The following is a 109,235-nucleotide window of genomic DNA, read 5'->3' on the forward strand; positions in this document are numbered from 1 at the left end:
CCGCCGCCGCCGGCCCCATGATCTCCCAGGCCCACCGCACGCTCGGCTCCCCCTGCGACCCGGCCGCCTTCGCCCGCGCCTCGCACAGCTCCCGCAGATCGGCCATGACCTGGTCGGTCTCCGCCCGCACGGTCCGCGCGTCAGCGGCCGTACGACCGCCACCGCCTCCCTTGGCCGCACGACGGTCCTCGCGGGCCTGATGCCGGGCGGCCTTCTTGCGCCCGCGCAGGGAGACGGGGATCGCCCAGAGCTGGTACTTGGCGCCGCTCTCGTCGATCACCTCGTTGGTGTAACCCGACCGCAGCGACACGACACGCGCCCAGGGCAGCTCGATCACCCGGAACGGGTTGCGCACCCGCAGCCGGTCGTCGCCCGCGAACACGGCCGGCCGCACCGAGAAGGCGACCACCAGCGGCACGGCCACCAGCATCGACGCCAGCGCCAGCCAGGGCGTACGCCCCTCCCCCGACACCACCGCGTCCCCGCCGAGCCAGCCGAACAGCCCGAGCAGCAACACCCCGCCCACCAGCCCGGCGGGCGACCGGTAGACCCGGTCCTTGTACACGGGCTTGCCGGACTTGCCGGCTCCGGCGGCTTTGCCGGGCTTCGGCGCGGAGGCCTGATCCGAGGTGCTCATACGTCCGATTCTGCCCGACGCCCCGCGCCCACCCGCAGCCACCGGACGACCGCGCGCCCCCGCCCCTGCACGCGCCCACCGAACAATCCGGGGGCTGTACACCTGCTACGCGCGTAGATATGCTCGTCTGGTGACCATGTCCACAGCTGCACCCCACGCTCTCGCCGACGTCACCGCGTCCGACAGCACGCTGCGCCGCTTCCTCCACGGGCTGCCCGGCGTCGACCCGGTCGGCCTGGAGGCGCGCGCCGCCTCCCTCGGCACCCGTTCCATCAAGACGTCCGCCAAGGCGTACGCCATCGACCTGGCCATCTCCATGGTCGATCTGACGACCCTGGAAGGCGCGGACACCCCGGGCAAGGTCCGGTCGCTCGGCGCCAAGGCGGTCCTGCCCGATCCCACCGACCGCACCACGCCCGCCACCGCCGCGGTCTGCGTCTACCCCGACATGGTGCCCGCCGCGAAGGCCGCCGTGGCCGGCTCCACGGTCAAGGTCGCCTCCGTGGCCACCGCCTTCCCGGCCGGCCGCGCCCCCCTCGCCGTGAAGCTGGCCGACGTCCGCGAGGCCGTCTCGGCAGGTGCCGACGAGATCGACATGGTCATCGACCGGGGCGCGTTCCTCGCGGGGAACTACCTGAAGGTCCACGAGGAGATCACGGCCGTGAAGGAGGCCTGCGGCTCCTCCGCCCGCCTCAAGGTCATCTTCGAGACCGGCGAGCTCTCGACGTACGACAACATCCGCCGCGCCAGCTGGCTCGGCATGCTCGCGGGCGCCGACTTCATCAAGACCTCGACCGGCAAGGTCGCGGTGAACGCCACCCCCGCCAACACCCTGCTCATGCTGGAGGCCGTCCGCGACTTCCGCGCCCAGACCGGCGTCCAGGTGGGCGTGAAGCCCGCCGGCGGCATCCGCACCACCAAGGACGCGATCAAGTTCCTCGTCCTGGTCAACGAGACCGCGGGCGAGGACTGGCTGGACAACCACTGGTTCCGCTTCGGCGCGTCCTCGCTCCTCAACGACCTGCTGATGCAGCGCCAGAAGCTGGCCACCGGCCGCTACTCCGGCCCCGACTACGTGACGGTGGACTGATCCCCATGGCTTCCGCATTCGAATACGCACCGGCCCCCGAGTCCCGGGCGGTCGTCGACATCGCCCCCTCCTACGGCCTGTTCATCGACGGCGAGTTCACCGAGGCCGCCGACGGCAAGGTCTTCAAGACGGTCAGCCCCGCCTCCGAGGAGGTCCTCTCCGAGATCGCCCGGGCGGGCGAGGCGGACGTCGACCGCGCCGTACAGGCCGCCCGCAGGGCGTTCGAGAAGTGGTCGGCCCTCCCCGGCACGGAACGCGCGAAGTACCTCTTCCGCATCGCCCGTATCGTCCAGGAGCGCTCCCGCGAGCTGGCCGTCCTCGAAACCCTCGACAACGGCAAGCCGATCAAGGAGACCCGCGACGCCGACCTCCCCCTGGTCGCCGCGCACTTCTTCTACTACGCGGGCTGGGCCGACAAGCTCGACCACGCCGGCTACGGCGCCAACCCCCGCCCCCTCGGCGTGGCGGGCCAGGTCATCCCCTGGAACTTCCCGCTCCTGATGCTGGCGTGGAAGATCGCCCCGGCCCTGGCGACCGGCAACACGGTCGTCCTGAAGCCGGCGGAGACCACCCCCCTCTCGGCGCTGTTCTTCGCGGACGTCTGCCGCCAGGCGGGCCTGCCGAAGGGCGTCGTCAACATCCTTCCGGGATACGGCGACACGGGCGCCGCGCTGGTGGCGCACCCGGACGTGAACAAGGTCGCCTTCACCGGCTCCACGGCGGTCGGCAAGCAGATCGCGAAGACGGTCGCGGGCACCCGCAAGAAGCTCACCCTCGAACTGGGCGGCAAGGGCGCGAACATCGTCTTCGACGACGCCCCGATCGACCAGGCCGTCGAGGGCATCGTCAACGGCATCTTCTTCAACCAGGGCCAGGTCTGCTGCGCGGGCTCCCGCCTCCTGGTCCAGGAGTCGATCCAGGACGAGCTGCTCGACTCCCTCAAGCGCCGCCTGTCCACCCTCCGCCTCGGCGACCCGCTGGACAAGAACACGGACATCGGCGCGATCAACTCCGAGGAGCAGCTCACCCGGATCACCTCGCTCGTCGAGCGCGGCGAGTCGGAGGGCGCCGAGCGCTGGTCCCCGGCCTGCGAACTGCCCACCTCGGGCTACTGGTTCGCGCCGACGCTGTTCACCAACGTCACCCAGGCGCACACCATCGCCCGCGACGAGATCTTCGGCCCGGTCCTGTCCGTCCTCACCTTCCGCACCCCGGACGAGGCCGTCGCCAAGGCCAACAACACCCAGTACGGCCTGTCGGCGGGCATCTGGACCGAGAAGGGCTCCCGGATCCTGGCCGTCGCGAACAAGCTCCGCGCGGGCGTCGTCTGGTCCAACACGTTCAACAAGTTCGACCCGACGTCGCCGTTCGGCGGCTACAAGGAGTCGGGCTTCGGCCGCGAGGGCGGCCGCCACGGCCTGGAGGCGTACCTCGATGTCTGACCGCCTGTCTGTTTTCAAGACCTACAAGCTGTACGTCGGCGGGAAGTTCCCGCGTTCCGAGAGCGGCCGGGTGTACGAGGTGACCGACTCCAAGGACAACTGGCTGGCCAACGCCCCGCTCTCCTCCCGCAAGGACGCCCGTGACGCGGTGGTCGCCGCCCGCAAGGCGTTCGGCGGCTGGTCCGGCGCGACGGCGTACAACCGCGGCCAGGTCCTCTACCGCGTCGCCGAGATGCTGGAGGGCCGCAGGGCGCAGTTCGTCCACGAGGTGGCCGAGGCGGAGGGCCTGTCGAAGTCGAAGGCGGCGGCCCAGGTGGAGGCCACGATCGACCGCTGGGTCTGGTACGCGGGCTGGACCGACAAGATCGCCCAGGTGGTCGGCGGCGGAAACCCGGTCGCGGGCCCGTACTTCAACCTCTCCTCCCCCGAACCGACCGGCGTGGTCGCGGTCCTGGCCCCCCAGGACTCGTCCTTCCTGGGCCTGGTCTCCGTCCTGGCCCCGGTGATCGCCACGGGCAACACGGCCGTGGTCGTCGCCTCGGAGCGGTCCCCCCTACCGGCGCTGTCGCTCGGTGAGGTGCTGGCCACCTCCGACGTCCCCGGCGGTGTCGTCAACGTCCTCTCCGGCCGTACGGCGGAGATCGCGACGCCTCTCGCCGCCCACCAGGACGTCAACGCGATCGACCTGGCCGGCGCGGACGACGTCCTGGCGAAGGAGCTGGAGATCGCCGCGGCCGACAACCTCAAGCGCGTCCTGCGTCCACAGCCTGTGGACGACTGGACGGCCACGCCCGGGATCGACCGTATGACGGCGTTCCTGGAGACGAAGACGGTCTGGCACCCGACGGGGTCGCTGGGGGCGTCGGGTTCGGCGTACTGAGACAAGGGGCGGGGAACCGCCGGCCGTCGGGGCGGTGCGGACCGTCCGTGGCTGGTCGCGCAGTTCCCCGCGCCCCTTACGGGGCCCTCAGCGCAACCCGCCCACCACCTGACCCAGCACCGGAATGCTCCCGATCGACGGGGCCTGCGCCACCGGCCCGGTCAGGGCCGTGGACGTCAGCGGCTTGAAGTCGGCGAGCTGCGTGCCCACGCCGTTGTCGAGAGGATCGACCCCCGTGCCCGCCAGCGGGTTGGGCTTCAGCCCCGCGACCGGCCCGGTGACGTAACCGACCGTGCCGGTCAGGGCCTGCAGGCCCGCCTGCGGGTCGACCTTGCCGAGCGAGGTGGGCCGGGTGCGCATCACGTCGACGACCGGGGCGGCGTCGTCCGCCGCCACGGCCGCGCCGGCGCCCGCGCCGAGCGCGACCCCCGCGGTCGTGACGGCCAGCAACGCGCGCCGGGCGGTGGGGTTCTGGGAAGCCGGGAGTGAGAGTCGAGCCATCAGCGGTGCCACCTTCTCCTGTGCCATTCCGGTACTGCGGAAAGTAATCATAGAGACACGTACGGTAGTTGAGGTGTGATCTGCGCTCCAAGGACGACCCGCCGTCTCGGCGGGAGCCGCTCGATGCCTCACACTGGACTCTCGTGAGTTCGCATCTCCCGCATCCCTCGAATCCCTCGGCACCGGCCCGGGTCGTCCTGCTGTCCGGTCCGTCCGGCTCGGGCAAGTCGCTCCTCGCCGCCCGCTCCGGCCTGCCCGTGCTGCGGCTGGACGACTTCTACAAGGAGGGCGACGACCCGACGCTGCCGCAGGTGGAGGGCAGTGCGGACATCGACTGGGACCACCCGCTGTCGTGGGACGCGGACACCGCCGTCGCGGCGATCGGCGAGCTGTGCCGCACGGGCCGTACGACCGTCCCGGCGTACGACATCTCGCTCAGCGCGCGGACCGGCGCCGAGGCCCTGCACATCGGGCGGACGCCGGTGTTCATCGCCGAGGGCATCTTCGCCGCCGAGATCGTCGGGCGCTGCCGTGAACTCGGGCTGCTGGCGGACGCGCTGTGTCTGACCCGTGGTCCGGTGAAGACCTTCCGCCGCCGTTTCCTGCGCGATCTGCGGGAGGGCCGTAAGTCGGTGCCGTTCCTGCTGCGGCGCGGCTGGCGGCTGATGCGGCTGGAGCGCTCGATCGTGGCCCGCCAGACGGAGTTGGGCGCCCACCCCTGCGACCGGGACGAGGCCCTGGGCCGGCTGGCGGCGGCCGCCGCGGGCCGGGTCGCGAAGGCGCCGGCCTGAGCGCACACGCTAACCCGCACCCGCCTGAGCGCACACGCGAACCCGGGGTGGGCCCGGGGCGCACATGAAAGCGGGACTGGACGGACCCCCCGGCCCTCCAGTCCCGCTTCCCCCGTGATCCCCCCGCTGTTTCCCCCGTGTAGCACCGCCGTGGTCCCCCCGGACCCCGTCGGCTTTCCCCCCGGCCGTCGCGCCGGCGCTCCCCCGCGCCACCGTGACGTCCCCCGTACCCCCGTTTCCCCCGTACTCCCCCCGCTTTTCCCCCGTTACCTGCTTCCCCCCACAGACCTTCAGGCGACAAGCTCCCCGAAGGACTCCTCCTCGTCACGGCCGAAACTGAGGACCTCGTCCTCGCGCAGCCGGCGGAGCGACCGCCAGATGCTGGACTTCACCGTGCCGACACTGATGTCGAGGATCTCCGCGATCTCCGGGTCGGTGCGGCCCTCGTAGTAACGGAGGACCAGCATCGTGCGCTGGAGTTCGGGGAGCCGGGCGAGCGCCTGCCACAGGACGGCGCGCAGTTCGGTGCCGCGCATCGCGTCCGTGTCGCCGGCCGTCTCCGGCAGCTCCTCGGTCGGGTACTCGTTCAGCTTGCGGCGGCGCCACGCGCTGATGTGCAGATTGGTCATGGTGCGGCGGAGGTAGCCCCCGACCGCGGCCTTGTCACTGATCCGGTCCCAGGCCCGGTAGGTCGAGAACAGCGCGCTCTGCAGCAGGTCCTCGGCCTCGAAGCGGTCTCCGGTCAGGTGGTAGGCGGTTGCGTACAGGGAGGCACGACGCTCCTGGACGTAGGCGGTGAACTCCGCCTCCGACACAGACCGGCGTTCCCCCGTGCCCTCCCCGTACGCGGTCCCCGTTCCCCCGTGGGCCACCCCCGCGGCCCCTGTGGTGCTTCCCCCCGCATGCGCGTCAACCACCGAGATGTACGTGGTGTGCTGACGCCCGGTGCCGCGAGCGCACCCCCGCCCGATCGCGGCACCGGACTTCTCCGCGTTCCGGACGACGCCGTGGAGCCGCGTGACAACTGCGCTAGTGCTGGTGCTGTGCAGCGTGTTCATCTCGCGCCCCCCGTCGTGGAGTTCCGGTCTTCGTAGTGCTTCGCCGTGCTTCCTTGCCTGTGCCGAAAAGATTGCCTGTTCACCTTCATGGCTCTGTCCGCCGACTGTCACAGACCTGTCACAGGGGCCGGTCCTGGGGCGGGGCCCAGCCGGGGCACAGGTCGATCACAGAGAAGAGTCGTACGGCTACGCGAACGGCACGATCGTGTGCGGGTGTCGGGTGGGAGCGCTCCAACGGTCGATTCGGCGCCATGCCATGGGCCAGAATGAGCCCGTGCCTTCCCTGTTGCTGATCGAGGACGACGACGCCATCCGCACGGCCCTGGAGCTCTCACTGACGCGCCAGGGGCACCGTGTCGCCACCGCCGCCACCGGCGAGGATGGTCTCAAGCTGCTGCGCGAACAGCGGCCGGATCTGATCGTTTTGGACGTGATGCTGCCCGGCATCGACGGCTTCGAGGTGTGCCGACGGATCCGGCGCACCGACCAGCTGCCGATCATCCTGCTGACGGCACGCAGCGACGACATCGACGTCGTGGTGGGCCTGGAGTCCGGCGCGGACGACTACGTGGTCAAGCCCGTGCAGGGGCGGGTCCTGGACGCCCGGATCCGGGCGGTGCTGCGGCGCGGTGAGCGCGAGGCCAACGACGCGGCGACGTTCGGTTCGCTCGTGATCGACCGCGCGGCGATGACCGTGACGAAGAACGGCGAGGACCTCCAGCTGACGCCCACCGAGCTGCGGCTGCTCCTGGAGCTGAGCCGCCGCCCCGGACAGGCCCTGTCCCGGCAGCAGTTGCTGCGTCTGGTGTGGGAGCACGACTACCTGGGCGACTCCCGTCTGGTGGACGCGTGTGTGCAGCGGCTGCGCGCCAAGGTCGAGGACGTACCGTCGTCGCCGACTCTGATCCGTACCGTGCGGGGCGTGGGCTACCGGTTGGACACGCCTCAGTGACGAAGGCCCGAGGGGGGATCCGCGGCTGGGCCGCGGCTCGCAGGACCGTGCAGTCCCGGATCCGTTTCACCAGTCTGCGGCTGCGTCTGGTGGTCGTCTTCGGTCTGGTGGCGCTCACGGCCGCCGTGTCGGCGTCCGGTATCGCGTACTGGCTCAACCGCGAGGCCGTGCAGACCCGTGCGCAGGACGCCGCGCTCAACGACTTCGAGCGCGAGATGCAGAGCCATGTGAGCACCCTGCGCCCGAACCCGACGCAGGACCAACTACGCGTCGCGGCACGGAAGATGGCGGACGGCGGCGAGCGCTCCAGCGTGCTGCTGATCGCCGAGGGCGCCGACGGCGAGACGGTCTCCGGCTCCTCCACCGACAACGCGCTCACCGGTTTCTCGCTGGAGGACGTGCCCGCGTCCCTGCAGAAGGCCGTGAACAAGCGGCAGAAGCTCACCACCGGCAACAAGCACGCGTACCACGTGTACTGGCAGCGGGTCATCGACGGCGACACCCCCTACCTCGTGGGCGGCGCGAAGATGATCGGCGGCGGGCCGACCGGCTATATGCGCAAGTCCCTCGCGGAGGAGGCGAAGGACCTCAACTCCCTCGCCTGGTCGCTCGGTATCGCCACGGGCCTGTCCCTGATCGGCTCGGCGCTGCTCGCGCAGGCCGCCGCGACCACGGTCCTGAAGCCGGTGCAGCGCCTCGGCGTGGCCGCCCGGCGCCTCGGCGAGGGCAAGCTCGACACCCGGCTGCGGGTTTCCGGCACGGACGAACTGGCCGACCTCTCCCGGACGTTCAACCTCGCGGCGGAGTCGCTGGAGAAGAAGGTCGACGACATGAGCGCCCGCGAGGAGGCCTCCCGCCGCTTCGTCGCCGACATGTCCCATGAACTCCGTACGCCGCTGACCGCGATCACCGCCGTCACGGAGGTGCTGGAGGAGGAGCTGGACGCCGACACCGGCAGCCTCGACCCGATGATCGAACCGGCGGTACGGCTCGTCGTCAGCGAGACCCGGCGCCTGAACGACCTGGTCGAGAACCTGATGGAGGTCACCCGCTTCGACGCGGGCACCGCCCGTCTGGTCCTCGACGACGTCGACATCGCCGACCAGATCACCGCCTGCATCGACGCCCGCGCCTGGCTGGACGCGGTGGAGCTGAACGCCGAGCGCGGTGTCATCGTCAACCTCGACCCGCGCCGCCTCGACGTGATCCTGGCGAACCTGATCGGCAACGCCCTCAAGCACGGCGGCTCCCCGGTGCGCGTCTCGGTGCGCCCGGAGGGCGAGAACCTGTTCATCGAGGTCCAGGACCACGGCCCCGGCATCCCCGAGGACGTCCTCCCGCACGTCTTCGACCGCTTCTACAAGGCGAGCGCCTCCCGCCCCCGCTCCGAGGGCAGCGGCCTCGGCCTGTCCATCGCCCTGGAGAACGCCCATATCCACGGCGGCGAGATCACCGCCGCCAACTCCCCCAAGGGCGGCGCGGTCTTCACGCTGCGCCTGCCCCGCGACGCGGCCTCGCTGCTCACGGAGGAGCGGGACGAACGGGACGGCGATCAGGGCGACGGCGGCGCGGCGGGCACCGAAGGGGACGGCCAGTGACGATACGAGACGCCCGAGCCGTGCGCGTCCTGGCCGCGACGGGGGCCCTCGCCGGACTCCTCACCGGCTGCGGCATCCGGGCCACCCAGGTGCCGACGGACTTCGGGCCGGCGCCGTCGATGGTCCCGTGCGAGCTGTCCACGACGGACCTCCAGACGCAGGCGACGCCCTCCGGCATGCCGGTCGAGGTGTTCCTGCTCTGCTCCGGCGCGCTCGTCCGCGTCAACCGCTCGGTGCAGGTCACCGACGGCACCGACGAGGCCCAGCGGCGGGTCGTCGTCGCCCAGGGCCTGCTGGACGCCCTGGCCGGCGACCCCAGCGACGTCGAGGACGAGGCCGGCTACAGCACGGCCGTCCCACCTGGCCTCACGGTGACGGGCCCCGCCCCGGGCGACCCCGAGGACACCCTCCGCCTGTCCACGGCTCCCGACTCCCTCCCCCGGTACGCCCTCGCCCAGATCGTCTGCACCTTCGCCGACTCCGCCGCCGCCGGCGACAACGGCTCGGTGGTCCTGGGCAGCACCAGCGCGGAGTCCCTGCGCCGCTACGAGTGCACCCAGGAGACCCAGTCGTCCCCGGGAGAGGGCAACCCCCCTTCCGAGGAGATCAACGGCTCCTGAGGCACGCCCACGGTCACGGCTCGCGACCAGGGCGCCTCTCCGGCCGACGGCCCCTCGGCAGGCCCACTGCAACAGAGGTCGGCGAGTGAGCCGAAGGGGCGCGCCGGTGTCGAGACGGCGAACGCGCGCAGGCCCCGACGAAGGAGGGGCCGAGCACGATCGCCGTCTCGACACCGGCTTCTGCGCCCCGGAGGCGAACCGAGCCCCAAAAAAAGGGGTGCAACCGATCGTGCCGGGGGGTGCGTCTTGGGGGGCGTGCAGCCTCAAGGTACGAACGGCCGTAGCGCCGGGATCCGTGTCCGTGCGGCGGGGGGTGTTCTCCTCGCCGCGCATCTCGCGGTCGTTGCCTGGATCACGCTGCGTCCGCTGGACGTCACCTGGATGAGTCCCGCGAATCTGCGGCCGTTCGCCGGGATCAGAGCGGATCTGGTCCTGGGCTGGCCGGAGGCGGCCCGCCGGATCGGTGAGGGGCTGGCGCTGCTCGCCCCGCTGGGTGTCCTGCTGCCGATGGCGCACGGTCGGCTCGCCGTGTCGCCGCTCGCCTCGCTGGCCCGGTCGGTCGCGGCGGGGGCGCTGCTGTCGCTGGCCATCGAGCTGTTGCAGACGGGGGTGCCCGGGCAGGTCGTGGACATCGACTCGATCCTGCTGAACTCGGTCGGTGTGGGGCTCGCCCATCTCGCGGTGGTGCCGGCGGTCAGGTCGGTGCTGCGGCGCCGGGCCGAGACCCGGGTCCGGGCGGCGGCGCGGCTGCGCCGTGAGGAGCTGTCTCAGGGTCGGACCCCGACGATTCCCAGGGTCGGGATGGCTCCGTAGAGGGACGCTTCGTCCGCTTCGTCACCGTAGCGTCGATGGTGTGGAAAAGAGAGCGATGGCCATGGGAGGCCTCGCCCCACCGTCGGCCCGTGGCCGGCGTCCTACGCTGACGAAGGAGCCCTCATGAGCCGCCTTGCCCGCCCCACCGAAGGCCGGATGATCGGCGGAGTGTGTGCCGCGCTGGCACGGCGCTTCGGCACCTCCGCCACCACGATGCGCGTGATCTTCCTGGTGTCGTGTCTGCTTCCGGGCCCGCAGTTCCTGCTCTACATAGCCCTGTGGATCCTGTTCCCGTCGGAGAGTTCGGGGGGCAAGGCCGGCACGGCCTGGTGACGCGCGCCGGACCGGCGATCGGCGACGACCGTCGGTCTCCCGGCGCGCACACCGACGGGGCGCGCCCTGCGAAGGGTGCGCCCCGTACGGGTGTCGTGGTGTGCCTCAGGCGGCGGGGCCGCCGCCGAGGGGCAGGCCGTTGACGCCGAGGCCCTTGGCGGGGAGGGTCTTGCCGACGGGGAGGCCGCCGAGCAGTCCGGCGACGGGGGCGGTGGGGCCCTCGGCGAGGACGTTGGTGGCGGCGGGCTGCGCGGCCTCCAGGCCGGCGCCGAGCGCGGTCTGGCCCTGGGCGAGCGCGTCGGTGGCGACCGGCAGTGCCTTCGAGACGTTCTCCACGGGCAGCGCCTGGGTGACGGTGGCCAGGGCCTGGGATGCCTCGGGGGCGCTCGGGGCGGCGTTCGCGGCGCCCGCGCCCGCGGCGGCGATGGCGGCACCGACGACGGCGACACCGAGGGTCTTGGCAGCAGACTGCTTCATGTTGAATGCGTCCTTGGAATGCGTGTGACGGGTGGAGAGCGGTGCCGAAACGTAAACACCAAAGTCCCGCCGGAGGCAAACATCGAAAAGCGGCCGCGTCGCCCCGCGCACGACCGCTTCCCGAAGTCGCCTTTCAGCTCTGTTCGTCGACAGAACCGCTGGTGGAGGCCGTTTGCCGGAACAGCCATTCGGATTTCAACTCGGCATATCCGGGCTTGATGACGTCATTGATCATGGCCAGTCGTTCATCGAAAGGAATGAATGCTGACTTCATAGCATTGACCGAGAACCACTGCATGTCGTCGAGCGTGTAACCGAAAGCCTCGACCAGGTGCTCGAATTCACGGCTCATGCTGGTGTGGGACATCAGCCGGTTGTCGGTGTTCACGGTGGCCCGGAAGTGCAGTCGCCGCAGCAGCCCGATGGGGTGTTCGGCGTACGAACGGGCGGCACCGGTCTGGAGGTTGGAGCTGGGGCACAGCTCCAGCGGGATGCGCTTGTCACGGACGTAGGAGGCGAGGCGGCCGAGTTTCACGGAGCCGCCCTCGTGGACCTGGATGTCGTCGATGATGCGGACGCCGTGGCCGAGCCGGTCGGCGCCGCACCACTGCAACGCCTGCCAGATGGACGGGAGTCCGAAGGCCTCACCGGCGTGGATGGTGAAGTGGTTGTTCTCGCGCTTGAGGAACTCGAAGGCGTCGAGGTGGCGGGTGGGCGGGTAGCCGGCCTCGGCGCCCGCGATGTCGAAGCCGACGACACCGAGGTCGCGGTAGCGGTTGGCGAGTTCGGCGATCTCCAGGGCGCGGGCCGCGTGCCGCATGGCGGTGAGCAGGGCGCCGACGCGGATGCGGTTGCCGTCGGCCCTGGCCCGCCGCTCGCCTTCCCGGAAGCCCTCGTTGACGGCCTCGACGACCTCTTCGAGGCTCAGACCGCCGTCCAGGTGCTGTTCGGGGGCGTAGCGCACCTCGGCGTAGACGACACCGTCGGCGGCGAGGTCCTCGGCGCACTCGGCGGCGACGCGGAACAGCGCGTCGCGGGTCTGCATGACACCGACGGTGTGGGAGAAGGTCTCCAGGTACCGCTCCAGCGAGCCGGAGTCGGCGGCCTCGCGGAACCAGACGCCGAGCCGGTCTGGGTCGGCCTCCGGGAGCTGGGAGTACCCGCTGTCGCGGGCGAGTTCGACGATCGTTCCGGGGCGCAGGCCGCCGTCGAGGTGGTCGTGCAGCAGAACCTTGGGCGCCCGGCGGATCTGGTCCGAGTCCGGGGTGCTACCGGTCGGGTCGGTCTGGTTCGTCATTTTCGCACGATAACGCCTACGCGCGTAGAGCGCCTGTCGGGCGATCTCGTCGATACCCAAAGGTGACCCACAGTACGGGTGGCGTACACCATCTCTTCTGACACTGTTCTGTCATGGCGCAGCAAGCAATGCCGGTCCGTACGCCCCGACTTGGGCGGACGATCGGCCCGGAGCCGAGCACGGTCAGCGCAGTGGTGCTGCTGCTCCCGGCCGGTGACGAGGCATCCACCCGCAGACCCTCCCCCATGATGGCCACGGCCTCCGTGCGCGCCCTCGGCCGCCGGCTGAGCCGCGCGGGCCGTACGGAGGGGCTGGCGGCGCATGTCGTCCACTACCGCTACCGGGGCTGGAACGGCACGGAGGCACGGCTCGCGCGGGACGCGGAGTGGGCCGTGGACGAGGTGGTCCGGCGCTACGGGGATGTGCCGGTGTGTCTCGCCGGGCTGCACATGGGGGCGCGGGCGGCGCTGCACGCGGGCGGGCACGAGGCCGTCAACTCCGTGCTGGCGATCGCCCCCTGGCTCCCGGAGGAGGATGTGGCCGCGCCGCCCGAACCGGTGAAACAGCTGGCCGGGCGGCGGGTGCTGATCGTGCACGGGACGAACGACGAGCGGGTGGATCCGGAGCTGTCGTTCCGGTACGCGGCGCGGGCGAAGAAGACGAACCCCGACATCTGCCGGTTCGAGGTGCACGCGGATCGGCATGGGCTGACGCAGTACCGGGACGAGGTGCACGCGTTGGCGTCGGATTTTGTGATGGGGGCGTTGTTCGGGCGGGCGTTCGCCCGGCCGGTGGAGGACGCGCTGGCGGCGCCGCCGCCGTTGGGGTTGCGGATGCCGCTTGCCTCCGGCTTCGGGCGGCAACGCTCGCATCAGGGTGGTTGATGTCATCTCGCGGCTGCGGGCCGTGGGTGGCTGGTCGCGCAGTTCCCCGCGCCCCTGAAGGGGCGCGGCTGCGGCTCAGCTACTCAGCAAGTTGCCCCTTCTCGACAGCAGGAACTTCTTGAAGGCGGCGACCGGGGGTGTGTCGGGGTGGCCGTCCAGCCAGGCGACGCCGATTTCGCGGGCCGCTCGGGGGGCGGTGACCGTCAGTTCGACCACGCCCGGACGGGGGACGGCCGGGGGCGGGAGGAGGGCCACGCCCAGGCCCGCCGCCACCAGGCCCCTGAGCGTCTCCGCCTCCTCGCCCTCGAAGGCGATACGGGGCTTGAAGCCGGCCTCCTTGCAGAGGTCGTCGGTGATGCGGCGCATGCCGTAGCCGGGTTCGAGGGTGACGAAGGTTTCGTCGGCGGCCTCGGCGAGGCGGACGCGTTTGCGGGCGGCGAGGCGGTGGTCGGCGGGGACGACGAGGCGGAGCTTCTGTTCGTCGAGGCGGCGGGCCACCAGGTCGGGGGCGTCCGGGACGGGTGAGGTGAGGCAGAGGTCGAGTTCGCCGGCGCGGAGGCGTTCCAGCATGGCCTCGCCGTAGTTCTGGACCAGGCTGAAGCGGACGCGGGGGTGTTCGGCGCGGAAGGCCTGGAGGAGGCCCGGGACGGTCTCGGCGCCCATGGTGTGCAGGAAGCCGAAGGCGACCTTGCCGGTGGCGGCGTCGGCGTCGGCGCGGACCTCGTCGGCGGCGCGCTCGATCTCGGCGAGGGCGCGCTCCACGGAGGCGTGGAAGGTGCGGCCGGCGTGGGTGAGGGAGACCGTGCGCCCCCGGCGGGCGAACAGGTCGACGCCCAGGTCCTGTTCGAGGCGGACCATGGCCCGCGACAGCGTCGACTGCGGGACCCGCATCTCGCGCGCGGCGCCGGTGACGTGCTCCGTGCGGGCGACGCCGGCGAAGTAGGCGAGGCGGGGCGCGAGGCGCAGCACGATGTCGTCGATGTCGCCGAGATCGCCGAAATCCCCGCCGCCTCCGCGGCCCGCGATGTCTTCTGTGTCACCGGATGGTGACAGGCGCGGCTCTGACCTCTTCTGATGCATCACAGGAACGATTATGGGCGATCCATGCATTGGACGGATGAGCGGCGGCGTACGTAGTTTCGAGGCATGCCTTCCGCCAGTACCGAGGCGTCCACCACCGTGGGCGCCGTATCAGCCACGTCCGACCGCTCTCCCCGCTCGACACTCCCGACCCGCTCGGCCGCCACCGACTCCCGGATGAATCCCGGTGGGCCCGGCTACCGCCGGATGAGTCTGGCGCTGTTCCTCGCGGGTGTCGCGACCTTCGCCCTCCTCTACTCCACGCAGGCGCTGCTGCCGCTGATCTCGGACGGGTTCGGGACGACGGCGGGTGCGGCGAGTTGGACGGTGTCGGCGGCGACCGGTGCGCTGGCGCTGTTCGTGCTGCCGATGAGCGCGCTGTCGGAGCGGTTCGGGCGGCGTACGGTGATGACGGTCTCGCTGGCGGTCGCGGTGACGGTCGGGCTGCTGATCCCCTTCGCGCCCTCGCTGGGGGCGCTGGTGGTGCTGCGGGCCGTGCAGGGCGCGGCGCTGGCCGGGGTGCCGGCGTCCGCGACGGCGTATCTCGCCGAGGAGGTCCGCCCCAAGGCGCTCATCACCGCGATCGGGCTCTTCGTCGCCGGCAACAGCGTCGGCGGGATGAGCGGGCGCGTCCTCACCGGGTGGGTCGCCCAGGAATGGGGCTGGCGGGTCGCGCTGGCGGTGCTCGGGGTGATCGCCGTGGGCTGCGCGGTGGCCTTCCGGGTGCTGCTGCCGGCGCCGAGGCACTTCGTGGCGGGCTCGCTGCGGCCGCGGGTGCTGGGGCGGACGGTGCGGGCGCATCTCGCGAACCCCTTGCTGCGCCGGCTGTACGCGATCGGTGCGCTGTTCATGACGGTCTTCGGCGCGGTCTACACCGTGATCGGCTACCGGCTGGCCGACGCGCCCTTCTCCCTCCCCCAGGGGATCATCGGGTCGATCTTCCTCGTGTACCTGGTGGGCACGGTGTCCGCGTCCACCGCCGGGCGGCTGGCGGGGCGGCTCGGGCGGCGGGGTGCGCTGTACCTCGCGGGCGGTACGACGACCACCGGCCTGCTCTTCACCCTCTCCGACTCCCTGATCCCGGTCCTCCTGGGCCTGGTTCTGATCACCGCCGGGTTCTTCGCCGGCCACGCCGTCGCCTCGTCGTCGGTCAGCCACACGGCGAAGGAGGGGCGGGCGCAGGCCTCGGCGCTGTATCAGTCGGCGTACTACGTCGGCTCCAGCGCCGGCAGCACGCTCGGCGCGATCGCCTTCCACGCGGGGGGTTGGGGCGGGACGGTCGCGCTCGGCCTGCTGGCCGTGCTGGGGGTCGTGGGGATCACCGTGGTGGGGTCCCATGCGGCTCGGCGGGGGCCGGTGCCGGTGCACTGACGTCGGGGTGGGTGGGTACGTGCGGGCCCGGTGGGGGCTGGCCGCGCAGTTCCCCGCGCCCCTGAAAAGCAGGGGCTGCGCCCCGTGCTTTTCAGGCCCGCCCCAGGTTGCCTCTCAGGGCCGCCGGAGGCTGGTCTTCCAGGCCCGCAGGGGCCTGGTCTTTTAGGGGCGCGGGGAACCGCGCGAGAAGCCCCACCGGACCCGCAGACGAAACACAGCCCCCTGACCTGCCCCTTCTCCCACTCGGCAAGCCATTGTCAGTGGGCTGCGGTAGCTTCCGAGGTGTTGGTACGCACAGGGATGGCACAGGGGTGGGTTGGCCATGGGTGACGGTACGGCGACGGCGACGGCGGATCTGGATGTCCGACTGGAGAGGCACCGGGTCGAGTTGACCGGGTACTGCTATCGGATGCTCGGGTCGTCCTTCGAGGCGGAGGACGCCGTGCAGGACACGATGATCCGGGCCTGGCGGAGTTACGAGAAGTTCGAGGGGCGGTCGAGCCTGCGGTCCTGGCTGTACCGGATCGCCACCAATGTGTGTCTGGACATGCTGACCGCGGGGAACAAGAGGGCCCGTCCCATGGATCTCACCGAGTCGACACCGCTCGCCCAGGCCGCTCTCTCGCCCCGCCCGGACAACACCTGGCTGGAGCCGGTGCCGGACGCCCGCGTGCTGCCCGGCACCGATGACCCGGCGGAGGCCGCCGTGGCCAAGGAGTCCGTGCGGCTGGCGTTCGTGGCCGCGCTGCAGAAGCTCCCGTCGAAGCAGCGCGCGGTGCTGATCCTGCGCGAGGTGCTGGCGTGGAAGGCCAGCGAGGTCGCCGAGCTGCTCGACACCTCCGTCGCCTCGGTGAACAGCGCCCTGCAGCGGGCCCGCGCGACCCTCGCCGACGGCGACGGACAGGTCGCGGCGGCCGATGTCTCCGACCCTCTGGACGAGGACCAGCAGAAGCTGCTCGAACGCTATGTGACCGCCTTCGAGGGGTACGACATGGCCGCGCTGACCGCCCTGCTGCACGAGGACGCGGTCATGACGATGCCGCCGTTCGACCTGTGGCTGACCGGGACCGGCGACATCACCGGGTTCATGACCACGCTCGGCGCGCCCTGCGCCGGCTCGCACCTCGTGCCGGTCGCGGTGAACGGCCTGCCCGGCTTCGCGCAGTACAAGCCGGACCCGGAGAAGGGCGGTTTCAGCGCCTGGGCCGTACAGGTGCTGGAGATCTCAGAGGGCCGGATCGGCGGATTCCACTGCTTCCTCGACACCGCCCGCTGGTTCCCCCTCTTCGACCTGCCCCTCCACCTCGAAGGCAAGCCCGACCAGGCGCAGTAGCGCGCGGAGCGCCGGGTCGGGGTCCCGCAGCCGTATCCGGCCCCCGGCCCGTTTCGCCGCCAGCTGCAGCCGGGCCAGTACGTCGACAGCGGCCAGGCCCGGGGGTCCGATACCGGCGACATCGCACACCAGTACCCCTCCCCCGGGCCCGCTCCCGGTGGCCTTCAGTCGCGCTCGTACCTCGGCACAGAGCCCAGGCACCTCGTCCCGGGTGACGGGGCCTGGCAGCACGAGTACGGCGGGTGTCGTCGCGTCCACGATCTGTAGACCGGGCGGGCCCTCGGAACTCATCGCGAGGGGCCCGTGAGGGCGACCACACCCGCCGTGAACTGCCCGGACACGCGTCCGGGCAGCCATAGCCGTGTCCCGGCCCGCCTCAGGCGATCCGGTCCAGCACGATCGGCGTCGGAGTGAACGCCGTGCCCGCGGCCCCGATGTCGTACGAGCCCGCCACCGCCTCCAGGGCGTAGTCGAACCGCTCGGGGGTGTCGGTGTGGAGGGTCAGCAGGGGCTGGCCCTCGGTCACCGTGTCACCGGGCTTGGCGTGCATCTCGACGCCCGCGGCGGCCTGGACCGGGTCCTCCTTGCGGGCGCGTCCGGCGCCGAGCCGCCAGGCGGCGATCCCGATGTCGTAGGCGTCGAGGCGGGTCAGGACGCCCGAGGCGGTCGCCTTGACCACGTGCTGCTCGCGCGAGGTCGGCAGCTCCGCGTCCGGGTCGCCGCCCTGGGCCGCGATCATGCGGCGCCAGGCGTCCATCGCCGAGCCGTCGGCCAGGGCCTTCGCCGGGTCGGCGTCCTTCACGCCGGCCGCGTCGAGCATCTCGCGGGCCAGCGCGATCGTCAGCTCCACGACGTCCGCCGGGCCGCCGCCCGCCAGGACCTCGACCGACTCGCGGACCTCCAGGGCGTTGCCGGCGGTGAGGCCGAGCGGGGTCGACATGTCGGTGAGGAGGGCGACCGTCTTCACGCCGTGGTCCGTGCCGAGGCCGACCATCGTGGACGCCAGTTCCCGCGCGTCCTCCAGGGTCTTCATGAAGGCACCGCTGCCGACCTTCACGTCCAGGACCAGGGAGCCCGTGCCCTCCGCGATCTTCTTGGACATGATGGAGGAGGCGATCAGGGGGATGGCCTCGACCGTTCCCGTCACGTCCCGCAGGGCGTACAGCTTCTTGTCCGCCGGGGCCAGGCCGTCGCCCGCCGCGCAGATGACCGCGCCCACGCCGTCCAGGACGGCCAGCATCTCCTCGTTCGACAGCAGCGCGCGCCAGCCGGGGATCGACTCCAGCTTGTCGAGGGTGCCGCCGGTGTGGCCGAGGCCCCGGCCGGAGAGCTGCGGTACGGCCGCGCCGCAGGCCGCCACCAGCGGCGCCAGGGGCAGGGTGATCTTGTCGCCGACGCCCCCGGTGGAGTGCTTGTCGGCGGTGGGGCGGGACAGGGACGAGAAGTCCATGCGCTCGCCGGAGGCGATCATCGCGGCCGTCCAGCGGGCGATCTCGCGGCGGTCCATGCCGTTGAGGAGGATCGCCATGTTGAGTGCGGCCATCTGGTAGTCGGCGACCTCGCCGCGGGTGTACGCGTCGATGACCCAGTCGATCTGCTCGTCGCTCAGCTCACCGCGGTCCCGCTTGGTGCGGATGACCGAGATGGCGTCCATGGACAGCTTCGTCATGGCTTTCCTTCCGAGGTTCTGCGGAAATCGTGCGGCCCCCCTGAGCAACTCAGAGGGGCCGCACAGGAGTTGCTTGGTGAGTCACTTGGTGAGATGGTCCGGGCCGAAAGCCTGGGGCAGCATCTCGGAGAGGGGCAGAATGCCCGCCGGGGTCTCCAGCAGGAGGTCCGCGCCGCCGAACTCGTACAGCAGCTGACGGCAGCGGCCGCACGGGACGAGGATCTCCCCCTTGCCGTCCACACAGGTGAAGTGGGTGAGCCGGCCGCCGCCACTGTTCTGCAGCTCCGAGACCAGACCGCACTCCGCGCACAGACCCAGGCCGTAGGAGGCGTTCTCGACGTTGCAGCCGGAGACGATCCGACCGTCGTCGACGAGGGCGGCCACCCCGACCGGGTAGCCGGAGTACGGGGCGTACGCCCGGGACATGGCGTCCCGGGCGACCGTGCGGAGCCCGGCCCAGTCGACGGCGGTCACTTGCCCTGGCCCTTCCGGTACGGCAGTCCGTCCGCCTTCGGCATGCGCAGGCGTTGGGCGGAGAGCGCGAGGACGATCAGGGTGATGACGTACGGCGTGGCGGCGACGACCTGGTTGGGGACCTCGTTGGTGGTCGCGTACCAGGTGAAGACCAGGGCGCCGACGACGAAGGTGATCGCGGCGGCGATGTACTTCTTGCGGACGGCCTGCCAGATCGCGCCGATGATCAGCAGCAGGGCGCCGAGGAGCAGCAGGGCGTGGACGTTCTCGGAGCCGCCGCGCAGGTTGAGGCTGTCGGTGTAGCCGAAGAGGCCGGCGCCGAGAGCGAGGCCGCCCGGCATCCAGTTGCCGAAGATCATCGCGGCGAGACCGATGTAGCCGCGTCCGCTGGTCTGGCCCTCCAGGTAGAAGGGGTTGGCGACGATGGAGAGGAAGGCTCCGCCGAGGCCGGCCAGTCCGCCGGAGATGATCACGGCGAGGTACTTGTACTTGTAGACGTTGACGCCGAGGGACTCGGCGGCGACGGGGTTCTCACCGCAGGAGCGCAGCCGCAGACCGAAGGCGGTGCGCCACAGGATCCACCAGGTGGCGGGGATCAGGGCGACGGCGACGAGGGTCAGCCAGGAGACGTTGGTGACCAGGCCGCCGAGCAGACCGGCGAGGTCGGAGACGAAGAACCAGCCCTTCTCGTTGAGGGTCTGGAGCCCGTCCGACAGCCCGGGGACGGTGAAGTCGCCGAGGGAGTCGACCGGCGGGGACTGCTTGGCCGAGCCGCCCTGGTGGCCCTCGAAGGCGAGCGGCGCGAGGTAGCGGGTGGCGCCGAGGGCGAGGATGTTGATGGCCACACCGGAGACGATGTGGTTGACGTTGAAGGTGACGGTGACGAAGGCGTGCAGCAGACCGCCGATCGCGCCGCCGGCGATACCGACCAGGACACCGGTCCACGGACCGTACTGGAAGCCGGCCCAGGCACCGAACCAGGTGCCGAGGATCATCATGCCTTCGAGGCCGATGTTGACGACGCCCGCGCGCTCGGCCCACAGACCGCCGAGGCCGGCGAGGCCGATCGGGACGGCCAGCTCCAGGGCGGTGGACATCTGGCTGACGTTGGTGATGCCGTCGGCGCCGGTGATGATGCGGACGATCGAGGTGAGTGCCAGGACACCGGCGATGACCAGCAGCAGCACGGGCAGCGACATCTTGCGCCCGGTGGGGGCGGTCGGCTCCAGCGAGGGCTGGTTCAGGTCGGTCGCGGTGGTGCTCGTGGTCATCGGCCAGCCACCTCCTTCGTGGTGTTGTTGTCGGCACCGAGGACGTTCCCGGCGGCGAGTTCGGCGCCGACCCGGCGCTGCTGGCGGCGCAGACCCCACTCGCGGACGGTCTCGTACGACACGACGACCGAGAGCACGATCAGGCCCTGCATGATGACCGCGATCTCCTTGTCGTAGCCGTGGAAGTCCAGCTCCGGGGAGGCCTTGTCGAGCCAGGCCCACAGCAGGGCGGCGAAGGCGATGCCGACGGGGCCGTTACGGCCGAGGAGGGCGATGCCGATACCGAGGAAGCCGATACCGGTGGGGAAGTTGAGGCTGTAGGTGTGGGTGTCGCCGAGCAGGATCGGCAGGCCCGCGAGGCCCGCGACACCGCCGGAGATCAGCATGGCGGTGAGGACCATGCGCTTGGGGTCGACACCGCTGGCCGCGGCGGCCGACTCCGAGGCGCCGGAGGCGCGCAGGTCGAAGCCGAAGCGGGTGCGGTTGATGACGACCCAGTAGCCGATGCCGAGGAGGACGGCGAGGAGGACCAGGCCGTAGATCTCGCCGGCCTTGCCCATGTCGATGCCGGGCACCCAGCCCGACTCGGCCATCTCGCCGGTGGTGTTGTTGTTGCCGACCTTGACGCCGAAGACGTTCGGCAGCCAGAGGTAGCCGATGACGGAGGTGGCGATCGCGTTCAGCATGATCGAGGCGACGACCTCGCTGACGCCCCGGGTGACCTTGAGGACGCCGACGATGCCGGCCCAGAAGGCGCCGGTGAGGACCGCGGTGAGCATCAGCAGCGGGATCTGGATGACCGCGGGCAGGTCGACGTGGGCGCCGACGATCGCGGTGATCATGGCGCCGAGGAGGTACTGGCCGTCGACACCGATGTTGAACAGGTTCATCCGGAAGCCGATGGCCACCGCGAGGGCCGCGACGTAGTACAGCGAGGCCTGGTTGATGATCCGGACCTGGATGTCGGAGAACGAGGCCTGCTCGAACATGATCGTGAACGGCTCGACCGGGTTCTTGCCGGAGGCGAGCAGCACGATCGCGGTGAGGGCGAAGGCCACGGCGAGCGCGAGGACCGGGCCGGCGACGGCGAGGAGCACCCGCTCCTTGTCGAACTTCTTCATCAGTTGGCCTCGTCTTCCGGAGACTCGGGGGCCTTGCGAAGGCCGGGAGTCTCGGGGGTCTCGTCCCGCGTCTCGGGGGTCTCTTCGTGTTCGAGGTGGCCGGTGGCGGCGCCGGTCATGGCCGAGCCCAGCTCCTCGGGGGTGATGGTGGCCGGGTCGGCGTCGGCGACCAGCTTGCCGTTGTAGATCACCCGGAGCGTGTCGGACAGGCCGATCAGCTCGTCCAGGTCGGCGGAGATCAGCAGCACGGCCAGGCCCTCGCGGCGGGCCTCGCGGATCTGGTCCCAGATCTGGGCCTGCGCGCCGACGTCCACACCGCGGGTGGGGTGGGCGGCGATCAGGAAGCGCGGCTTGTGGCTCATCTCGCGGCCGACGATCAGCTTCTGCTGGTTGCCGCCGGAGAGGGAGGCGGCGGTGACGTCGATACCGGGGGTGCGGACGTCGTACTCGGCGACGATCCGGCGGGTGTCCTCCTGGGCGGCCTTCGGGTCGAGCCAGACGCCCTTGGCGTTGGGCCGCTCGGTCACATGGCCGAGGATACGGTTCTCCCAGAGGGGGGCCTCCAGGAGCAGACCGTGCCGGTGGCGGTCCTCGGGGATGTAGCCGACGCCCTGCTCACGGCGCTTGCGCGTGGCCCAGGTGGTCATGTCCTCCTCGGCCAGCGCGATCGTGCCGGAGTCGGCGGACTTCAGACCGATGAGGGCGTCGACCAGCTCGGTCTGGCCGTTGCCCTCGACGCCGGCCAGGCCCAGGACCTCGCCGGCGTGGATGGTGAAGGTGATGTCGTCGAGAAGCGCCTTGCCGCCGACGGCCTCCAGCCGCAGGTCCTTGACGGTGAGGACGGGGCGGTCGGTGACCGTGGACTCGGCCGTCTCGGGGGTGGGCAGCTCGCTGCCGACCATCAGCTCGGCGAGCTGGCGCGGGGTGGTCTCGGCGGGGACGGCCGTGCCGACCGTCGTACCGCGCCGGATGACGGTGATCTCGTCGGCGACCGACAGCACCTCGCCCAGCTTGTGCGAGATGAAGATGACCGCGAGGCCCTGCGCCTTCAGTTCGCGCAGGTTGGTGAAGAGGGCCTCGACCTCCTGGGGCACGAGCACGGCGGTCGGCTCGTCCAGGATCAGGGTGCGGGCGCCGCGGTAGAGGACCTTGAGGATCTCCACGCGCTGGCGCTCGGCGACGCCCAGCTCCTCGACCAGGACGTCGGGGCGGACCCCGAAGCCGTACCGGTCGGAGATCTCCTTGATCTTGCGGCGGGCCTTGGCGCCGATGCCGTACAGCTTCTCGCTGCCGAGGACCACGTTCTCCAGGACCGTGAGGTTGTCGGCGAGCATGAAGTGCTGGTGCACCATGCCGATGCCGCGCACGATGGCGTCGGCCGGGGAGGAGAACGAGACCTGCTCGCCGTCGACGGCGATGGTGCCCTCGTCCGGCTTCTGCATGCCGTAGAGGATCTTCATCAGGGTCGACTTGCCGGCGCCGTTCTCCCCGACGAGGGCGTGGACGGTGCCCTTGCGCACGGTGAGGTGGATGTCGTGGTTGGCCACGACGCCGGGGAATCGCTTGGTGATCCCGGCGAGTTCGACGGCGGTCACCGTGTCGTTGACCGCCGCGTCGGCCGGAGGGCTGCTGGACGCGTTGATGGCGCACTCTCCTGGGAAAGGGGGTCGTCTACGCGCGTAGCGCCCCTACGGCATCGAAAGCGGGCGGCGACGTACTTAGACAACGGGGTACAGGGAGCAAGGCTCCCCGTACCCCGTTGAGCGCACGTAACCCCGCGGTTACCGGCGGCTCCGGGGGCGCCTGAACACCCCCGGGACCGCCCGGCTGCTCGTGGTACAGCTGGGTCAGCTGGTCTTGACCTCGATCAGCTGGTCTTGACCTTGATTTCGCCGCTGATGATCTTCTCCTTGGCCGTGGTGATGGCCTCCTGGAGCTCGGTGTCGCTCTTGAACTTCGGGTTGGAGTCGGCGAGGCCGACCTCGCCGGTCTTCAGATCGCCCCTGACGATACCGGTCCCGGGCTGACCGTCCTCGACCGACTTCGCCAGGTTGTACACCGCCTTGGCGACGTCCTTCGTCGCCGAGGTCAGGATGGAGTCCTTGTACTTCGCGAGGGCTTCCTGCCGGTACTGGTCGGAGTCGACGCCGATCGCCCAGATCTTGTTCGCGGCGGCGGCCTCGATCACACCCTGGCCGGACAGACCGGCCGCCGCGTAGACGACGTCGGCCTTCTTCTCGATCTGGCCCTCGGCGGCCGTCTTGCCCTTGTCGGGGCTGGAGAAGCCGCCCTCCTCGGCCGTCTGGGTCAGGTACTGGGTGAGCACCTTCGCCTTGGGGTTGGTGTCCTTGACGCCCTGCTCGAAACCGGCCTGGAACTTGTGGATCAGCGGGATGTCCACACCGCCCACGAAACCGACCGTGTTCGTCTTGGTGGCCTTGGCCGCCGCGACGCCCGCGAGGTACGAGGCCTGCTCCTCGGAGAAGACCAGGTCCGCGACGTTGTCCAGCTGGACCGTGGAGTCGTCGACGATGCCGAAGGTGGTGTCCGGGTACTGCTCGGCGGCGGCCTTCACGGCCGTCGCGTACGCGTAGCCGACGCCGACGACCGGGTTGTAGCCCTGCTTGGCCAGGGAGACCAGGCGCTGCTCCTTGTCCGCGTCCGTCTCGCCCTCGGTGGGCTCGATGTCCTGCGTCTTGTACCCGAACTCCTTCTTCGCCTGCTCCAGGCCCGCGTAGGCCGCGTCGTTGAAGGACTGGTCGCCCTTGCCGCCGACGTCGTACGCGATGGCAAGGCCCAGGTCGCCCTTGGAGTCTGCGGAGGAGGAGGACGCCTCCGACGAGGTTCCGCCGCAGGCGGAGAGGGCGAGGGCGAGGGAGGCGGTCGCTGCGCCTGCGACCGCGAGGCGGGAAACCCGGCGCATGTGTGGTGCTCCTGTCGTACAGCGCCGGGGGTACGGATCAGGGTACTGATCAGTAGTGCTTCGCAGCATCGGCGCCTTATATGGCTTTCGCCGCAGAGTAACGCGCGTAGACCCTCCGGGTGAAGCCTGGTGGACCACGTTGTTATGGGGCCGTGTTGCAAGGGTGTCCGGGGGTTGGGGGGCGCGAGGTGGGGGGTGGTTCGGTTGGGTCGCGAGTGCCGGTGCGTTGTGGCTGGTCGCGCAGTTCCTCGCGCCCCTTTGGGGCCCGCTGCCCTTCACCGGCGTACGAAAACGGGACAGCGGGCGGGTGTACACGTACACCCGCCCGCTGTCGGCGCTCATCGCAGATACGGACCTACTCGGTCTTCACCTTGATCGTGCCGTCGATGATGCCTTCCTTGGCCTTGGCGACGGCGTCCGTGAGGCCGGCGATCTCGGCCATCTTCGGGTTGGAGTCGGCGAGGCCGACGCCGTCGACCTTGAGGTCGAAGGTCTGGGTGCCGGTGAGGGGCTTGCCGTCCTCGACGGACTTGGCCAGGGAGTAGACCGCGCCGCCGACGTCCTTCAGGGCGGAGGTGAGGATGTACTCCTTGTAGGGGGCCAGGGCCTCCTGGTTGTACTGGTCGGAGTCGACGCCGATCGCCCAGACCTTGGCCTTGGCGGCGGCCTCGATGACACCCTGGCCGGAGAGGCCGGCGGCCTGGTACAGGACGTCGGCGTTCTTCTCGATCTGGCCCTCGGCGGCGGCCTTGCCCTTGTCGGGGCTGGAGAAGCCGCCCTCTTCGGCCGTCTGGGTCAGGTACTGCGAGACGACCTTGACCTTGCCGCCGCTGGTGTCCTCGACGCCCTGCTTGTAGCCGGCCTCGAACTTGTGGATGAGCGGGATGTCCACACCGCCGACGAAGCCGACCGTGTTGGTCTTGGTGGCCTTGGCGGCCGCGACACCGGCGAGGTACGAGGCCTCCTGCTCGGCGAAGACGAGGGACGCGACGTTGTCGCCCTCGACGACCGAGTCGACGATGCCGAAGGTGGTGTCCGGGAACTGCTTGGCCGCGGCCTCCATGGCGGGGCCGTAGGCGAAGCCGACGCCGATGACCGGGTTGTAGCCCTGCTTGGCCAGGGACTCCAGACGCTGCTGCTTGTCGGCGTCCGTCTCGCCCTCGGTGGGCTCGATGTCCTCGGTCTGGTAACCGAACTCCTTCTGAGCCTTCTCCAGGCCCGCGTACGCCGCGTCGTTGAAGGACTGGTCGCCCTTGCCGCCGATGTCGTACGCGATCGCGAGACCCTTTTCGCTCTTGCTGGTCTCGCCGTCGCTGCCGCTGCTCTCGCTGCTGGTGCCACCACAGGCGGTGGCGGCGAGCGCCAGCGACGCGACCCCCACCGCGACGCGGGTCAGTTTGGAAATCCGACGCATCTTGAAGTTCCCCATCTTCTCCACAGCCCCGCGACCGGGTGCTCAGTTCGGCGCACATTAACGCGCGTAGACACTCCTGGGAACGGGGTTTCGACTGGCCGTTATCCATTCGTGCCGATGGCCGGTTACGTCCTCGTGAACCAGGCTGCCGCGAGGGTGGGCGGGCCGCAAGCCGGGAGGGTCCTACCGGGCGGCCGTGTCGAGCGCGCGCATCCGGGCGTCCAGGAGGGCGGCGGCGGTGAAGAGCTCGACGCCCACGGTGATGGCGTGTTCGTCGGCGTCGAAGTCGCCCTGGTGGAGGTCGCGGACGGTGAGGTCGCCCGGGCGGCGGACACCCAGACGGGCCATGGCGCCGGGGACGTGCTCCAGGTACCAGGAGAAGTCCTCACCGCCGAGGCTCTGCTCGGTGTCCTCGATGGACTTGATCCCGCGACGGGCGGCCATGGAGTCGTGGAGGAGTTCGGTGACGACGGGGTCGTTGACGACCGGCGGGACGCCTCGGATGTAGTTGATCTCGGGCTTGGCGCGGTGCATGACCGCGACCTCCTGGACCGCCTCGTGGATCAGGTCGGGGGCCTGCCGCCAGGCGTTGATGTCCAGGCAGCGGACGGTGCCGGACAGCTCGGCGTGCTGCGGGATGACGTTGGGCGCGTGGCCCGACTCGATCCGGCCCCAGGTCACGACCAGCCCGGCGCGGGCGTCGAACCGGCGGCCGACCAGCGCGGGCACGTCGGTGACGACCCGGGCGGCGGCGGTGACGAGGTCGGTGGTGAGGTGGGGGCGGGCGGTGTGGCCGCCGGGGCCGTCGAGGGACAGCTCCAGCCGGTCGCAGGCCGAGGTGATGGGGCCGTGGCGGAGCCCGATGAGGCCGGCGTCGACCCTCGGGTCGCAGTGCACGGCGATGATCCGGCCCACTCCGTCGAGCGCGCCGGTCCTGATCACGTCGGCGGCGCCGCCGGGCAGCACCTCCTCGGCGGGCTGGAAGATCAGCCGGACGGGGCGGGGCAGCTGTCCCTTGCGGTGCAGGTCGGCGAGGACGAGACCGGCGCCGAGGACGACGGTGGTGTGCACGTCGTGGCCGCAGGCGTGGGCGCGGTCCGGGACGGTGGAGCGGTAGTCGCAGTCCACCTTGGTGTCCGGGATGGGCAGGGCGTCGATGTCCGCGCGCAGGGCGAGCGCGGAGCTGTCGGTGCCGTTCCAGTCGCCGATGTCACAGATGAGTCCGGTGCCGCTGGGGAGCACGCGCGGGCGCAGGTCCGCCTTCTCCAGGCGGGCCTTGATCGCGGCGGTCGTGCGGAACTCCTGGTTGCCCAGCTCCGGGTGCATGTGCAAGTCGCGGCGGAACACGACGAGTTCGGCACGGAGGGCTTCCGGCAACGTACCGGGGAGCGACGCTTCGGCTTCCCCTGGCTGATCGGCCTCGGACTCTCGGGACATCAGTTGGTTCACCCTCTGAAGGGTAGGGCGATCGGGCGACCTTCTCACCCTCGATCAACAAAAAATCAGCCCGCGAGGGGAAGATTTCCGGTCGCACAACGCATACGTATTGGCAGGGATGGGTATACCCGTTCGCTTCTTCGCGGGCGGGTGGACCGCTGAGGAGGGAGCGCCGGGGTTGCCCGCGAATCCCATCGTCTAAACGTCCGGGGGTGTCCGGACGATTCCCACACTCCACGGATACCACGTCCGCGCCGTCCCACTGTCCCGGAACCATCACCGCCGCGCGCTGGTTCGGTTACGCCATGTGTTCGAGGGGGTGCCGGGGGCAGCGTCGCGGCGGGGTGGGAAAGGCGGCGATGGCCTGCGGTTGCGCGGGACGTACGGGGTGTCGGGGCCGTGGGGTGCGATCGGGTGGCGAGGGGGTGCCGAGGGGTGACAGGGATCACTCGGGCAGTGGGGGGCGCGGGGGTACGGGAGAGCGACCGGCGCGGGGTATGGGGAGAGCGACCGGCGCATGAACGCCGCCCCCACGCCGCCCCTCACGATCCACTGCTCGCCGATCCACGGCTCGCCACCGCGGGCCGACCGGCCCGGCACCTCAGCCGGCCGGAACCGCCCGCCGGGTGTGTTGGGCACGGGGCGACCGGGGAAGCGACCGCTCCGGATCATCATCCCGGAGCGAACACGCGAGGTGGGGCTCAGATCGACGCCACCGATGACAGCCGGTGGACGTCGCGGGCCGTGCCCGTGACCCCGGACAGGAAGCCCTGGGCGCGGGGGGAGGCGTTCTCGGTGAGCCAGCTGGGGTCGATGTCGCAGACGGCGACGCGGACGTCCGTCCCGGCCAGCGCCAGCGGCAGGGTGTGGACCACCGTGGACGGGAAGCTCAGGATCGTCCGGCCGATGGGGCCTCGCCGGGCGATGAGTTCGAGGGGGAGGTCGGGGCGGACGATCTCCAGGCCTGTCTCGGCCGCCAGGGTGTGGAGTTTCTCGGCGCTCTCGCGGCGGTGGGCGAAGTAGCGCGTGGCGCCGTGGGCCTTCGCGAGGGAGCGGACGGCTTCGAGGTAGCGGTCGCCGTCCACCACCCCGGTCTCCACGAGGGAGGTGCCCACGAGGTCGGCGCCCTTGGTGATGCGGGGCGGGCCGAAGCGGGCCCGGGTCCAGGAGAAGTCGTTGGCCGTGACGGAGACGCCCTCGGGGGTCTCGTCGATCGGCATGGAGGAGAAGACCTCGACGCGTCTGCCGGCGGTCGGGGTGAGGCGTTTGCGGGCCTTGGAGGAGACCGGCGCGAAGATCAGGTCGCGGGGGCCGGGCCGGCCGCCCTTGCGGTGCCAACGGACGAGGCGTTCGCCGCGGGCCAGCTGGGAGACGAACTCCATGGTCGCGGTGCCGTCGTCGACGACGACCACGTCCGGGGCCCGGGTGATGGTCAGCAGGAGCTGGACGTAGCGCGAGAAGGGGTCGCCCAGCACGATGCGGCGCGCGGTGCGCAGCAGCGGGGCGAGGCCGCCGACGGTGCGGAAGGGGGCGGCGGTACCGCCGCGCGCCTCCTCCCAGCGCACGTCGTGGCCCTCGTCCCGGGCCAGTTCCGCCATCCGGCGCAGCTGGCCACGGGTCATGGGGTCGTTGGGCGACAGGACCACCAGGGTGAGCCCCGCGCCGCCTGGACGGAAGGGCCCCGCGCCGGGGTCCTCGGGTGTGCCGAGGGCGTGGGCGTGCGCCCACTCCAGCACGTTCAGCAGCTGTACCGGGCTCTCGACGAAGGCGAGAGTGTGGGGGCCGGCGGTTCCGGCGCGGGGGCTCATCGACGTACGACCGTCGCTTCCCTTGATGGGTGGGGGTGGTGGTGTCAGACGCCGACCGGCTCGCCCGCCGCCGCCGCGATCTCCGCCTCGGCGACGACACCGCTGACACGGCGCAGCTTCTTCATGGGGCCCAGCTCGGAGTCGTAGACCTTCTTGACGCCGTCGCCGAGGGAGGCCTCGATGGTGCGGATGTCGCGGACCAGGCGGGTGAGGCCGCCGGGCTCGACGGAGGCGGCCTGGTCGGAGCCCCACATCGCGCGGTCGAGGGTGATGTGGCGCTCGACGAAGGTGGCGCCGAGGGCGACCGCGGCGAGCGTGGTCTGCAGGCCCGTCTCGTGGCCGGAGTAGCCGATCGGGACGTTCGGGTACTCGGCCTGGAGGGTGTTGATGACGCGGAGGTTGAGCTCCTCCGCCTGCGCCGGGTAGGTCGACGTGGCGTGGCACATCAGGATGTTGTCGCTGCCGAGGACCTCGACCGCGTGGCGGATCTGCTTCGGGGTCGACATGCCGGTGGAGAGGATGACCGTACGGCCGGTGGAGCGCAGGGCGCGCAGCAGCTCGTCGTCGGTCAGGGAGGCGGAGGCCACCTTGTGGGCGGGGACGTCGAACTTCTCCAGGAAGGCGACGGCCTCGGTGTCCCACGGGGAGGCGAACCAGTCGATGTTCTTGCTCTTGGAGTACTCGTCGATCTGGCGGTACTCGTCCTCACCGAACTCCACGCGGTGGCGGTAGTCGATGTAGGTCATGCGGCCCCAGGGGGTGTCGCGCTCGATGTCCCACTGGTCGCGGGGGGTGCAGATCTCGGGGGTGCGCTTCTGGAACTTGACGGCGTCGCAGCCGGCCTCGGCGGCGGCGTCGATCAGCTTGAAGGCGTTCTCCAGCTCACCGTTGTGGTTGATGCCGATCTCGCCGACCACGTAGACGGGGTGGCCGGGGCCGGCGGTCTTCGAACCGAACGTGCGCAGACGGGAGTTGGTGCTCATGGTGGGACCGATTCCTTACTTGTCGAGGGGGTCGAGAGAGTCGAGAGAGGGACCGAGGATCCAGCCGGCGATCTCCCGGATCGCGCCTTCGCCACCGGGGACGGTGGTGATCGCGCGTGCGGCGCCGCGTACGACGTCGTGGGCGCTGCCGACCGCCACGGGCCAGCCCACGAGGGCGAAGCACGCGAGGTCGTTGACGTCGTTGCCGACGTAGAGCACGCGCTCCGGCGCGATGCCCTGCTCCTCGCACCACTGCTTCAGTGCGAGGTCTTTCCGGTCGATGCCGTGGAGCACCGGGATCTGCAGCTTCCGGGCCCGTGCGGCGACGACCGGGTTCTTCTCCGAGGACAGGATCAGCATCGTGAGGCCGCTCTTGCGGAGGGCCGCGATACCGAGTCCGTCGCCGCGGTGCACGGAGACGAACTCCCGTCCGTCGGAGTCGATCAGCACCCTGTCGTCGGTCTGGGTGCCGTCGAAGTCGAGGACGACCGCGTCGATGTCGGCGGCGGTCGGGAGGGCGCCGGGGCGGTTCGCGTCGAAGAACGGCGCGAGGGCCTGGGCGCGGGCGAGCTCGTGCGGGTCGTCGATCTCCAGGACCCGGGCGGGGTCGGTGCGGACGAGTTCCGTACGGCCGAAGAAGCGGTGCTGGTGCTTGCGCAGGCCGGCCGCGTCCATGGCGTAGGCGGCGCCGGTCTCCAGCAGGTCCTGCGGGCGGTCCTGGCGGCGGGGGCGGAACGACTTGTCGTGGTTGACGCCGTAGCCGCCCTCCGGCTCGGTGTCGGCGGTCGCCGCGCCGTCGATCGCTTCCGTGCCGTCGATCGCCACGCCGTTGACCGCTCCCGTGCCGTCGATCGCCACGCCGTCCGCGGCTCCCGTGCGGGCGGCTCCCGTGCGGGCGGCTTCCACGATCTGCGGCTCGTCGGCGGTGTCCCGCCAGATGAAGCCGTGGAACGGGGCGACGGTGAGGGCGGTGTCGGCGCCGTGCTCCACGACCGCGCGGGCCACGCCGTCGATGTCCTCGCGGAGGATGAACGGGCTGGTGCACTGGACGAGCAGGACGACGTCGACCGGCGAGCCGTGCAGGGCCTCGTGGGCGTCCAGGGCGTGCAGGACGGCGGCCTCGGAGGTGGCGGTGTCACCGGCGATGGCGGCGGGCCGCAGGACGACCTCGGCGCCGGAGACCCGGGCGGCGGCGGCGATGGCGTGGTCGTCGGTGGAGACGACGACATCGGTCACCAGCCGGGCGCCGAGGCACTCGCGCACCGCGCGGGCCACCAGCGGAACGCCGCCGACGGGGGCGAGGTTCTTGGCGGGGACGCCCTTGGAGCCGCCGCGGGCGGGGATCACGGCGAGGACGCGGCGGACGGACGGCGCTGGGCCCGCTTCCGGGTGGGACATGGCTGGAACTCCTTGCGGTGCGTGCGAAGGGGTCGGGCGGCGGCTCACAGCTCCCCCATCCGGCGGATGACGGGGGCCACGCGCTGCACTCCGTGGCGGTAGGCGCCGCGCGCCGCCCGGCGCACGATCTGCCGTACGGGCCCGGCCTGCCTGTCGGCGGCGGGCGCCCCGGGCAGCGGGTCGCCGTCGGGGCCGAGGTGGTGGCGGGCGAGGATGCCGGGCAGATAGCCGGGCGCGGTGACGGGCGTGTAGTAGGGCTCCAGCGGCGGCAGCCGGTCGGCCGCGACCAGCTTGGCGATGCGGTCGCGGGCCGCGTCGAAGGCGGTGCCGTAGGACCCGTCGGCGACGACGCCCTGCCGGGCCACCCACTCGGGGTCCGGCGCCGGCTCGTACCCGGCGTCCAGCTGGTCCCAGGAGGCGAGGCAGCCGGAGCCCACGAAGTGGTGGTTGCCGAGGGTCTCGCGGATGCCGAGGTCGGTGAGGACGACGGTGGGGATCCGGCGGTGCAGCGACTCCAGGGCGGCCGTGGAGCTGATGGTGACCAGCAGGTCGGTGGTGTCGAGGACCTCGCCCATGTTCCCGTACGAGAGGCGGAAGTTGGCGGGCAGTCCGCCGGGCAGCTTCTCCGCCAGCTTCTGGTACGGGAGTTCCTCGATGTGCGTGGTGTGCTCGCCCGGCTTGGAGCGCAGCTTCAGCAGCACCTCACGCTCCGGGTGCAGCTTCGCGTGCTTGACGAGCCGGTTGAGCAGATACGTACGGTCCCTGCGGTTGTCCGGGACGGACGGCTGTACGGCGAACACGACCGTGTAGGGGTCCTTGGCGCCGGCGTAGGGCTTGCCGCCCAGGAAGGGCAGCGCGACCTCGGTGACCGAGCCGGCGTCGGCGCCCACACCCTCGTACACCGCCCGGAAGCGGTCCGCGTCCTGGCGGGAGTTGGCGAGGACCAGGTCCGCGCCGTGCCGCAGCAGCAGACCGTCGGCGAGCTTCTCGTAGACGACCCCGACATAGCCGGTGACGACCACGGGCCGCTTGCGGCGCCCGGCCCAGGCCCGGCGCAGGCCGTGCAGCATGGCCTGGACACCCCCGCCGACGAGGGAGAGCAGGACGACGTCGTACGGCTCCCGTGTCGCGTCCTCCTTCGCGTCCTCCTTCGTCTCCTCCTTCATGGCGCGCAGGAATTCGAGGCCGGTCACCTCGCGCAGGGAGTCGGGGGTGACCCCGACCTCCTGGAGCTGGCGTGCGGTGGGGGTGGCTCGGCCGCGCAGGAGGAAGCCGTCGAGGCGGAGATCCGAGCCTTCCGGAGCGAGACGGTGCGCGGTGAGCGCGCCCCATTTCCACCGGGTGTCGGAGTCCGCGAGTACGGCGACTCGCAGGGTGTTCGTTGCACTTGCTGGCACATCGAAGACGCTAGGAAGCGATTCCGTTGAACGGCCCAACCCAAATACAACAAAGGGTTAACAGCACATCGACGAACGGCGAATCGGGGCGCGAAAGGCAGAGGAAAGTGTCTGGTTCACGGTTCCGCCACGCGTCGTTCACCTGACATCAAGCAGGTGGTCAAGACGAATGCCGGAGGGCCCCCTAACGTCACGGGGGTGGTCAAGCTCTCCGTCATCGTGCCGTTCTACAACGTGCAGCAATACGCGCCCGACACCCTGAAGAGTCTCAGAGCCAACGCTCGTGACGACTTCGAATTCATTCTCGTCGACGACTGTTCCCGCGACGAGACACCGGACATCCTCGCGCGCGCGGAGCGCGAACTGCCGGGGGCGGTGTATGTCAGACACGAGAAGAACGGAGGACTGGCGACCGCGCGCAACACGGGCATCGACAAGGCCCGCGGCCAATACCTGACCTTCCTCGACGGGGACGACTGGCTCGCCCCCGGCTACTACTCCCAACTGCTGGGCGCCATCGAGGAGTTGGGCTGCGACTTCGTGCGCACGGACCATGTCCAGTGCACCGCGCGGGCCCGTTCCGTCCACCGGGTGCCCAACGGCCGGCGGGGCGTGGTGATGAACCCGCGGGACGCGATCCTGCCCGCCGACCGCTCCACCTCCGTCGACTACGCGTTCGCCTGGGCGGGCATCTACCACCGCCGGCTGGTCGACAAGGGGGTGCTGCACTTCACGCACGGGCTGCGCACGGCCGAGGACCGGCCGTGGATCTGGAAGCTCCACCGCGAGGCCGAATCCTTCGCCACGGTGGGGCTGCTCGGCGTCTTCTACCGACGCGGGGTGGCGTCCTCCCTGACCCAGATCGGCGACGTACGGCAGCTCGATTTCATTCGCGCATTCGACCAGGTCATCGCGGAAACGGCGAAGGACCGGGACGCCGACGAACTACTTCCCAAGGCCGTGCGCACATATTGCGCGATTATCTCCCACCATTTGGGATCCATCGAAAGGTTCGAGCCGGCGGTGGCACGGAAACTGAAGTCGATGAGCGCGGTCGCGCTGCGCCGAATGCCGCAGGACGTGCTGGACGAGGCCCTCGACTCGATGGACGTCCAGCGCGCCAGCCGGCTGCGCCGGCTGCGCCGCCGTCCCGCCGCCGCGGGGGTCGCCGCGTGACCACGCAGATCTTCATGGCGTCCACGCTGTACGGGACGGCCACGCTGGCCGCGGCCCTGGACACCGAGTGCTTCCGCCCCGCGTCCCGGCGCATCCTGCTGATCTCCAACAACGCGGCCACGCCCGAGACGGCACCCGCCGTCGACGAGATGCCCGGCTTCGAGCGGCTGCGCGGCCGCTTCGACGAGGTGATCTCCTGGAACGAGACCATCTCCCCGTTCCACCCGGGCGGTTGGTCCCCGCGCCTGGACGACGTCCCGCTGTGGGAGCGGCATCTGCGGCTGCTGTGGAACCTGGGCGACGACGACGTCGAGCTGGCCGTGGAGTCCATCCAGGTCCACCCGGCGCTCGGCTTCACCCAGATCTTCACCGGCGCCCCCGTGACCGTGTACGCGGACGGCCTGATGAGCTACGGCCCCACCCGCAACAAGATCGACCCGCTGGTCGGCACCCGTATCGACCGGCTCCTCCACCTGGACCTGGTGCCGGATCTGAAGCCGATGCTACTCACCGAGTTCGGCGTCGAGCCGGAGATCGTGCCGACGGACGCCTTCGTGAAGGTGCTGGCGGAACTGCTCGACACCGGTGACACGCTCCCGGCGATCGAGGAGCCGGCGCTGCTGCTCGGCCAGTACCTCTCCGCGCTCAACATCCTCACCGCCGAGGAGGAGGAAGAGCTCCACGTGACGATGCTCAAGGGCGCGGTCGCGCTCGGGCACACGCGCGTGGTGTTCAAGCCGCACCCGAGCGCCCCGGCCCGCTGGTCGCGCGGCCTGGAGAAGGAGGCGGAGCGGCTCGGCGCCGAGCTGACCGTGCTGGACACGCCGGTCCTCGCCGAGGTGCTCTACCAGCGGATGCGTCCGGCCCTCGTCGTCGGCTGCTTCTCCACCGCCCTGCTCACCGCCTCCGCTCTGTACGGCCTGCCGGTCGCCCGCGTCGGCACGGGCACCCTGCTGGACCGGCTCGCCCCGTACGAGAACAGCAACCGGGTGCCCGTCACCATCGTGGACGCGCTGCTGCCGGAGCTGAGCGACAAGGAGGCGGTCACCTCGCAGCGGCCGGGGACGCGGGTGGCGGACCTCGACGGGCTGGTGCGGGCGGTGGGGTTCGCGATGCAGTCGAAGATCTACCCGTCGCTGCGGGCGGAGACCGCCGCGTATCTGACGAAGCATCTGAGCGCGCACACGCTGCGGTACTTCAAGCGGCGGCGGCTGACCTCGCTCGGGCTGCCCGGGGGGATTCCGGTGCAGCTCGCCTTCATTCCGCGCAACGCGACCGTGCGAAGAGTCGCGCGGCGGGCCAGGTCTCTCAAGCGATCCGCTCTGGGGTGAGTCCGATATGAGCACGAACAGCACCACACTCACGCCGGATGCCGTCCCGATACCCGCGCCCCCAGCGGCGGCCCCCGTGCGGCGAGCCACCCCCCGGCCCGCGCCGCGGCTGCGCGCGCTCGACGGGCTGCGGCTGCTCGCCGCGCTGATGGTCGCCGCGTACCACTACGGCGGCCGGGACGGCGAGATCGCCGGGGCGTGGGGTACCTCGCCCCGACAGCAGTTCCCCACACTGCACGAATGGTTCGCCTACGGCTGTCTCGGCGTGCAGGTCTTCTTCGTGATCAGCGGCTTCGTGATCTGTATGAGCGGTTGGGGCCGCCCCTTGCGGTCCTTCTTCGTCTCCCGCGCCTCCCGGCTGCTGCCCGCGTACTGGGCGGCGGTCATCCTGGTGACGGCGGTGTTCGCGCTGCCGGTGGTCGCCTACGAAGCGGTCTCGCCGAGTGACGCGCTGGTGAATCTGACGATGATGCAGCAACCGCTGGGCGTGGACCGTGTGCTGGGTGTCTGCTGGACTCTGTGGGCGGAGGTTCGCTTCTATGCGCTGTTCGCCCTCTGCGTCGTGCTGCCGGGTGCCAACCGCAGCCGTGTGATCATGTTCTGTGCGTGTTGGACCCTGGCGGTGGTGATCGCGCAGTCCGCGAACGAGCCCCTGCTGAACGTCGTGCTGATGCCGGAGTACGCGCCGTTCTTCATCGGCGGAATCGGTCTCTACCTAGTGCACCGCGACCGGCGTGACGCGTACGCGTGGGGGATAGTCACGGTGAGCTGGCTGATAGGGCAGCACTACGCGGTCCGCGAGCTGTGGCACGCGCCGAACCCGGAGTTCTTCTCCTACCGCTCCGCGTCCGGCATCATCCTCGTCGTCACCTTCGGGTACCTGGCGGTGGCAGCGATCGCTCTCGGCTGGCTCAACCGGATCAACTGGCCCTGGCTGACGGTGGCGGGCGCGCTCACCTACCCTTTCTACCTGGTCCACGAGCACCTGGGGTGGGTGGTTGTCGAGGCCCTGCACCACGGTGCCGGTCTGCCCTCGGCGGTGACCTTCGCCATGACGGTCCTGTCGATGCTGACGCTGGCCTGGCTGCTGTACCGATTCGTGGAAAAGCCGCTGGCGCCACGGCTGCGCACCGTGCTCACCCGGTCTCGGTGAGGACGACGCCACCCGCGCCGGGACGCGGGCGGCGTCGTCCTCATCGGGCGGGCCGGGCGCTCAGCAGGGTCCTGAGCCGTTCTCGTACCAACCGCCCCAGGTGTTGGTCGCGTAGTCGAGGTAGCTGCACCAGAACGTGCCGGTGCTGGACATGACCTCGATGGCCTTGCCGTCCCCGTAGTCGTAGCCCGCGTAGACGTACACCCCACGGCCGTTGTGCGGCATCTCCTTCCAGCCCCCGGAGTTCGGCCAGGAGTGCCAGATGGTGCCGGACGGGGCGATGCCGAAGCACTCCTCGGTGCCGTTGGACCAGGCGATCACCCCGAACGGGCTGTTGCTGTTGGCGCGGAAGGTCCCCGCATAGGTGGAACAGGTGAAGGCCGCCGCGACATGGGCGGCCCGGGGTGTCACGACGACCGGGGTCGCCTTCGCGTTCCGGGCGTCGGAAGCCGCCGCAGCCGTGTCCTGGGCCTGGGCCGGAGCGGCCCAGGCACCCAGTGCGGCGAGTGCGGCGGCGAGGGTGGCGGCGAGAGGCACACGTGTTCTCATGACTACTCCAGTGATGTGGTGGAGTTGCGAGTTGCGTGGTTTTGCCGTGATCAACGGGACAGTACATCGTGGCGCGCGAGGCGTGCGCATACCGCCGGATGAACCTCGCGGGAAGGAAGACTCGGTTCCGGAGAAACCGCCCTCGGACTCAAGTTCCGCTCGTCGGCCACAGCTTGACCGCGAAGCCGAGGAACAACGTACCGGCCACCGAGGGGCCCCGCCGACAGCCGCTCCCGGTGACGGAAGGTGGCAGCCGACCGGGTACCGCTGCACACGAGCGTGCTGAGGTACGGGAAGGTGGCGACCTGGGCGAGCACCGAGGACGACGATTGAGATCGCCGAGTACGCATGGCCCGGACCACGAACGGCTCGAAGTAGGCGACGAAGAACAGGATCGCCTTCGGAGCCCCATGACCCGATGGCGGTCCGATACCCGGTCCGTATCCCGCGCGGGGCGATGACGGACAGCACGTGGAGGAAGTTGGGGGCCGGGCAGCAGGAGCCTGACTCAGGCCGCCTCCTGGAGCGGCGCTCCAGGAGGTCTTCCGCCCTCGGCACCAGCCGGGTTGAGACCAGCCCGGACGAGCATGACGCGGGCGGAGTTCTTGTCCCGTGGGGACGTTCCGCGCCCTTGACCAGATGCGGCGACATTCCACGTTGCGACACCCCGATGCAACTACTCTCCGGCTCGAACGCCGGGGCATCCTCAGGACATTCCACCCCGGCCCTCGGCATCAGGTCGCCCGTCCCCGTCGGAAGGCGACCCCTGCCCTGTTCGCGGCGGCCGTCAGAACGCGTCGCCGGGTACGTACGTCCCCCAGACCTCCCGCAGCGCGCCGCACACCTCGCCGACGGTCGCGCGGGCCTTCAGTGCGTCGCGCATCGGGTGGAGGACGTTGTCGTCACCCTCGGCCGTCTTCTTCAGGGCGGCCAGGGCGGAGGCCACCGCCTCCCCGTCCCGCTCCGCCCGCAGCCGGGCCAGCCGCCGCACCTGCTGGGCCTCGATCGCCGGGTCCACGCGCAGCGGCTCGTACGGCTCCTCCGCGTCGAGCCGGAAGCGGTTCACGCCGACCACGACCCGCTCACCGGAGTCGGTCTCCTGGGCGACGCGGTACGCGCTGCGCTCGATCTCGCCCTTCTGGAAGCCGTGTTCGATGGCGGCGACGGCCCCGCCGAGGTCCTCGACCTTCCGCATCAGCGCGACGGCCGCCGCCTCCACGTCGTCGGTCATCCGCTCGATGGCATAGGACCCGGCGAAGGGGTCGACCGTCGCCGTCACATCCGTCTCGTGGGCCAGCACCTGCTGCGTCCGCAGGGCGAGGCGGGCGCTCTTGTCGGTGGGGAGGGCGATCGCCTCGTCGAAGGAGTTGGTGTGCAGGGACTGGGTGCCGCCCAGCACCGCCGCCAGGCCCTGGACGGCGACCCGGACGAGGTTCACCTCGGGCTGCTGCGCGGTCAGCTGGACCCCGGCCGTCTGGGTGTGGAAGCGCAGCATCAGGGACTTGGGGTTCCGCGCGCCGAACTCGTCCCGCATCACCCGGGCCCAGATCCTGCGCGCCGCGCGGAACTTGGCGACCTCTTCGAGGAGCGTCGTCCGGGCCACGAAGAAGAAGGACAGCCGGGGCCCGAAGTCGTCGACGTCCATGCCCGCCGCGACCGCCGTACGGACGTACTCGATACCGTCCGCCAGGGTGAACGCGATCTCCTGTGCGGGCGAGGCACCCGCCTCGGCCATGTGGTAGCCGGAGATCGAGATCGTGTTCCATTTCGGGATCTCGGCCCGGCAGTACCGGAAGGTGTCCGCGATCAGCCGTAGCGAGGGCTTGGGCGGGAAGATGTACGTCCCGCGCGCGATGTACTCCTTCAGCACGTCGTTCTGGATCGTGCCCGTGAGCCGCTCGGCCGGGACGCCCTGTTCCTCGCCGACCAGTTGGTACATCAGCAGCAACAGGGCCGCCGGGGCGTTGATCGTCATCGACGTGGAGACCTGGTCCAGCGGGATGCCGTCGAACAGCACGCGCATGTCCTCGACGGAGTCGACGGCCACGCCCACCTTGCCGACCTCACCGCGGGCGAGCGGGGCGTCGGAGTCGTGGCCCATCTGGGTGGGCAGGTCGAAGGCGACCGACAGCCCCGTCGTGCCGTGCGCGATGAGCTGCCGGTAACGGGCGTTGGACTCCACCGCCGTACCGAAACCGGCGTACTGGCGCATCGTCCAGGGGCGGCCGGTGTACATCGACGGGTAGACGCCCCGGGTGAACGGGTACGCACCGGGCGCGCCCAGCCTCTCGGCCGGATCCCAGCCGTCCAGCACCTCAGGCCCGTACACCGGTTCGATGGGCAGACCGGACTCCGACTCACGCGGCATGGTGTGCGCCTCCGTCCTGGCTGGGACCTTGCTCACCACCATGCCTCTTTGTTCGCGAAGGGTCACGTCCGGGAAACCTGTCCGGGACGTCCGGACCGGAGACGACCGGTCTCGGCGGTTCAGCAGACGACGCGGGACGACATGAGCGGGACGACATGAGACGACGGGGGCCCTGATGCGTACCAAGGACATGCGGAGATCGGTGGCCGCGCTCGCGGCACTCGTCATGGCCGGCGCCTGTACGGCCCAGGGGATCGAGGTGCACGGCGGCCAGCGCCAGCCCGTGCGCATCGACCCGACCGGCACGCCGAACACCACCCCGAGCGGAGCCCCGACCGGAGTCCCGAACAGCGCCCCGAGCGGCGTCCCCCAGCAGGACGGCGGCGACGGGCGCGGGAGCGACGGCAAGGGCGGGACCGGTACGGCCCCGACGACCGAGCCGCCCTCTCCCCCACCCACCCCGACTCCCACGCCCGCTCCCCGGGTCCTGTGGTCCCAGGGTGACGAAGGGCTGGACGTACGGGAGTTGCAGGCCCGGCTGCGGCAGGTCGCGTGGCTCTTCGCCGGGCCCACCGGGACGTACGACGAGCTGACGGTCCGGGCGGTCCGGGGCTTCCAGGGCAAGCGGGGGCTGCCGCGGACCGGGAAGACGGACAGCGTCACCTGGGCGCGGCTGCTGAACATGACGCGGGAGCCCGGCAAGTGGGACCTGTACGCGTACGGCGGCCAGCCCGCCGCCTCACCCGATCCGCGCTGTCTGACGGGCCGGGTGCTGTGCATCAGCAAGACGAGCCGCACGCTGCGCTGGATGGTGGACGGCCGGACGCTGACGACGGTCGAGGTGCGGTTCGGCTCGGAGGGCACCCCCACCCGCGAGGGCGTCTTCAGCGTCTACTTCAAGTCCCGCGACCACTGGTCGACCCTCTACGACACCCCCATGCCGTACGCGATGTTCTTCAGCGGCGGCCAGGCCGTCCACTACTCCGCCGACTTCGCGGCCCGCGGCTACTACGGGGGCTCGCACGGCTGCGTCAACGTGCGGGACGAGGCGGCTATCGCACAGTTGTTCGCGCAGGTGAGGAACGGCGACAAGGTCGTCGTGTACTGGTGACGCGAAGCGGCGTGTGGAGTGACGCGTGCGGTGCGGAGTGATCTGCGTCACAAGATGCATAGCGGGAGGGGGCCCGGCGCGTCAGGGGGAGTACGGGGTCACGGGGGAAACACGGGGGTTATGGGGCGCGGGCGGGACCGGGGGAACGTGTCCCGCCCGCGCCGAGGTGCACGAGCCGTAGGTACGGGGGGAACCCCGGCTCTGTGCGACGGCCGATGACCAGTCGGCTCACTCATTACTGCGCCGGGGCGGTCGAAAGTGTTACCCGTTCCGCGAAAGAAGTTGGGGCGGATACGAAAGTGCAGGTCAGGAAGGGGTGACACGCGCGACGACGTCGACATCGGCTTCGGCTTCGGCTTCGGCTTCGACGTCGACGGGGGTCAGCGCCGCGAGCTGACCGCGGTGGCCGTTGCCGCCGTTGCCTTTGCCGCCCTTCCCGCCTTTGCCGCCCTTGTGCTTGCCGTTGCCGCTCTTGTTCTTGCCGTCGCCGTTCCGCGAGCCGTTTCCGTGGCCCCGGCCGTCCCCGTGGCGGTTCCTGCCGTCGCCGTCGCCACCGCGGCCCTTGCCGTGGGCCGCGTCGTCGTCCTCGTCGTGGTCGTTGCCGGACCGGGTGTTCTTGTCACCGCCGCCCGCGGGGCCGTTGGAGTCGCCGGAGCCCGACGCGCCGGTGCCGGTGCCTGTGCCTGTGCCCTTGCCGGACCCGGTGCCCGCGCCCGGACGCTTCGCGTTGCCGGGGTTGCCGGAGCCGCCGGCGAGGGCGCCTTCGCAGAACCGCTTCAGGTGTCCCTTGCCCTTGCCGCCCGCCGCCGCCTCCAGGCCGCGCCGGCGCACGGCGTCCAGTTCCTTGCCGTCGCGAACGTCACGGCAGGCGGAGAGCACGCCGCTCCACCCCTGCTGGGTGCTGCCCCGGCCCGTCCCGGAGTCACCGGACCGCTCGTCCTCGTCGGCGCCGCCGGTTCCCTCCCCGGAGGGCGCGCCGCTCTTCGCGGAGGCGTCCGGGGAGTCCTCGGGCGTCGAGCCGCCCCACGCCCCGCGTCCGCCGTCGCCCTGCTCGGAGTTCGGAGTCGGCGACATCAGCGGCCGGTCCGGCGACTGGGCGGCCGAGATGGAGGCGGAGGGTTCCGGTTCCTCGTCGCGGAAGGCGCTCAGCGCGCCGCCGCCGGTCACCGCCGTGACCCCGCCGAGCATCCCGGCGGCCACGGCCGCGACCAGCCCGTACCGCACCGGCCGGCCCCAGCGGGCCCGGCGGCCGTCCCGCACCGCGCACGCCCGCGCGGGAGCCCCGAGCCGTACGAGCCCCGCGTCCCCGGCGGGCGCCCCGGTGGTGTGCGGAGGGCCGTCCTGGCCGGGTTCGACGGAGGGGGCCGCGAGATCCGTACGGCCGGTACGCGCCGCGTGTGCCGTACTCGCGGAGGGTGCCGTACGTGCTGTACGTGCCGTGCGGAAGGCGGCCAACGCGGCGGCCTCGCCCGGGAGTTCGGGAGTCTGCGGGGAGGCCGGAGCGGCCTCGGCGGCCAGGGCGTCCAATGCTTCGGCGAGCCGGTCGGCACGGGCGCGGGTGTCGGCGTCGACGGCTTCGAGCGGCTCACCGCGCAGCAGCCGCTCCGCCACGTCGCGGTTCAGCCACCTGTACTGCTCGTCGGCCATCACACATCCTTCTGCGTCCGCGAACGCGTATGCGTCACACCGGCGGACGTGGCCGCGCGTACCCGCGCGCCTCTCGGTGGGGGAACGGCGTCCAGCGGGTCGCCGGAATCCGGGTCGGCATCCGAAGCCGTCTCCGGATTCTCCCCGATCAGTTCGGCGAGCCGCTTCAGACCCCGGTGCGCGGCCGTCCGTACGGCTCCCGCGCGCTTGCCGAGGGTCTGAGCTGCGGTCTTCGCGTCGAGGCCGACGACCACCCGCAGGACCACCGCCTCCGCCTGGTCCTGGGGCAGCTGGGCGATGAGCGAGAGCGTGCGGTCGGTCGCCAGGGCCTCCATCGCCTCGCCGGCCGTGTCGGACTCGGCGGCCTTGCCGGTCAGCTCGGTCTCGTCGCCGACGGTCGCGGGCCTGCGCCCGCGCATGCGTATGTGGTCCAGGGCCCGGTTGCGGGCGATCCGCGCGGCCCAGCCGCGGAAGCGGTCGGCGTCTCCGCTGAACCGCTCCAGGTCACGGGCTATCTGCAGCCAGGACTCGGAGGTGACGTCCTCCGCGTCCGGATCGCCGACCAGCGTCCGCACGTATCCGAGCAGCCGTGGGTGCACCGAGCGGTACACAGTCCGGAACGCGGTCTCGTCCCCGTCCTGTGCCGCAAGCACCGCGGCGGTCAGCTCCGCGTCGTCCCCCAGCACCCACGCGCCCCTCTGCGCCTCAGCCGGTACCGCGGTCGCGGTCCGGGTCTCGCCGTTGTGGTTCCTCGTGATGACTCGATGGACGGTCGTGGTCTCGGGACCGCTGTGGTTGCGGTGGTCTTCCGCCAACCACGATCCGGCGCGAATGGCACGTTACGGCCTGAAACCGTTGACCGTCCATGTCCGTAGAACATGCAACTAACTCGTGATGCGGAGAGCGACACGGAGAGGTGTGACAGAAAACGCAGGCGCGGCGCTGTAGGGAGTACGGGTCGCCGCGCGGCCCGTGCCGCGCGACGGTCGGGGCCTCTCCTGTGGGGGGTGGCGGCCCCGACCGTTGCCATCGGCGGAGTCGGCCGGGTGTCTTGCGAGTACGGGGGTCTTGCGAGCACGCCGGCCTCACTTCGTTCTCCCGCCCCCTTGCCGCGTCCCGCCGGCCTCGCCGCGCGCCGCCTCCGGCGGGCTCCCGGGCGGGGGCGACTGCCGCTGCCGGTCACCGATGCCGGGCTCGGACCCGCGGCGCTGGTCATCACCCTTGCGGTCGTTGTCGCCGCCGTGGCCCTTGTCGCTGTTGCCGTCCCTTCGTCGGTGGGTGGCGTCCGGCTGTGGGGAGGCGGTGGGGTCGTCGGTCGTCGAGGGGGCGGAGGGGGCCGCCGGGCGCGGAGTGGTGGTCGTCGGGCCGGGACGGGCGGGGGCGCTGTCGGTCGTACGGGGGCGCTGTTCCCGGCTTCCGTAGCCGCCGGGGTCCTCGCCGGCGCCCTCGTCGTCGCGCGTGGCCGAGCCGATCGCCGCGTAGGCGACTCCGCCGAGGGTGAGGCTGGCCAGCAGTACGGCCAGGGTCGTCCGGATCGACAACTGCACCCGGCGCCGCGCGTTGGGCCGCCAATCGTCCCGCCGCCGTGTACGCCCCGCCCGCACCCCCTGCTCCCGAGCCGCCCGAAACGCAGCCACCGCCCGCGCCTCCCCCGCCCCACCACCCCGCACCACAGCGGCAAGAAGGGGGCCGAGGGAGGGGGTGACTCCGTCGGGGTGGGCGGGGGCTGAGGTTGGGGTCGGGGCTGGGGTCGGGGCGACGGGTACGGGGGCGGCCACGCCGGGTGCCGGGGTGGCGCCGGGTGCGGGGGTGGTGCCAGGTGCGGGGGTGCGGGGCGCTTCGGTGTCGCGGGCGGCCAGGCCGGCAGCCGCGGCGGCGCCGAGTACGGGGGTGCGGGGCGCTTCAGTGTCGCGGACGGCCACGCCGGCAGCCGAAGTGCCGGCGGATCCGGGGCATGCAGGTGCTGGGGCGACAGATGCGGCGTCACCGGACGCCTCGGCGACGGCAGCAGCCACGCCGGGCGGCGAGACGACGCGGACGGTCGCCGGGGCGGCAGCGACAGCCGTCGGCCCTTCGGCGTCAGCCACGCGGGGCTCCACGGCATCAGCCACGCGGGGCCCTTCGACGTCAGCCACGCGGGGCTCCACGGCGTCAGGTGCGGCCGTGTCGGGAACATGGCCGGTGGCAGCGGTGGCGTCGTCGTTCATGGACCGGCGGCTGTCGTCAGGTCCTCCGTCGCGTTCACCGCCGAACCGGCCTCCGGAGTCGTGCCCACCGTCGCCATCCCCACTGCCACGCCCACCACCATCGCGGCCACCACCATCGCGGCCACCACCATCGCGGCCACCGCCATTGCCACCTCGGGCTTCGCCGTCGTGTGGTTCGTCCCTGTTCGGGTTCGGCCTGGCCGACGGCATGGGGCGCCCTTCTCTGTCGCTGTGGTGGCCGCAGGGGTCGCTCGCGCGGTCGGGGGCGGCGCCGCTGTCGGTCATCTCGACTCCCCCAGCGTGTGGGGGGCGTCATCCGTCACACCCTCGCTGCGGAGGAGTTGGGCGAGGCGTTTCAGTCCGCGGTGGGTGGCGGTACGGACCGCGCCGGGGCGTTTGCCGAGGACGCGCGCGGCGGCGGGACCGTCGAGGCCGACGACCACCCGCAGCAGTACGGCCTCGGCCTGGTCGCGCGGCAGCCGGGCGACCAGCGCGAGGGCCTGCTCGGTCGAGAGGGTCTCCAGGGCCTGGTCCTGGGTGCTGTGCGTGCCCGGCAGTTCCAGCAGGTCGCTGTCCAGCGCCGTCGCCCGGGGCCTGACCTTCTGGCGCCGCAGATGGTCCAGGGCCCGGTGCCGGGCGATGGTCGCGCTCCAGCCCCGGAAACCCGCGCCGTCGCCCTTGAACCGTCCGAGGTCGCGGGCGATCTCCAGCCAGGCGTCCGAGGCGACGTCCTCCGCGTCGTCCCCGACGATGCCGCGCAGATACCCCAGCAGTCCGGGCTGCACGAGCCGATAGGCCACGGCGAACGCGGCCTCGTCGCCGGCCTGGGCCCGCGCGACGGCCGCGCCCAGTTCCCCGTCGTACGCCTGCACGCGCCGAGGTTCCCCTCCCTGGCCCCAACCTGTCCCAGACAGTGCCAAGTCCGTGCCGGGATCCCTTGCGCGGGGACCGTCCCGGCCGGCGCCAAGCCCCCCACGCACCTCTGCGTCACGCTCCACGGAAGTGTCACAGTCAGTTGGGGCGCGTTTTCGGGTGCGGGTCCGGTGGGGCTTCTCGCGCAGTTCCCCGCGCCCCTAAAAGACCAGGCCCCTGCGGGCCTGAAAGACCAGCCCTCCGCGGCCTGAAAAGCGACCGGCGGCGGGCCTGAAAAGCACGGGGCGCAGCCCCTGCTTTTCAGGGGCGCGGGGAACTGCGCGACCAGCCCCCACCCACCCGCACCCGAAAACGCACCCCCACCCCCCGAACTCCCCCACCCTCAGCCGGAGGCCATCGCGTCACGGCACAACAACCGCAACGACCCCTCCCCCACAAAACACCGCCGAGCCTCGTCGATCGGATCCCAGAAGCGCCCGTCGACGGTCCGCACCCAGAACCCCCCGCCCGACTCGACCCACTCACCCCCGGCCCACCGCACGACGACCTCACCCCCGTACGCCCCGAACCCCCGCAACGTCCCGTCGACGGCCGCGTACGGCACCCCCTCCCGCCGTATCTCCTCGATCATCCGGTCCACCCGCCACAGACTCTGCGCCGAGTAGTCGAGACGCACCCGCGCCCCTTCCCGCATCACCGCCACCGCGTCGGCCGCCCACCGAAGGGGCTTCCCCGCACTCCCGTACCGCGGCCGGTTCCCGGGACTGTCCGACAGACCGGGGGTGCCGCTCGAACTGAATGTCTGCTGTGCGCTCACACCCGGGAAAGCGCCCGTCCCCCACCAGACGTTTCGCGATTCCGGCGTGTGCGCGACACCGGCGCAGGACCGCCACACCCGGCCCCAGGACACCCACAGGACCCGCCAGGAAACCGGGGTTTACCAAGGCTGCCGGCGTTACCGCCGCGCCCCACGCGCCCGCCGCGACACGACCGCCCGCAGCACCCGCCGCCCCTCCGTGGCCGCGCCCAGCGCCTGCCGCACGCCCGCCGCCCCGTGCTGCGCGATCAGCTCCAGCACCACGATCTGACGGCGCAGTTCGGCGGCGACGAGATGCGAGGCCCCCTCCGTACGCCCCGCGCGGCAGGCCGCCACGGAGTCGTCGCCCCCGGCGTCCAGGGGGTCGAGCAGCTGATGGATCCGCAGCGCCGCCACCGAACACACCTCGGCCCACTCCCGCAGCCCCTCACCGGACCGCTCGGCGGGAACCGCGTCCAGCATCCGCCGGGCGAGCACGACGACCTCCCCGGCCCCGACGACCTCCCCGCCCCCGACACCGGCGGCGGAGGACGAGCCCGGGGCGGCAACCGAGGCCTCCAGCTCACCCCGTACCTTCGCCACCTTCTCCCCCCACCCCTCGCCGTCGTCCACGAGCCCCGCCCACAGCGGACGCAGGACCTCGTCGTCACCCCCGAGAAGCGGTACGCAGCGGTCCAAACAAGCCAACCCGCTTGCCGCCAGACCGCGTTCGTCGGCCTGGGCCAACAGCTCCACCAGGCTCATCGCGCCTCCCCTAGATCCCGTAGATCCCGCTCGACCGGGCCCCGGTTATACGGAGCCCGCACTTCCCCTTACTGCGTGCGACGACGCGGGAGTGTCACAGAGGGACGACCCCGAGCCGGTCGAGCAATCGGAACAGAATGTTTTCAGCCAGGGGGTCCGCCGGTCCAGGCTCCGAGGTCAGTACCTCGACCAACGACCGCTCCACGACGGCCCGTCCCGCCTCCGCCGCCCAGGCGACGGCCCGCTCGGCGGCGTCACGCGGTTCGAGGAAGTAGTCCTCGACGGCTCGCCCCTCCCCGTCACCGAGGTACCTGGCCATCGCCCGCCGCGCGAGACACGTCGTCCACGCCCCGCTCTCCGGACCGGCCGCCTCGACGACGACACAGTCGCTGTCCATGACGTAGCCGAACAGCGCGGGCGCCCCCGTCTCCCGGGCGAGCGTGTCCATGTTCCCGACGTCACCGGAGCCCCCGGAACCCTCGGCGACCTCCGTACCGGGCGCGCCCGTGGGGTACGCCCAGACCTGCCAGCCGCCGTCCGCCGTCACGCACAGCGTCAGCCCCGCGGCCCCGCCCAGCGCCTCCAGCTCCGCGAGCGGCCGCTCGCTTCTGCCCACGACGTAGTACCCCCAGTACCCCATACCGGGAATACACCACACGAGTACGGCGGTCCGCCCCCGGAATCGGGCAATCCGCACGGGTGCGCGAGGGCGGCCCTGAATCCTGGGGCCGGACTCAGCCGGCGACCGACTCCGAATCTGGAGTCGGATCCGACTCCGACTCCGGCTCCGGCTCACGCGGGCCGCCGCGCGCCTTCTCGTCCTGCATATGGGTGAGCGCGAGGACGAACAGGGCGGCGAACACGGCGGCCACGATCTCCAGCGAGTCCGCGAACAGCATCCGCCGGGCGGCCGACCGGTACTCCTCGACCTCCTCCGCCCTGAGGTACGTACGGTCCCCGAACTCCCCCGCGGCGAGGCTGAGCAGCCACAGCGTCCACCAGGTGTTGACGAGCGCGTGCGAGCGGGGCTTCCGCCACGGGCTGCTCGCGTCCCAGCAGTCGACGGCGATCCGGCGCGGGAACCACAGGCTCACCACCGGCACGAACCAGCCGCCGATCGCCCAGCCCCGCTTCTTGCGGTGCCCGAACGGTTCGAACACCTCGGCGTTGACCCGCACCCGGTGGAACCAGATCAGGAAGACGACGATCGTGGCGACGTAGGTGAGCGTCTGGAGGATGCCGGCGAGGAGGACGAGCCCGTCCGCGCGGTCGGCGTCCTCTTCCAGGGCCGGGCTCCAGTCGTCGGCCGCCAGCCGGTTCATGACGTCGAGGAGCGAGAGGTCCGCCCACACCGAGACCAGGTCGGCGGCGGCGACCGCCCCGAGCAGGATCGCCACCGCCCGCCCCAGCCCCACCGGCGACCGCAGCCAGGCGGGGCCGTGCGGGGACTGGATGGGCAGGGTCGTGTGGGCGGGCGGCGGCGGAGCCGCCGGGTGCGGGTTCATCGTCAAGCCCCCGGGTGATCGAACGCGGTACGGCACACCGAACGCGGTCCTCCCCAGACCCTCACGCTCAGCAGCGGATATCAAGAACACGCGGGAAGATACGGTTCCCCCGCCCCGCCCGTCCACCCGATTCCGGTGCCCGCTACCGGTGCCCGCGCCCGTCCACCCGATTCCGGTGCCCGCGCTCCCGGTGGCCGCCCGCGCCCTCAGCTCACCCTCCCCGCCAGTTCCCGGAACTCCGTCCAGGTCAGCGTCGGCTTCTCCGGATCCCACAGCTTCTGCGACAGCGCCCGCAGCGGCATCCGGACGCCCGCCGCGACCTGCGCCTCGGTCTGCCGGTTCGCGAGGTCGCACCAGACGGCGAAGGAACCGCCGAGGATCTGGTCGTCGTACTGGGCGGGCACGGCGGTCGTACCGCGCAGCACCCTCGGGGTCCAGGACTCGTAGATGCGCTGCCCGGTCGGGTAGACGAACTGGTTGGGCTCGCCGAGGACGTAGTACAGGTACTCGTCGTTGTAGTTGATCACCTGTCGTCCGGCGCTCAGATACTCGACCGGCGGCCGGGCCCCGATCTCCTTGCCCGTCCAGTACGCGACCTGGATCGACTTGTCCGCCTGCACCGAGCCGCCCCGGAAGAACCCGTCGTTCCAGGCCCGCACGGTCCGGTCGTGGCCGCGCATCACCTTCGCGCGGTCGTTCAGCCAGCCGGTCGCGAGGTCGGCGACGGTCGCCCCGGCACCGTACTTCTGCCGCGCGGCGGCGGCCAGCTGCGGATAGGACGCCTCCGGGTTCGACACCATCAGCGCCCGGTACTCGTCGCCGCCTAGATGCCAGTACGCGCCCTTGAACAGCCCGGCGTACTCGTCGAGCAGCTCGTCCACGACCTCGGCGGACTCCGGGTTGGAGATGTCGACGGCCCCGCTCGCGGCGACGCCCTGCGCGTTCTTCAGCTGCAGCCCCGGATTGCCCGCGATCACGGCCCCCAGATGCCCGGGTGAGTCGATCTCCGGTACGACCGTGATGTGCCGGCTCTCGGCGAGGTCCAGGATCTTCCGCACCTGGGCCTTGGTGAGGTGCTGCCGCGAGACCACCTCGGGGTGGCTGATGGACTCGATCCGGAACCCCTGGTCGTCGGAGAAGTGCAGCCCGAGCTGGTTGTACTTCAGGTCGCCCAGCTCACGGATGCGGTCCTCGATCCAGTCCGCCGTGAAGTGCTTGCGCGCGATGTCGAGCATGAACCCGCGCTGCGGCTTGGCCGGCTCGTCCCGGACGACGCCCTCCTGCGCCGTACCGCCGCCGGCGACCTCCTGCTTCAGGGTGCGCGTCCCGTAGAAGACCCCCGCCTCGGCGGGCGCGGCGATCCGCACCCGGCCGTCCTCGACGGTCAGCGTGTACGCCTCCGAAGCGGACCTCCCCGACCCGGTCAGCGCCAGCTCCACGTCCCCGTCCCGGGGTGCCGCCTCGCCGCCGTAGGAGAGGCCCAGCTCACCTGCGGTCAGCCGCGCCTCGTCGGCCAGCGCCGCGTTCCGTACGACGACCCGGCCGCCGTCGGCGGGCTTCCAGCCGGGGCCCCGGGCGGCCTCGTGCTGCCGTACGGCGGGAATGGTCCGCGGCTCCTGGGACAGCGGATAGGTGCGCGACGGCGACGGTGACGCGGAGGGCGAGGTCGCGGCGGCGCCCACGGAGGTCCGCTCCGGCGACGGGCCCGCGCCGGTCGCCGCCTGTTTCCCGTCACCGGGCCACACGGTCACGGCCGCCGCGACCGCGCCGCCCGCCAGGACGACTCCCGCGCCGACGAGCAACCCTTTCGACGTGATCGCCGTCTTCCCACGGGGTGCCCTGCGCCGCCCGCGCCTCACGACACGCCCCCGGCCCCTGTCCTCCCGGTCCCGGTCACCTTCCACGACATCTCACGCACCTCTCGCCACGCCTATCCCCCGGTCTCACTCTCGCTCACTCCCGGCTCTCCACCGGACCCCTTCTCGAACCTACGACGTCCCACCGCCCGATTCGTCCACCACAGGTTCCGAAACTCTCCCGTTCGGGTGAATTTCGGGCATCGAACGGACAGCCCATGACCCGCCTCGATAACGTGGTGGCCTCTTTCGCGCAGCACGCAGAGCACGCAGAGCACACACAGCCTGCACAGGCCGCACAGGCCGCACAGGCCGCACAGGCCGCACAGCCCGCCCAGCCGACCCCTACGCACCGCCGAGGATCCACGCTGCCTCCGCACCGTCTCCCCCGTCTCCCCGGCCAGGTCGCCATACCGGAGCAGGTCCCCACCCCCGGCCCGTCGGCGCTGGAGCGTTTCAACCGCGCACCCGCCGACACGGCCCGGCAGACCCTCCTCACCTGCCTGCGCAGCCTCCGCTGGGCCCACCGTCTCACCGACCACCGCCCCTACCCCGACCTGGACGCCCTGCTCGCCGCGTCCGACGAGGCCGCGTACGACCTCACGGCGGCGGACCTGGCCGAGGCCCTGGCCGGCGAGACCCTCCCCGCCCTCCCCGACGACACCTACGGCGTCGCCCACACCGCCCTCAACGCCGCCCACGCCGCCTACGAGGCCCGCTTCGGCCACGTCTTCGTCATCTCCCAGACCTCCACCCACCCCGACGAACTCCTCGACCGCACCCTGGAAGCCATCCGCTCCCGCCTCGGCAACGACCCGGAAGAGGAACGAGTGGTGGTAGCAGACGAACTACGCCACCTCGCAAAACAACGCCTGACCACCCACCTCGGCAGAACCACGCAAAACCGCGCACCCTTTTAGCCGCACGGGGGGACGGCGCGGCCGGTGAGGGGCGCGGGGAACGGCGCGATCCGTGAGGGGCGCGGGGAACGCGCAATCCTTTGGGGGCGCGGGGAACGGCGCGATCTTCTAGGGGCGCGAGGAACGGCGCGACCCTTCAGGGGCGCGAGGAACGGCGCAGTCTTTTAAGGGGCGCGGGGAACTGCGCGACCAGCCCCCACCCACCCGCACCCGGCATCCCCCAGCCACCCCCACCCCGGATGCCGCCCGCTACTCACCCTTACGTGCACCTTTGTATGCCAGTTTGATCACACCAACCCTCCCGGCTTAAGCCAAGTGCAACGGCATCGCTACCATGGCCGGGGCCGGTGGACCGTACCCGGCCGGGTCAGACCGACAAGCAAGCCGGCCGGCCCCAATCCCCGCTCCCGGAGGGTTCTTCCGTGCCGGCTGGAACGCTGTACCGCGGCCGGGAAGGAATGTGGTCCTGGGTGGCTCATCGAGTCACCGGCGTCCTCATCTTCTTCTTCCTGTTCGTACACGTGCTGGACACCGCTCTCGTCCGTGTCTCCCCCGACGCCTACGACAAGGTCGTGGCCACGTACAAGACGCCGATCGTCGCGCTGCTGGAGTACGGCCTCGTCGCCGCCATCCTCTTCCACGCGCTCAACGGTCTTCGGGTCATCGCCGTCGACTTCTGGTCGAACGGCCCCCGTCACCAGAAGACGATGCTCTGGTCCGTCGTCGGCATCTGGCTGGTCCTGATGGTCGGGGCCCTGTACCCCGTCCTCGGCCACGCCGCTCGTGAAGTCTTCGGGAGCTGAGACAGATGTCCGCCACTGAAACCACCGCATCCGGCATCGGCCCCGTCGAGGGCGCCGGGGAACTGTCGGGCTACAGCCCCGACAACCCGGCCCCGTTCATCGAGCCGCCGCGCCAGCGCACCAAGAAGACCCCGAGGTCGACCCGCGGCAACTTCGAGATGGTCGCGTGGCTCTTCATGCGCCTGTCCGGCATCGTCCTGGTCGTCCTGGTCATCGGCCACCTGCTGATCCAGCTCGTCCTCGACGGCGGCGTCTCCAAGATCGGCTTCGCGTTCGTCGCGGGCCGCTGGGCGTCCCCGTTCTGGCAGACCTGGGACCTGCTGATGCTGTGGCTCGCGATGCTGCACGGCGCGAACGGCCTGCGTACGGTCATCAACGACTACGCGGAGCGCCCGAACACCCGGCTGTGGCTCAAGGGCCTGCTCTACACCGCCACGGTGTTCACCATCCTGCTGGGCACGCTGGTGATCTTCACCTTCGACCCGAACATCCGCTAGGCACGGGGCTGAGGCAACCGATCATGAAGATCCACAAGTACGACACCGTCATCGTCGGCGCCGGCGGCGCCGGTATGCGCGCGGCCATCGAGTCCACGCAGCGCAGCCGCACCGCCGTGCTGACCAAGCTGTACCCCACCCGCTCCCACACGGGCGCCGCGCAGGGCGGTATGGCCGCCGCGCTCGCCAACGTGGAGGAGGACAACTGGGAGTGGCACACCTTCGACACGGTCAAGGGCGGTGACTACCTGGTCGACCAGGACGCCGCCGAGATCCTCGCGAAGGAGGCCATCGACTCCGTCCTCGACCTGGAGAAGATGGGCCTGCCGTTCAACCGGACCCCGAACGGCACGATCGACCAGCGCCGCTTCGGCGGGCACAGCCGGAACCACGGCGAGGCCCCGGTCCGCCGCTCCTGCTACGCGGCCGACCGCACCGGCCACATGATCCTCCAGACGCTGTACCAGAACTGCGTCAAGCACGGCGTGGAGTTCTTCAACGAGTTCTACGTCCTGGACCAGCTGATCACCGAGGTCGACGGCGTCAAGAAGTCGGCCGGTGTCGTGGCGTACGAACTCGCCACCGGTGAGATCCACATCTTCCAGGCGAAGGCCGTGATCTACGCGTCCGGCGGCTGCGGCAAGTTCTTCAAGGTGACGTCCAACGCGCACACGCTGACCGGTGACGGCCAGGCCGCCGTCTACCGTCGCGGACTGCCGCTGGAGGACATGGAGTTCTTCCAGTTCCACCCGACCGGCATCTGGCGCATGGGCATCCTGCTGACGGAGGGCGCCCGCGGTGAGGGCGGCATCCTCCGCAACAAGGACGGCGAGCGCTTCATGGAGAAGTACGCGCCGGTCATGAAGGACCTCGCGTCCCGTGACGTCGTGTCCCGCTCCATCTACACGGAGATCCGTGAGGGCCGCGGCTGCGGTCCCGAGGGCGACCACGTCTACCTCGACCTCACCCACCTCCCGCCGGAGCAGCTGGACGCGAAGCTCCCGGACATCACCGAGTTCGCGCGGACGTACCTCGGTATCGAGCCCTACACGGACCCGATCCCGATCCAGCCGACCGCGCACTACGCCATGGGCGGCATCCCGACGAACGTCGAGGGTGAGGTCCTCATCGACAACACCACCGTCGTCCCGGGCCTGTACGCCGCCGGTGAGGTCGCGTGCGTGTCGGTGCACGGCGCCAACCGCCTGGGCACCAACTCCCTGCTCGACATCAACGTCTTCGGACGGCGGGCCGGCATCGCCGCCGCCGACTACTCCCAGAAGGCCGACTTCGTCGAGCTGCCGGAGAACCCGGAGTCCCTGGTCGTCGAGCAGATCGAGCGGCTGCGCAACTCCACGGGCAACGAGCGGGTGGCGGAGCTGCGCCGCGAGCTGCAGGAGACCATGGACGCCAACGTCATGGTGTTCCGCACCGAGCAGACGATCAAGACGGCCGTCGAGAAGATCGCCGAGCTGCGCGCCCGCTACAAGAACGTGGCGATCCAGGACAAGGGCAAGCGGTTCAACACCGACCTGCTGGAGGCCGTCGAGCTGGGCAACCTGCTCGACCTGGCCGAGGTCATGGCCGTGTCGGCGCTCGCCCGCAAGGAGTCCCGCGGCGGTCACTACCGCGAGGACTACCCGAACCGCGACGACGTCAACTTCATGCGCCACACCATGGCGTACCGCGAGGTCGGCGACGACGGCACGGACTCTATTCGTCTCGACTACAAGCCGGTCGTCCAGACCCGCTACCAGCCGATGGAGCGTAAGTACTGATGGCTACCCCTGTTCTGGACAAGGTCGAGGCGGAGTCCGCGGCCTCCCCGTACATCACGGTCACGTTCCGCGTGCGCCGCTTCAACCCCGAGGTCGCGGCCGAGGCGAGCTGGCAGGACTTCGTCCTGGAGATCGACCCCAAGGAGCGCGTCCTCGACGGTCTGCACAAGATCAAGTGGGACGAGGACGGCACCCTGACCTTCCGCCGCTCCTGCGCCCACGGCATCTGCGGGTCGGACGCCATGCGGATCAACGGCAAGAACCGGCTGGCCTGCAAGACGCTGATCAAGGACATCAACCCCGAGAAGCCGATCACGATCGAGCCCATCAAGGGCCTCACGGTCCTCAAGGACCTGGTCGTGGACATGGAGCCGTTCTTCCAGGCGTACCGGGACGTGATGCCCTTCCTGATCACGAAGGACACCAACGAGCCGACGCGGGAGCGTTTCCAGACCGCCGAGGACCGTGAGCGGTTCGACGACACCACGAAGTGCATCCTCTGCGCCGCGTGCACGTCCTCGTGCCCGGTGTTCTGGAACGACGGCCAGTACTTCGGTCCGGCCGCGATCGTCAACGCCCACCGTTTCATCTTCGACTCGCGCGACGAGGCCGGTGAGCAGCGGCTGGAGATCCTCAACGACCGTGACGGCGTGTGGCGTTGCCGTACGACGTTCAACTGCACGGACGCCTGCCCGCGCGGTATCGAGGTCACCAAGGCGATCCAGGAGGTGAAGCGGGCGCTCATCACGCGCCGCTTCTGATCCCTCGCCTGTTCTTCGAAGTCGGAAGGCCCGCAGACTCGTCTGCGGGCCTTCCGGCTTTCCGGAGTCCGTCCGGCCCACGCACGAGGGCCCCGTCCCCGCGCGGAGCTTTGGGGAAAGCTCCGCGGTGGACGAGGCCCTTCGGTCGATCACCTCTCACCTGAGAGGCGATCCTCCGCGCGATCAGCCGCGCAGGACACGACCCTGAGCGTCGGTGCGGTCGTTGCTCGTGAGGAACAGGATGCCGTCGATCAGGGACCAGAAGCCCAGACCACCGCAGGTGAGGAGCTGGGCGACACCCACGCCGACGGAACCGACGTAGAAGCGACCGATGCCGAGCGTGCCGAGGAAGAGCTGCAGAATGCCGGCGACGATCTTCGACTTGTCGGAGTACGGGCGCCCCTGCGGGTCGTGGCCGAAGGGAGCGTCAGGGGTGGGGACGGTCATGGAAATAACTCCTGGATGTACTGACTGAATAACCGAAGCGGATTGCTCCGGGGGGATCCCAGGAGAGAAGGCGCGGCACATGGCCAGCAGCGATCGGGCACGGCAAATACCGGCCAACGATCGAGCACGACGTTATCCCCCGTCATCCCCCCTGCAGCCGTTGCAGCGTAGTGAGACGCAAGGGGCGGATGGGAGGGGATTCGAGCGATCGTTCCGATTCCGTGATCCGATTCCAGCCAACTTGCGACAACTGAGCAACATAAAGCGGGCGTAAGGGATTTACAGGGGTCGGAAAGGGGAAGGGGGAGCCGATTCGGCCGTGACCGCTCAGTGAAGATTGCGGACGATCATCCACGTCACCGCGATGCCCAGGATCAACGCCTGGGTGCGGGGCTTCAGTTCGGGGCGCCAGCGGCGGCCGCGCAGTCCCTCGACGGACCAGCGGCCGAGCAGGGCGAGCGCGAAGGGCGTGGCGAGCAGCAGCACCCGGTTGTCGTGCCAGGCGGCGGCGAACTGGCCGTGCATCAGGTCGTACACCATGCGGGTGCCCCCGCAGGCGGGGCAGAGCAGCCCCGTGACATAGCGGAACGGGCACTGGGGCAGCAGATGGCCGGGCTCGTGCGGGTTGGTGCCGTACAGGTACGCGGCGCCCGCCAGCCCGGCGGCGGCCACCGCGAAGGGGGCCGCCGCCGGATGCCGGAGGGTGCTGAGGCCGCGCTCAGCCACGCAGGACACGTCCGTTGGAGTCCGTGGTGTTGCTGCCGGTCAGCAGGATGATGCCGTCGACCAGCGACCAGATACCGAGGCCGCCGCAGGTGAGGAGCTGCGCGATGCCGAGGCCGACATGACCGATGTAGAAGCGGCCGACGCCGAAGGTACCGAGGAACAGCGAGAGGATGCCCGCGACGATCTTCGACTTGTCGGAGTACGGGCGGCCGTAGGGGTCGTAGCCGTACGGGGCGTTGGGGTCGCCGGTGTACGCGCCGCCCGGCGTGGGCGGCACCTGGTAGCCGCCCTGGGGGTAGCCGCCCTGCTGGGGGTAGCCGTAGCCGGGCTGGCCCGCGCCCGGCTGCTGGTAGCCGCCCTGCGGAGCCCCGTACGGATCGCCGGCCTGCGGAGCCCCGTACGGGTTGGCGCCCGGCTGGCCGGGGGCGGCGCCGGGGTACCCGTATCCGGGCTGCGGCGGCTGCGGGGGCTGAGCGGGCTGCTGAGGCTGCTCGGTCACGGTACTGACTCCTGCGTGTTGTTTGCTTGAGCGGCTGAATGACGCAATGAACGCACTATGGGCTGTCCGTCATATTGCAGGAGGGAAGGGCCCGGAGAGAAGTTGTTACTTCGACCGGGCCCGGCCCGACTCCCGCATGTGGCCGGAGTCACACTCCCGTGCTCACAGTCGATTCACAGCTGGCTGAGGATCGTCGGGTCCGTGATCTCCGTGTCCTTGGCGAGCAGCATCGCCTTGCTGAGGATGACAGCGAGCATACGGTCGCCCTCGTAAGGGAGATAGCCGGTGGGCGCCGTTCGGTTCCCGTCGCCGGCGGCCGACTTGGGGACGACGCACAGGTAGTGGTCGTTCGGCGACATCAGGACGTTGCCCGAGCCGAGATGGATGCGGTACGTGTGCAGCTCGCCCTTGACCTGGAGGAACCGCCCTTCCAGGGTGCACCGGTCGGCGATCGCGAGCCGTGGCACGAGCCGCTCCAGCAGCGCCCGCCGGGTCTCGGCGCTCTGGTTCAGCTCACCGAAGCCGTACGCCGTCCAGTACTCGTGGAACCGCCCGCCGGGTCCGCCGTCCTGCCAGGTCGGGTCGTTGCCCACGCTGGCGACGCCCACGAACAGGTCGACGTCGCGCAGCACTTCGGAGAGGACGAGCGGGGGTATCTCGGCGAGCGGGACCGGGTCGACCGGATCGCGGCCGTCGGGCAGCCACATCGCGTAGGCGCCGCCCCAGCACGGGGCCTGGTTCTCCGGGGCGTCGAGCGGATAGAAGCGGACCTGGTCGGTCCGCAGCCGCAGATAGGCGCCCGCGTCGGTGGTGTCCTCCCCGTACTCGTGGCCCTCCCCCTCGATCCAGTACTCCGCCCGCAGCCCCCAGCGCGGCAGTTCGCGGGTCGCGGGCGGGGCCACGTCGTCGACGGCCATCCGCAGCCGGTTGCGCCACCCCCTGAGCGCGACGAGGGAGTTGAACTGGTGCTGGCGCAGGATGTGGGCCGCGAACCGGTTGGAGTAGGTGCCGGTGGCCCGCTCGGCGTCGGTGAGCAGATACACCTCGCGGTGGGCCTGCTTGAACGGCTGCGTGATCCCGTGCCGCTCCAGCCAGTCCCGCCAGGCGAGGACCTCGGCGGGGTCGTGGCCTATGGGGTGCCAGAGCTCGACCTCGGAGCCGCTGATGACGGGGGCGTCGGTCAGGGTGCGCGGCTCTCCGTCGGCGAATCCGACCGTCGTGCCGTCGACGACCCAGAGGAGGCGGCGGGCGAGCGTACCGACGAGGGGGTGGTCGAGATACCGCTCCCGCCAGACGTCGTACGTCCAGGTGCGCCGCGCGAGGAACTGCCGGTCGAGCCGCTCGCTCTGCGCACTGAGCATCTTGTCGATGTCCTTGACGGCGGCCTTCAGCTCCTTCAACTCCTCGGCATGGTCCCGCCGGACGGCCGCGGGCACGCTCTTGACGGTCTTCCCGGCGGAGTCGCGCCAGGTGAGCACGGCCCGGCTGCCGTGCACCCGGATCTCGGCGGTGGTCCCGCCGAGCCGGTGCTCCGCGCACCCGACGCCGGTGAGCCCGTACGCCGGTACGGCCAGCTCCTCGATCTCCTCCCGGCTCAGCCCGAGCGCGGTCGCCCGCTCGGTGAGCGTGGTGTCGAGGAGCTTCGCGGTGGCCTTGTAGGTGACGCGGTTGGTGAGCCGGGCGAGTTCGGCGAGGGCGCTGCCGTCGTCGCCGGTACCGGCGATTCGGGAGAGGGCGACGACTCCCGCGTTGGCGACCTTGGGGCTGCGGGGCCCGATCCCGGCGACCTTCCGCAGCGAGGTCTCGACGAGGGCGCCGAGGGCGCGGGTGATGTCCGGGTGCGGTGGGACGAGGGAGACCAGCCAGGCGAGGCCGCGCAGGGCGGTCGCGTTGAAGGCGTCGAACACGTTGTTGACGTCCGGCTCGTGCTCCTGCCGCTCCAACGGGAACGTCCGGGGGCGGCCGACGAGGGCGAGCCAGGACAGGACGGTGGTGCGGACGCGATCGGCGCCGAGGGAGTGGACGAGGGTGTCGATGAGCGTACGGGCGGTGTCGTCCCACTTGGGGGTGGGTTTGGAGGTGGTGGCGGTGAGGGCGTGGGCGAGGAGGGCGTGCCAGTGGGTGCCGTCGGCACGGTCGGCGGCGTCGGCGTCCGCCGCGGCGGCCATGGCGCTCTCGGCCCACGCCTCACCCACATTGAGCAGCTGCTCGGTGAACTTCTTCGTCAGGGCGACCAGTTCGGGATCGCAGTACGAGTCCATGGCGGAGCGGCGGAAGACGGCGACGACGGGGGCGGGCAGCGGGCGGCCGGCGGTCAGCTCGGCCTCGGCGAGGACGTAGAAGGAGCCGGACTGCCAGAAGTTGACCCGCCTGCCGAACCGCTCCAGCTCGACCCGCCGCTCCTCGGCGAGCAGGGCGTCGGCCTGATCACTGGCAACCATGCCGAGCAGACCGATGGCGTTGGGCCGGGCGTCGGAGCTCTCGTCCAGGGCGCGGAACCGCTCGACGAAGGCGTGCGCGAACGCCACCCGGTGGACATCGGACAACCCCCGCAGCTCATCCACCAGCTGCGTCCACCCGCCACCCCAGTACCCCTTGGTGGCGAACACGGCCTTCATCACCTCATCGGCGAGCCGCCCCATGTCCCCGGCCTCGATCCGGTTCCGCGCCCGCTGCACGAGGGAGCGGGGCGTGTGCGCGGCGGCCATCAGCCACCGACCAGGGGGACGAGCCTGAGAAAGGTGACCTCGGTGCCGAGCGCCAGCTCGATCACCTCGTCGACGTCGGTGACCTGCCGGTCCCCCACGAGCACGAGGAACCCGTTCCCGGCGAACGCCTTCAGCGCGAGGTCCGACTGCACCTCGGGATCGATCCGCCGGGGGCTGCGCACCGCGTACCCGTTGAGCACGCGCTCGGCGTCCGCGTGCCGCACGAGCCCCTGAAAGACACCGTGCCCCCGCGCGTTGAACTCCGCGACCTCCTGAAACACCCGCCGCCGAATCAACTCCCCCACCGACACCCGCTCCTCGGCGAAGTCGAGCGACCGACTCCCGCCCCGCACCCCACCCGTCGTCTCATCGACGAACGTCACCGTTGCCATAGAGGGGACAGTAGAGGGTGGGTCTGACATCAGTCAGTTCGTGCCCATGTCCTCCGACACGAGCCGGTACTCCTCCCACCACTCCGGGTCCTTCTCCACGGAGTCGAGCAGTTCGTCGAACACCGCCCGGTCGTAGAGAACACCGGAGTACATCTCGCGCACCCGGTTCCCGTTGATGACGGCGGTGGGCGTGCCGGGCCCGCGCGGGTCGGACCCCGCCCGCTCATAGGCTTTCTGGGACCGGCTCACGAAGTCGCGATACTTCATGGTCTTGACGGCGGAATCGAACACCGGGCCGCGCAGCCCCTCCACCTCGGCGGCGATTTCGAGCAGATACGCGTCGGTGAAGCCGTCGACGATCTCCTCGGGCTGGTTGTCGTAGAGCACGGCGTGGTACTCGGCGAACTTGCCCTCCTCCAGCGCGGCGCGCAGGGCGTTGACGGCCTTCTTCGAGCCGCTGCCGCCCACTCTGTCGTCCAGGAAGGAAGCGAGGGTGTACTCGGTGACCACGGTGCGCCGCAACGTCCGTTCTCGCGCGGCCGGGCCGCCGCCGGTCTGCTCGAACTCCTCGCAGTAGGGGCAGCGCGGGTCCTCGTACAGGTGAACGGTGACCGGTGCCTCCGGGTCCCCGACCCGGATCGTCGTACCGTCGGCGTCGAGCGCCTCGGGCAGGTCCCGAAGGCCTTCGTACGCGACCAGCGGCTCCTCCACATTGCCGCGCTGGCCGCAGCCGCCGAGCAGCAGCCCCAGCGCGACGGCCACCACGGCCGCCGTACGTCTTCTCCGCGCATCCACCATCGACGAACGCCTCTCCCCACGCGCCGACGAGCCGGATCACAACCTGCGCCGCTCCCCGTCGCCCCCCGTCGCCTTCAGCCCCGAGAGCCCCAGGGCTTTGACATGTGCGCGTACTGTACGCGGCGCGGCGACCACCCCACACCGAGAAAAAATCTCGCCCGAGCCGTACAACCCCGGCAGCTCCCAACCGGTCTTCTCCGTACGCCCGTTCGGCACGCAGCGTGCGCACTTCCGGCCGGCCTCGCACGGCCGCACCTGTGCACCGCTGCCCGGACGCGGCAACCACGCCAGCGCGGGCCGCCGCCCGGCGAGCCCTCGCGCACACCGCAGGAGACGCATGTTCACGCGCAGCAACACCCGCCTTGCTCTCGCGACGGCCGCAGCCGTGGCACTGACCGGCGGACTGCTCACCCTCTCGACGGGCACCGCGAGCGCCGCCCCCGCCAAGTACGCCGACGACTTCAACGGCGACGGGTACCGGGACTACGCGACCACCGACTGGGGCTCGTTCACCGTGACGTACGGGACGGCGACCGGTGTCGGCACCAAGACCAAGAGGTTCACCCAGAACAGCGCGGGTGTGCCGGGCAAGTCCGGTGACGCGGGCGGCTACGCCGACGGGTTCGGTGAGGACCTCGCCGCCGCCGACCTCGACCGTGACGGCTACGCCGATCTGGCGGTCGCCGACCGCAGCGAGAAGGTGAGCGGGAAGGCCAGTGCGGGCGCGGTCACCATCATGTGGGGCGCCAAGTCCGGTCTCGGGACCAAGGCGACCAGGCTCCCGCTCAAGGCGAAGTCCCACCTCAGCTTCGGCAACGAGCTCGAAACCGGCGACTTCGACGGCGACGGCAAGGCGGACCTGGCGGTCGCCGACGGCCTCGACACCGTCTACGTCTACCGGGGTGGTTTCACCAAGGCCGGCAAGACAGGAAAGGTCACCAGGCACACCCGCTCGAACCACACCCGCACCCTCGAACCCACCGGGCTGGTCGCCGGAAAGGTCACCAAGGACAAGGCCACCGACCTGTACGTCCTCGGCCAGGGATACCGCAAGAACAAGATGACCCAGGACGCCTGGTTGCTGCGCGGCGGCAAGACGGTCAAGTGGAGCAGCAAGCTGGTCGCGATCAACAACACGGAGCCGGATTACGACCCGACCGGCGTCATCGCGGACTTCGACAAGGACGGCTACGGCGACCTGGCGGTCGGCGACACGTCGTACGACAAGGGCGCGGGCTCGGTGGTCGTCGTGCGCGGCGGCAAGAGCGGCCCGACCACCAAGTACCAGCTCACCCAGGCCACTTCAGGCGTCGCCACGGCCGCGACGAAGGGCGACGGCTTCGGGTACGAACTCTCTGCCGGCGACACGAACCGCGACGGGTACCCGGACCTCGCGGTCGGCGTCCCCGGGGAGAAGGTCGGCTCCGTGAAGGACGCGGGTGGCCTCCACATATTGCGCGGCGGCAAGAAGGGTCTGTCCGGCACGGGCTCCCAGTGGTTCAGCCGGGCGACGGCGGGAGTGCCGGACAACCCCAAGGAGTACGAGATGTTCGGATCCGCCACCCGCCTGCGCGACCTCGACGGCGACGGCGACAAGGACCTCCTCGCCGGGAGCGTGAACGGCACGACGAGCCTGTACTTCCGGGCGGGCGCGTCCGGGATCACGAGCGACAGCGTGACAGAGCTGAGCCTGAACCCGAGTTTCCCGCATTGACATCCTCTCCGTGCTGAAGGACCTCGCTCTGGGAACGAACGGGGGCGGGCCCGCCAGGGAGGGGCCACTGCATCGGGTGATCCATGCCTGGCCGACGACCTGAGTAGCTGCCGGCATGTGCGCCAGGAACGGGTGTCCGCCATCGAACGCGGCAGGACCGGGTCCGCCGAGGCGGGGACGGTCGCGGCTTACGTGGAGGCGCTGGGCGGGGAGTTGGAGATCGTCGCGAACTTCAACGGGACCCGGGGGCCTGGCGTAGCCCGGCGCCGAGACCCCGCCCCTCGGGTCGCGGCGCTGCATCGCCGCTTGGCTGGATTGCGTCCAACCTCCGTGACGGATCGGGCGGTAGATCACACACTGCCCCCATGACCTACCTGAGGAAAGCCGCGGCCGCACTGTCGGCCGCGGCCGCGATCCTGATCGCGACACCCCCCACTGCCTCGGCGTCACCCGCCCCACTCGACACGTCCGGCCACGCGTACGGCAGCACGCTCGTCCGGGAGAACTTCGACCGCCTCCCCCTCGGCCCGGTGACCGAGGGCCGGGGCTGGACCACCGACACGGCCAACGGCACCCTGTCCGTCGCGCCCAGCTCCACCGGCCACGGCCGCGAACTCCGCGTCCACACCGAGGGCAACGGCCGCGCCTTCATGGTCCTGTCCGACCTCGCCCCGCGCGGCAACAGTTTCTGGGCCCGTATGCGACTACAGGTGACCGAGTTCCCGACCGCCCCCGACTGGGCCCACTGGACCCTCGCGGAGGCCTCCGGTCCCGACTCCCCCACCCTGGTCCGCCCCCTCGGCGGCCAGTACGCCCCCACCGACAAGGGCAACTTCTGGGGTGTCGGCTCGGACCTGGGGCCCACGGGCGACTGGACCAACTGGAAGACCTCGGCTCCGGCGGTCGCGGGTAAGTGGCAGTGCGCGGAATTCCACCTGGACGCCACGGACAACCGCGTCACGGTCTACCTGGACGGCGTGCCCCAGCCCGACCTGACCGTCTCCACGAAGAACCACGGCGGCACGACCGACGACTTCGTCTTCCCCACCTTCGACAAACTGAAGCTGGGCTGGCAGCTGTACCAGGCGAACCCGGCCCCGGCCGCGTTCGACATGCGGATGGACGACATCGCGGTGAGCAGCCGACGGGTGGGCAGCTGCAAGGCCTGACCGAGAGGGCCGCACCGTGCTGCTCCCGAGGGGGCCACCCGTTCTCCGTGAACGGGTGGCCCCCTCACCTAAACGCCCGGGAAGCGTCACTCCGCCCACCTCCTTACCACCGCCGCCGGTCCGCCCGCTCGGCGTCGAGCTGGCCCCGGCCTCTCACGCGGCAGACATGGACTGCTGTCCCAGACACTGAGCCTTTCAGCGTTGCCGCTCCAGGGTGAGGACGGCGGCGGCGATTGACGTCATTCGGTTCGGGCTGCACCGGGATCTGCGGAAGACGCGCCAGGACTTCAGTCGTGCGATGCCGCGCTCGACCGGTGCCAGGGCTACGGACAGCGCACGGTTGACGGTCTGTTGGGTGGGTGTGAGGTCACGGCCTGGCGGGCGTCGGAGGGCTGCGGTCACCCATGGACCGGCTCCCATATAGGCGCGGTCAGCGAGGATCGGGATGATGCGGTGGGCGCGGGCCGCGGTGAGGTCGTGCGCGCGACCGGGCAGGGCGGGCGAGATCCACAGCAGCCGACTGGCCGGGTCGGTCACGACCTGCACGTTCACCCCGTGACGGCGTTGCTTGTGGGAGAAGTCGTCCCGGCTGTCGCCGACCCGGTCGCATTCCGCCAGAGTGCCGTCGAGCAGGACGTACTCCGGGTCAGCCTCGCGCAGGGCGCGCAGCAGTCCGGGGGCGCGGTCGGCGAGCAGGCCGACGACGGCTGTCATGTAGGCGTGGGCGGTGCCGACGGAAATGCTGAAGCCGGCCGCGAGCTGGGCGAGGGTGTCGTGTCGGCGCAGGTACACCAGGCCGACCAGCGCACGCTGGAAGAAGGCGTTCCACACCACAGCCAGCCTCATCGTGCGCCGGGTCAGACGCCTGAACCCGGCGAGCGTGCTCCAGGGGCAAGCCGAGCTCTTCGGCATCTGGCGCCACTACGTCGTCTTCACCGACAGCCTGTTCGTCCTCACCCAGGCCAAGCCGATGCACCGCGAACAAGCCCAGGTCGAGCAGGTCTTCGCCGACACCGACCTGTGGACCGCAACCGGCCAGCGCATGCTCACCTGAACCAGGTGATGCGACTGCCCACCCACAATCAGGAAGACCCTCGGAGACCCTGCACCGGACGGCCACCCGGCACCCCACACTGCCCAAATCCCGAAAGATTCTCGACAACGGCGAAGACGATGGTCAGCATTCACGCGGTGGATCCGGGCTCATTCAGGCAGCACCACCATGTGGGCCGGCGGCACACCGGGCAAAGCAGCCGGTTTTCGAAACTCGCCGCTGATTAGAACATCCTTCACTGCGCGATGGACATTTTCCACGAATTCTCCACGATATCCCCGGAATTGGGGAGTAGCTTGGAGCAGCAGAGCCTCATTGGGTAGGATAGCAACCGAGTGAAAAGCGCCAGAGGCACGCAAGGCGTCAACGCCCCCCAGGACGCTGACGATCTCGGCGGGGACGACCATGAGCCAGGAGTAGCCGCGCAGGCGCAAGCGCCATTTAGGCGTGTTGACCGTCGGATCACCGTCGTACCCCTTGAGGAAGCGCTCCAGCTCTGTTTCCCCGCAGGCGTGCCGGTAGGAAACATGCCCGAAGACAACTTCGAACCGGTCGCAGGCCCACTGGACACACCGCAGAAGACCGTCCTGCGCAACAGGCGCGCTCACAGGGTCGAGTAGTTCGCGCTCGTCCAAGTGTACAAGCAACTTCACATACTCGGGAAGCTCCTCATCAAAGACTGCCGCGACGGAGACGTCGGGGTTGCCAATTTCACCGCCCTGCGTGAAAACCCCACTCGTCACAGATATCGACTCGGCCCGATCGTCAACCGCTCGCCTCAGCCACGGCAGCACTTCCGGGGTGTAGGGGTTGTAGCGGACCTCGAACGTGCCTTGCGGCGCCACGGCAACGCACCCCCAACGATTGGATCCGCCGCGCGGGCTCATGGCCGGAAACCGTGCAGTCCCTTCTACTGCGACCCGGTACCGGCCCGTCGCCCTCAATATGTCCCTCCCTGCGAGCTCGCCAGCCCCTTCCGTGAGCCACTGGAACGCAGCGTCGGCCAGCAGTTCCTGGTCGGCCCCAAAGACCGTGAGCTCGATCACCAATCCGTGGGAGAGGTTGGCGTTGAGGGAGTCAAGGATGTCCACTGGTCCACCCTACTCAAGCCCGAACGGACTGGTCACCATCTTGCCGATCACGTAAGCGGCGCCTGCGGCTACGGCTGCCAATGCGATGTCTCTCTGCTCTTCCGGCGTGGGCTGCCAGACTTGAATGCTGACAGGCGCATGAACGGTCGCCGGTTCATGTCCTCTTGGAGCTCTGTTTGACTGATTGCGCGTCCACCAGCCTATGACCCCGTTGTACTGCTCTCCCGTAAACGGCGACTTCACGCGAGACCGTGTCGATTGGGCGACCAATTGCTTCCTCGGATTCAATGGATCCATGGTCGCGATCTGGGGCAGATCGTGACCACGCCGGACGATCCTTCCATTTTTTCGCTCCTCTTTCTGAAGCACCCTTATGTAACGATCAAGCTCAGCCGGTGCATCCTTCTCCGCCGTTTTCGCGGACTTGACTTCCCAAATGAACACATAGTCGTCCCAGTACACGACGACATCTGCTCGGCCGTCAGTAGCCTTTCCCTTTCCCGCTCCCTTGATTTGATACTCGGTGAACACCTGAACATTTGGGTTCATCCAATACAGAGCCCGCAGGTAGGCCGCAACGGCCTTCACAGCCGCGTTGTGGCGGATGGTGTCCTCGCGCATAGCGGCAGGGTCGCGCCCCTCTCTGCCCGCCGTGGCCGCTCCACCGACTCCGCTTGCCCGGGTCCCATCCCCTCCCTGAGAAGCACCCTGAGACGCGCCCACAAAGCGTTTGGGGTTGTCCTTAGTGCCCCCTGTTCCTCCGATCGGATATCCCTCGCCACAGCTCATGCACAGACCCGTGGGATCGGAGTTCGAGACCGGGCTGTTGTTGGAGTACGCATACCCGTTCATCTGCAGCGGGTCCGCGATGTCGATGATGGGGTCCGCCGAGATGAAGCGGCCCGAGTTCTGGTCGTACTCGCGGGCGCCGATGTGGGTGAGGCCGGTGGTGGTGTCCTCGATGCCTACGCCGATGTAGCCGCGTTTGTTGGGCCATGACGCCGGCTTCGGGCCGCGGAGTTCGCCGTAGGGCTTGGCGGCGCGGCGGGTGACCGCCTGGCCGCTCGCCAGGGCGACGGCCGTGTTCGCCGTGCCCAGGTGGTCCGCGAGGAGGGCCGAGAGCTGGTGGCCCGTCGTCGCGCCGCTCGTCGTGGTGCGGGTCACCGACGGGGCGCCGGGCTGGGCATAGGAGCGGGAGGCGCGGGTCACCGCGCCGGCGCTGCCCGTTGTCACCTCTGTCTCGCCCAGGTACAGGGTCGAACCGGAGGGGGAGTTCTCCAGGAGGCGGTTGCCGGTGGCGTCGTGGACGTATGTCGTCTTCTTGCCGCCGACCGTGATCGATTCGGGCTTGTTCTCCGAGGTCCACTTCAGGTCCTGGGGCCCGGCGGCCAGGTCGCGGACCGTCGTGTTGCCCACCGCGTCATACGTGTACGTGCTCCCCTGCCCCGCCGGGCTGGAGGTGATCGACGTCATCGTGTGCGGCTGCTCGGTGGGGTTGTAGCCGTACGTGAAGGTGAGGTTCTTGGTCGCGTCCGCCGGGTCGGCCTCCGTCAGGGTCGCGCGGTTGCCCAGCCAGTCGAAGGTGAAGGACTGGTGGTAGGCGGTGGCGCCGGAGGCGACCGTGTTCGCCGCCGGGGCCGTGGCCGCGAGCGTCGACTTCAGCGAGGTGTCCGGGGCCGAGGTGTCCGTCGCCGTGTCCGGAGCGTCGGCCACCGGGCCCGACGAGGCCGCGTAGTCCTTCCGCGGGCCCCACGTCGTGCCGTTCGCCGACTTGCAGCCCGTGCCGTCGCCGGCGGGCGCGATGTTCGACGTCCAGGCGTTGACCAGCTCACCCATCACGTCGTACGTGAAGCACTGGGTGTCCCACACGGAACCCGAAGCGTCCGACAACTGACGGGCGTTCGAGGTGATGACCCCCGACTTGTCGTACGCGTAGGAGCTGTCCGAGATGCGGTGCGGGCCGGCGGTCTCCCGGTCGGCGACCGTGCGCTGGAGACGGCCGGTGTAGGGGTCGACGAAGTTGGTGGTCCAGACTCGGTTGGGCTGGGAGCCGGACACCGTGCGGAGCGGTTCGCCGTACGGTGAGTACGTGACGTCGGACGTGTACCAGGCCAGACCCGACGTCGACTCGGTCAGACCGTCGCTGTTGTAGCGGGTGACGACCTTCTCCTGGGCCAGACCGCCCACCGACGGCAGCGTGACCGTCTGCGGCTTTCCGGTCTGCGTGTACGTGTACTTGTACGCGTACGTGCCGGCGAGCCCCGCCGTCATGGTGTTGGCCGGGATCACCGTCTCGGTCCCCGTCGGGCGGTACTCGGTGTCGTAGCCGGTGACACGGCTGATGTAGTCGCCGTTCACCGTGTGCCTGGTCGAGGCGACCGGCTGGCCTAGGGCGCCCGACAGTGAGTCGTACGTGAAGGACTTGACCGGCGTGCTGTTCTCGGAACCCTCACGGACGAACTCGACCCGGCCCAGCTCGTCGTACTCCGTGTACGTCGTCCGCTGCTCCGCGTCCGTGACCTTGTACGGGCGGTCCGCCTCGTCGTACCAGGTGTCCGTCTTGCCCACGTCCGGGTCGGTGGTGGAGGTCACCCGGCCCCGGGCGTCGTACGTGTACGTCCACTCGTTGCCGGCGGGGTCGGTGACGCTGGTGCGCAGGCCACGCGCGTCGTACCCGTAGGTGGTCGTGCGTCCGGCGGTCGTCGTGCTGTCGGCCGAGTAGTGGGTGATCGAGGTGACCCGGCCGAGCGCGTCCGTGAAGGTCCGGGCCCGCGGCGACGTGGAGCCGACCGGGTCCACGTACGTGCTGGTGTCGCCGTACTCCGTCCTGGCCGCATGCACCATCTTCTCGTCGTGGTACGTCGACTCGCTCACCGGCCGTTCCAGGCCGTCGTACCGGAACTTGACCCGGCTCGGGACGAGTGACTTCGACTTGGGGGCGAAGAGTTCGGCGGCCGGCTCACCCTTGGCCAGGTACGCGCTGGTCTGCTCGTCCGTCAGGCCGTGATCGTTGTATGTGGTGTCCGTGATGACGCGGCCGGGACCATGCGCCTCCGACTGGGTCTGGACCTGCCGCATCAGGCCGTCGAAGATCGTCACCTGACTGCTGTACGTGCCGTCGTCCTTCAGCGTCTTGGTGGTGACGGCGGCGGGCCGGGCCTTGTCGGACGTGGCAATGGCCGGCTGGTAGGAGATCTCCACGTTCGGCGACTTGCTTCCCGAGGAGCGGGTCGGCGACCAACCCTTCAGAAAGCGTCCGAGGGCGTCGTACTCGTTCCGGATGACCCGGCCGTTGGCGTCGGTGACCGTCAGCGCCAGGCTGCGGCCCGGGTCGAAGGTCGTGGTGACGGCGTGGCCCTTGGCGTTGATCGCCTTCACGGAGGTGACGGGGCCGCCCGCGTCTCCGGGCGTGTACTGCATCTCCGTCGTACCGGCCCCCGGCTTGGCGACGGTCCGGACCCGGCCCAGCGGGTCGTACGTCGTCTTCGTGACCACCGAGTACGAAGTCCCGGTACCGTCCACGCCGGCGGAAGCCGTGACCAGCCCCTTCGTCGGGGCGTCGCCGTACGACTGGTTGTCGTAGGTGGTGCGGGTCGCCTTGATCAGCTTCGTGGCCGGGTCGGCGATGTCGTGGGCCGCACAGGTGGTGCCCGTGGTGCGCTGCTGCTTGGGCAGGCCGATGATCCACGCTGACGTGTTGTGCACGTACGACGTCCTCGTGCAGATCTGGTCGGAGAGGGCCTCGCCGGAGCCGTCGGGCTTGACCACGGCCGTCTCGACCTGGACCGGGATGCCGTACGTGTCGTCGACCGTCGTCCGGGTACGGACGGCCTGCCAGCTGTCGTCGACCTTCTGGATCTCGTCCGTGCGCTCCACCCCACTGCGGTGGGCCAGGAGCGGATCCATGTCCGTGCCGTCCTCGGCCTCACGGGACCGGGAAGCGGTCTGCTTGGACCAGGGGTAGTTGAGGATGCGCTTCTGAGGCGTCCCCTTGTCCGAGTTGAGATAGGTGAGGCTCTCCGCCGTCATGCCCGCGTACTGCGGCTCGTCGTCGGTGACGAGCGTGTACTTGCCCGTGGAGTCCTTGACTTCACCGCCGACACCCTGGAAGTAGCGCGTCTCGGAGTACGACTGTGCCTGCGGCGCCGCCGCCGAAGAGGCTGTCTTGCTGCCCTTGGTCACCGCCACCTGGCGGTAGCCGCGCCAGACGTTGTGGGTGCGCAGGGACGGACGGGTGAACTCGTCCTCGGACTTGGCCCAGGCGGGGCCCGCGTAGTCGTACGTCGTGTGGATGAGCTTGCCCCGCGGGGTGACCTTGTCGTTCTCGGTCACGGAGTCGACGACGTACTTGTTGAACCAGGATTTCGCGGGCTTCTTCTCGTCACCGTCGGGCGACCAGCGCACCGGGTAACACGTGCCGTTGTTCTTGCCCTTGTCCTCCGACGGCTCGCTCGCGCAGCCGCCCTTGTACTCGACCTCGATGTCAGCGCCGTGCTCGGTGGCGACCGTGCCGATGCGGGGACGGGTGAAGGGCGGGCGCTGATCCTTCGGCCCGCTCGACACCAGGTTGGGAAGCTGCCGGTCCTTCAGGCGAGCTTTCAGGGGAGACGAGGAGCCGACCGTGTACTCGCCGAAGCTGACGCCGTCCTTGTGTTGGAGGGTGCCGGTGGTGTCGCCGGGGGCGAAGCCGCGCCGGGTGATCGAGTTCAGCCAGAGGCCGGGGGAGGTGTAGTACCAGTCCTCGGGGAAGGACTGGTGGAGTTCGTAGGTGTCCACCTTGCCCAGGCCGGTCTGGCCGGCGCGGGCCGCCTTCGTCGTCACCGAGTCGAGGCGCAGTTGCGTCCAGAAGGATGGGAAGGCCGGGCACAGTTTCGACGTCGACTTGCAGTTGAGGTTGCCGGGGGTGTCCCACCAGGGGCGGTAGGCGCCGGGGTCGGAGGTCTTGGCGAAGTTCGCCGCGTCGCAGGCCGTGGCCGACTTCAGGCACCTCTGCGCCACACCGAACTCGACGGTCGCGGACGGCTTGGTCAGGTCCGCGTGCATGCCGTACTCGATGGTCTTCGGGTAGGCGTAACGGTCGTACTGCTCGGGGGACTTGAACTTCTTCTTCACGGCGTAGTGGTTGATCTCCTGCTTCCAGGTGACGACCAGCGTGTTGCCGTGCACGTCGACGACCTTGTCCAGGCCCCAGCGCCAGGCCTGCTTCTTTCCCGCGCCGCAGCGGGAGTCGGCGAAGGCGGTGGCGTGGCAGGGTTCGCCCGGGTGGTTGCCGAAGACGGGGACGGTGGAGACGGAGTCGGTGTCGGCGTGACCGCCGCCGACCTGGTTGAGGCCGTAGTAGTACTTCGTGCCGTCCGTGGTCGTGACGATCCAGTACTCGCCGTTGTTGTCACCGTTGGTGCCGCCGACGCGGTGTTCGATCCGGGTGCCGTCGTCGCTCTCGGAGCGGTAGATCTCGGTGTCGGTCTCGGGTTTGCTGCCGGAGGCCGCGTCCCGGACCAGCTCTGTCGTCTTACCGCCCAGGGACATCACCGCGTTGTACGAAACCCAGCACAGGTCGGATGTCTTGTCCTTCTTGGCCGTGTTGTTGGCGGTGCCGGACTTCATCTTCTTGCGGTCGTCCTGGCAGGCGCGGTAGCGGCGCTCGATGTGACCGGCGTCGTAGTCCCAACCCTCGCCGATCCAGGAGGACTGGGGGGAAGCGACGGCCGTACGGCCGTCCACGGTCTGGGAGTTGTAGGTGAACTCGATGTTCGGGGCCGGGCCGGCGGGAGCCGCCGGAACCGTCAGCGGGTACGACCAGGTGAACGCGCCGGACGAGCCACCCGCCGACCACTTGCCGCTGGAGGCGAGTGGCGTGGCCTTGAAGGTGCCGCCGGCACCGCCGCCGGAGTCGACCGCCCCGACGACGGCCGAGTCGCCGGTCGCGGCGACCGGCGTGACCCCCACGCCCGAAGTGCGGTAGGCCGCCTGGGCGATCGACGGTCCGTCGTTCGCGAGCTTCTCGGCCGAGGCCGGGGTGACGGTTCCGTCCGCAGCCGTGTCGACCGTGGCGGTGATCGACTGGCCCTGGAAGTCGTTGGTGGTCTCCAGCTCCTCGTACTCCTGGCAGGCCTCGTCGTCGGGCGTGGTCAGGTAGCACTCGGGGAACTGGACGAAGCGCAGACGGGAGGCCCAGTCGGCGCCGTACAGGTTCTTGAACTTCGCGTAGTCGAGCTTGACCGAGACCGGCACGGAGCCGGTCGCGGGAGCCTGGACCTTCATCACCGTGCCGTCGACACCCTGGGACACGGCGGCCGCGCGGTCGTAGACCTGGACCTGCCAGGTGCCGGTGGGGGCCGTCTGGTCCGGAGCCTGGCCGAGGCTGATCGGGAGCCCTTCGACGGGGGTCAGGGCGATCTGCGGGGCGGTCGTGGCCGCGCGTGCCGACGCGGGTGTCGTGCTGCTCGCGGCGGAGCCGAAGTCGACCGATCTCGTGGCGGCGGCCGGCACCGTGACCGTGTTCGTCGGGGCCTGCTGCAGGTCCGGCGGGACATCGACCTTCAGCGTTTCCAAGTCGGGCTCGGAGACCTCTCCCGCGACCGTCTCGTCCTGGTCGAGCGTCTCCAGGGTGAGTGTCTCGCGGCCCTTCTCCGCGGTCGCCGGGTCGGGCGGCAGCGCGAACGACTGCGCGGGCAGCAGGCCTACGAGCAGGGCCGCTCCGACGGCGGGTACGACGGCCGCGCGGACACGGCGCAGCCGACGAGTGCGGACAGGCGAGAAGCGACCGAACACGGCGAGGTCCCCCCGGACCATTCGAGGCGGGACCAGGAACGGACCACGCGTGATGGCGTATCAGATACGGGAGATTCTGTGTCGGTCTTGTGGAGTTCCGCTAGATCACCTGTGCGGATGTGATGATCGACACGGTACGTAACGGATCGTAACGGTAGGTGAAGTTCCATTCTTCGTTTACCTGAGGTACCGGAATCCGTCACCTGTCTGCCGTGAACCGCGCAATTCACCGGTTCCCTTCGCAAATACGCACCTATGCGGGGGAGTTAAGGAGCGATCTGCCGCCCTATATGCCAATAGGGCTCAGCCGGAAGGCAGTTACCACCTCCGGCTTCCAACCACCTTTACGTGGCTTCCCTGTGTCCGACTCAATCAATTCCCTCCGCTTGCGAAGCGTGACGGCAGCCCGCTCTTGAGCCATCATCGGCTGGCCCGGCCGAGCCCTGTCCCGTGCCGGTTTCCTGGGGGGAAGGGGAACTCGCCCGATGACGCGCAAGGAGCGCAACCGGCGTCACGTACCCGGCGGACGGACGATCGCCGTCGTACTCACCGCGGCGCTCGCCGCCACCGGCATCGCCTTCGCCGGTCTCGGTCTGGACGAGCCCGGCCCACGCGACCGGTCGAGTGACGCCCGGAAGGCGAAGCCGGTCACGGAAGCCGCCGCGCTCGCGCGGGCCGCGAAGACCGGGAAGCCAGTCGAGGTCACGGCACTGCGCACCGCCCGGTCCACCACATGGGCGCGCTCCGACGGCTCGATGGCCAAGAAGCTCTACGCCTCCCCCGTCCGGGCCAAGGTGGGCGGCCGGTGGAAGGACATCGACTACGACCTCCGTCGCACCGAGAACGGCTGGGAGCCGAAGGCCACCAACACCCGGATGGTGTTCTCGGCCGGCTCCGGGGCGACGCGCGACGAGGGGGAGCGCGCCTCCCGGTCCACAGTGCAGCGCGTCTCCCTGCTCAAGAGCCTGAGTACGGCCGCGGTCGACGCGAGCACCCTGGTCACCCTCACCGTCGACGGCCACGACATCCAACTCACCTGGCCCGGCACGGTACCCGCACCGGTCATCGACGGCTCGCGCGCGCTGTACCCGGAGATCTTCCCGGGCGCCGACCTCGTCCTCACGGCCGACGACGACGGCTTCGCGCAGTTGCTCGTCCTCAAGAACCGGCAGGCGGCGGCCGATCCGCGCGCCCGGCAGCTCACCTACGGCATCACTTCGACGAGCCTGTCGTTCCGCCTGAACCCCCTCACCGGTGTCCTCGCCGCCGAGGACGCGGACGGCGAGGAGGTCGCGCTGTCGCCGACGCCGCTGATGTGGGACAGCAGCGGCACGCCGGCGGTCACCGACGGCTCGGTCGGCGCCTCCGCCCAGCCGACCGACGACGAGAGCCCGGACCCCGTCGACTCGTCGAGCCCCACGCCGAGCGACGACACGACTCCCACCGAGGAAGAACTCGTCGAGACGGACGAGCAGATCGACCCGGACCCCGAAGAGCTCCCGGTGGCCACCGACGGCCCGGGGCCCACTCCGTCGGACTCCCCGCCGCCCACCGCCCCGGCCGAGCCGACGCCCGAACCCTCCCCGACCGGCTCGGCGGCCACCCTCGGCCTGGCCGGGCTCGACGGCCCCGCCCCCGACTCGCGTGGCGAACTCGTCGAGGCCGACCTGTCGGGAGCGAACTGGCTTCTCACCCCGGACCAGGATTTCCTCGACGACCCCGCCACCACGTATCCGGTCTTCATCGACCCGTCCGTCAAGAAGCACATCCAGGACTGGACCACCGCGTACAGCCGGCACCCCAACGCTACGTTCTACAACGGCAAGGGCTTCAACAAGGGCGGTACGCACGAGGCCCGGGTCGGCTTCGAGTCGGACACCTGGGGCACCTCGCGCTCGTACTTCAACATGGACTTCGACAAGGACCTCAAGGGAACGAAGATCGAGTCGGCGAAGCTGTACATGCTGGAAACGTACTCCTGGTCGTGCAGCGCCCGCTCGATGAGCGTGCATGTCACCGGCAAGGTCAACGGGCGTACCAACTGGAAGAACGCGCCCAAGCTGCACGACGGCAACAAGGTCACCACCAAGAGCTTCGCGCACGGCTACAAGTCCAGTTGCGGAGACGCCTGGGAAGGCTTCAATGTGCGGTCCGCCGCGCAGAAGAAGGCCGACGAAGGGCGGGACACCATCACGTTCGGAATGCGGGCCCGGGACGAGGATTCGCAGTACGCGTGGAAGAAGTTCCAGGCCAACGGCGAGAACCCGCCGGTACTGGAATTGATCTACAACCGCAAGCCCAGTGCGCCGACCTCCCTCGACCTCGGCCCCGACGCCAAATGCACCACCACTCAGCCCTACGCCCGGATGGGTTCGGGAAGTCTGACCTTCACCGCGAAGGCGTCCGACAAGGACAAGAACCTCGATTTCCTCGACTTCGACCTGTGGCCGCACGGCAAATGGGCGACGACGGGTGACCTGCTGGGCGCGACCGGCAAAGTGTCCGTGGGATCGGACAAGGGCACGGCGCTCAGGACGACGAAGGAGTTCTCCACCAGCAGACTGACCAACGGCACGCTCTACTCCTGGCGGGTGCGAGCCTGGGACGACGCGGAATCGTCCTCCCCCTTCTCCCCGGCCAAGACACCGTGCCGCTTCGTCCTCGACACGGCCGCGCCGAAATCGCCCAAGGTCAGCTCCACCGACTTCCCCAACGCCGACGGCGACGAGAACGGCTTCGGCAGCGGCGCCGACGACTCGAAGTGGAGCACCAAGAAGTTCGGCACGGCCGGCACGTTCACCGTGCGTGCGCTCAACACGGATGTCGTGCGGTACGAGTACGGGTTCAACGCGCCCAGCTATCCCTTCCACCTGGACCGGAAGGCCGGTACCGCGACCACCGTCAGCGCGACGCTGACGAACGCCAAGCCGCCCACCGCCGGTCCCAACGTCCTCTACGTGCGAACCGTGGACGGCGCGGGCAACGTGTCGCAGCCCACGAAGTACTTCTTCTACGTCAGCCCCCGCGACCAGGCCGACTCACCCGGCGACTTCACCGGGGACAAGCTCCCGGACCTGATGGTCGTCACCGACGCGGGCAATCTGGCCCTCTACCCCTCCCAGGCCACCAACGACCTCGCCAAGGGCTCCGGTGACCTGGACTACTCGATGGCCGGCGCCTACCGGTCCAACCCGGCCAAGGATCCGAACGGCGACGACCTGCCGCCGTATGTCGCCGCACCCTCCGGCCACTTCAAGGGTGCCCTGATCACCCACAACGGGGACATCTACGGCGGTGACGGCCTCCAGGACCTGGTGGTGCGCGTCGGCGGCAAGTTGTGGGTGTATCCCGGCGACGGCTACGGTGCCGTCAACATCGACAAGCGCGTGGAGATCCTGCTGCCCGACGGGGCGCCCAGCCCGGCCTCGCTGACGCAGATCGTGTCCACGGGTGACGCCACCGGCGACGGCCGTACCGACTTCTTCGCCACCGCGGGCGACGAACTCTGGGCTCTCACCGGCTACCACGGCGCCACCATCGACCAGGCGATCCGTCTGTCGGGCTCCGCCTGGACCGAGCGCGACATCGTCACCGTCCTGGACATCACCGGCGACGGGGTGACGGACATGGTGTACCGCACGGACGAGTACGCCCAGCTCATGCTCCGCAAGGGCAAGGCGGCGGGCGGTGGTGGCACCGATCTGGAGTCCCTGTCCTCCGAAGCCGACTCCTCCGGCGGCACCGACCTCGAGTACGGTTCCGCCGGCTGGTCCAACGCCAACATCCCGCTGCTGATCGGGACCCCGGACGCGAACGGGGACACCGTTCCCGACGTCTGGACGGTGCGTTCCGACGGTTCGGTCCGCTTCTACGCCGGTGGCAAGACGGTCCTGGCGGGCTCGGGTACGGAGATCGTGGCTTCCGCGAGCTACTGGAAGACCCGGATCGCCATCGGTTGACCGGCAGCGAGGGCGGGGAGGGGGCCGGCCGCGGGAAGCCGCGGCTCGGCCTCCTTTCCATGCCCCGGCCGCGTGGGCACGTGCTGTCGTTCCCGCGGTCGTACCAGCCGACGCTCTAATCTGACGACATGTCAGACAAAGAGTCATACGCATCACATGCATCACACATGTCGCACGAGTCGTACGACCTGCTCGGTTTCGACAACGTCCTCCTCCCCGTCGGCGACCTCGGCGAGGCCGTCTCGTTCTACGAGCGGGCCGGCTTCGAGGTGGGCTTCCGGCTGGACGAGGCCGGGATCGCGGGGCTGAAGGTCGGCAAGGAGACGCCCGGACTGCTGCTGCGGGTGGAGGAGGAGCTGCGGCAGCGACCGCCCGTGTGGGCGTCCGCACGGGTGTGGCTGGAGGTGCCCGACGCGCGGGCCGCCGCGCGGGACCTGACGGCGGCGGGGGTGCCGCCGCTCGACCCCCCGTTCTCCGTCGCCACCGGCTGGACCGTCGAGTTCGCGGACCCCTGGGGGAACGTCATCGGGTTCACGGACTACAGCAAGCGGCCGGAGCTGGCCCGCACCGGATGATCGACTGATCGGTTGAACGTGTTCAAAAACAGCGCTACAGTCCTCCCCGGGACGCTTTGAACGCGTTCAAGAATGTTGCTGAGGGGTGGGGACATGGATCTCACGGTCGTCGCGTACGTCGTGTATTCGCTGGTCAGCGTGGGGCTGACGGTGTGGGTGGCGCGGACGTTGAGCAGGAACGGGCGGATCTTCCTCTCGGACGTGCTGCGGGGGAACGAGGCGCTCGCGGACGCGGTGAACCACCTGCTGGTGGTGGGGTTCTATCTCGTGAACCTCGGGTTCGTGGCGCTGTACCTGGACGCCGACGGGGCCATCACCAGCCCGCGTGAGGTGTTCGAGGCGGTGTCGGCGAAGCTCGGCGTGGTGCTGCTCGTGCTCGGGGTGCTGCACCTGGGGAACGTCTTCGTGCTGAACAGGTTCCGGCGGCGGGGCGTCATGGAGCGGGAGCAACTGCCGCCGGTCGCGCCGCAGGCCTGGGCCGCGCCGCAGGGCTGGAGCGCGCCGACGGGGCAGGTATGAGCACCACGGCCCAGGCGGCCACCGGGGACCGGGGCGCTGAGCGCGTCCCGGTCCGCGGGCTCACCGTGCTGTACGACGCCGGGTGCGGACTGTGCGCCTTCCTGCGGGACTGGCTGGGCAGGCAGCGCCAGTTGGTACCGCTGGGGTTCGTGGCGGCGGGGTCCGAGGAGGCCCGGCGGCGGTTCCCGTCGCTCGACCACGGGGCGACCCTGGAGGAGATCACGATCGTGGGCGACGGCGGGCAGGTGTACCGCGGGGCCGCCGCCTGGATCGTGTGCCTGTGGGCGCTGCGTGAGTACCGGCCGCTCGCGCACCGGCTGAGCACCCCGGCGGGGGCCCGGCTCGCGCGCACCGCCGTCCTCACCGCCGCGAAGTGGCGCGGCGCCCACCGCCAGCCCGGCTCGGGCTGCGGGAGCGGCGGGGCCGAGCTGACGGGATGGGCGTACGACCGGCGGTACGGGTGGCTGTACCGCCCTCCCGGCGGCTGCGACACCGGTACCCGCGCGACTCGTTAGGCTCTGCCCGTGGCCGCACTGAACGACAACCCCAGCCCAGAGCCCGGCGCCGACCAGCCCGACGCGGGGGCCGGCGGCCCCAGGGACGGCGCGGAGCAGCCCGGTCCCAAGGGTTCCGCCAAGTCCGAGCAGACCCGTGCGCTGATCCTGCAGACCGCGCTGCGGCTCTTCCAGGAGCGCGGGTACGACAAGACGACGATGCGGAGCATCGCCAAGGAGGCCGGGGTCTCTGTCGGGAACGCGTACTACTACTTCGCCGGCAAGGAACACCTGATCCAGGGGTTCTACGACCGGATCGGCGCCGAGCACCTCACGGCGGTGCGGCCCGTGCTGGAGCGGGAGAAGGACCTGGAGGCGCGGATCGCCGGGGTGCTGAAGGCGTGGCTGGACGTGGCGGAGCCGTACCACGAGTTCGCGGCGCAGTTCTTCAAGAACGCGGCCGATCCGGAGAGCCCGCTCAGCCCCTTCTCCCCCGAGTCGGAGGGGCCGCGCGAGGAGTCCATCGGCATCCACCGCGAGATCCTCGCCGGGTCCAAGGCCAAGGTCCCGGACGAACTCCGGGAAATCCTCCCGGAGTTGATGTGGCTCTCCCAGATGGGGCTCGTCCTGTACTGGGTCTTCGACCGGAGCGAGGGGCGCGCCCGCAGCTACCGGCTGGCCGAGCGGGGGGCACGCCTGACCACCCGGGGCGTCTCGTTGGCGCGGTTCCGGGCGCTGCGGCCGCTGGTCCGCGAGGTGCACGAGCTGTTCACGGACTTCCTGCCGGGGATGACAAAGGGGGCGCCGGAGGGGGTGCCGGGGCCGGGGGGCGAGGGGCGAGGGGTGGAGTGATCACTTTCGGGTGAACGAAGTCGAACGGGACACCTGGTTCCGCTCCTGCCTACGATGATTTTCTCGACACCAGCCCACGGGAGGCACGCGATGTCCGCTGCATGCGTCGAGCAGTCCGTCGATCCTCGGCCGCTCACCGCCATCGCCGACGAGATCATGGAGCGTCATCCGGGCTACCGCGTCGAGATCATCGGAGGCCTTCTCCTCGTGTCCCCGGCCCCGGACAGCGCCCATGCCCGCGCCCTGACGAAACTGATGCGTCCGTTCATCGAGGCGGGCCTCGACGACGGCGAAACAGCGGTGCTCCAAGGCGTGGGGCTCTGGTTGCCCACCGATACCGAGGACTACGCCATCCCCGACCTCGCGGTGGTGGACGCCGACATCGACGAGCACCTCGTGGAGAACAACTCCTACGATCCGATCTGCTTCCGCCTCGTCCTCGAAGTCACCTCCGGGAACTGGAAGAACGACCTCAAGACCAAGGTCACCGCCTACGCCGAGGCGCAGGTCCCCGTCTATGTCGTCGTCGACCGCAAGCACCAGCGGCTCCACGTACTCACCGATCCCGCCAAGGGCGAGTACACGAGCCATCGCGTCCACGCCCCCGGCGAGATCATTTCCCTGCCGGAGACGATCGGCGCCAAGGTCGCCCTGGACGTCGACCAAATCATCAAGGCGGGACAGAAGAAGGCTGGTTGACCGCGTCCACCTCCCCCTCGACCACCCCGGCCACCTCCACGTCGTACACCAGCGGCCCCTCCCCCACGACCACCTGACGCGCGCGGGAGGCGGACGTCGGTGAGGTCGTGGCCAGGAGGTAAGGCCCCGGGCCGGGTACCGCCACGATGTACGAGCCGTCCGCCAGGGCCGTCACCCGGTCCAGCTGACGGCCGCCCCGCGACAACAGGGTCACCTCGGCGCCCTCGGCCGGCTCACCGTCCGCCGTACTGACGAAACCGTGGATCACGGAAGCGGGACCGTCCGGGGGCGCAACCGCCGAAGTCTCCTCCCTCGGCTCCACCGCCAGATGCGGCAGCCGTCGTTCCAGCCCTGCCGGCAGCCATCAGTTCGCCTTCCCGAGCAGATGCATCGCGGCCGGCACCAGGGCCGTACGGAGTCGTCGTCGACCGACCCCTCGGCCACCTTCCACACCACCGTGTCGGTGTCGCCCGCGCGCTCCGGGAAGGCCTTGTCCATCAGGTCGTACGCGTGCTTGGAGTCCGTGTCCGGGAGGGAGAAGACATTCGCGTAGTCCGTGCCCGCGCATTGGTCGTCGTTCGGTCCCCCAGGTCCTGGGTTCACCCTTGACCGCGGCGCGGGAGCGGCGACATGGGCCGCCCATGACTCTCAAGGAACTCCAAGGCGGGACCGGGCCCCTGTGGGAACTCCCGTGCGGGCCACCTCGTCGAGGAACTCCTCGCCCTCGCCCGGCTCGACCAGCGCCCCGAACTCCGTCTGCGGAACGTCGACCTGACCCGCCTGGTCCGCGACGCCGCCGCCGACCTCCGCGCCCAGCAGCCCGACCGCCCGGTCACCGTCCACGCCGACGGCGCCCTCCCGCTCCGGGCCGACGAGTCGGGCCTCCGGCAGGTCCTGGGCGACCTGGTGAGCAACGTCCGCACCCACACCCCGGCGGACGTGCCGGTGCGCCTCTCCCTCGCGCGGGAGGACGGCGTCGTACGGCTGTGCGTGGCGGACTAGGCGCCCGGTCTGGCGGAGGAGGACGCGGCCCGGGTCTTCGACCGCTTCTTCCGGGCGGGCGGCGGCGCGGGCAGCGGTCTGGGCATGGCGATCGGGCAGGGAGTGGTGGAGGCCCACGCAGGCGAGGTCACGGTGACCACGGTCCCGGGCGATGGCCTGAAAGTGACGGTCGCTCTGGGGGCGCCCCCACCAGCGCCCACACCGTCTTGCCGTGCCGACCCCGGCTCCACACCCCCCAGGCCGCCGCGAGATGCTCCACCAGCCGCAGCCCCCGCCCCGACTCCGCCCACTCCCCCACCTCCCTGAGCCGGGGCGGGGCCATCCCCTCGTCCGAGACCTCGATGAAGCAGGATCCGTCCGCCAGCGCGGTCACCGCGACCTCGAACTCCCGCTCCAGCAAAGGGCCGTGGCGTACGACGTTGGTGGCCAGCTCGGAGACGACGAGCACGATGTCCTCCAGGGCCGGGGAGCCCTCACCGTGCCCCCAGTCGACCAGGTGTTCCCGTACACGGTGCCGGGCGAGGCCCACGGACGCCGGATGGCGGGGCAGCCGGAAGGAGTTGCGTCTCACCACGTTCGCTCCTCACCCCGATCACATCCCCGACACAGAAGATGCGGTGGGCGAGCGCGTCCTGTCACTCCCTCGAACGTCCGGCCCGCGAGTTCGCGTCAGCTGTCACCCGGCGTCTGTCATATCCCGGCCGGAACCATCGGCCATGCCCAGGGCCGGAGCCATCACCGTGACCCTCGTCAGATCCAGTCCAGCCGCCACAGCCGGAAGACCCCGGTCCCGTCGGACAGATACTGCGCCCCGCCGACCTCCTCACTGCTGAGCACGTACTCCTTGCGCTGCCACAGCGGGATCATCGGCACGTCCTGGGCCACGACGTCCTGCAGTTCCTTGAAGTCCGCGGCGGCCCGGCCGCGGTCCTCGTAGCGCCGGCTGTCCTTGATGAGCCGGTCGGCCTGCTCACTGCTGTAGCCGTTGTCCAGGGAGTTGCCGGTGCCGACAAGGGGTCCGGCGAAGGTGTCGGGGTCGGGGTAGTCGGCGACCCAGCCCACCCCGTACGCATCCAACTTGCCTTCGGCGTACCGCTGTTGGAAGGCGGTCCACTCGTACGCCTTGGTGGTCACATAGAACAGCCCGCTCGCCTCCAGCTGTTCCTTCAGCTCGGCGGCCTCGGCGGCGGACGAGCCCCGGCCCTCGGCGTACCCGAAGGTGAAGCGCACGGGCATGGAGACGCCGGCCTCGTCGAGGAGCCGGCGGGCGCGCTGCGGGTCGGGCTTGGGGTTCGCGTCGAAGAACGAGGTGGTGTGGCCGGTGATGCCGGCCGGGATGAGCGAGTAGAGCGGGTCGGTGGTGCCCCGGTAGACGTCGGCGACCAGCTTCTCGCGGTTGATCAGCGCGGCCAGCGCCTGCCGTACCCGGCGGTCCTGGAAGGGCGAGTTCGGCCGCACGTTGAGCACGACGTTGCGGGTCTCGGTGCTGTCGGCCTCGGTGACCCGCTGGTCGGGGTCGCTGGGCGACAGCGCGGCGAGCGTCGCGGGCGGCAGGGTGCGGGTGACCACGTCGATCCGCCGTGCCTTCCACGCCTTCTGCAGCGCCGCCGAGTCCTTGTAGTAGCGCATCAGGACGGGGCTGCCGGGCTGCTGGACGGCGCCCCGGTAGTCGCCGTTCGGGGCGAGCCGGGCCTGTTCGTCCGCGTACGAGGTCAGCGTGTAGGGCCCGCTGCCGTCGGCACCGCCGTCCGTACGCAGCCTGCTCGTCGCGTACTTGGTGCTGTCGACGATCGCACCGGCGCCGGTGGCCACCTTGAACGGAAAGGTGGCGTCCGGCGAGGAGAGACGGAAGCTGACGGACAGTCCGTCCGCGGTGACCGACCGGAGCGTGTCGAGCAGCGCGGCGGGGCCGGTGTCCGCGTTGATGCGCTTGACCCGGTCGAAGGAGTACTTGACGTCCTTGCCGGTGACCTCGCGCCCGCTGGGGAACCGCAGGTCCGGGCGGAGGGTGCAGCGGTAGACGGTGAGGGCGTTGCCGACGAACCCGCACGCCCGGGCGGCGTCCGGAACGGGTGTGGCACCGCCCGGCTCGAAGGTCAGCAGGGACTGGAACACATTACTGAACAGCGCCCAGGAGCCCGCGTCGTAGGCGCCGGCCGGGTCGAGCGAGGTGACCGCGTCGGTCGTGCCGACGGTGATCGCCCGGTTCACGTCCCGCTGGGCCGGCAGCAACTGCCAGCCGCCGATCGCCGCGCTCGCCAGGACCAGCAGCGACGCGAGAATCCGCAAGCGAACCGACCGCATCGGCGCCCCTCCCAGGGATTCCCACCCGGCCCACTACGCACAGTGGTTCCTCGGTGGCGCGGATCACCTAACCACAGTCGCCTGTGTTGACGGAAGACAGGTTTTGTTGAGTTGAGAAAGAACTTAGTAAGCATGGGGGCCGTATCAGGCCTGCTTCGACGCCAGCTCCACCACGGTGATGTCCGACGGCGCCCCGACCCGCACCGGCGGCCCCCAGGCACCCGCGCCGCGGGTGACGTAGAGCTGGGTGTCGCCGTAGCGCTCCAGGCCCGCGAGGGTGGGGTTGGCGGCCTCGGCGACATAGGTCATGGGCCACATCTGGCCACCGTGGGTGTGCCCGGAGAGCTGGAGGTCGACGCCGTGGTCGACGGCGTCGTGGATCTGCACGGGCTGATGGGCCATCAGCACCACGGCGCGCGAGGTGTCCCGGTCGCCGAGCGCCTTGGCGAAGTCGGGGCCCTGGCCCTCGTCCTCGCCCGCGATGTCGTTCACCCCGGCGAGATCGAGATACGGCAGCTCGCGGCGGGCGTTCTCCAGCGGGGTCAGGCCCAGCCGCCGCACCTCCTCGACCCACTGCTCGGCGCCGGAGATGTACTCGTGGTTGCCGGTGACGAAGAAGCTGCCGTGTCGCGCCTTCAGACCGGCGAGCGGCGCCGCCGCCGGACCCAGGTCCTCGACATCGCCGTCGACGAGGTCGCCGACCACCGCGATCAGGTCGGGCTGCGTCGAGTTGATCGTGTCGACGACCTTCTGGGCGAAGCCCCGGCCCAGCATCGGCGAGAGGTGGATGTCGCTGACCACCGCGATCCGGAAACCGTGGGCCGCGCGCGGGAGTTTGGCCAGCGGCACGGTGACCCGCTTGAGCTTGGGGCCGCGTACGACGCCGTAGGTGCCGTAGCCGACGGTACCGACGGCCGCGGCGGCGACGGCCCCGCCGACGACCCGGGAGACGAAGAGCCGGCGGGAGGGGTCGGCCGGGGGCGCGGGGGCGGCCGGGGTGGTGGAGGCGGGCGGGGCCGGGGGTTCGGCCGCCGAGGAGGCGGCGGGGCCGGCGGGGGCGACGGGCTGTCCGGGCTCGGTGGCCTCCGCGGCCTCGGCCTCCGCGGGGCCGCCGCCCGCCGGGACCGGCTGCGGTTCGGGCTCGCGCACCATCGGCTCCTGGTCCGGCTCCGGCGCGGGCGCCGGGGCGCGCCGCGCCACCAGACGGAGCACGAGGGGCCGTACGAGCTCCCCCACCAGCAGGGCCAGCAGCAGATACAGCGCGAGGGCGAGCCACATGAAGCCCGGCCAGGTCAGCGTCCGCTGCAGCCAGAAGGGGGCACCGGTGCGCTCGGCCGCGAAGCCGCCGACCATCAGCAGCGGTCCGGCGATGAACACCACCGTGCCCACGCGTCTGGCGAGCCCCGGCCCGCGCGTCGTGTCGCGCACCAGGCGGCGCCACGCGTACCAGTGCAGCGCCCCGAAGGCGCCCAGCACCAGCAGGGCGACGAGGACGAAGACAGCGATCATCACGTCGTACTCCCGGTCACACGGTCTCGGCGAAGGGCGCGCACGCCGCGCAACCCGATGACCCCGATGGCCGTCCCAAGGGCAAAGGAGACGACGGCGAGCGTCAGATGCACCCAGAAGTACGCCGTCGGATCACCCGCGTCGTCGAACGCGAGCCCGCTGCCGTCCTTCCACAGGTTTTTGATGAAAGTGGTCCAGATGACCCAGCTCCACACCCCGAAGGCGAGCAGGAACCAGGAGAGGGGGCGGCTGAGCGTCATGCGTTCAGTATCGCCGTCGGCCGGGGGGTCCTCGCGCCGGGGTGCGAGCGGGGGCGCGAGCAGGAGCGGGCGAGCCACGGGGCGCTCCAGTGGGATTTACCGGTCGGAGCCATGTACTTTCTCGATCGTGCCCGCCTCCAAGAAGACCGCCAGGCGCCCCCTGCTGGTCACCTCAGCCACCCTGCTGTCCCTCTCGCTGACCTCGCTGTCGACGCTGACGGCCGCCCCGGCCCTCGCGGCTCCCGCGGCCTTCGCGGCGAAGGCGAAGCCGTCACCGAGTCCGAGCACCTCGCCGTCCGCGACGCCTCCGGCGAACATGTCGACCGTCGGCGGCGAGTCGCTGGGCAAGCCGGGGACCCAGGCCACGCTCGGCAGTGACGCGCCCGTCCTGCCCAAGGGCATCAGCGCCCGCTCCTGGATCGTCGCGGACGCCGAGTCGGGCGAGGTGCTGGCCGCGCACAACGCGCACTGGCGGCTCGCCCCGGCGAGCACGCTGAAGATGCTGTTCGCGGACACGCTGCTGCCGAAGTTCAACCGGGACGACGAGCACAAGGTCGCCCCGGCCGATCTGGCGGGTGTCGGCGCGGGCTCCAGCATGGTCGGCATAAAGGAGGACGAGACGTACACCGTCCACGATCTGTGGCTCGGTGTCTTCCTTCGCTCCGGCAACGACGCGGTGCACGTCCTGTCGGCCATGAACGGCGGGGTCAAGCAGACCGTCGCGGACATGAACGCGCACGCCGAGGAGCTCCAGGCCCTCGACACGCACGCGGTCAGCCCCGACGGCTACGACGCCAAGGGGCAGGTGTCGTCGGCGTACGACCTGACGCTGATCGCCAGGTCGGGGCTGCAGAAGAAGGACTTCCGGGAGTACTGCTCCACCGTGCGGGCGAAGTTCCCGGGCGAGACGAAGAAGGGGAAGAACGGCAAGAAGAGCCGTTCGTCCTTCGAGATCCAGAACACCAACCGGCTGCTCACCGGGGACAGCGGGCTCGACTCCTACCAGGGCATCGCGGGTGTGAAGAACGGCAACACGACGAACGCGGGTGCGACCTTCACCGGGGTCGCCGAGCGGGGTGACCGGGTTCTCCTCGTCACCGTCATGCATCCGGAGAAGGACGAGCACAACCAGGTCTACAAGGAGACCGCGAGCCTCCTCGACTGGGGGTTCAAGGCGGCGGGCAAGGTGACGCCGGTGGGTGAGCTGGTGCCGCCGAAGAGTGCGGAGACCTCCGGTGGGGATGCCGAGCCGAGTGCGCAGCCGGGGGCTACGGCGTCCGCGTCGGCCTCCGGTGGGGCGGGCGGAAAGTCGGTCGCCGCGGGGGCCTCCGGCGGGGGTGGCGGGGTCGGGGTTGCCCTGGGGGTCATGGGGGGCGTGTTGGGGGTGGTGGCCGGTGGGGTGTTCCTGGTGAATCGGAAGTGGCCTCTGCGGGGGAAGAAGTAGGGCGGTCCGGGTCCGGGGAGGGGGTGCCTGGTTGATGTCCGATGCGGGGTGCGGGTGCGTTGGGGCTTGTCGCGCCGTTCCTCGCGCCCCTTACGGGGCGCTGCCCTCGGTCGGAGGCTTCGGATCCGCTGCCTCCCCACTCTCTTTGCTGCCCTCCGCCGTCCAAGCCGCGCAGTACAGCAGCAGCTTGGTCGTGAAGTTGATCCAGAGGAGGAGGGCGATGGGGACGCCGAAGGCTCCGTACATGCTCTTGGCGGCGATGCCCTGCATGTAGCCGCTGAGGAGGAGCTTGAGGAGTTCGAAGCCGATGGCTCCTATGAGGGCGGCGACGACGAGGCGGCGGCGGGGCGGCTGGACGCCGGGCAGCAGGGTGAGGGCGTAGAGGAGCAGCAGAAAGTCGGCGAGGACGGCGACGGCGAACGCGGCGACGCGCAGCAGGATGCCGCCCCATCCGTCGCGGTCGATGCCGAGCTGGTCCGCGAACCGGCCGACGGCCCAGGACGCGGAGGTGGACGCGGCCAGGGAGACGAGTACCGCGCCGCCGAGACCGACCAGGACGCCCGTGTCCTTGCCCTTGGCGAGGAAGAAGTTCCCGTCGTCGTCCGGTTTCTCCCAGACCGCGCGCAGACAGCCGCGCATCTCGCCGACCCAGCCGATGCCGGTGAACAGCAGCAGCGCGCCGGCGATGATCCCGATCGTGCCGGCGTTGTCGACGAGGCCCGCGATGTCGAGCTGGTCGGAGATGCCGGGCACCTGCTCGGCGACCCGGTCCTCCAGGTCCCGCTGTCTGTCCTCGCCGAGGGTGGCCGCGGCGATGGCGGCGGCCACGGTCAGCAGCGGGAACAGCGCCAGGAAGCTGATGAAGGTCATCGCCGCGGCCAGGCGGGTCCACTTCACCCGCTCCAGCCGCTCGTACGACCGCCACGCGTGCGTGGTCGTCAGGCGCTCCACCAGGGGACCGATCCCGGGGAGCTTTTTCAGCCAGTCCATGATCCGAACTCTGCCCCACTCGTCGCCGACCGATGCTCCGCTACCGGATACCCCCGCACCGGCCCGGGATCCGCTCCCCGGCGGTCACCGGTTTCGACGCCCCCCGCCGCGGTGTCACCAGTCCGCCACCGCGGCCGCGTACATCGTCATCCACGCCGCCGCGACGAGGGTGAGGGGGCGGTCGTGCAGGACCACGTCCTCGGGCTCGCCCGCGGTGCCCCGGTCGGCGAAGACGGCGTAGCGGAGGACGGCCAGGACGAAGGCGACCAGGGAGAGTTGACGCCAGGGCAGGATGCCGGTGCTCGGTGCGCCGCCCTCCTCCAGGGCCCAGAGGCAGTAGCCGAGGACGGCGACCCCGGCCGCCAGCTGCCAGACGAAGCGCAGGTATCCGGCCGTGTACTCGGTGAGCAGCGCCCGGGTCGCGCCGGGCCGGTCGGCCGTCTGCAGGGCCTCCGAGTACCGCTTGGCCGCGACCATGAACAGCGCGCCGAACCCGGTGGTGATCAGGAACCAGCGCGACAGCGGGATGCCCAGCGCGAGCCCGCCGATCATCGCCCGCATCAGGAACCCGGTGGTGACGACCGCCAGATCGACGACCAGGACGTGCTTGAGGCTGACGCAGTAGGCGAGTTGGAGGCCGAGGTACGCGATCAGCAGCGCGGTGACGTACGGCGGGCAGAGCCAGGCGGCGGTCACCGGGGCGAGCACGGCCAGGGCGCCGCCGACGCCGTACGCGACCGGGACGGGGACCTGTCCGGCGGCGACCGGGCGGTGGCGTTTGACCGGGTGGGCGCGGTCCGCCTCGGCGTCCCGGGCGTCGTTGACGAGGTACACGGCGGCGGAGCAGGCCGTGAAGAGGGCGAAGACGAGCGGGAGTTGGGTGAGCGCGCGGGGCGTGAGGAGTTCCCCGGCGGCGGCGGGCGCGGCGACGACCAGGATGTTCTTGATCCATTGGCGGGGGCGTGCGGCCCGGAGGAGGCCGAGGGCGAGGCCGGCCCGCGGGGGCGCCTGCCCGGGGAGCGTCCGGTGCTCCAGGACCACCGTGCGCTCAGCCACGACCGTTCACCACCCAGCGTGCGCCGAGCCGCGCCGTGAGCGCCCCAAGGGCGACGCCCGCCGCCACGTCCGACGGGTAGTGCACACCGGCCACCAGCCGGGAGAGGCACATCGCGGCGGCGAGCGGGGCGAGGACGGGAAGCAGCAGCGGGGCGCCCAGGGCCCCGTGGGCCACGACGGCGACCGCCGCCGCGGCCGAACTCGCGTGCGAGCTGGGGAAGGAGTGCCGTCCGGCGGTGCGGACGAGAGGTGCGAGGGGTGCGAGGCGGGTATGGGGCGCGGGGGGTGCGGCATGCGCGGGGCGGGGACGTCGTACGACCCGCTTCACGCCCATGCTGGCCAGATGCGCCCCGGCGGTCAGGGCCGTGCCGCGCAGCCACACCCCGCGCCGTTCCCGGTCGACGGCGGCCCCGGCCAGGCCGGCCGCGAGCCACAGCAGCCCGTGCTCCCCCACCCAGGACAGCCCCCGCGCGGCGGTCGCCACGCGCGGGTCGGCGGCACGGGCGTGGAGCGCGGAGAGCAACCGCCGGTCCAGGCCCCGCACACCGTCGACGACGTCAACTTCATCCATGCCGCGTCACTCTTGTAGGCGGCCGTCCGAGAACTGCGGCAATCTTGAACGACATCCCCTTAATCACTCTTCGACCGCCCGCCGATCACCCATTTCGGTGAGGCGGCAGAGCGACCGGACCGAAGCGCCCGATTCCTTCACTTAGGCGGCGATACGGTCGCGCCCATGCCAGCCGACGCCGCCCCCGCCCCTCCGGCTCCCGCACCCCCCGCACCCGCACCCGCACCCGGCCGCCCCGTCCCCGTCACCGGCTGGGGCCGCACCGCGCCGACCACCGCCCGGCTGCTCCGCCCCCGTACGTACGACGAGGCCGCGGACGCCGTACGGGCGTGCGGGGCGCGCGGCGGGATCGCGCGGGGGCTCGGGCGGGCGTACGGGGACGCGGCGCAGAGCGCGGGCGGGACCGTCCTCGACATGACGGGCCTGGACCGGATCCACGCCATCGACGCGGACGGCGGCACCGTCCTGTGCGACGCGGGGGTCTCCCTGCACCGGCTGATGGAGGTGCTGCTCCCGCTCGGCTGGTTCGTGCCGGTGACCCCCGGGACCCGCCAGGTGACCGTGGGCGGCGCCGTCGCCGCCGACATCCACGGCAAGAACCACCATGTCTCCGGTTCGTTCGCCCGTCACGTCCTCTCCCTGGACCTGCTGACGGCGGACGGCGAGATCCGCACGGTCGTCCCCGGCACCCCGCTCTTCGACGCCACGGCCGGCGGCATGGGCCTGACGGGCGTCATCCTGACCGCGACCGTCCGGCTCCTCCCCGTCGAGACGTCCTGGATGTCGGTCGACACCGAACGCGCCCGCGACCTCGACGACCTCCTCGCCCGCCTCACGGCCACCGACCGCCACCACCGCTACTCCGTCGCCTGGATCGACCTCCTCGCCCGGGGCGCGTCGACCGGGCGCGCGATCCTGACCCGCGGCGACCACGCGCCCCTGGAGGCACTGCGCGGCCCGCGCGCGCGGGTGAGGCGGTTCGGGCCGTTGGAATTCCGGACCCGCCAGCTGCCGGCCGCCCCCGCCCACCTCCCGGACGGCCTCCTCGGCCGTACGGGCGTACGACTCTTCAACGAGCTGTGGTACCGCCACGCACCCCACGCCCGCACCGGCGAACTCCAGCGGATCCCCACCTTCTTCCACCCCCTCGACGGCGTCCCGCACTGGAACCGGATCTACGGCCGCTCCGGCTTCGTCCAGTACCAGTTCGTCGTCGGACACGGCCACGAGGAGGCCCTGCGCCGGATCGTGCACCGGATCTCGGCGCGCCGCTGCCCCTCCTTCCTCGCCGTCCTGAAGCGGTTCGGCGCGGGCGACCCCGGCTGGCTGTCCTTCCCGATGCCCGGCTGGACCCTGGCCCTGGACATCCCGGCGGGACTGCCCGGCCTCGGCGCCTTCCTGGACACGCTCGACGAGGAGGTGGCGTCCGCCGCCGGCCGCGTCTACCTGGCGAAGGACGCCCGACTGCGCCCCGACCTGCTGGCCGCGATGTATCCCCGGCTGGCCGAATTCCGCGCGCTGCGACGGGAGTTGGACCCGGGCGGCGTCTTCGTGTCGGACCTGTCCCGCCGTCTGGGCCTATGACGACCCGTAGCGCCCGTGGTGGTGCCCATGGCGCCCGCGGCAGCTGCGGAACGCCCTGATCCGGACCACCGAAAACCCCTGTCCCCACACCCAGGAGCTGTCATGAAGGACGCCTTCGGCACCCCCCAGTCCCTGCTGATCCTCGGAGGTACGTCGGACATCGCGCTCGCCACGGCCCGTCGGCTGATCGCCCGCCGGACCCGCACGGTGTGGCTGGCGGGGCGCCCCTCGCAGGATCTGGAGAACGCGGCCGTCCAGCTGCGCGGACTCGGCGCGGAGACCCACACCATCTCCTTCGACGCGCTCGACCCCGAGTCGCACGAGGCGATCCTCGGCAAGGTCTTCGCCGAGGGCGACATCGACATGGTCCTGCTCGCCTTCGGGGTGCTCGGCGACCAGGCGAACGACGAACGCGACCCGGTGGCCGCCGCGCGTGTCGCCCAGACCAACTACACGGGCGCCGTCTCCTCCGCCCTGGTCTGCGGGCGGGCCCTCCAGGCGCAGGGGCACGGCTCCCTCGTCGTCCTGTCCTCGGTGGCCGCCGAGCGGGCCCGCCGCTCCAACTTCATCTACGGCTCCAGCAAGGCCGGCCTCGACACCTTCACCCAGGGCCTGGGCGACGCCCTGCACGGCACCGGCGCCCACGTCATGCTGGTCCGCCCCGGCTTCGTCCGCACCGGAATGACCGGGGGCCGCCCGGAGTCCCCCCTCGCGACGACCCCGGAAGCGGTCGCCACCGCCATCGAACTGGGCCTGCGCCGCCGCTCGGAAACGGTGTGGGTACCGGGCTCACTCCGCCTGGTGATGGCGGCCCTGAGGCACGTCCCCCGGGCGCTGTTCCGCCGCCTGCCGCTCTAGGAGCGGGGTCACAGGGCCGGCAGCGTCGTGTCCCCCACGGGCGCCCCCGCCTGTGGGGGAACGACGGAGCCGCCGAACGCGAACTCGCGCAGCTTCCGCCAGACCCCGTCGGGCCCCTGCTCGTAGAGCGCGAAGCCGGTGCAGGGCCACTGTGCCTCGTACCCGGCCAGCTCCTCGAACGCCCGGTCCATCGCCTCCTCGGCGATGCCGTGCGCCACGGTGACATGCGGGTGGTACGGGAAGTTCAGCTCGCGCGCCACCGGCCCCGAGGCGTCCCGGACCTGCTTCTGCAGCCAGGTGCAGGCCTCGGCCCCCTCCACGACCCGTACGAAGACGACGGGCGACACGGGCCGGAAGGTGCCCGTGCCGGACAGCCGCATCGGGAAGGGCCGGCCGGCCGCCGCGACCTCGGCGAGATGCGCCTCGATCGCCGGCAGCTGGTCGCCCTCGACCTCTGTCGGCGGCAGCAGCGTGACATGTGTGGGGATGCCGTGAGCGGCGGCGTCGCCGAAGCCCGTGCGCCGCTCCTGGAGCTGGCTGCCGTGGGGCTCCGGGACCGCGATCGACACACCGATCGTTACGGTCCCCACGTCGTCTCCTGTCGTCGTGTCATGCGTGTCATGCGCGTTGTCGAATGTCCTCGTCGGCCGCGCCCCGTCGCACCGGACGCGTCGACCGCACCAGCTATCGACTGTACGGCCACGGCGGTGTTCCGGGCAGGCGCAGCGGGAGTGATGTGCGGCGCTGTCGGTGGTGCGACCGGTGGTGCGATCGGGCGCTCGGGGGCAGAGGTGGTGCGGCTCAGTGCTTGGCGGGCAGGAAACCCACCCGGTCGTACGCCTGGGAGAGCGTCTCCGCGGCGACCGCGCGCGCCTTCTCGGCCCCCTTGGCCAGAATCGAGTCGAGCGTCTCCGGGTCGTCCAGATACTGCTGGGTACGCTCCCGGAACGGCGTCACGAACTCGACCATGGCCTCGGCGAGGTCCGTCTTGAGCGCACCGTAGCCCTTGCCGACGTACTTCTGCTCCAGTTCCGCGACACCCGCCCCCGTCAGGGTCGAGTAGATGCTGAGCAGGTTGCTGACGCCCGGCTTCTCCGCGGTGTCGAAGCGGATCACCGTGTCGGTGTCGGTGACCGCGCTCTTGACCTTCTTCGCGGTGACCTTCGGGTCGTCGAGCAGGTTGATCAACCCCTTCGGGGTCGACGCCGACTTGCTCATCTTGATCGCGGGGTCCTGAAGGTCGTAGATCTTCGCCGTCTCCTTCAGGATGTACGGCTTCGGGATCGTGAAGGTCTCGCCGAAGCGGCCGTTGAAGCGCTCGGCGAGGTCACGGGTCAGCTCGATGTGCTGGCGCTGGTCCTCGCCGACCGGCACCTCGTTCGCCTGGTACAGCAGGATGTCGGCGACCTGGAGGATCGGGTACGTGAAGAGGCCGACGCTCGCGCGGTCGGCGCCCTGCTTGGCGGACTTGTCCTTGAACTGGGTCATCCGGGAGGCCTCGCCGAAGCCGGTGAGGCAGTTCATGACCCAGCCGAGCTGCGCGTGCTCGGGGACGTGGCTCTGGACGAAGAGCGTGCAGCGCTCCGGGTCGAGACCGGCGGCGAGCAGCTGCGCGACGGCGAGCCGGGTGTTGGCGCGCAGGTCCGCGGGGGCCTGCGCGACGGTGATCGCGTGCAGGTCGACGACCATGTAGAACGCGTCGTGGGACTCCTGCAGGGCCACCCACTGGCGGACGGCGCCGAGGTAGTTGCCGAGGTGGAACGAGCCGGCGGTGGGCTGGATGCCGGAGAGCACGCGGGGTCGATCAGAGGCCATGCTCACCATTCTCTCAGGTGTCGGGGGGCGTTCCGGAACCGACCGGAAACAGATGTGACACGGGTGGGAACCGATCCGGTCCGGGCGGTGTACCCATGTTGTGAGAACGCGGGAGGGGGGCCGCATCGTCGATGAGGCCGCGGTGATCGCACGCGTGCGCGCCGGGGAGCCGGAGGCGTATGCGGAGCTGGTGCGCGCCCATACGGGCATCGCGCTGCGGGCGGCCCGGGCGCTGGGCGCCGGTGCGGACGCGGAGGACGTGGTGCAGCAGGCCTTCTTCAAGGCGTACTGCTCCCTGGGCCGCTTCCGGGACGGCTCGGCGTTCCGGCCGTGGCTGCTGTCGATCGTGGCCAATGAGACGAGGAACACAGTGCGGACAGCGGGTCGCCAGCGGTCCCTGGCCGACCGTGAGGCGGCCCTGATAGAGGCCGAGCCGCTGATACCGCCGTCGGCGGACCCGGCGGTCGCCGCGCTGGAGATCGAGCGCCGCGTCGCGCTCCTGGGCGCCCTGGAGAAGCTGAGCGAGGAGCACCGCCTGGTCGTCACCTACCGCTATCTGCTGGAGATGGACGAGCCGGAGACGGCGGCGGCCCTGGGCTGGCCCCGGGGCACGGTGAAGTCCCGCCTGAGCCGGGCACTGCGCAAGCTGGGGCGGCTCCTGCCGGAGTTCGAGCCGGGGGATCCGCTGGGACAGCCGGGAGGGGGAGGGGGTGAGGAGTGTGCGTGAGCCGGACGAGGGCGAGGGTCTCGGGCGAGGTGAGGGCCGGGGCGAAGTGGGGGGTCGGGGGCCGCTGAGGGGCGGTGATGGCACGGAGGGTGACGGCCGTGATGTCCGGTTGCCCGAGGAGCTGCGGGCGCTCGGGCGGGCGCTGGACCGGCCTCCGGGCGAGGGTCCCGACGGGGACGACACCATGGTCGAGCGGGTGCTGCGGCAGATACTCGCCGAGCGGGTGCCGACGCCGGTGGCCGAGCCGCCGGGGATCGGTGAGCGGCTGCGGGGGGTGCGCCGGTGGGCCGGGCTGCGGTGGCGCACGCTGACGGCCGCGCTGTGCGGGGTGCTCACGGTCCTCGTCCTCACCCCTCCGGTGCGTGCGGCGGTGGCCGACTGGTTCAGCTTCGGCGGGGTCGAGGTGCGGTACGACCCGTCGGCCACGCCTTCGCCCGGAGCGGGGGGGCCGGGGGTGCCGGGGGTGCCCGGTTGCCCGGACCCGGTCCCGCTCGCCGAGGCCGGGCGGCGGGCGGGGTTCGCTCCGCTCGTGCCGGGTGCGCTGGGCGCCCCGGACGCGGTGTCCGTGGCCCGTGCGCCGAAGGACCGTTTCGTGATCACTCTCTGCTGGGACGAGCGGGGGCACACCATCCGGCTCGACGAGTACGCGGCCCGGCTGGCACCCGAGTACGGCAAGACCGTGGCGGGTGAGCAGGCGGTGGAGTGGGTCGAGCTGGACGGGAGCGGGGGCGCGGGCGCGTCCGCCGCGCTGTGGTTCCCCGAGCCGCATCTCCTGCGCTTCTGGATGACCTCCGAGGACGGCTCCCGCTTCACCCGTTCCGAGCGCACGGCGGGGCCCACGCTGCTGTGGGTCCACGACGACGAGTTCACGCTGCGACTGGAGGGCGTGGAGTCGAAGGAGCGGGCGCGGGAGATCGCGGAGTCGGTGGAGTGAGCGGGACGGGGGTCAGTCGGGCCGGGGTCCAGCGGGCCGAGGGTCCAGCGGGCCGGGGGCGGCGGACTCGGTTCCGGTGGGTGGGAACCCCGGCGGGTCGAGCGGTGTACCAGAAGTGACACCGCGAGTGCGGACGGGCCGCACCGGGATCGACCGGGGGGTGTCGGATGCGTGGACTGCGACAACTGACGGCGTTGGTGGGCGTGTTGATGACGGCCTTGGCCCTGCTCCTGCTGGGGGCTCCGCCCTCGGCGGCGGGCGGGCCGACGAGCGTGCTGCTGGTCTCCCCGACCAGCCATCGGACGGCTTCGCTGTACGGCACACAGGAGGAGTACGGCGACCTGGAGAAGCTCCTCGCCCCCGCGGGCGGCGCGCTCGACGGGAGCCGGGAGGAGGCCCCTGAGTGGGGCCGGGACGAGATATGGGGAGAGCGGATCAGCGACATGGTCAGCGTGACGTGGATGATCCACGACGTGACCCCGTGGCGGCTCGACCGGGTCTACACCGCCGCGCCGGACACCAAGGACATCTGGATCCATACGACGCTCGGCACCGAGGAGGAGGCCTTGGGCACTCCGGGAACCGGCGTCTGGCACAGGGCGAAGCAGCCGGACCAGCTGCGCAAGCTGCTCACCGGCCTGGAGATCATGAGCGCGGCCCCGGGTGATCCGGCCCCCGGAGCCTCGGTGCGGGACGAGTCGTCTTCGAGCGGCGCGACGGGCGGGGCCCCTGCCGGCACCGCCGGGACGACCGCCGTCGCCGGGTCCGCGGCCGACACACCGAGCCCGACCGATCGCGTCCGCTGGGCGATACCCGCCCTGGCGCTGGGCCTGCTCCTCGGCTCCGGCGGTGCCACGCTCCTTCTGCGCCGGGCGGCGGCCCGGCACGGGTCCGGGCCGCCGCGGGAGCCCCGTCAGGAGCTGCTGGACGCCTGAGCGGCGCCGGTCTGAACGCGAGCAGGAGGCGGTCAGAAGGCGGTCAGAACGCGGTCGGGCAGAAGGCGATCAGAAGGCCGGCGGGATCAGCCGAGGTCGATCTCCGGGTACAGCGGGAAGCCGGCGACGAGGTCGGTGGCGCGGCGGGAGATCTCGTCGGCGACCTTCGCGTCGAGGACGTGCTGGGCCTTGGAGGGGGCGCCCGACTTGGTGGTGCCGGGTTCGGTGGTGGTGAGGACGCGGTCGATGAGGCCGGCGACCTCGTCCATCTCGGCGGTGCCCAGACCACGCGTGGTCAGCGCGGGCGTGCCGATCCGGATGCCGGAGGTATACCAGGCGCCGTTCGGGTCGGCCGGGATGGCGTTGCGGTTGGTGACGATGCCGGAGTCCAGCAGCGCGGCCTCGGCCTGACGGCCGGTGAGACCGTAGGAGGTGGCGACATCGATCAGGTTGAGGTGGTTGTCGGTGCCACCCGTCACGAGGGTGGCGCCCCGGCGCATCAGGCCTTCGGCCAGCGCCCGGGAGTTGTCGACGATGCGCTGGGCGTAGTCCTGGAAGGCGGGCTGCCGGGCCTCGGCGAGGGCGACGGCCTTGGCTGCCATGACATGCGGGAGGGGGCCGCCGAGGACCATCGGGCAGCCGCGGTCGACCTGGTCCTTGAGGGAGTCGTCGCACAGGACCATGCCGCCGCGCGGGCCACGCAGCGACTTGTGGGTGGTCGTGGTGACGATCTGGGCGTGCGGCACCGGGTCGAAGTCGCCGGTGAGGACCTTGCCGGCGACGAGGCCCGCGAAGTGCGCCATGTCCACCATGAGCGTGGCACCGACCTCGTCGGCGATCTCGCGCATGATCCGGAAGTTCACGAGACGGGGGTAGGCGGAGTAACCGGCGACGATGATCAGCGGCTTGAAGTCGCGGGCGGAGGCGCGCAGGGCCTCGTAGTCGATGAGGCCGGTGGCGGGGTCCGTGCCGTAGGAGCGCTGGTCGAACATCTTGCCGGAGATGTTCGGGCGGAAGCCGTGGGTGAGGTGGCCGCCGGCGTCCAGGGACATGCCGAGCATGCGCTGGTTGCCGAAGGCCTGGCGGAGTTCGGCCCAGTCGGCCTCGGAGAGGTCGTTGACCTGGCGGGCGCCGGCCTTCGCCAGGAAGGGGACCTCGACACGGTCGGCGAGGACGGACCAGAAGGCGACGAGGTTGGCGTCGATCCCGGAGTGCGGCTGGACATAGGCGTGCCGGGCGCCGAAGAGTTCCTTGGCGTGCTCGGCGGCGAGGGACTCGACGGTGTCGACGTTGCGGCAGCCGGCGTAGAAACGGCGGCCGACGGTGCCCTCGGCGTACTTGTCGCTGAACCAGTTGCCCATGGTCAGGAGGGTGGCCGGGGAGGCGTAGTTCTCGGAGGCGATCAGCTTGAGCATCTCGCGCTGGTCGGTGACCTCCTGGCCGATGGCATCGGCCACGCGCGGCTCGACGGCGCGGATCACATCGAGGGCGGCACGGAAGGCGGTGGACTCGTGGGAAAGGGGCTCGGCTGACATGGGGACCTCCGGACGTTGCGTTCAGCGTTCACGGTACGGCCCAGGCGCACGGCACTCATCTTTCCCGGGCCGCTCCCCGATGGTCCGTCCCATCCCAGCGCGCCAGTCACGGCCCTGCCGGTCACCCTATCGGGCGCCGGGGACGCCGGAGCCCCGGCGTCCACCATACGAACGACGGTGCCCCGGCCCGCTCCGAGGCGCGCGGTCCGGCGCACGGTCCGGCGCGCTAGAGGATCACATGGGGGAGGAAGCGGGCGTATTCGTCCGTGACGAGGCCCGAGGACTCGCGGATACCGAGGCCGGCGGACTCGTTCTCGACGACCCAGGCACCGAGGACGACATGGTTGCCGTCGAAGGCCGGGAGGGGCGCCAACTCCTGGTAGCAGCAGGGCTCTTCGCGGAGGACGGGGTCGGCACCCGGTGGGTGGAGGGTGACGCCGGCGCCTTCGCGGCCGAGGAGGGGTTTGGCGACGTAGCCGGTGGTGGCGGCCAGTTCGCGGGGGCCGTCGAGATGGGCGGGGAGGAGGTTGGGATGGCCGGGGTACAGCTCCCAGAGGATCGCGAGGAGGGCCTTGTTGCTGAGGAGCATCTTCCAGGCGGGCTCGATCCACAGGGTGGTCCCGGTGCCGCCGCCGTTGTCGAGGGTGGCGAGGACATGCGGGGCGAAGCGGTCGGTGGTGAGCCACTCCCAGGGATAGAGCTTGAAGATGCTGCGGATGAAGCGGAGTTTCTTGTCGACGAAGCGTTCGGAGAGGCGCTCCCAGCCGATGTCCTCCATGGAGATCCAGTCGGTGTCGAGGCCGGCCTGTTCGGCGGTCTCCTTCAGATAGGCGACCGTCATCAGGTCCTCGCCCAGCTCGTCCCCGGCGGAGTGCGCGAAGTAGAGGGGGCTGCCCGGCGGGAGGAGGGAGGACTGCTTCTTCCAGGCGTCGACAAGGCGTTCGTGGAGGGAGTTCCACTGGTCGGCGCCCGGGAAGCGTTCCTCCATCCAGAACCACTGGGGGCCGGCCGCCTCGACGAGCGAGGTCGGGGTGTCGGCGTTGTACTCCAGCAGCTTGGCGGGGCCGGTCCCGTCGTAGCGGAGGTCGAAGCGGCCGTAGACGGACGGCAGTTCGGCCCGTCGGCGCCAGGCCTCGGCGACGAGGCCGGCGAGGCGCGGGTCGGTGATCCCCAGGTCGGCGAAGCGGTCCTCGGCCACGATGTGCTCGGCCGCCGCCAGGCACATGCCGTGGAGTTCCTCGACGACCTCCTCCAGCGCCTCGACCTCGGGGAGCGAGAAGACGTAGTACGCGCTCTCGTCCCAGTAGGGGCGCAGGGAGTTGTCGGGGTACCGGGTCAGCGGGTAGATGAGCCCCTGTTCCTCGACGGTCTCCTGCCAGCCGGGGCGGGGTGCGATGGTGCGGCGTTCCATGGCTCTGTCTCGTCCGCCGGGTCAGCCGCCACTGGAGCCGGAGCCGTCACCGTCGCCCGAGCAGCCGAAGCCGTCCCGGTCGACGGCCTCGCTGCGGCTGAAGGTGCCGTAGTCGGCCCAGCCGGCGCTGACGTCGGCGTCGTAGTACCAGGCGGCGTCGGCCGAGTCGCTCTGGCTGCGGTTGCCGCTGCTGTTGCTCTTGCGGTTCTTGCCGTACGACGACGAGGAACTGGAGCCGGAGTTGCAGTTCTTGTCGGCGATGATCTTGTAGCCGTTGGCGTAGTCGTAGCTGTCACGGTCCACGCAGCGGCGGTCCGGATCGGAACCGCAGGAGGTCAGGGCCGCCGCGACGACGCCCATCCCACCGAGTACGACCGTGCTGGACCGCAGCCGCCTGCGCTGTTCTCCCATGTGTGCTCCCCCGTCGGACCCGAAGGCCCTGCTTATGTGCGCTTTATCGGCGCTCAGACTAGTGATCGACTCCTTGCCGGGGCCAACCGGGTGCGGGGGCACGGTCACAGACGGCGGATCGCCTCCAGGGAGCGGGTCGCCTGGGCGCGCAGGGCGTCGATGAGTTCGGGTGGCGCGGAGGCGTCGAGGGTGAAGTCGGCGTCCATGGTCGTGATCATCCAGGCGAGGTCCCGGGGGGTCTCGGCGCCCAGGTGCAGCAGACAGCGCTCGTCGTCGAGGGGTTCGAGCACGCCCATACCGGGCCAGAGCCGTTCTCCGGCCGACGCTGCCGGTTCGTGCAGGGTGACGGAGGCCCGGAAGGGCCAGGCCCGGGACGAGAGGCGGTGTGCGAGATAGGTCGCCGCGTCGCCGTCGGGGAGTGCGCGCGGGGTGAAGCGCGGTCCGGTCGGGGTGCGCGGCACGAGGCGGTCGACCCGGAAGGTCCGCCAGTCCGCGCGGTCGAGGTCCCAGGCGACGAGATACCAGCGCCGGTCGAAGCTGACGAGGCTGTGCGGCTCGACGGTGCGGACGGGTGGGGCGGGGTGGGGGTCGGGGGTGTTGAGGGTGATGGGAAGGGTGGGGGTGGCGGTGGGGTGAGGGCCGGTGTAGTCGAAGCGGAGCTGCTCGTGGCGGCGGCAGGCTTCGGCGATGGTGAGGAGGGTGTCCGGCGAGACCCGGGGGGCGGGGGCCGCGCCGGCTCGTACGGTGGCGGTGCGCAGGGTGGTGACCCGGTGGCGGAGGCGGGAGGGCAGGACCTGCTCCAGTTTGGTGAGGGCGCGCAGCGAGGCCTCCTCGATGCCGGTGACCGTGCCGTCGGCGGCGGTGCGCAGTCCGACCACGACGGCGACGGCCTCCTCGTCGTCGAGCAGCAGCGGCGGCAGGCTCGCCCCGGCGCCGAGCCGGTAGCCGGCGGCGCCCCGGACGGCGTGCACGGGGTAGCCGAGTTCGCGCAGGCGCTCGATGTCCCGGCGCAGGGTGCGTCGGCTGACGCCGAGGTGCTCGGCGAGTTCGGCACCGGAGCGGTCGCGCTCGCGATGGGTCTGCAGCAGGGCGAGCAGTCTCAGCAGTCTCCCGGAGGTCTCCAGCATGGTCATGAGGGTGCCGCAGAGTTAGGACCGAAGGTGACCCAACCGGTTCGTAGCGTCGGAGCCATGGAGAACACGACGACGTCGGCACCCGAGACCACTCCCCTGCCCACGCCACGGCTCGACCCCGTACCGTTCCGGATCGCGATCCCGCAGGACCGGCTCGACGACCTGCGCGGCCGGCTGGCCGCCACCCGCTGGCCCGAGGAACTGCCCGGTGTCGGGTGGAGCCGGGGTGTGCCGGTGGGCTATCTGAAGGACCTCGCCGAGTACTGGCGCACCGGCTACGACTGGCGGGCGCAGGAGGCGGCGGTCAATGCGTACCCCCAGTACACGACGGAGATCGAGGGACAGAACGTCCACTTCCTGCATGTGCGTTCGCCGGAGCCGGGGGCGACACCGTTGATGCTGCTGCACGGCTGGCCGGGTTCGGTGGTGGACTTCCTGGATGTCATCGGGCCGCTGTCCGATCCCGGGGCGCACGGCGGGGATCCGGGCGACGCGTTCCATGTGGTCGTTCCGTCGCTGCCGGGGTTCGGTTTCTCCACGCCGCTGGCGGGGCCGGGCATGAACGCGGCCCGGATGGCTTCGGTGCTCACCGGGCTGATGTCGCAACTGGGGTACGGGCGTTATGGCGTCCAGGGCTACGACACCGGGTCGTGGGTCGCCCCCGAGATGGGGAAGCAGGCGCCGGAGCGGGTCATCGGGGTCCATGTCAACGGCATGATCACCTTCCCGGCCGGGGCGGAGGGCGAGATGGACGGCCTCAGCGAGGCCGAGCAGCGGCGTTGGCAGACCATGCAGGACTTCAACGACGGCTATCTCCAGTGCAATTCCAAACGACCGCAGACGGTGGCGTACGGGCTCACCGACTCCCCCGTGGGGCAACTGGCCTGGATCGTCGAGAAGTTCAAGGAACTCACCGACCCTGAGGACGGGTTGCCGGAGGCCGCTGTCGATCGGGACCACATGCTCACGAACATCTCCCTGTACTGGTTCACCGGCACGGCCGCCTCGGCCGCGCAGATCTACTACGAGGAGATCTCCGCGAGTGCCTGGGGCGACGAGGGTGCGTGGAGTGACGAGGGTGCGTCGAGTGACGGGAGTGCCTGGAGTGACGGGAGTGCGTGGAGTGACGGGGACGGGGACGGTGGCGGGCGCGTGCCCACTGCCGTGCTGCTGTCCGCGCATGACGTGACGATCCGGCGCTGGGCGGAGCGGGACCACGACATCGTGCGGTGGACGGAACTCGAACGCGGGGGTCACTTCCTCGCCATGGAGGCCCCGGAAGCGCTCGTCGTCGATGTCCGGGAGTTCTTCCGGGAGCTGCGGTGAAGTGAGGGCCGGAGGGCGGCGCCCGGTGGCGGGCGGGAGCCCTGCTCCTCCCGTCGACAGCCCTCATTTCCTTGACTAAAGTCAAATAAATATGGAGGCCAAGCGCGAGCAGCAGTCCGAGCCGGTGGCCGTGCGGGACGTGCGGAGTCTGCGGCGGTTCAACCGGTACTTCACGCGCCGGATCGGGGCGTTGGACGATCACTACCTCGGGCAGGACCGGCCGCTCGGGGAGGCACGGCTGCTCTTCGAGATCGGGGAGGCCGGCGCGGGCGGCGAGGGGGCGTCGTTGCGCGAGCTGCGAGCCCGGCTCGGGCTGGACGCCGGGTATCTGAGCCGGATGGTCAAAGCGCTGGAGGGGCAGGGGCTGGTCCGGGTCGGCGTGCACGGCGGGGACAGCCGGGTCCGGGTCGCCGCGCTGACGTCGGCGGGGCGCCGCGAGGTCGCGGAGCAGAACCGCCGGGCCGACGCGCTCGCCGAGGGGCTGCTGCGCGGGCTGAGTCCGGTGCAGCGGGGCGAGCTGACCGAGGCGCTGGGGGCCGCGCGGCGGCTGCTGCGGCTCGCCGCGATCCGGGTCGAGGCCGTGGACGGCGGGTCGGCGGAGGCCCGGGCCTGCCTCGACGCCTATGCCGCCGACATCGACGAGCGGTTCCCCGAGGGATACGACCCGGCCACCCTCGTACCGCCCCATGAGGTCTCGGGGCGCGCGGGAGCCTTCCTCATCGCCTATGAGGAGGACCGGGCCGTGGCGTGCGGGGCGTTGCGCACCCTCGATCCCGGGTCCCGGGTCGGCGAGATCAAGCATGTGTGGGTGCATCCCGGGGCCCGTCGGCTCGGGCTCGCCCGGCGGCTGCTCGGCGAGCTGGAGCGGGCGGCCGCCGAGCGCGGTCTCGGCGTCGTACGGCTCGATACGCACGCCTCGTTGACGGAGGCGCAGGCGATGTACCGGGCCTGCGGGTACACGGAGATCCCCCGGTACAACGACGACGTGTACGGGGCCCACTTCTTCGAGAAGAGGCTCACACCGGCGCAGCCGCCCCGGCGGCGGTGATCCGCCGCGCGCTCACCCCCGTACGCAGGTCGCCCCCGCCGGGCACAGGGAGGTGACCACCATGGTGACCGGCTCGCGCAGGTCGGCGAGCGGGGTCGACTCGGGGGCGCTGAGGCGGACTCCGTAGATCGTGCCGTCGGCCGCGCGGAAGCGGTGGTCGACGACCTGGCGGGGGCCCCGGTCGCCTTCGCCGTCGAAGCGGTAGACGACCTCGGTGTAGCTGTCGTCGTCGGCGGCGGAACGCTCCAGGGCGCGGTAGCCGGGGAGGCGGGCGAAGCCGTAGTTCTCGTTCTCGGCCAGGTCCATGGACTCGGCGGGGGTGCCCTCGCTGACCTGGAAGAGCTGGAGGGTGCGGGTGCCGTCCGGGGAGTCGTAGGTGACGACCGTGGGCTTGCCGCTCGGCGTCTTGGCGGTGCGGTCCCAGCCGGCGGGGACGTCGACGGTGAAGCCGGCCGGGTCGTCGGAGCGGACGTAGCCCGGGGCGACGGACGAGTCGGAGTCCGCGTCCGACGCCTTAGGTGAGACCTGGCCGGTGTCCTCGCCGCTCGCGTCCGCGTCGCCGCCCGCCCCGCTCCCGTCCGCGTCGTTCTTCGGGTCCCCCGTAGCGGCGGAGGGCGCGGGCGTCGACGAGGAGTTGTCGGTGGAACGGTCGGTTGAGCCATCGGTGGAACTGTCGGTGGAACTGTTCGCGGAGGTCGTACGGGGCGTGCCGTCGTCCCGGAACAGGGTCCACACCCCGAAGCCGATGCCACCGCCGAGCAGCGCCGCGAGGGCGACGACGGCGATCGTGCGCGGCCACGGGCCGCCCCGTCCGGGCGGGTCGTCGTCCACCCAGCGTCCTTGGTGCGGGTCCCAGCGCGTCATCGTGTCCCCCCGTCGGCGCCGTAGGTGCTCTCACGACGTGCGTAGACAGACGATAGCGGCGTACACGCCGAACAGGCCCCGTCCTGGTCGAAACCGGGACAGGGCCTGCGGGCGTGAGCTAAAGGGACGGCCCTCAGAGAGGGACGGCTCTCAGAGAGGGGCGGCTCAGATGAGGCCGAGCGCGCGGACCGCGTCGCGCTCCTCCGCCAGCTCCTGGACCGAGGCGTCGATCCGGGCACGGGAGAACTCGTTGATCTCCAGGCCCTGGACGATCTCGTACTTGCCGTCCTTGACGGTGACCGGGAAGGAGGAGATGAGGCCCTCGGCCACACCGTACGAACCGTCGGACGGGATGCCCATGGAGGCCCAGTCGCCCTCGGCGGTGCCGTTGACCCAGGTGTGGACGTGGTCGATGGCGGCGTTGGCGGCGGAGGCGGCCGACGAGGCGCCACGGGCCTCGATGATCGCGGCGCCGCGCTTGGCGACGGTCGGGATGAAGTCCTCGGCGAGCCACTTCTCGTCGTTCACGACCTCGGCGGCGTTCTTGCCGGCGACCGTGGCGTGGAAGATGTCCGGGTACTGGGTCGCGGAGTGGTTGCCCCAGATCGTGAGCTTCTTGATCTCGGAGACCGGCACGCCCGTCTTCTTCGACAGCTGGGTCAGCGCGCGGTTGTGGTCCAGGCGGGTCATCGCGGTGAAGCGCTCGGCCGGGACGTCCGGCGCGGCGGCCTGGGCGATGAGGGCGTTGGTGTTGGCCGGGTTGCCGACGACGAGGACCTTGATGTCGTCCGCCGCGTTGTCGTTGATGGCCTTGCCCTGCGGCTTGAAGATGCCGCCGTTGGCCTCCAGGAGGTCACCGCGCTCCATGCCCTTGGTGCGGGGGCGGGCGCCTACGAGCAGACCGACGTTGGCGCCGTCGAAGGCGACGTTCGGGTCGTCCGTGATGTCGATGCCCGCCAGGAGCGGGAAGGCGCAGTCGTCGAGCTCCATGGCGGTGCCCTCGGCGGCCTTGAGCGCCGGGGTGATCTCCAGGAGGCGGAGCTTGACCGGCACGTCCGCGCCGAGCAGCTGGCCGGAGGCGATGCGGAAGAGCAGGGCGTAACCGATCTGGCCGGCCGCGCCGGTGACGGTGACGTTCACGGGAGTGCGGGTCATGGCGTTCTCCGTATGACAGCTGGCGGTGGGGCGTCCCTGCCCCTGTGGGACGTACTACGTACTGACGTACAAATGATCGATCTCTTGGCGTCAAGAGAGATCGGTGGTCAGGCTATCGCGCATCCGGGATGCCGGACGGCCGGGGTTCGTGTGGCCCACCCCACAAGTCGCCCGACGCGCGGAGCGCAGAAGAAAGGCGGCCGCCGGTCCGGGAGAGAGGGACCAGGGCGGCCGCCATGTGGGGGTGCCGGGCCGGGAGGGGGTGAGATCTCCCGGGCGGGCCGGACTCCCGTGGGGGTACTGTCCGCCTGCCCCGGAGTTCGCCGGGCATTCCCCTTACACCGTGATTACTTTTTTCGTCCGAGCGATGACGGAGCGTTGACCGCCTGGCGGACGGTGGGGGGCTTGTCGCGCGGTTCCCCGCGCCCCTCCGGGCACCCCGGGAGCGCCCCCGCCACCCCACGCACACCCCCCGCCACCCCGTGCGGTCCTTCTACCCCGTGCAGCCCTTCTGCCCCGCCGCCAGTGTGGCGCAGGCCGTGGCCTCGCCCGCGTCCTTCACGGCGACCATCTGCGTGTAGGCGATGTTGTCGCCGGCCGCTTCGATGGCGGCGGTCTGCTTCTTCGTGCCGACCGTGACCTGGACCTCGTCGCCCTGGGCGGCGCCGGTGATCCGGGCCCAGGCGGCTTGGCAGGTCTTGCTGTAGCGGACCTCGACCCGTGTGGTGCCGATCGTGGCCTCGTCGGTGGTCCGGACGAGGTTGCCGATGCAGCCCATGGTCTCCGGGTCCTTGCCCTCACAGTCCTTGCCGCTGCACTTCACACCGGCCGGGAGGTCGGGGTTCGTGCCGAGCGAGGTCGACGGGGAGGCGGACGGCTTGTCCCCCGCCTGCTCCTTGCCGTCACCGTTGGTGAGGAAGAAGGCCGCCGCGATCACCACGAGCGCGCCGACGGCTCCGGCGAGGAACATCGTCACCCGCCGCCTCGGCTGGGAGTCCCCGTCGTCGGTACGACCGCCGCCGCCGGGCGGCGGCCCGAAGACCCCGGACGGCACCGAGACACCACCGGAGTCCTGCGCACCGCCGGAACCCTGCGCACCACCGAACGCCTGCACGCCACCGAATGCCTGGGCACCACCGGCACCCGACGCATCGGCCGGGGCGCGGGACGACGACGCCGAGGACGGCGAGGACGGCGAGGACGACGGCGACGAAGTCGATGGCGGCGTCGGGGCCGGTGACGAGGTCGACGGCGAGGACTTGGCCCCCCAACTGACGCGCGGCGGGCCACCGGCGACCGCTCCCGCGCCGCCACCGTACGGCGGAGCGGAGGAAGACGAGGACGGAGAGGACGACGAGGACGGAGAGGACGGAGAGGAGACCGGGGAGGACGAGGCCGGTGCCGACGACGCCGTGGCCGGTGTGGTCGAACCCCCGTACGGCGGGCGCGAGGCGCGGTCGCCGCCGGAGGAGCGCGGCTGCGGCGGGACCATCGGCGAGACGCCCGCCGGGCCCGCCACGCCCGGGATCGCGGTGGCGCTGCGGCCCGCCCTGCCGTTCCTGCCGCCGCCCTTGACCGTGGCCTGGCCGCCCGTCTCACCCAGGGCGGCGCGCGCCTGGGAGATGCGGATCGCTTCCATGGTCATGTCGTGGCGCATCTCCGAACGGCTCCACGCGCGTTCGGCCAGCTCCCACATGGTGGTGAGATGGACGGGATCGGTGCCGGTGACCTCGGCCAACGCGACGATCGCGCCTTTCGGCGCGAGCAGTCTGCCGTTGAGATACCGCTCCCAGGACGTCTTGCTGTAGCCCGTGCGGTCGGCCACCGCGGCGATACTCAGTCCACTGCGGTCGACGAGCCGGCGCAACTGGCCCGCGAACTCCCTGACCTGTGGATCGAGTTCATCCGGCAAGGCCCTCCAACGAGGCATTGCTTCCCCCCTCTTCCCCCCGTACGGATCTCCGTACGCGTCTCCGTACGACTCTGGATTTTCCCCCCGCGCCCGCTGTCCCTATCTTCGTGCCGCGCATGACACCCTCGCTGAATCCTGGCCCGGGACATCCTGGTCCGGGACCTGCTCCGGGGCCCTCCGCGGAGCCCCGTTCCGGCCTACCCACTGGGATGCGTCCGGTCGGGATGTCAGTTCCCTGGAAAGGGGCGTGCGGGAGCATTTCGGGCTGGCGCACGCACTGCCGCGCGCCCCCCAACGGTCCGCCACGGCACGCAACCGTCCGCCACGGTCCGCAACTGTCCGCGGTCCAGTGTCCCACCGGCGTCCCGCCGGTATCCCCGATATCCGGGCGGAATCGCAGGTCCCCGCACGGGACGTCCCGGACCGTCCCAAATGCTCACTTTAGCCCTGGTGTTGAGCGAGTCGATGGCAAATCCTCGAACTTGTCAACACATCGACACACCGACCACACATGCACAGTCACGTGAGTCGAACAGGGGCTCGTGCGAACCGTGTGCGTCAGTGAATGTCGGAAGGTCAACGGGGACCAGGGGGATCACATGCAACTCAAGGCCAGGCTGCTGCTCGGGGCGGTCGCCGTGACGACGTCGGCCGGGCTCGCGCTCGGCGTCACCGCCCCGCTCGCCACGGCGTCCGGGGCGTACGTCGTCGACGGCTCCGGAGCGGCGTACAACGACTGGGGCGACGAGGGCACGCTGTCCGTCGGCTCGCACGCGAAGAGCAACGCCACGCGACTGTGGCAGAGCGTCCTGTACGCCGACGGCGCCCGGTGGAAGGACTCCGGCGGGGGTCTGCACACCTTCACCCAGGGGGACATCGACGGGGTCTTCGGCTGGAAGACCCGCTCGGCGACCAAGTACTGGCAGGCGCAGGAGGATCTGGAGGACGTCGACGGGATCGTCGGCAAGGAGACCTTCGGCCAGGCCGACGGCTTCCTGGACGGCCCCTACAGCGACGGCAAGGTCACCTACGCCGGCCTGGCGCACGAGGTCACCTTCAAGCGGCTCGACGGGGAGTACTACGTCCGCATCGGCTCGCAGTGGAAGGTGGCCGCGTACGACTGGCGCGGCTGAGCCGCCGGGTGCGCTGGGGGCCGTCACCTCAGGGTGACGGCCCCCAGCAGCGCGGCGCCGACGAGAGCCAGGGCGAGCAGGACGGCCAGGGCGGCGTAGAGGGCGATACGGCCGGGCGGGCGGGGCCTCGGCTCGTCGGCGGGGGTGTCCCACCAGGGAAGCGTGGGCTCGTCCTGGTACGCCTCCGGGTCGGCCTCCGCCCCGGCCCGCTCGGCCGCTGCGGCCCCGAGGGGGTTCGGCGACGGCGCGTACGGGGGCACCGTCTGGGGCGCCGGGCGCGGCCAGGCCCGTACGGCCAGTTCCCAGCGCGCGCCGAAGCGTTCGGCGTCCTCCCCGGCGACCCGGCACAGGGCGACGACCGCCTGGCGGGGCGGGGGCTGGGTGCCGTTGAGGTAGCGCTGCCAGGAGGACTTGCTGTACGCGGTGCGCGCGCCGAGCGCGACGAGACTGAGTCCCGTGCGGTCCTTCAGCAGGCGCAGCTGCTCGACGAAATGCTGTACCTCCGGGGGGAGTTCGTCAGGCAGCGGCTGCCAGGCGCTCATCGGCTGCCTCCTCGGCTCGCGGGCGGGTCTGAGCAGGTGACGACGGTCGCGGGTGCACCGGTTCCCACCGGTACGGGCGGCGGCGCGGTGGCGTTCGGACAGTGCGATGGAGTGACGCGGGCGGTCTTGTGAAGCGAGGTGAAGGGTGCGAGAAGGGGGCGCGTACGGCGACCCGCGCACCGGCTTCCGCGCACTGGCTCCGCAGGTCGGCTCCGGGTGCCGGTCGTGGCATGCGCCGATGACGTCCGGGGGCTGTCGTCGTCGCCCGGTGCGGACACCTTGGCGGAATGGTCACTTCCGTGCCACAGCGGGCTGACAGGTGTTGAAGCGGGCGTTCGTCGTGCAGGAACGTGGAACGCGAGACGGCGGTCCGTCCTTACTCGGGGGAGGGGACGGGCCGCCGTCGTGTGTACTGCCGCGTGTACTGCTGGGGACCTCTCAGCCCGCCTCGTCGCCCACCGTGAAGTGCAGGGTGTCCTTGAGGAACGGGATCTCCAGCAGCGGCTTCGGCTGGGCCATCAGCGCGAGGAGCACGATGGCGGTGCCCAGCACGATGTACGTGGCCATGTCGGTGAAACGGGAGCGGACCGCGAGCATGCCGACGTCCCGGACGGCCCAGCGCAGCACCGCGCCGGCGAGCAGCGCCGCGCCGATCAGGATCGTGCCGACCCGGAACGCGTCGAGCGCGGTGAGCAGCAGGCCGAGTCCCACGGTGCACAGGACGGCGAGGATCGGCCACTGCCGGACGGGCGCCGGCGCCTCACGCGGCGCCGCCCGCCCGCCGCCCTCGGGCCGCGCGGTGTCCTTGGTGAACATCGGAAACCGCCGCGTACCCCGAACGGGCTTCCCGTCGACACCGGGCACGCTGACATGATCCCGCACCTCGATCTCATCGACTGACGAGGCCGAGGGGGCCGGGGAGGACGATGAAGCCGCCGGGGACGGTGAGGTCGACGGGGCCGACGAGTTCGACGAAGCCGCCGGGGGCGACGAGGTTCGCGGAGTTGACGAGTTCGACGAAGCCGCCGGGGACGGTGAGGCCGACGAGGTTGGCGAAGCCGGTGAGGTTGGCGAAGCCGGTGAGGTTGGCGAAGCCGGTGAGGTTGGCGAAGCCGGTGAGGTTGGCGAAGCCGGTGAGGTTGGCGAAGCCGGTGAGGT

97 protein-coding genes, 5 pseudogenes and 1 riboswitch (1 of these 103 running past the window's edge) are annotated in these 109,235 nt (G+C 70.8%); of the genes and pseudogenes, 40 read left to right on the forward strand and 62 right to left on the reverse strand.

Annotated elements, in window-relative coordinates:
* Positions 1–637: the 5' portion of a PH domain-containing protein gene (locus ACZ7MG_RS08125; protein WP_471388162.1), read on the reverse strand. It extends 38 nt beyond the left edge of the window; the window shows 637 of its 675 coding nt (coding positions 1–637); its start codon is at positions 635–637; its stop codon lies beyond the left edge, outside the window.
* Between the two features lie 136 nt (positions 638–773).
* Between ACZ7MG_RS08125 and deoC the strand changes: the two genes are divergently transcribed.
* Genes deoC through ACZ7MG_RS08140 form a run of 3 tightly spaced genes read left to right on the forward strand, consistent with a single transcriptional unit; the run spans position 774 to position 4,049 of the window.
* Positions 774–1,727, forward strand: coding sequence for a deoxyribose-phosphate aldolase (deoC, locus tag ACZ7MG_RS08130; protein WP_471388322.1), 954 nt, complete (start codon positions 774–776; stop codon positions 1,725–1,727).
* Between the two features lie 5 nt (positions 1,728–1,732).
* Complete coding sequence (locus ACZ7MG_RS08135) at positions 1,733–3,169, forward strand: aldehyde dehydrogenase family protein (RefSeq protein ID WP_471388165.1); 1,437 nt, start codon at positions 1,733–1,735, stop codon at positions 3,167–3,169.
* Positions 3,162–4,049, forward strand: coding sequence for an aldehyde dehydrogenase family protein (locus ACZ7MG_RS08140; protein WP_471388168.1), 888 nt, complete (start codon positions 3,162–3,164; stop codon positions 4,047–4,049). Before ACZ7MG_RS08135 ends, ACZ7MG_RS08140 begins: the two co-directional genes overlap by 8 nt.
* A gap of 87 nt (positions 4,050–4,136) precedes the next feature.
* On the opposite strand, the gene ACZ7MG_RS08145 is transcribed toward ACZ7MG_RS08140, so the two are convergent.
* Positions 4,137–4,550, reverse strand: coding sequence for a hypothetical protein (locus ACZ7MG_RS08145; RefSeq protein ID WP_471388170.1), 414 nt, complete (start codon positions 4,548–4,550; stop codon positions 4,137–4,139).
* Between the two features lie 143 nt (positions 4,551–4,693).
* Here ACZ7MG_RS08145 and ACZ7MG_RS08150 point away from each other — a divergent pair, with 143 nt between their 5' ends.
* Complete coding sequence (locus tag ACZ7MG_RS08150) at positions 4,694–5,341, forward strand: uridine kinase family protein (RefSeq protein ID WP_471388172.1); 648 nt, start codon at positions 4,694–4,696, stop codon at positions 5,339–5,341.
* A 290-nt stretch (positions 5,342–5,631) separates the two neighbouring features.
* On the opposite strand, the gene ACZ7MG_RS08155 is transcribed toward ACZ7MG_RS08150, so the two are convergent.
* Positions 5,632–6,399, reverse strand: a complete 768-nt coding sequence (locus ACZ7MG_RS08155; protein ID WP_471388175.1) for a SigE family RNA polymerase sigma factor — start codon at positions 6,397–6,399, stop codon at positions 5,632–5,634.
* Positions 6,400–6,673: 274 nt separating this feature from the next.
* Between ACZ7MG_RS08155 and afsQ1 the strand changes: the two genes are divergently transcribed.
* The 5 genes from afsQ1 (at position 6,674) to ACZ7MG_RS08180 (ending at position 10,715) form a co-directional block, all read left to right on the forward strand.
* The gene (afsQ1, locus tag ACZ7MG_RS08160) at positions 6,674–7,351 is read left to right on the forward strand and encodes a two-component system response regulator AfsQ1 (RefSeq protein WP_013001223.1); all 678 of its coding nucleotides are present in this window, start codon (positions 6,674–6,676) and stop codon (positions 7,349–7,351) included.
* The gene (locus tag ACZ7MG_RS08165; protein ID WP_471388179.1) at positions 7,348–8,949 is read left to right on the forward strand and encodes an ATP-binding protein; all 1,602 of its coding nucleotides are present in this window, start codon (positions 7,348–7,350) and stop codon (positions 8,947–8,949) included. Before afsQ1 ends, ACZ7MG_RS08165 begins: the two co-directional genes overlap by 4 nt.
* Positions 8,946–9,569 carry a hypothetical protein gene (locus tag ACZ7MG_RS08170; RefSeq protein WP_471388182.1) on the forward strand — a complete coding sequence of 208 codons (624 nt, stop codon included), beginning with the start codon at positions 8,946–8,948 and terminating at the stop codon, positions 9,567–9,569. The genes ACZ7MG_RS08165 and ACZ7MG_RS08170 overlap by 4 nt, the downstream gene beginning before the upstream one ends.
* Positions 9,570–9,824: 255 nt before the next feature.
* A complete protein-coding gene (locus tag ACZ7MG_RS08175; protein WP_471388184.1) occupies positions 9,825–10,382 on the forward strand; it encodes a VanZ family protein in 558 nt (185 codons plus the stop codon).
* A 123-nt stretch (positions 10,383–10,505) separates the two neighbouring features.
* The gene (locus ACZ7MG_RS08180) at positions 10,506–10,715 is read left to right on the forward strand and encodes a PspC domain-containing protein (RefSeq protein WP_471388187.1); all 210 of its coding nucleotides are present in this window, start codon (positions 10,506–10,508) and stop codon (positions 10,713–10,715) included.
* Positions 10,716–10,820: 105 nt separating this feature from the next.
* Here ACZ7MG_RS08180 and ACZ7MG_RS08185 read toward each other — a convergent pair whose 3' ends face one another.
* Positions 10,821–11,192: an ATP-binding protein gene (locus ACZ7MG_RS08185; protein ID WP_471388190.1), complete on the reverse strand. Its 372-nt coding sequence runs from the start codon at positions 11,190–11,192 to the stop codon at positions 10,821–10,823.
* Positions 11,193–11,325: 133 nt separating this feature from the next.
* Positions 11,326–12,489, reverse strand: coding sequence for an adenosine deaminase (locus tag ACZ7MG_RS08190; RefSeq protein WP_471388193.1), 1,164 nt, complete (start codon positions 12,487–12,489; stop codon positions 11,326–11,328).
* Positions 12,490–12,602: 113 nt separating this feature from the next.
* Here ACZ7MG_RS08190 and ACZ7MG_RS08195 point away from each other — a divergent pair, with 113 nt between their 5' ends.
* A complete protein-coding gene (locus ACZ7MG_RS08195; RefSeq protein WP_471388196.1) occupies positions 12,603–13,373 on the forward strand; it encodes a prolyl oligopeptidase family serine peptidase in 771 nt (256 codons plus the stop codon).
* Between the two features lie 75 nt (positions 13,374–13,448).
* On the opposite strand, the gene ACZ7MG_RS08200 is transcribed toward ACZ7MG_RS08195, so the two are convergent.
* A complete protein-coding gene (locus tag ACZ7MG_RS08200) occupies positions 13,449–14,456 on the reverse strand; it encodes a LysR family transcriptional regulator (protein WP_471388199.1) in 1,008 nt (335 codons plus the stop codon).
* 63 nt (positions 14,457–14,519) lie between these two features.
* On the opposite strand from ACZ7MG_RS08200, the gene ACZ7MG_RS08205 reads away from it, so the two are divergent.
* Positions 14,520–15,824, forward strand: coding sequence for an MFS transporter (locus ACZ7MG_RS08205; RefSeq protein ID WP_471388202.1), 1,305 nt, complete (start codon positions 14,520–14,522; stop codon positions 15,822–15,824).
* A gap of 322 nt (positions 15,825–16,146) precedes the next feature.
* Positions 16,147–17,157, forward strand: coding sequence for a sigma-70 family RNA polymerase sigma factor (locus ACZ7MG_RS08210; protein ID WP_471388204.1), 1,011 nt, complete (start codon positions 16,147–16,149; stop codon positions 17,155–17,157).
* Here the strand turns inward: ACZ7MG_RS08210 and ACZ7MG_RS08215 are convergent.
* The 13 genes from ACZ7MG_RS08215 to ACZ7MG_RS08275 all read right to left on the reverse strand — a co-directional run bounded on the left by ACZ7MG_RS08215 (position 17,050) and on the right by ACZ7MG_RS08275 (position 33,052).
* On the reverse strand, positions 17,050–17,448 hold the full coding sequence (locus ACZ7MG_RS08215; RefSeq protein WP_471388207.1) for an STAS domain-containing protein: 399 nt from the start codon (positions 17,446–17,448) through the stop codon (positions 17,050–17,052). The genes ACZ7MG_RS08210 and ACZ7MG_RS08215 overlap by 108 nt on opposite strands.
* Before the next feature lie 85 nt (positions 17,449–17,533).
* The gene (locus ACZ7MG_RS08220) at positions 17,534–18,817 is read right to left on the reverse strand and encodes a thymidine phosphorylase (RefSeq protein ID WP_471388325.1); all 1,284 of its coding nucleotides are present in this window, start codon (positions 18,815–18,817) and stop codon (positions 17,534–17,536) included.
* 90 nt (positions 18,818–18,907) lie between these two features.
* The gene (locus tag ACZ7MG_RS08225) at positions 18,908–19,300 is read right to left on the reverse strand and encodes a cytidine deaminase (RefSeq protein ID WP_471388210.1); all 393 of its coding nucleotides are present in this window, start codon (positions 19,298–19,300) and stop codon (positions 18,908–18,910) included.
* Positions 19,297–20,571, reverse strand: coding sequence for an ABC transporter permease (locus ACZ7MG_RS08230; protein WP_471388212.1), 1,275 nt, complete (start codon positions 20,569–20,571; stop codon positions 19,297–19,299). The genes ACZ7MG_RS08225 and ACZ7MG_RS08230 overlap by 4 nt, the downstream gene beginning before the upstream one ends.
* Entirely contained in the window at positions 20,568–21,692 is a 1,125-nt protein-coding gene (locus ACZ7MG_RS08235; protein ID WP_471388214.1) for an ABC transporter permease, read from the reverse strand. Before ACZ7MG_RS08235 ends, ACZ7MG_RS08230 begins: the two co-directional genes overlap by 4 nt.
* Positions 21,692–23,287: an ABC transporter ATP-binding protein gene (locus ACZ7MG_RS08240; protein ID WP_471388216.1), complete on the reverse strand. Its 1,596-nt coding sequence runs from the start codon at positions 23,285–23,287 to the stop codon at positions 21,692–21,694. The genes ACZ7MG_RS08235 and ACZ7MG_RS08240 overlap by 1 nt, the downstream gene beginning before the upstream one ends.
* A gap of 272 nt (positions 23,288–23,559) precedes the next feature.
* Positions 23,560–24,615 (reverse strand): BMP family lipoprotein, encoded by a 1,056-nt coding sequence (locus ACZ7MG_RS08245; RefSeq protein WP_471388218.1) that lies wholly within the window; start codon positions 24,613–24,615, stop codon positions 23,560–23,562.
* 355 nt (positions 24,616–24,970) lie between these two features.
* Complete coding sequence (locus tag ACZ7MG_RS08250) at positions 24,971–26,029, reverse strand: BMP family lipoprotein (RefSeq protein ID WP_471388221.1); 1,059 nt, start codon at positions 26,027–26,029, stop codon at positions 24,971–24,973.
* Between the two features lie 183 nt (positions 26,030–26,212).
* The gene (locus ACZ7MG_RS08255; RefSeq protein WP_471388224.1) at positions 26,213–27,466 is read right to left on the reverse strand and encodes an amidohydrolase; all 1,254 of its coding nucleotides are present in this window, start codon (positions 27,464–27,466) and stop codon (positions 26,213–26,215) included.
* Positions 27,467–28,167: 701 nt separating this feature from the next.
* Complete coding sequence (locus tag ACZ7MG_RS08260; protein WP_471388227.1) at positions 28,168–29,274, reverse strand: hypothetical protein; 1,107 nt, start codon at positions 29,272–29,274, stop codon at positions 28,168–28,170.
* 44 nt (positions 29,275–29,318) lie between these two features.
* Positions 29,319–30,257, reverse strand: coding sequence for an N-acetylneuraminate synthase family protein (locus ACZ7MG_RS08265; RefSeq protein WP_471388230.1), 939 nt, complete (start codon positions 30,255–30,257; stop codon positions 29,319–29,321).
* 15 nt (positions 30,258–30,272) lie between these two features.
* A complete protein-coding gene (locus ACZ7MG_RS08270) occupies positions 30,273–31,655 on the reverse strand; it encodes a cytidylyltransferase domain-containing protein (RefSeq protein WP_471388232.1) in 1,383 nt (460 codons plus the stop codon).
* A gap of 44 nt (positions 31,656–31,699) precedes the next feature.
* Complete coding sequence (locus tag ACZ7MG_RS08275; protein WP_471388235.1) at positions 31,700–33,052, reverse strand: DUF6716 putative glycosyltransferase; 1,353 nt, start codon at positions 33,050–33,052, stop codon at positions 31,700–31,702.
* A 198-nt stretch (positions 33,053–33,250) separates the two neighbouring features.
* On the opposite strand from ACZ7MG_RS08275, the gene ACZ7MG_RS08280 reads away from it, so the two are divergent.
* The 3 genes from ACZ7MG_RS08280 to ACZ7MG_RS08290 are packed head-to-tail and all read left to right on the forward strand — an operon-like array spanning position 33,251 to position 36,712.
* Positions 33,251–34,228 carry a glycosyltransferase family 2 protein gene (locus ACZ7MG_RS08280; protein WP_471388238.1) on the forward strand — a complete coding sequence of 326 codons (978 nt, stop codon included), beginning with the start codon at positions 33,251–33,253 and terminating at the stop codon, positions 34,226–34,228.
* Entirely contained in the window at positions 34,225–35,559 is a 1,335-nt protein-coding gene (locus ACZ7MG_RS08285; RefSeq protein WP_471388240.1) for an alpha-2,8-polysialyltransferase family protein, read from the forward strand. The genes ACZ7MG_RS08280 and ACZ7MG_RS08285 overlap by 4 nt, the downstream gene beginning before the upstream one ends.
* A gap of 7 nt (positions 35,560–35,566) precedes the next feature.
* Complete coding sequence (locus tag ACZ7MG_RS08290) at positions 35,567–36,712, forward strand: acyltransferase family protein (RefSeq protein ID WP_471388243.1); 1,146 nt, start codon at positions 35,567–35,569, stop codon at positions 36,710–36,712.
* 60 nt (positions 36,713–36,772) lie between these two features.
* On the opposite strand, the gene ACZ7MG_RS08295 is transcribed toward ACZ7MG_RS08290, so the two are convergent.
* The 4 genes and pseudogenes from ACZ7MG_RS08295 to ACZ7MG_RS08310 form a co-directional block, all read right to left on the reverse strand.
* A complete protein-coding gene (locus tag ACZ7MG_RS08295; RefSeq protein WP_471388245.1) occupies positions 36,773–37,261 on the reverse strand; it encodes a hypothetical protein in 489 nt (162 codons plus the stop codon).
* A 148-nt stretch (positions 37,262–37,409) separates the two neighbouring features.
* Positions 37,410–37,665, reverse strand: a pseudogene (locus tag ACZ7MG_RS08300) (LysE family transporter); the annotation flags it as partial.
* 104 nt (positions 37,666–37,769) lie between these two features.
* A pseudogene (locus ACZ7MG_RS08305) lies at positions 37,770–37,880 on the reverse strand (RNA-guided endonuclease TnpB family protein); the annotation flags it as partial.
* 168 nt (positions 37,881–38,048) lie between these two features.
* Complete coding sequence (locus ACZ7MG_RS08310) at positions 38,049–39,629, reverse strand: acyl-CoA mutase large subunit family protein (protein ID WP_471388327.1); 1,581 nt, start codon at positions 39,627–39,629, stop codon at positions 38,049–38,051.
* A 175-nt stretch (positions 39,630–39,804) separates the two neighbouring features.
* Here ACZ7MG_RS08310 and ACZ7MG_RS08315 point away from each other — a divergent pair, with 175 nt between their 5' ends.
* Positions 39,805–40,740, forward strand: coding sequence for a L,D-transpeptidase family protein (locus ACZ7MG_RS08315; protein WP_471388247.1), 936 nt, complete (start codon positions 39,805–39,807; stop codon positions 40,738–40,740).
* Between the two features lie 306 nt (positions 40,741–41,046).
* On the opposite strand, the gene ACZ7MG_RS08320 is transcribed toward ACZ7MG_RS08315, so the two are convergent.
* From ACZ7MG_RS08320 to ACZ7MG_RS08365, 10 genes are all read right to left on the reverse strand, one after another.
* Positions 41,047–42,387 (reverse strand): hypothetical protein, encoded by a 1,341-nt coding sequence (locus ACZ7MG_RS08320; RefSeq protein ID WP_471388249.1) that lies wholly within the window; start codon positions 42,385–42,387, stop codon positions 41,047–41,049.
* A complete protein-coding gene (locus ACZ7MG_RS08325; protein WP_471388330.1) occupies positions 42,387–43,073 on the reverse strand; it encodes an RNA polymerase sigma factor in 687 nt (228 codons plus the stop codon). Before ACZ7MG_RS08325 ends, ACZ7MG_RS08320 begins: the two co-directional genes overlap by 1 nt.
* A 399-nt stretch (positions 43,074–43,472) precedes the next feature.
* Entirely contained in the window at positions 43,473–44,024 is a 552-nt protein-coding gene (locus ACZ7MG_RS08330; RefSeq protein ID WP_471388251.1) for a hypothetical protein, read from the reverse strand.
* A gap of 566 nt (positions 44,025–44,590) precedes the next feature.
* On the reverse strand, positions 44,591–44,734 hold the full coding sequence (locus tag ACZ7MG_RS08335) for a hypothetical protein (RefSeq protein WP_471388252.1): 144 nt from the start codon (positions 44,732–44,734) through the stop codon (positions 44,591–44,593).
* A gap of 141 nt (positions 44,735–44,875) precedes the next feature.
* Positions 44,876–45,466 carry an RNA polymerase sigma factor gene (locus tag ACZ7MG_RS08340; RefSeq protein WP_471388254.1) on the reverse strand — a complete coding sequence of 197 codons (591 nt, stop codon included), beginning with the start codon at positions 45,464–45,466 and terminating at the stop codon, positions 44,876–44,878.
* Between the two features lie 383 nt (positions 45,467–45,849).
* Positions 45,850–46,242 (reverse strand): hypothetical protein, encoded by a 393-nt coding sequence (locus ACZ7MG_RS08345; protein WP_471385665.1) that lies wholly within the window; start codon positions 46,240–46,242, stop codon positions 45,850–45,852.
* A 180-nt stretch (positions 46,243–46,422) separates the two neighbouring features.
* Entirely contained in the window at positions 46,423–47,028 is a 606-nt protein-coding gene (locus ACZ7MG_RS08350) for a hypothetical protein (protein WP_471385622.1), read from the reverse strand.
* 94 nt (positions 47,029–47,122) lie between these two features.
* On the reverse strand, positions 47,123–47,668 hold the full coding sequence (locus ACZ7MG_RS08355) for a hypothetical protein (RefSeq protein WP_471385621.1): 546 nt from the start codon (positions 47,666–47,668) through the stop codon (positions 47,123–47,125).
* A 94-nt stretch (positions 47,669–47,762) separates the two neighbouring features.
* Positions 47,763–48,533, reverse strand: coding sequence for a DUF4328 domain-containing protein (locus tag ACZ7MG_RS08360; protein ID WP_471385619.1), 771 nt, complete (start codon positions 48,531–48,533; stop codon positions 47,763–47,765).
* Between the two features lie 206 nt (positions 48,534–48,739).
* Complete coding sequence (locus ACZ7MG_RS08365; protein ID WP_471385617.1) at positions 48,740–50,335, reverse strand: beta-N-acetylhexosaminidase; 1,596 nt, start codon at positions 50,333–50,335, stop codon at positions 48,740–48,742.
* Between the two features lie 272 nt (positions 50,336–50,607).
* Here ACZ7MG_RS08365 and ACZ7MG_RS08370 point away from each other — a divergent pair, with 272 nt between their 5' ends.
* The 5 genes from ACZ7MG_RS08370 to ACZ7MG_RS08390 all read left to right on the forward strand — a co-directional run bounded on the left by ACZ7MG_RS08370 (position 50,608) and on the right by ACZ7MG_RS08390 (position 55,148).
* The gene (locus ACZ7MG_RS08370; protein WP_471385615.1) at positions 50,608–51,309 is read left to right on the forward strand and encodes a 2-oxo-4-hydroxy-4-carboxy-5-ureidoimidazoline decarboxylase; all 702 of its coding nucleotides are present in this window, start codon (positions 50,608–50,610) and stop codon (positions 51,307–51,309) included.
* A 422-nt stretch (positions 51,310–51,731) separates the two neighbouring features.
* Positions 51,732–52,112: a succinate dehydrogenase, cytochrome b556 subunit gene (gene sdhC, locus ACZ7MG_RS08375; RefSeq protein WP_086761171.1), complete on the forward strand. Its 381-nt coding sequence runs from the start codon at positions 51,732–51,734 to the stop codon at positions 52,110–52,112.
* A 5-nt stretch (positions 52,113–52,117) separates the two neighbouring features.
* Positions 52,118–52,609: a succinate dehydrogenase hydrophobic membrane anchor subunit gene (locus ACZ7MG_RS08380; protein WP_471385613.1), complete on the forward strand. Its 492-nt coding sequence runs from the start codon at positions 52,118–52,120 to the stop codon at positions 52,607–52,609.
* Between the two features lie 23 nt (positions 52,610–52,632).
* A complete protein-coding gene (gene sdhA / locus ACZ7MG_RS08385; RefSeq protein ID WP_471385611.1) occupies positions 52,633–54,387 on the forward strand; it encodes a succinate dehydrogenase flavoprotein subunit in 1,755 nt (584 codons plus the stop codon).
* Entirely contained in the window at positions 54,387–55,148 is a 762-nt protein-coding gene (locus ACZ7MG_RS08390; RefSeq protein WP_013001271.1) for a succinate dehydrogenase iron-sulfur subunit, read from the forward strand. Before sdhA ends, ACZ7MG_RS08390 begins: the two co-directional genes overlap by 1 nt.
* Positions 55,149–55,331: 183 nt before the next feature.
* Here the strand turns inward: ACZ7MG_RS08390 and ACZ7MG_RS08395 are convergent, their stop codons facing one another.
* The 6 genes from ACZ7MG_RS08395 to ACZ7MG_RS08420 all read right to left on the reverse strand — a co-directional run bounded on the left by ACZ7MG_RS08395 (position 55,332) and on the right by ACZ7MG_RS08420 (position 60,718).
* Entirely contained in the window at positions 55,332–55,595 is a 264-nt protein-coding gene (locus ACZ7MG_RS08395; RefSeq protein ID WP_005481016.1) for a TM2 domain-containing protein, read from the reverse strand.
* 327 nt (positions 55,596–55,922) lie between these two features.
* Positions 55,923–56,321: a DUF2752 domain-containing protein gene (locus tag ACZ7MG_RS08400; protein ID WP_471385608.1), complete on the reverse strand. Its 399-nt coding sequence runs from the start codon at positions 56,319–56,321 to the stop codon at positions 55,923–55,925.
* Positions 56,314–56,820, reverse strand: coding sequence for a TM2 domain-containing protein (locus ACZ7MG_RS08405; RefSeq protein ID WP_471385606.1), 507 nt, complete (start codon positions 56,818–56,820; stop codon positions 56,314–56,316). Before ACZ7MG_RS08405 ends, ACZ7MG_RS08400 begins: the two co-directional genes overlap by 8 nt.
* A 173-nt stretch (positions 56,821–56,993) precedes the next feature.
* Positions 56,994–59,528: a DUF4132 domain-containing protein gene (locus ACZ7MG_RS08410; protein WP_471385604.1), complete on the reverse strand. Its 2,535-nt coding sequence runs from the start codon at positions 59,526–59,528 to the stop codon at positions 56,994–56,996.
* Positions 59,528–59,920: a hypothetical protein gene (locus tag ACZ7MG_RS08415; RefSeq protein ID WP_471385602.1), complete on the reverse strand. Its 393-nt coding sequence runs from the start codon at positions 59,918–59,920 to the stop codon at positions 59,528–59,530. The genes ACZ7MG_RS08410 and ACZ7MG_RS08415 overlap by 1 nt, the downstream gene beginning before the upstream one ends.
* Positions 59,921–59,953: 33 nt before the next feature.
* Positions 59,954–60,718 (reverse strand): DsbA family protein, encoded by a 765-nt coding sequence (locus ACZ7MG_RS08420; RefSeq protein ID WP_471385600.1) that lies wholly within the window; start codon positions 60,716–60,718, stop codon positions 59,954–59,956.
* A 337-nt stretch (positions 60,719–61,055) separates the two neighbouring features.
* Here ACZ7MG_RS08420 and ACZ7MG_RS08425 point away from each other — a divergent pair, with 337 nt between their 5' ends.
* Together ACZ7MG_RS08425 and ACZ7MG_RS08430 are read left to right on the forward strand one after the other, a co-directional pair.
* Positions 61,056–62,432, forward strand: a complete 1,377-nt coding sequence (locus ACZ7MG_RS08425) for an FG-GAP and VCBS repeat-containing protein (protein WP_471385598.1) — start codon at positions 61,056–61,058, stop codon at positions 62,430–62,432.
* A gap of 365 nt (positions 62,433–62,797) precedes the next feature.
* The gene (locus tag ACZ7MG_RS08430) at positions 62,798–63,601 is read left to right on the forward strand and encodes a hypothetical protein (protein ID WP_471385596.1); all 804 of its coding nucleotides are present in this window, start codon (positions 62,798–62,800) and stop codon (positions 63,599–63,601) included.
* A 195-nt stretch (positions 63,602–63,796) separates the two neighbouring features.
* Here the strand turns inward: ACZ7MG_RS08430 and ACZ7MG_RS08435 are convergent.
* Positions 63,797–64,414: pseudogene (locus tag ACZ7MG_RS08435) on the reverse strand (transposase); the annotation flags it as partial.
* Positions 64,415–64,481: 67 nt separating this feature from the next.
* Between ACZ7MG_RS08435 and ACZ7MG_RS08440 the strand changes: the two are divergent.
* Positions 64,482–64,655, forward strand: coding sequence for a hypothetical protein (locus tag ACZ7MG_RS08440; protein WP_471385594.1), 174 nt, complete (start codon positions 64,482–64,484; stop codon positions 64,653–64,655).
* A 149-nt stretch (positions 64,656–64,804) separates the two neighbouring features.
* On the opposite strand, the gene ACZ7MG_RS08445 is transcribed toward ACZ7MG_RS08440, so the two are convergent.
* Both ACZ7MG_RS08445 and ACZ7MG_RS08450 read right to left on the reverse strand, forming a co-directional pair.
* Positions 64,805–65,746: a hypothetical protein gene (locus ACZ7MG_RS08445; RefSeq protein WP_471385593.1), complete on the reverse strand. Its 942-nt coding sequence runs from the start codon at positions 65,744–65,746 to the stop codon at positions 64,805–64,807.
* A gap of 9 nt (positions 65,747–65,755) precedes the next feature.
* A complete protein-coding gene (locus tag ACZ7MG_RS08450) occupies positions 65,756–72,520 on the reverse strand; it encodes an RHS repeat-associated core domain-containing protein (protein WP_471385591.1) in 6,765 nt (2,254 codons plus the stop codon).
* 485 nt (positions 72,521–73,005) lie between these two features.
* Between ACZ7MG_RS08450 and ACZ7MG_RS08455 the strand changes: the two genes are divergently transcribed.
* The 6 genes from ACZ7MG_RS08455 (at position 73,006) to ACZ7MG_RS08480 (ending at position 79,618) form a co-directional block, all read left to right on the forward strand.
* The gene (locus ACZ7MG_RS08455; RefSeq protein WP_471385589.1) at positions 73,006–76,479 is read left to right on the forward strand and encodes a DNRLRE domain-containing protein; all 3,474 of its coding nucleotides are present in this window, start codon (positions 73,006–73,008) and stop codon (positions 76,477–76,479) included.
* Between the two features lie 167 nt (positions 76,480–76,646).
* Positions 76,647–77,054: a VOC family protein gene (locus ACZ7MG_RS08460; RefSeq protein ID WP_471385588.1), complete on the forward strand. Its 408-nt coding sequence runs from the start codon at positions 76,647–76,649 to the stop codon at positions 77,052–77,054.
* A 93-nt stretch (positions 77,055–77,147) separates the two neighbouring features.
* Complete coding sequence (locus ACZ7MG_RS08465) at positions 77,148–77,573, forward strand: hypothetical protein (protein ID WP_471385586.1); 426 nt, start codon at positions 77,148–77,150, stop codon at positions 77,571–77,573.
* A complete protein-coding gene (locus tag ACZ7MG_RS08470) occupies positions 77,570–78,088 on the forward strand; it encodes a thiol-disulfide oxidoreductase DCC family protein (protein ID WP_471385584.1) in 519 nt (172 codons plus the stop codon). Before ACZ7MG_RS08465 ends, ACZ7MG_RS08470 begins: the two co-directional genes overlap by 4 nt.
* Before the next feature lie 18 nt (positions 78,089–78,106).
* Complete coding sequence (locus ACZ7MG_RS08475) at positions 78,107–78,919, forward strand: TetR/AcrR family transcriptional regulator (protein WP_471385663.1); 813 nt, start codon at positions 78,107–78,109, stop codon at positions 78,917–78,919.
* A gap of 90 nt (positions 78,920–79,009) precedes the next feature.
* Complete coding sequence (locus ACZ7MG_RS08480) at positions 79,010–79,618, forward strand: Uma2 family endonuclease (protein ID WP_471385582.1); 609 nt, start codon at positions 79,010–79,012, stop codon at positions 79,616–79,618.
* On the opposite strand, the pseudogene ACZ7MG_RS08485 reads toward ACZ7MG_RS08480, so the two are convergent.
* Positions 79,590–80,036: pseudogene (locus ACZ7MG_RS08485) on the reverse strand (carboxypeptidase-like regulatory domain-containing protein); the annotation flags it as partial. The gene ACZ7MG_RS08480 and the pseudogene ACZ7MG_RS08485 overlap by 29 nt on opposite strands.
* Positions 80,037–80,308: 272 nt before the next feature.
* Between ACZ7MG_RS08485 and ACZ7MG_RS08490 the strand changes: the two are divergent.
* Positions 80,309–80,797, forward strand: a pseudogene (locus tag ACZ7MG_RS08490) (sensor histidine kinase); the annotation flags it as partial.
* On the opposite strand, the gene ACZ7MG_RS08495 reads toward ACZ7MG_RS08490, so the two are convergent.
* The 4 genes from ACZ7MG_RS08495 to ACZ7MG_RS08510 form a co-directional block, all read right to left on the reverse strand.
* Positions 80,748–81,194: an ATP-binding protein gene (locus tag ACZ7MG_RS08495; RefSeq protein ID WP_471385581.1), complete on the reverse strand. Its 447-nt coding sequence runs from the start codon at positions 81,192–81,194 to the stop codon at positions 80,748–80,750. The pseudogene ACZ7MG_RS08490 and the gene ACZ7MG_RS08495 overlap by 50 nt on opposite strands.
* 176 nt (positions 81,195–81,370) lie before the next feature.
* Positions 81,371–82,924, reverse strand: a complete 1,554-nt coding sequence (locus tag ACZ7MG_RS08500) for an ABC transporter substrate-binding protein (RefSeq protein WP_471385579.1) — start codon at positions 82,922–82,924, stop codon at positions 81,371–81,373.
* Between the two features lie 144 nt (positions 82,925–83,068).
* Positions 83,069–84,433: a metallophosphoesterase gene (locus ACZ7MG_RS08505; protein WP_471385661.1), complete on the reverse strand. Its 1,365-nt coding sequence runs from the start codon at positions 84,431–84,433 to the stop codon at positions 83,069–83,071.
* Entirely contained in the window at positions 84,433–84,693 is a 261-nt protein-coding gene (locus tag ACZ7MG_RS08510) for an SCO4848 family membrane protein (protein WP_471385577.1), read from the reverse strand. Before ACZ7MG_RS08510 ends, ACZ7MG_RS08505 begins: the two co-directional genes overlap by 1 nt.
* A gap of 127 nt (positions 84,694–84,820) precedes the next feature.
* On the opposite strand from ACZ7MG_RS08510, the gene ACZ7MG_RS08515 reads away from it, so the two are divergent.
* Positions 84,821–86,137: a D-alanyl-D-alanine carboxypeptidase family protein gene (locus ACZ7MG_RS08515; RefSeq protein WP_471385575.1), complete on the forward strand. Its 1,317-nt coding sequence runs from the start codon at positions 84,821–84,823 to the stop codon at positions 86,135–86,137.
* Between the two features lie 90 nt (positions 86,138–86,227).
* On the opposite strand, the gene ACZ7MG_RS08520 is transcribed toward ACZ7MG_RS08515, so the two are convergent.
* From ACZ7MG_RS08520 to ACZ7MG_RS08530, 3 genes are all read right to left on the reverse strand, one after another.
* Entirely contained in the window at positions 86,228–87,127 is a 900-nt protein-coding gene (locus ACZ7MG_RS08520) for a YihY/virulence factor BrkB family protein (protein ID WP_471385574.1), read from the reverse strand.
* A gap of 114 nt (positions 87,128–87,241) precedes the next feature.
* Entirely contained in the window at positions 87,242–88,183 is a 942-nt protein-coding gene (locus tag ACZ7MG_RS08525; RefSeq protein WP_471385572.1) for a decaprenyl-phosphate phosphoribosyltransferase, read from the reverse strand.
* Positions 88,176–88,754, reverse strand: coding sequence for a phosphatase PAP2 family protein (locus ACZ7MG_RS08530; RefSeq protein WP_471385570.1), 579 nt, complete (start codon positions 88,752–88,754; stop codon positions 88,176–88,178). The genes ACZ7MG_RS08525 and ACZ7MG_RS08530 overlap by 8 nt, the downstream gene beginning before the upstream one ends.
* Before the next feature lie 165 nt (positions 88,755–88,919).
* Between ACZ7MG_RS08530 and ACZ7MG_RS08535 the strand changes: the two genes are divergently transcribed.
* Together ACZ7MG_RS08535 and ACZ7MG_RS08540 are read left to right on the forward strand one after the other, a co-directional pair.
* A complete protein-coding gene (locus ACZ7MG_RS08535) occupies positions 88,920–90,338 on the forward strand; it encodes an FAD-binding protein (RefSeq protein ID WP_471385568.1) in 1,419 nt (472 codons plus the stop codon).
* Positions 90,339–90,440: 102 nt separating this feature from the next.
* Entirely contained in the window at positions 90,441–91,196 is a 756-nt protein-coding gene (locus ACZ7MG_RS08540; protein WP_471385566.1) for a decaprenylphospho-beta-D-erythro-pentofuranosid-2-ulose 2-reductase, read from the forward strand.
* An 8-nt stretch (positions 91,197–91,204) separates the two neighbouring features.
* Here the strand turns inward: ACZ7MG_RS08540 and ACZ7MG_RS08545 are convergent, their stop codons facing one another.
* Positions 91,205–91,786 carry a 2'-5' RNA ligase family protein gene (locus tag ACZ7MG_RS08545; RefSeq protein ID WP_471385564.1) on the reverse strand — a complete coding sequence of 194 codons (582 nt, stop codon included), beginning with the start codon at positions 91,784–91,786 and terminating at the stop codon, positions 91,205–91,207.
* Between the two features lie 211 nt (positions 91,787–91,997).
* Positions 91,998–93,011, reverse strand: coding sequence for a tryptophan--tRNA ligase (trpS, locus tag ACZ7MG_RS08550; protein ID WP_471385563.1), 1,014 nt, complete (start codon positions 93,009–93,011; stop codon positions 91,998–92,000).
* A gap of 100 nt (positions 93,012–93,111) precedes the next feature.
* On the opposite strand from trpS, the gene ACZ7MG_RS08555 reads away from it, so the two are divergent.
* The 3 genes from ACZ7MG_RS08555 (at position 93,112) to ACZ7MG_RS08565 (ending at position 95,607) form a co-directional block, all read left to right on the forward strand.
* Positions 93,112–93,738: an RNA polymerase sigma factor gene (locus ACZ7MG_RS08555; RefSeq protein WP_471385561.1), complete on the forward strand. Its 627-nt coding sequence runs from the start codon at positions 93,112–93,114 to the stop codon at positions 93,736–93,738.
* Between the two features lie 46 nt (positions 93,739–93,784).
* Positions 93,785–94,672, forward strand: coding sequence for a hypothetical protein (locus ACZ7MG_RS08560; protein WP_471385660.1), 888 nt, complete (start codon positions 93,785–93,787; stop codon positions 94,670–94,672).
* A 167-nt stretch (positions 94,673–94,839) separates the two neighbouring features.
* A complete protein-coding gene (locus ACZ7MG_RS08565) occupies positions 94,840–95,607 on the forward strand; it encodes a hypothetical protein (protein ID WP_471385559.1) in 768 nt (255 codons plus the stop codon).
* An 86-nt stretch (positions 95,608–95,693) separates the two neighbouring features.
* Here the strand turns inward: ACZ7MG_RS08565 and ACZ7MG_RS08570 are convergent, their stop codons facing one another.
* The 4 genes from ACZ7MG_RS08570 to ACZ7MG_RS08585 all read right to left on the reverse strand — a co-directional run bounded on the left by ACZ7MG_RS08570 (position 95,694) and on the right by ACZ7MG_RS08585 (position 100,091).
* Positions 95,694–97,142, reverse strand: a complete 1,449-nt coding sequence (locus tag ACZ7MG_RS08570) for a glycine hydroxymethyltransferase (RefSeq protein WP_471385557.1) — start codon at positions 97,140–97,142, stop codon at positions 95,694–95,696.
* Between the two features lie 31 nt (positions 97,143–97,173).
* Positions 97,174–97,262, reverse strand: a riboswitch (ZMP/ZTP riboswitch).
* A 106-nt stretch (positions 97,263–97,368) separates the two neighbouring features.
* Positions 97,369–98,553 carry a glutathionylspermidine synthase family protein gene (locus ACZ7MG_RS08575; RefSeq protein WP_471385556.1) on the reverse strand — a complete coding sequence of 395 codons (1,185 nt, stop codon included), beginning with the start codon at positions 98,551–98,553 and terminating at the stop codon, positions 97,369–97,371.
* A 21-nt stretch (positions 98,554–98,574) separates the two neighbouring features.
* Entirely contained in the window at positions 98,575–98,964 is a 390-nt protein-coding gene (locus ACZ7MG_RS08580; RefSeq protein WP_471385554.1) for a hypothetical protein, read from the reverse strand.
* A gap of 104 nt (positions 98,965–99,068) precedes the next feature.
* Positions 99,069–100,091 carry a helix-turn-helix transcriptional regulator gene (locus ACZ7MG_RS08585; protein ID WP_471385552.1) on the reverse strand — a complete coding sequence of 341 codons (1,023 nt, stop codon included), beginning with the start codon at positions 100,089–100,091 and terminating at the stop codon, positions 99,069–99,071.
* A gap of 63 nt (positions 100,092–100,154) precedes the next feature.
* On the opposite strand from ACZ7MG_RS08585, the gene ACZ7MG_RS08590 reads away from it, so the two are divergent.
* Positions 100,155–101,423, forward strand: coding sequence for an epoxide hydrolase family protein (locus ACZ7MG_RS08590; RefSeq protein ID WP_471385550.1), 1,269 nt, complete (start codon positions 100,155–100,157; stop codon positions 101,421–101,423).
* 91 nt (positions 101,424–101,514) lie between these two features.
* Positions 101,515–102,471 (forward strand): GNAT family N-acetyltransferase, encoded by a 957-nt coding sequence (locus tag ACZ7MG_RS08595; RefSeq protein WP_471385548.1) that lies wholly within the window; start codon positions 101,515–101,517, stop codon positions 102,469–102,471.
* Positions 102,472–102,483: 12 nt separating this feature from the next.
* On the opposite strand, the gene ACZ7MG_RS08600 is transcribed toward ACZ7MG_RS08595, so the two are convergent.
* The 3 genes from ACZ7MG_RS08600 to ACZ7MG_RS08610 form a co-directional block, all read right to left on the reverse strand.
* Positions 102,484–103,302: a hypothetical protein gene (locus ACZ7MG_RS08600; protein ID WP_471385546.1), complete on the reverse strand. Its 819-nt coding sequence runs from the start codon at positions 103,300–103,302 to the stop codon at positions 102,484–102,486.
* A gap of 198 nt (positions 103,303–103,500) precedes the next feature.
* The gene (locus tag ACZ7MG_RS08605) at positions 103,501–104,490 is read right to left on the reverse strand and encodes a malate dehydrogenase (protein WP_471385545.1); all 990 of its coding nucleotides are present in this window, start codon (positions 104,488–104,490) and stop codon (positions 103,501–103,503) included.
* 493 nt (positions 104,491–104,983) lie between these two features.
* Positions 104,984–106,420 carry a helix-turn-helix domain-containing protein gene (locus tag ACZ7MG_RS08610; protein ID WP_471946120.1) on the reverse strand — a complete coding sequence of 479 codons (1,437 nt, stop codon included), beginning with the start codon at positions 106,418–106,420 and terminating at the stop codon, positions 104,984–104,986.
* A gap of 581 nt (positions 106,421–107,001) precedes the next feature.
* Between ACZ7MG_RS08610 and ACZ7MG_RS08615 the strand changes: the two genes are divergently transcribed.
* Positions 107,002–107,535 carry a peptidoglycan-binding domain-containing protein gene (locus tag ACZ7MG_RS08615; RefSeq protein WP_471385541.1) on the forward strand — a complete coding sequence of 178 codons (534 nt, stop codon included), beginning with the start codon at positions 107,002–107,004 and terminating at the stop codon, positions 107,533–107,535.
* 23 nt (positions 107,536–107,558) lie between these two features.
* Here the strand turns inward: ACZ7MG_RS08615 and ACZ7MG_RS08620 are convergent, their stop codons facing one another.
* The 3 genes from ACZ7MG_RS08620 to ACZ7MG_RS08630 all read right to left on the reverse strand — a co-directional run.
* Positions 107,559–108,077: a helix-turn-helix domain-containing protein gene (locus ACZ7MG_RS08620; RefSeq protein ID WP_471385539.1), complete on the reverse strand. Its 519-nt coding sequence runs from the start codon at positions 108,075–108,077 to the stop codon at positions 107,559–107,561.
* A 438-nt stretch (positions 108,078–108,515) separates the two neighbouring features.
* On the reverse strand, positions 108,516–108,965 hold the full coding sequence (locus tag ACZ7MG_RS08625) for a DUF3017 domain-containing protein (protein ID WP_471385658.1): 450 nt from the start codon (positions 108,963–108,965) through the stop codon (positions 108,516–108,518).
* A 1-nt stretch (position 108,966) separates the two neighbouring features.
* The coding region (locus tag ACZ7MG_RS08630; protein ID WP_471946127.1) for a hypothetical protein at positions 108,967–109,235 on the reverse strand (269 nt) is incomplete at its 5' end.

This window comes from Streptomyces sp. NPDC107538 (assembly GCF_055657445.1).

Coding starts and splice junctions, on each gene's coding strand:
- ACZ7MG_RS08265 (WP_471388230.1), bottom strand. CDS start 30,257: ATGAGCACCAACTCCCGTCTGCGCACGTTCGGTTCGAAGACCGCCGGC.
- ACZ7MG_RS08570 (WP_471385557.1), bottom strand. CDS start 97,142: ATGTCAGCCGAGCCCCTTTCCCACGAGTCCACCGCCTTCCGTGCCGCC.
- ACZ7MG_RS08230 (WP_471388212.1), bottom strand. CDS start 20,571: ATGACCACGAGCACCACCGCGACCGACCTGAACCAGCCCTCGCTGGAG.
- sdhA (WP_471385611.1), top strand. CDS start 52,633: ATGAAGATCCACAAGTACGACACCGTCATCGTCGGCGCCGGCGGCGCC.
- ACZ7MG_RS08580 (WP_471385554.1), bottom strand. CDS start 98,964: ATGGGAGAACAGCGCAGGCGGCTGCGGTCCAGCACGGTCGTACTCGGT.
- ACZ7MG_RS08505 (WP_471385661.1), bottom strand. CDS start 84,433: ATGATCGCTGTCTTCGTCCTCGTCGCCCTGCTGGTGCTGGGCGCCTTC.
- ACZ7MG_RS08310 (WP_471388327.1), bottom strand. CDS start 39,629: ATGCCGCGTGAGTCGGAGTCCGGTCTGCCCATCGAACCGGTGTACGGG.
- ACZ7MG_RS08270 (WP_471388232.1), bottom strand. CDS start 31,655: ATGTCCCACCCGGAAGCGGGCCCAGCGCCGTCCGTCCGCCGCGTCCTC.
- ACZ7MG_RS08195 (WP_471388196.1), top strand. CDS start 12,603: ATGGCGCAGCAAGCAATGCCGGTCCGTACGCCCCGACTTGGGCGGACG.
- ACZ7MG_RS08260 (WP_471388227.1), bottom strand. CDS start 29,274: ATGAGCCCCCGCGCCGGAACCGCCGGCCCCCACACTCTCGCCTTCGTC.
- ACZ7MG_RS08465 (WP_471385586.1), top strand. CDS start 77,148: ATGGATCTCACGGTCGTCGCGTACGTCGTGTATTCGCTGGTCAGCGTG.
- ACZ7MG_RS08250 (WP_471388221.1), bottom strand. CDS start 26,029: ATGCGTCGGATTTCCAAACTGACCCGCGTCGCGGTGGGGGTCGCGTCG.
- ACZ7MG_RS08430 (WP_471385596.1), top strand. CDS start 62,798: ATGACCTACCTGAGGAAAGCCGCGGCCGCACTGTCGGCCGCGGCCGCG.
- ACZ7MG_RS08145 (WP_471388170.1), bottom strand. CDS start 4,550: ATGGCTCGACTCTCACTCCCGGCTTCCCAGAACCCCACCGCCCGGCGC.
- ACZ7MG_RS08425 (WP_471385598.1), top strand. CDS start 61,056: ATGTTCACGCGCAGCAACACCCGCCTTGCTCTCGCGACGGCCGCAGCC.
- ACZ7MG_RS08610 (WP_471946120.1), bottom strand. CDS start 106,420: ATGCCTCGTTGGAGGGCCTTGCCGGATGAACTCGATCCACAGGTCAGG.
- ACZ7MG_RS08510 (WP_471385577.1), bottom strand. CDS start 84,693: ATGACGCTCAGCCGCCCCCTCTCCTGGTTCCTGCTCGCCTTCGGGGTG.
- ACZ7MG_RS08235 (WP_471388214.1), bottom strand. CDS start 21,692: ATGAAGAAGTTCGACAAGGAGCGGGTGCTCCTCGCCGTCGCCGGCCCG.
- ACZ7MG_RS08180 (WP_471388187.1), top strand. CDS start 10,506: ATGAGCCGCCTTGCCCGCCCCACCGAAGGCCGGATGATCGGCGGAGTG.
- ACZ7MG_RS08535 (WP_471385568.1), top strand. CDS start 88,920: ATGCCAGCCGACGCCGCCCCCGCCCCTCCGGCTCCCGCACCCCCCGCA.
- ACZ7MG_RS08575 (WP_471385556.1), bottom strand. CDS start 98,553: ATGGAACGCCGCACCATCGCACCCCGCCCCGGCTGGCAGGAGACCGTC.
- ACZ7MG_RS08585 (WP_471385552.1), bottom strand. CDS start 100,091: ATGCTGGAGACCTCCGGGAGACTGCTGAGACTGCTCGCCCTGCTGCAG.
- ACZ7MG_RS08520 (WP_471385574.1), bottom strand. CDS start 87,127: ATGGACTGGCTGAAAAAGCTCCCCGGGATCGGTCCCCTGGTGGAGCGC.
- ACZ7MG_RS08215 (WP_471388207.1), bottom strand. CDS start 17,448: ATGAGTTCCGAGGGCCCGCCCGGTCTACAGATCGTGGACGCGACGACA.
- ACZ7MG_RS08455 (WP_471385589.1), top strand. CDS start 73,006: ATGACGCGCAAGGAGCGCAACCGGCGTCACGTACCCGGCGGACGGACG.
- ACZ7MG_RS08190 (WP_471388193.1), bottom strand. CDS start 12,489: ATGACGAACCAGACCGACCCGACCGGTAGCACCCCGGACTCGGACCAG.
- ACZ7MG_RS08595 (WP_471385548.1), top strand. CDS start 101,515: ATGGAGGCCAAGCGCGAGCAGCAGTCCGAGCCGGTGGCCGTGCGGGAC.
- ACZ7MG_RS08565 (WP_471385559.1), top strand. CDS start 94,840: ATGCGTGGACTGCGACAACTGACGGCGTTGGTGGGCGTGTTGATGACG.
- ACZ7MG_RS08210 (WP_471388204.1), top strand. CDS start 16,147: ATGGGTGACGGTACGGCGACGGCGACGGCGGATCTGGATGTCCGACTG.
- ACZ7MG_RS08615 (WP_471385541.1), top strand. CDS start 107,002: ATGCAACTCAAGGCCAGGCTGCTGCTCGGGGCGGTCGCCGTGACGACG.
- ACZ7MG_RS08590 (WP_471385550.1), top strand. CDS start 100,155: ATGGAGAACACGACGACGTCGGCACCCGAGACCACTCCCCTGCCCACG.
- ACZ7MG_RS08355 (WP_471385621.1), bottom strand. CDS start 47,668: ATGGGGTACTGGGGGTACTACGTCGTGGGCAGAAGCGAGCGGCCGCTC.
- ACZ7MG_RS08315 (WP_471388247.1), top strand. CDS start 39,805: ATGCGTACCAAGGACATGCGGAGATCGGTGGCCGCGCTCGCGGCACTC.
- trpS (WP_471385563.1), bottom strand. CDS start 93,011: ATGGCCTCTGATCGACCCCGCGTGCTCTCCGGCATCCAGCCCACCGCC.
- ACZ7MG_RS08245 (WP_471388218.1), bottom strand. CDS start 24,615: ATGCGCCGGGTTTCCCGCCTCGCGGTCGCAGGCGCAGCGACCGCCTCC.
- ACZ7MG_RS08470 (WP_471385584.1), top strand. CDS start 77,570: ATGAGCACCACGGCCCAGGCGGCCACCGGGGACCGGGGCGCTGAGCGC.
- ACZ7MG_RS08480 (WP_471385582.1), top strand. CDS start 79,010: ATGTCCGCTGCATGCGTCGAGCAGTCCGTCGATCCTCGGCCGCTCACC.
- ACZ7MG_RS08410 (WP_471385604.1), bottom strand. CDS start 59,528: ATGGCCGCCGCGCACACGCCCCGCTCCCTCGTGCAGCGGGCGCGGAAC.
- ACZ7MG_RS08390 (WP_013001271.1), top strand. CDS start 54,387: ATGGCTACCCCTGTTCTGGACAAGGTCGAGGCGGAGTCCGCGGCCTCC.
- ACZ7MG_RS08460 (WP_471385588.1), top strand. CDS start 76,647: ATGTCGCACGAGTCGTACGACCTGCTCGGTTTCGACAACGTCCTCCTC.
- ACZ7MG_RS08415 (WP_471385602.1), bottom strand. CDS start 59,920: ATGGCAACGGTGACGTTCGTCGATGAGACGACGGGTGGGGTGCGGGGC.
- ACZ7MG_RS08140 (WP_471388168.1), top strand. CDS start 3,162: ATGTCTGACCGCCTGTCTGTTTTCAAGACCTACAAGCTGTACGTCGGC.
- ACZ7MG_RS08370 (WP_471385615.1), top strand. CDS start 50,608: ATGACCCGCCTCGATAACGTGGTGGCCTCTTTCGCGCAGCACGCAGAG.
- deoC (WP_471388322.1), top strand. CDS start 774: ATGTCCACAGCTGCACCCCACGCTCTCGCCGACGTCACCGCGTCCGAC.
- ACZ7MG_RS08320 (WP_471388249.1), bottom strand. CDS start 42,387: ATGGCCGACGAGCAGTACAGGTGGCTGAACCGCGACGTGGCGGAGCGG.
- ACZ7MG_RS08420 (WP_471385600.1), bottom strand. CDS start 60,718: ATGGTGGATGCGCGGAGAAGACGTACGGCGGCCGTGGTGGCCGTCGCG.
- ACZ7MG_RS08605 (WP_471385545.1), bottom strand. CDS start 104,490: ATGACCCGCACTCCCGTGAACGTCACCGTCACCGGCGCGGCCGGCCAG.
- ACZ7MG_RS08395 (WP_005481016.1), bottom strand. CDS start 55,595: ATGACCGTCCCCACCCCTGACGCTCCCTTCGGCCACGACCCGCAGGGG.
- ACZ7MG_RS08530 (WP_471385570.1), bottom strand. CDS start 88,754: ATGGATGAAGTTGACGTCGTCGACGGTGTGCGGGGCCTGGACCGGCGG.
- ACZ7MG_RS08500 (WP_471385579.1), bottom strand. CDS start 82,924: ATGCGGTCGGTTCGCTTGCGGATTCTCGCGTCGCTGCTGGTCCTGGCG.
- ACZ7MG_RS08350 (WP_471385622.1), bottom strand. CDS start 47,028: ATGAGCCTGGTGGAGCTGTTGGCCCAGGCCGACGAACGCGGTCTGGCG.
- ACZ7MG_RS08255 (WP_471388224.1), bottom strand. CDS start 27,466: ATGTCCCGAGAGTCCGAGGCCGATCAGCCAGGGGAAGCCGAAGCGTCG.
- ACZ7MG_RS08360 (WP_471385619.1), bottom strand. CDS start 48,533: ATGAACCCGCACCCGGCGGCTCCGCCGCCGCCCGCCCACACGACCCTG.
- ACZ7MG_RS08135 (WP_471388165.1), top strand. CDS start 1,733: ATGGCTTCCGCATTCGAATACGCACCGGCCCCCGAGTCCCGGGCGGTC.
- ACZ7MG_RS08155 (WP_471388175.1), bottom strand. CDS start 6,399: ATGAACACGCTGCACAGCACCAGCACTAGCGCAGTTGTCACGCGGCTC.
- ACZ7MG_RS08185 (WP_471388190.1), bottom strand. CDS start 11,192: ATGAAGCAGTCTGCTGCCAAGACCCTCGGTGTCGCCGTCGTCGGTGCC.
- ACZ7MG_RS08295 (WP_471388245.1), bottom strand. CDS start 37,261: ATGAGAACACGTGTGCCTCTCGCCGCCACCCTCGCCGCCGCACTCGCC.
- ACZ7MG_RS08290 (WP_471388243.1), top strand. CDS start 35,567: ATGAGCACGAACAGCACCACACTCACGCCGGATGCCGTCCCGATACCC.
- ACZ7MG_RS08380 (WP_471385613.1), top strand. CDS start 52,118: ATGTCCGCCACTGAAACCACCGCATCCGGCATCGGCCCCGTCGAGGGC.
- ACZ7MG_RS08205 (WP_471388202.1), top strand. CDS start 14,520: ATGCCTTCCGCCAGTACCGAGGCGTCCACCACCGTGGGCGCCGTATCA.
- ACZ7MG_RS08540 (WP_471385566.1), top strand. CDS start 90,441: ATGAAGGACGCCTTCGGCACCCCCCAGTCCCTGCTGATCCTCGGAGGT.
- ACZ7MG_RS08620 (WP_471385539.1), bottom strand. CDS start 108,077: ATGAGCGCCTGGCAGCCGCTGCCTGACGAACTCCCCCCGGAGGTACAG.